Genomic DNA, 109,945 nt, shown 5'->3' with positions numbered 1-109,945 from the left:
CGGCTGTCAGCAACTTCATCTCGCCTGATGGCACGATGCCCTGATGAGTGAGGATCAGTACTCCGCAAGGCCAGCCGTGACCCGGCTGGACACCTACGACAACACCGAGATCTTCGGGGACGCCGCCGATCCGTTCAGGGTCGCGGAGTGCGGTCTGGTCTGGAGACTCAAGGATCACCACTTCGGGATCAGGGTGGACGGCCGGGTCGTCGCGCATGCGGGGCTGGTCGTCCTGCCGGTGTCGGTCGGCGGGATCCGGATGGACGTGGTGGGCCTCGGAGGTGTCGGCGTCGCTCCGGATCAGCGAGGCCGGGGGCTTGCCCGGCACGTGGTGAGCGGCACGATGAAGCACGCACGAACGCTGGGGCCCGAGTTCGCGCTCCTGTTCTGCCGCCCGGACGTGGCCGCCCTCTACGCACGGTTCGACTGGAACGAGTTGGACGGTGAAGTGGAGGTGGAGCAGCCAGATGGCGTGGCAATGATGCCGCTGCGGACGATGTGGTTCCCGCTGCGAGGAGAGGGCCGGTGGCCCGATGGTCCGGTTCGACTGCATTCGCGTCCGATGTGACCGCACGAGGCGTCACGCCGGGTTACCATCCAGCACGGAGTGCAACGACTCGGGAGCGGAGAGATGCCATGGCGTCGGGTGTCGCAGTCAACGATGCTTGCCTGGAGGAATACCAGGCATTGAAGCTCGGCAGGAAACACAAGTACGTCATCTTCAACCTCAACAAGGACAACACGGAGATCGTCGTCGAGAAGGTCTCCAGCTCCACCGATTACGACGACTTCATCGCGGATCTGCCGGAGACGGAGTGCCGATGGGCCGTCTACGACTTCGAGTTCGAGAAGGAGGAGGCGGGCAAGCGGAACAAGCTCACGTTCGTGAACTGGGCGCCGGACACAGCCAGGATCAAGCAGAAGATGCTCTTCGCGTCCTCCAAGGACGCACTCCGGCGCTCGCTCGTGGGCATCGCGGTGGAGTTGCAGGGCACCGAGTATTCCGAGGTCGCCTACGAGTCGCTCCTCGACAAGGCGAACCGCGGACATTGACCTCCCGCGAAGCAGTTGATCAGTCGAACGGGCTGCCTGCCCGATCCTGAGGAGCGGGGCGCGTTGCGACGGCCTTCGCCGTGGTCCGTCGGCGATCCTGGGGAACCATGCGGATGCTGCTCCTGGTCGTCCTGGTGCTCGCCGCCGTGAACGCGGTCAACAACCGGTTGGCTCCCGGCCTCTACGTACCGGTCTGCGTCACCACGGCGGCCCTGCTCCTGCTGATCGCGCGGCTCTCCGGACTGACGGCGGACGATCTGGGGCTCGGCAGGGATTCCGTCCGCCGCGGTGCGCGATGGGGGCTGATCCTGGTCGCGGCCGTCGTCACGGTGTACCTGGCGGCGCTCGCCGTGCCGTTCACCCGCGATGTCTTCCAGGACCAGCGTGCCGCGGGTCTGGCGGTCGGTGAGCTGGCGTACCGCGTCCTGGTCCGCGTGCCGCTCGGCACGTTGCTGCTGGAGGAGATCGCCTTCCGTGGAGTGCTGTGGGCCATGATGGAACGACGGTGGGGCCACATGTGGGCGACGGCCCTCTCCTCTCTCCTCTTCGGCCTCTGGCACGTCCTGCCGTCACGCGGGCTGACCCGCGCCAACTCTGCGGCGGAGGCCGTCTTCGGCACGGGCACCGCCGGCGTGGCCCTGTCGGTGGTGACGGCTGTAGCCGGCACGGCCCTTGCCGGGGTCCTGCTCTGCGAACTCCGGCGCCGATCGGGAAGCCTGATTCCGCCCATGGCGCTGCACTGGGCGACGAACAGCACGGGGTACGTGCTGGCCTGGGCGGTTGGACGCTGACGGGTTCCCGTCCTCCGCCTTCGCCCGCGCCGCCGCCGGGCTCGTCGGCGCGGTCGTGGGCCTGGCGCTCGTTGCTGTCATCTTCATGCGGGGTACGTCGTACGGAGAGGCAGAAAGCGCCACGTCCTGAGAACGCGGCGGTCGCCCACCCCGTGCACGCACCTGGAGGGACGATGGACCGGGAAGCCGTACACGCAGACCTGCGGCGGGCCACCGCGACGTTCCACCAGTTGCTGGACGCGGCGGACGCCGACGACCTGCGCCGTCGCAGCGACGGCACTCGTTGGACCAACGAGCAATTGCTCTTCCACATGCTGTTCGGCTACGTCGTCGTGCTCGCGCTCCTCCCCCTGGTGCGCTTGTTCGGACGTCTTCCCTCAGGGGCGAACCGCGCCTGGGCGTGGCTGCTCAACGCCTCGACGCGCCCGTTCGACGTGATCAATTACTGGGGCGCCGTGGGCGGAGCGCGGGTGTACGACCACCGCCGGATGGGCGCGACGTTCGATCGCACGATCGCCGCGCTGTCCCGTCGCCTGGACGCCGAACCGGAGGCGACGCTGACGCGGACCATGCGATTTCCGGTGCGGTGGGATCCGTTCTTCAAGGACGTGATGACACTCGAGGACGTCTACCGGTACCCCACGTTGCACTTCGACTTCCACCGCGCCCAGCTCACGCTGCGGCCGCGGCCCTGCTGAGCAGTCGGCCCATGGCGGCCAGTACGGCGCGCTCGACGCGGTAGTGGACCCAGGTGCCGCGCCGCTCGGAGACGGCGGGTTTGTGGAGGCCCTGGTGGTAGGGCCGGAGAACCTCCGGCAGATCGTCGACGGTGATCGGCGCAGGGCGAAGACACAGCACGCGCCCTTCTCCGGGAACCACACTCACCCGCCCGAAAGTCGGTGGAACCGCGGTCCTGTGCGCGGTTACCGTGCTCCCGCCCGCAGTCACTCTGTGAAGGACGTGCCGTTGTACACCAAGTGAGATCCCCCGAGCGCTGATCCGTCGCGCGTCGCACGCCTGTGCGCCGTGCTCCTTTTCGCTGCGGTCCTCTCACGGAAAACCGGTGTATCTCTGTGTCCCGTGCTGCCCATGTGCACCCCCCACTGCCCGTACTACGCCACCTCCCCCTGAACCCGTCGCACGACGACCGACGTCGAACCGACCGCCCGGCCTGGCAGTCGCCGTACGGCCCGCCGCCGCGCCGGGCGCGTCGGGGGCGGTGGGTGTCCGTGCCGGTGTTCGCCAGGACTCGGTCCGCGCTGCGGCGCGGGCACCTGTGCGGCCGGTGCGACTGATCGTCGCTGTCCGCTGAACTCCCCCTACCCCAGAGCGAGTCATCGTGTCCGAGAAGCATCCGCACCCACCGGTGACCACGCTCGCCGCGCTGTGGCGGGAACGACGACCGTCGGGCCCGCCACTCGCCCACACGATCCGCGACACGTACAGGGACCGCTGGGTGCGCTTCCACAGCCTGCCGGAGTCGAAGCGCTACCCGGAGTCCGAGGACGAGTACGCCATCGCGCTGGACCGGTACAACACGGTCCTGGACGAGCTCTTCGCCGGTCAGGACGTCTTCGTCGTGACCGGCGACTGGTCGGACACCCCGAACGGTCCCGCCGGCCACCCGACCCCGCGCGAGGAACTCCACCCCGGCAGCGTGCGCTGGTGGACCGAGTCGGACGTGGACGACCCCGACCCCGACTTCCACACCCACCACCGCCTCTACGCCGACCGGCGCCCCTGGCGCCGCGGCTGCATCGACGGCCTGCTGCGCGCCGTGGCCGACGAGGCGGTGGTGGACGTGTTCGTCACCGACACGGAACTGCGCCGCATCCACCTCCCCTACGACGGCGGCGCGGACGTCGTCCTCACCACCGCCGCAGAACGGGACCTGATCCGTGACCGCCACGCCGCATGGCTCTCCACCCACCCGTCCGGCCTCTGAGAGCTGATACCCCCGGGCCGGCCGGGCGCCTACTGCTGCTTCTGGGGCCAGAAGTAGTACGAGTCGAAATCGCCGCCGCTCACGTGCACCAGCGTGACGAAGCCGGCGACGAGCGCCGCGTCGAGCGAGGCGAGGTTCCTGGCGTCGACGCAGATGCCGTTGACCTTGTAGTCGGGTTCGAGGCGCGAGCGGAAGAACTTCTCCGGGTCGTCCGTCAACGCCGTGCGGTCCTCTTCTCGCACCTCGATGTCGAAGACCTCGAGGGTCTGCGACGTGAGCTCGGTCTTCCGGGTCACCTTCGGCATGGTTCCGCTCCTTCTGCTGGATGAGCCCCTTCCCAGCCTGCGGGCACGACGCGCTTCGGCAAGCTGCGTACGAACGTCCCTCCGCCAGGGGAGTGACCAGCCGCCGGCCCGGCGGGTACGGGAGGGCCGTACGGGCTCCGGCGGCCGCCGGACCGTGTCCGGTCACCGCGACCGCGCCGGGCTCGACCGCCTCCCCGTCCCGCCGGGCCGTGCTTGTCAGCCGGTTCCGGCCCCCGCCCACCTCGCCGTCTCGAACGACGCCGTGCCCGTCGCCGTCGGCTGGTCCGGGAGTTTCGACCAGGCCAGATAGTCGCCCTTCGCGTACACCACGCTGAAGCCGTCCTCCGTGCCCAGCCGCCACAGCGTGCCGCGCGCGAAGTCGTAGACGTACTGGCCCGCGTCGCCGGCCGCGCTGCCGTTGCCCCAGGCCAGGAACTTCGACGTCGAGCGGAGGAACATCGTCGGCGGGGCCGCGTGGCCGAGGGCGAAGGTGAGGGTCTTCTTCGTCGTCCCGTCCCGGGTGTACAGCGTCGCCGTCTGCTGCTCCGGCGCCGCCACCACCCAGCTGATGCGCGTCCCCGACACCGTCAGCGCCGTGATCTCGCGGCCGGTCGGCAGCGGCGCCGCGGTGATCAGGACGTCCTCCTTGCCGTCCGCGGTCACCTTGCGGATCTCGTAGCGGTCCTTCGGGACGTCCGGCGACACGTCCGCCGAGCGGACGTAGTAGACGGATCCGCCCGCCGCCCGCGGCAGCTTGGCGCCGTCCGCCACCGTCGCCGGCTCGCCGCCGCCGTCGAGCGCCTGCGCGACGATGCGGACGCCGAAGTCCCGCTTCCCGGTGCTGGTCGGGTACGCGGTCGCCCAGTACGCCTTCCCGTCGCCGATCGACGGGGCGGAGGTACCCGGCGCCTCCGGCATCTCCTTGCCCTTCGAGACGGACGCGGAGTTGCCGAGCAGCGTGGTCGTGCGGGTCTTCGGCGCGTACGCGAAGACGCACCAGTCGAAGGAGTACAGGTTCGTGCTGGCGGACTCGGTCCAGACGACCGTGCCGTCCCGCTCGTCGGCGTAGACGGCCTGGCGCGGCCGGTCCGAGCAGGTCTGACGGGACTTCGGGAACGGGGTGAAGCGCCCACCTCCCGCGTCCGTCTTCAGTCCTACCTCGCTCTGGCCGATCGTCACCGTCCCGTCCCCCGTCTTCGGGGGCGGGTTGGCGGCCGCGACGAGCCCGCCGCCGGACGTGACGTCCAGGACGGTGAGGGTGCGGCCGCCGGATGCGTCCGACGTGGAGACGAAGCCCGGACGGTACTGCCGGCCGGCAGCCGCCGTTCCGGCCTTCTGCGTGTCCAGCGTGGTCGGTGCCGTGGTGGGAGGACGGGTGGCGCCCGCGTCGCCGCGGGAGCCACCCTCACTCGTGCACGCGACCAGGCCGACCAGGAGAGCCACAAGGGGTACTGCCGACCGTGCGCGCATGCTAGTAGGCGATCCCGTTCGACTGGAGGAAGTAGCGGGCGAAATTGCCGGTGTTGTAGCTGAAGGTCTTGTTGACCGACGACCACACGGTGGTGGACGGGTCCGCCCACTTGCTGGTGGCGCCGCTGTTGGTGTAGCCGTACGCGGTGATCCAGTGGCCGATGGTCTTGTTGACCGGGTGGCCGTTGTAGTGGCGGCCGTTGGCGAACTCGACCGTGTCGGCGGCGACCGCCATGCCGTTGCCGCCGAGGGTGTGCCGGAGGGCCTTCACCGTCTGGGTGGCGGTGGGCTTGGGGACCTGCACGTAGTACGGCTCGCCGCGCCAGCGGTTGACGCCGGTGACGAACCGCTTGCTGCTCCAGTCCGTGCGGCCGGCGTTCTGGGTGTTCATGTGGGCGCTGTTGGCCAGGTTGGCCTGGCTGAAGGCGTTGCGGTTGTACTTGCTGCGGATCGCACCGTCCTTCATCTTGATCATCATGGCGCCGGTCGCGGGGCCGCAGTAGAAGTTCTTCGCCTGGCCGTAGTGCGTCAGGCGCAGCGTGCGCGAGGTCGGCGCGGCCATGGCGGCGAAGCCGCCGCTGCGGGCCTGGACGGTGCGGTGGTCGGTGATCTTGTACTTCTTCAGGTACGCGGTCTCCCGCCGCTGGACCGCCGCGAGGTCGCCGTGGCCCTCCACGGCCGCGTACCACGCCTCGGTCAGCGCGATCTTCTCCTTGGCCTGGGCCGTCAGCGGCTCGGCGCCGGGGCCGGTGACGTCGGCGCCGGTGTAGTTGCCGGTGACCCCGCCCCGCGGACCCTCTGCCGCCTGCGCGGCGGGGGCGCCGAGCACGGCGACGGAGGCGAGGGCGAGGCCGAGGACGCCGGCGGTGACGCCGGTACGGCCAGGTCGTGACGTTCGCATGATTCTCTTCCACTCCTCAGGCGCGCAGCCACGGACGTGGCGTGCGCAGGTCGAAGGAGGGTCCGCGGGCGATGGTCGACGCCCGCGCGTACCCCGCCGCCCGGTGCGGGCGGCGGGGTACCCCCCGTGAAGCACGACTCATACAACTCTCGTCACAACAGCCCCACAACGGCCCGCAGGACCCAACCGGCACCCGAGCCGGACCCAACCGCCGCACAGCCAGGGCCCATTCACAGGACTGGGCCCGGCCTACCGTCCGCCGCGCGCCGCCCCGCACGTGGACAGCGAGCACCAGCGGCGGCGGCCCGTCGCGTCCAGGAACAGCCATCCGCAGTCGTCGCTCGGGCAGGTACGGATCGTGAGGCGGCGCGGGTCGGTGAGGAGGTCGGCGGCCGCTCGGGCGACGGCGTACAGCGGAAGCCGCAGGCCCGCCGCGGGAGTCGGGCGCCAGTGGGCCAGGCCGTCCGGGCCCAGGGTCAGTACCGCGGCGCGCGCCGCCTCGCGGGCCACGGCCGCGACCGCGGTGAAGGCGGGGACGTCGGCGGGGTCGGTCAGGCAGGCGTACAGCTGCGTACGGAACTCCCGCGCCTCGGCCAGCGCCGCCTCCGCCTCCTCCGGGCTCCGCCCGGCCCGCTCGACGAGCTGGGCGACGACGCCCTCGTCCGCGAGGTCCAGATGACCGGCCCACACGGCGAGCGTGCGGTACGTGCGCAGCCAGTCCGACCCGGGGATGCGGGGGGCGTGGCGCCAGCCCGCGAAGGTGTTGCAGAACTCCAGCGCCGGATGCCCACCGGTGGACCACGGCAGCCACTCCTCGTCGACCCGCACCGCGTACAGCGGGGCCGGCGGCCGATCGAGGCGCGGGTCGGCGGTCAGGACCCGCTGGTGCAGGGTGCTGAGCGCGGGGCCGGGGTCGATGCCGAGCTCGGCTGCCAGATGGGCCCGGGTCCGCTCGTACAGCTCCAGCGCCTCGGCGCGCCGGCCCGCCCGGTACAGCGCGGTCATCCGGGCCGCCACCAGGCCCTCGCGGTCGTGGAGTTCGTCGGCGAGCGGGGTCAGGTCGGCGAGGACCCGCTCGTGCAGGCCCATGGCGAGCTGGGCCTCGGCGCGCTGCTCCAGGGCGGTCAGCCGCAGTTGGGCGAGCCGTCCGTCGAGCCGGTCACGCAGCTCGTCGTCGATCACGTCGGCGAGCAGCGGGCCCCGCCACAGGGCGAGGGCCCGGTCGTAACGGCGTACCTTCTCCGCGGGGTCGCCGGCGACCGCCGCCTGCCCGATCTCGTCGCGGAACTCCCGTACGTCCACGGTGTGTCCGTCCGCCTCGGCGAGGTCGAGTGCGTAGCCGTCGTGCCGGGTGTCGACGGGCAGCCCGTACGGCCGCAGCGCGGCCCGCAGCCGGCCGACGTACGTGTGGACGGTCGCCCGCGCGGCGGGCGGCGGGGTGTCGTTCCACAGCAGGCCGATCAGCCGCTCCGTGGTCACCGCCGCGCCCGACTCCAGGAGCAGCACGGCGAGCAGGCAGCGCTCCTGGCGGCGCAGCCCGCGCAGCACCCGCTCACCGCCCTGCCACGCCCCGAAGGGGCCCAACAGGCGGAATTCCAGGGGCGCTTGAATGGTCGACATGATCGTCACGGCGCCACCCTAACCAGGGTGGTCAGAATCCGGTCAGACGGCGGCGCGAGGCTCGGGACGTCCACGGGGAGCACCCCGTCACATCGTCCCGACAGGAGTCCGCCCATGCGCGTGTTCGCCGCCTCCCTCACCGCCGCCACCGCCCTGCTCGCACTGACCGCCCCCGCCCAGGCCGCCGAGAGCGGCGGCGAGGGCTGGGTCCCCGCGCCCACCCCGGCGTACTCCTTCCCCGCCGGGACGCGCTGCGACTTCCCCGTGCGCACCGAGCCGGTCGTCGACGAGGTCGTCAAGCGCACGATCCGGTCGTACGAGGACGACACCCCGCGGCTCGTCGCCTACCAGGGCGCCCTGGTCGTGCGCGTCACGAACGCCGACACCGGCGCGTACGTCGACGCCGACGCGAGCGGGCGGGCGCTCATCGAGATCCGGCCCGACCGCTCCCAGTTCTGGCAGGTCTCCGGGCCGATCCTCGCGGGCTTCGGCGAGAACGCCGGGACGCTGCCGCGCGGCCTGTACACGATCGACGGCACGTACACCCTCGAGGTCTCCGCGGCCGGCGTGAAGACGCTCACCATGGCGCACGGCACGACCGACGACCTGTGCGAGCGGATCGGATAGAGCCCGAAGCACACGTTTTACTACAGAACCGTGACATGACCGTTTCGTCGCCGTTCTGCCGAACGTCCCCCTCCGCTCCTACCGTGAGAATCACATGACGCATCGTCAACCCCAGGGGGACTTGCATGACTTCGACACCACCTCACGGCGGCACCCACACCCGTAGCCGGTCCCGTACCCGCACCCGGCGCCTCACCGCCGCCGCGGCGGCGACCTCGCTCGTCGTCGCCGGCGGGATCCTCGGCACCGCCGCACCCGCGCAGGCGTTCGGCGGCTGCTCCGAGATCGCCGGGGCCCGGGCGTGCTGGAACAGCGACCGGGACGTCTTCACGCTCACGGACACCGCCGACGACGGCGCGTACGTCCGCGTGGAGTACCTCGCCGACATCGCCGAGGACGACGTCGTCGGCAGCTTCGAGAACCACCGCGGGCCGCACACCACGAAGCGGCTCCGGCTGGGCTCGCTGAACCTGCCGGAGAGCAAGGCCATGGTGTGGTCGGTCTCCGTGTGGGCCGGCGACCGGCTGATCGAGCAGGGGCCGGTCCAGTACCACACCACATGACCGGGCCTCCCGGAAAAGCAGCGGGCGGCGCCCCCGTCAGGGGACGCCGCCCGCAGGGCGTACGGCAGCGCGTCAGACCGCAGAACCGGCCTTCCACTGCTCCCAGCTCATGTTCCAGCCGTTGAGGCCGTTGTCCGGGGCGATGGTCTTGTCCTTGGAGTTCTTCACGACCACGACGTCACCGACGATCGAGTTGTCGTAGAACCAGGCGGCCATCTGGTTCGGGTCGCCCGCGCCCTTGACGTCGTTCAGGCCCACGCAGCCGTGGCTGGTGTTGGCGGAGCCGAAGATCGAGTCCGGGCCCCAGTAGTTGCCGTGGATGAACGTGCCCGAGGTGGACAGGCGCATGGCGTGCGGCACGTCCTTGATGTCGTACTCGCCCTTGCCGTCGTCGTCCGTGAAGCCGACCGTCGCACCGTTCATCCGGGTCTCCTTGAACTTCTCGGAGATCACCATCCGACCGTTGTAGGTCGGGTTCTCCGGGGAGCCGGCGGAGATCGGGATGGTCCGGACGACCTTGCCGTCCTGCGTGATCTTCATCGTCTTCGTCGCGACGTCGACGGTGGAGACCTGGTTGCGGCCGATCTTGAAGGTGACGGTCTTCTGCTGGACGCCGAAGACGCCCTTCGCGCCCTCGACGCCGTCGAGGTCCAGCTTCAGCGTGACGGTCGAGCCCTCGGTCCAGTAGTCGTCCGGACGGAAGTCGAGCCGCTGGGAGTTGAACCAGTGGCCGACGACCTCCTGGCCGGTGCTGGAGGAGACGGTGATGCCGCCCTGGACGGCCTTGCGGTCGGTGATCGCCTTGTTGAAGTTGATCGAGACCGGCATGCCGACGCCGACGGTGGAGCCGTCCTCCGGCGTGAAGTTGCCGATGAAGCTGTTCGCCTTGGAGACCGTGGTGAACGAGGTGTTCTCGTGCGCCTCCAGGCCGTCCGCGTCCTTCGCCGTGGCGGCGATCTTGTAGACGGTGGCCCGCTCCAGCTGCTCGGTCGGCTGCCAGCTGGTGCCGTCCGCGGAGATCTCACCCTTGATCGTGGCGCCGTCGGCGCTGGTCATGGTGACCTCGGTCAGCTTGCCGCCGGCGACCGTGACCTTCGCGTCCTTGTTGATCGACGCGTTCACCGCGCCGTTCTTCGGCGTGATGGATATCTGCGCCTTGGAGGTCTTCGCGGCCGCCGCCTCGTCGACCTGCTCCTGCGATCCGGGAGTCTTCGCGCCCGTCGCCCCGCCCTCGTCGCCCCCGCTGCACGCAGAGAGCACCAGCACGCCGCCGAGCACTGCGGCAGCCGCCGAGAGGCCCTTCTTGCGCCGCCAGCCGTCCGTGATCACACGCTTCTCCATCGTTGCCGAATTCCCCTACCGACAGTCTCTAAGAACACCCATGAGAACCCGAGCGGTTCCCGGTCCGTCGGGTTTGTGGGGAACACCACTGATCGACGCACCCCCGGAGCGGTTGGTTCCAGGTATACGGAAAAAGCCCCGGGCGCCGTCTCGCGACGGTGCTCCGGGGCCTTCCGGACCCGTGTGTTCAGGCCCGGACGACCGGATCACCGTCCTCGTCGTCTTCCTCCGCCACATCATCCTCGTCGAGGTCCCACTCCAGGGACTCGGGGTCGTGATCGACGGGCTCGGTGCTCCACGAGGCGTGCGCCAGCTCGACGCCGGGCACCGCGCCGAGCAGCTCGACGGGGTCGACGAGGTAGGCCAGAGCCTCCGACTCGTCCTCGCGGACCGCGTCCTCGGCGAAGGCCCGCTCGGAGGCCGGCATGAGCTCGTCGACCGCGATCCGCTCCAGAGCGGCGGCGGTCAGGGCCTCGGGGTCGCCGACCTCGAGCACCAGATCCACCCGAAGCCGTACAAAACGTGAGGTCTCAGAAGTCGTCATACGACGGAGCGTAAGCTCCCGGGAGGCTCGGCTTTCCCCCGACCCGCTGAGTTCATTAGCATCGGCGCACGTCGCCAATTCGCGGTTTCCGCAAGGGGGATCGAATTTCCGTGTCCGTCGCTCGCCGACCGCTGCTGACCGCCACCGCCGCGGGTTCGCTGCTGTGCGCGCTGTGGTTCGTCCCGTCCGCGAACGCCACCGGCGGGGAGCAGGCCCCCGCGCAGCGCCATGCCACCGTCACGGAGAGCGACCAGGAGGAGTTGCGGCTCGCCGACACCGGCAGCGGTGTGGACACCACGCCGTACCTGCTGGGCGGCACGGGCTTCCTCGTCGTCGGCGCGGGCTTCGTGACGCTGGCGATGAGACAGGGCGGCCGCCGCGCGTACTGAGGCGCGCGCAGGGACGTACGTGAGGGCCGCACCCGGCGACCGGGTGCGGCCCTCACGGCGTGCCCGCCGTTCGGTCCGGCGTCGTTACGCCAGCGGGCCGGTGACCGTCTCGACGGCGGTGACGAGCTTGCCGCTGCGGACGAAGACGTCGGCGGCCTCCAGGTCCGGGGCGAGGAAGCGGTCCGGGCCGGGGCCCTGGACGCCGGCCTGGCGCAGCGCCTCGATGGCCGCCTGCGAGGCGGGCGCCGGGGTCAGGCCGTGGCGGAGCTCGATGCCGCGGGTGGCGGCGTACAGCTCGACGGCGAGGATCCGGTTGAGGTTGCCGATCGCGGTGCGCAGCTTGCGGGCGGCGGACCAGCCCATGGAGACGTGGTCCTCCTGCATGGCGGAGGACGGGATGGAGTCGGCGGAGGCCGGGACGGCGAGCCGCTTCATCTCGCTGACCAGGGCGGCCTGGGTGTACTGGGCGATCATCAGGCCCGAGTCGACGCCGGCGTCGTCGGCGAGGAACGGCGGCAGGCCGTGGCTGCGGTTCTTGTCGAGCAGCCGGTCGGTGCGGCGCTCGGCGATGGAGCCGAGGTCGGCGGCGGCGATCGCGAGGAAGTCGAGGACGTACGCGACCGGGGCGCCGTGGAAGTTGCCGTTGGACTCGACGCGGCCGTCGGGGAGCACGACCGGGTTGTCGACGGCGGAGGCGAGCTCGCGGTCGGCGACGAGACGGGCGTGTGTCATGGTGTCGCGGCCGGCGCCGGCGACCTGCGGGGCGCAGCGGATGGAGTACGCGTCCTGGACGCGCGGGGCCTCGTCGGCCTGGAAGTGGCCGGTGAGCTCGGAGCCGTCGAGCACGGCGAGCATGTTGGCGGCGGAGGCGCCCTGGCCCGGGTGGGGGCGGATGGCGTGCAGCTCGGGGCGCAGGACCTTGTCGGTGCCGAGCAGGGCCTCCAGGGAGAGCGCCGCGGTGATGTCGGCGGTCTTGTAGAGGGTGTCGAGGTCGGCGAGGGCCATGCAGAGCATGCCGAGCATGCCGTCGGTGCCGTTGAGGAGGGCGAGGCCCTCCTTCTCGCGGAGCTCGACGGGCGCGATGCCGTGCGCGGCGAGCAGCTCGCCCGCGGGCTTCACGACGCCGTCGGGGCCCTCCGCGTCGCCCTCGCCCATGAGCGCGAGGGCGCAGTGGGAGAGCGGCGCGAGGTCGCCGGAGCAGCCGAGGGAGCCGTACTCGTGGACGACCGGGGTGATGCCGGCGTTGAGCAGGTCGGCCATGGTCTGCGCGACCTCGGGGCGGACGCCGGTACGGCCGGAGGCGACGGTCTTGAGCCGCAGGAACATCAGCGCGCGCACCACCTCGCGCTCGACGCGCGGGCCCATGCCGGCGGCGTGCGAGCGGACGATGTTGCGCTGCAGCTGGGCGCGGAGCTCCTGGCTGATGTGCCGGGTGGCGAGCGCACCGAAGCCCGTCGAGACGCCGTAGACCGGCTCGGGCTTGGCGGCGAGCGCGTCGACGACGGCCCGCGCGTCGGCGAGCGCCTGCAGGGCCTCCGGCGAGAGCTCGACACGGGCGCCGTGACGGGCTACGGCGATGACGTCCTGCGCGGTGGTGCCGGACGTCCCCAGCACGACTGTTTGCATATCCATATTCAGCAGCCTACGGACTGAATCCCAACATGTCACCACCCCTCTTGCGCATCGCCCCTTACAAGGGGTGTCGTCGCAGGTCAGGGCGGTGAATGTCAGGGAGGGTCGGGTGAACGAAGGGGGCCGTCGGCGTCACAGCGGCGGGGCGTCGCGGAAGCGGCGGCGGTCTCGGGGGTGGGGAGGTGGCGCGTCGGCGAGGCGGACGACGGCGCCGTCGCGGCCGGCGACGACGGGCTTGGCCGAGCGGGCGGCCTTGGCCTGGTACTGGGCGGCGTCCGCGAGGCGGAACAGGCGGCGGGCCGAGCGGAGCGGGCCGATCGGGTCACCGGTGGACGCGACGCCGCAGGCCACGCCCTCCCCGAGTTCCAGCTCCTCGGCCCGGACGCACAGTTCGTCCGCGACCCGGACGACCTCGTCCGCCGAAGGGCCGACGGAGAGCAGGCAGAACTCGTCGCCGCCGAGCCGCGCCGCCAGCGCGCCCCGCAACCTCGCCCCACAGCGTGACAGTACGGAGCCGAAACGTTCCAGCAGTCGATCACCGACGGCATGGCCATGGGTGTCGTTGACCCGTTTCAGGCCGTTGAGGTCACACACCACGAGGCTGACCACCGTGCCGTCCGCGCGGTAGCGCTCGATCGCCTCGTCGAGCCGGGCGTCCACCGCGCGGCGGTTGGCCAGGCCGGTCAGCGGGTCGGTGAAGGCCAGCGTACGGACCTCCTCCAGGCGCTCCGCCTGGACGATCCCCGCCGCGACCACGGCCGCGAGGACCGTCGCGAAGCCCGCGTCGTCCCGGTCGAAGACCGGCGCCCCGGCCGGCCGCGCCACGTACAGCTCGCCCCAGGCCCGCCCGTGCAGCACGATCGGCGCCACCACGCAGCAGCCCCGGCCGCGCCGCCGCAGCCCGAGGACCCGGCCGGTCGCCGGCTCGTCGGCGGCGGTCTCCACCCACGCGTCGGGCCCGCCGCCGCCCGCCCAGCGCTCGTGCAGGAACTCCGTGATCTCGGGGAACTCGTGCACCGGATACGACTCGGAGTCCGGGAACTCCTCCTCGCCCCGCGCCCGCTCCCCCGCGTTGACCAGCACCTTCAGCCGGCCATGGTCCCGCTCCCACACCGACACCGCGGCGAACCCGCCGCCGAGCCCGGCCATGGCGCCGAGCGCCGCCGCCCGCCAGGACTCCCGCGGGGTGTGTGCCGCCGCCATCGCCTGCGCCAGGGCCACTACGGCCCGCAGCCGCACATCCTCTCCCATTCCTCCAGCTTAGGGAGGTTTCGCCCGTTTTCCCTCGCGAGCCGTGACATGAGATCACCAAGCGTCACGCACGTCACCCACACGCAGGCACGCGCGCCCGCCGGCCGGTGGCGTCACACCCCCGGCCACTCCGGCTTCCGCTTCTCGTTGAACGCCGCCACGCCCTCCGCGCGGTCCCCGGAGAACGCCACCGACCGCCACGCGGCGTCCTCGACGTCCAGACCGGCCCGCAGGTCCAGGCCGTGCCCCAGCCGCATCGCCCGCTTCGCGGCCCGCAGGCCCACCGGGGAGTTCGCCGCGATCCGGGTCGCCAGGTCCAGCGCCGCGGTCCGGGCGTCGTCCTCCAGCAGGTCCACCAGGCCCAGCTCGCGCGCCTCGGCGGCCTCCACCCGGCGCGCCGTGAAGACCAGCTCCGCCGCACGCGCCGCGCCCACCCGGCGCGGCAGCAGCTGCGTACCGCCGCCGCCCGGGATGACGCCCACCGAGACCTCCGGCAGACCGACCACGGCGGTCGCGTCCGCCACGATCACGTCGCAGGAGAGCGCCAGCTCGAAGCCGCCGCCCAGCGCGAAGCCGTGCACCGCGGCGATCGTCGGCATCGGCAGCTCCAGGACGCCGGTGTACGCGGCGCGGGCGGTCGGGCGCTGGCGCACCAGGTCGGCGTCCGTGAAGGAGTTCCGCTCCTTCAGGTCCGCGCCCACGCAGAACGCCTTCTCGTTCGACGAGCTGAGCACCGTCACCCGCACCGCCGCGTCCGCCGCGAGCGCCTCGCAGGCCGCCCCGATGGACCGGGCCATCTCGCTGGAGACCGCGTTCATCGCCTTGGGCCGGTCGAGGACGAGCTCGGCGACGAAGCCCCGCTCGTGGCGTCGTACGGCGACGAACTCCCCAAAACGCTGCTCGGACATGACGACAGACCTCCCGGTTAACGACTGTTCACCGGGGATCCTAGGTCGGGCGGCGCCCGAGCTGCCAGGGCTCGACGACACCGAGACCGCGAACCGGTCGCTGCCACATCGGCTGCAGACCGAAGCGGTACGCCGGCGGCTTCTCGCCCTCCTTCTCCGCGCGGGCCGCCTCCTCCGCCGCCTGCGTCTCCGACACCGGCGCCTCGCCGGTGCGGGTCAGCTCCTCGGCGAACGCGCCGTCCACGAGCACGGTGTCCTTCGGCGCTATCGAGGTCAGCCGGCTCGCCAGATTGACGGTCGTGCCGAACACGTCGCCCATCCGGGTCGTCACCGTGCCGAACGCGATCCCGACCCGCAGCGCGGGCATCGTCTCGTCGCCGGACAGCGTCTCGATCAGCCGCAGCGCGATCTCCGCGGCGGTGCCGGCGTCGTCGGCGCAGTACAGCACCTCGTCGCCGAGGGTCTTGATCAGGCGCCCGCCGTGCGCGGCGACCAGGTCGGCGCAGGTGGTCTCGAAGGACTCGACGAGCTCGCCGAGCTCCTCCTCCTCCAGGCGGCGGGTCAGCCGGGTGAAGCCCACGAGGTCGGCGAAGCCGACGGCGAGCCGACGGTCGACCATCTCCTCGTCGTCCGCGGCCTGCACCACGCGGCCGGTCGCGGCGGCGAGCTGCCGCCGCCACACGTACACCAGGAACTCCTCCAGCTCGGGCAGGAGCAGCTCGACCAGCGGGTACGTCACCTCGGTACGGGTCATCCCCGGCTCGGGCGGCTCGGTCAGGCCCTCCAGGAAGGAGTCGATCTGCCATTCGGCCAGCCGGGCGGTGGTCTGCCCGGTGGACCGGGCGACCTGCACCGCCATCGGCTCGCTCAGCAGCCCCGCCTCGACGAGACCGGCGAGCCGCCGCAGCGCGAGCACGTCCGCCTCGGTGAGCGCCTTGGCCTGGCCGATGTCGGCGAAGCCCATGGCCCGCCAGAAGCGCGAGGCGAGCTCCATGGAGACGCCGGCCGTGCGGGCCGCCTGGAAGGGCGTGTAGCGCCGGTCCGCGCCCAGGATGAGCTGCTCGAGACGGATCGCCAGGGGGTCGTCGGTCGGCTCGACCGTGTGGTCGACGACATGGTGGGGGGTGTGCGCGGCCCCGTCACCCGAGTTCGCGTCGTCGACGGTCACCGGCCGCCTCCTGCCCGTTCCCTGCCCACTTGCCCTGCCGATCTGTCGCCTGGATCGCGCTCCACGATACGACAGGTGTGTGCTGGCTCACGCCGCATCCCGTCGTGGAAACCCTCGCAGGTGGGTACACACAGGCCCCGGCGCCGCGACGGCGCGTGCGCCCGCGACCGCGACCCGGCGCCCCGCGCCTGCGCCGCACGCTCCCGGCGCGCGCTCCGCGCACCGCGGCGCACGGCCCGATGCACGCCCCGACACGGCTCGTCGCCGTCGTCCGTACGGCCCGGCGCCCTCGCCCGTACGGCGGCCAGGCGCCCGCGCCGGCACGACGGGCCCAGCCTCCCGGCACGCGCTCCCGCACGGCCCGTGCGGCGCACCGACACGGCCCGGCGGGCGCCCGCGCCCGTACGGCCGCCCGGCGCCCCTGCCCGCTCCCTACCCCTGCGCCCGTACGTGGACGATGTCGCCCGCGCCGACCGCCTCCGTGCCGCCGCCCTCCGTCTCCACGACGAGCCGGCCGTCCGCGTCCAGGCGGACCGCGTCGCCCTCCAGCATCCGCTCGCCGGGCAGCTCCGCGCGCACCCGGTGGCCGAGCGTCGCGCAGTCCGCCTCGTACGCGGCGCGCAGCCCGGACGCCTCCGGGTCGCCGTCCGCGGCCCGCCAGTCCCCGTACCACTGCTCCAGCGAGCGCAGCACGGACCGCAGCAGGGTGTCCCGGTCGGTGGAGACGGCGTTCGCCAGGAGCAGCGAGCCGGCCGCCGGCACCGGCAGCTCGTTCTCGCGCAGCGTCACGTTGATGCCGAGCCCGACGACGACCGCGTCCCGGCCGGCCCGTTCGGCGAGGATCCCGCCGGTCTTGCGCTCCTCGCCGCCGACCTTGACCAGCAGGTCGTTGGGCCACTTGAGGGCCAGGTCCGCGCCGGCCGCCTTCGACAGCCCCTTCGCCGCCGCCACGCCGGTCAGCAGCGGCAGCCAGCCCCAGCGCTCCACCGGCACCGTCGGCCGCAGCAGTACCGACACGAAGAGCCCGGAGCGCGCGGGCGCGACCCACGAGCGGTCGAGGCGGCCCCGGCCCGAGGTCTGCTCCTCGGCGACGAGCACCGCGCCCTCGGGCAGCTCGTCGGCCCGCGAGGCGAGATCGGAGTTGGTCGACCCTGTGGAGTCGACCACATCGAGCGAGCTCCACAGCCCGCCGTCGAGCACCAGGGCCCGCCGCAGCGCGGCCTCGTCGAGCGGCGGCCGCTCGAGATCCGACCAACGACCGGCGGCCGCACCGGCGGCCGCGTCACCTGAACCAATGGGAGGCGTCATGCAAGCCACCCTAGGTGTGGCAAACGCCGCACTGCCGAACCGTATCGCCGCCGATACGCTACGGGTCAGTAGGCCATCAGTAGCCCATTCGCAGTCAACGAACCCCCCGTGACCAGGCAGGGAGCCGCATCCCGATGTCCGAGCCGGCAGCGCCCAACGAGATCGACATTCACACGACCGCAGGAAAGATCGCGGATCTGCAGCGCCGTATTCACGAGGCCACGCATGCCGGGTCCGAGCGGGCGGTCGAGAAGCAGCACGCGAAGGGGAAGTTGACCGCGCGTGAGCGGATCGACCTGCTCCTGGACGAGGGATCCTTCGTCGAGCTGGACGAGCTGGCCCGGCACCGGTCCACCAACTTCGGCCTGGAGAAGAACAAGCCGTACGGCGACGGCGTGGTGACCGGTTACGGCACCGTCGACGGCCGTCCGGTCGCGGTGTTCTCGCAGGACTTCACCGTCTTCGGCGGCGCCCTCGGCGAGGTCTTCGGCCAGAAGATCATCAAGGTGATGGACTTCGCCCTGAAGACCGGCTGCCCGGTCGTCGGCATCAACGACTCCGGCGGCGCCCGCATCCAGGAGGGCGTCAGCGCCCTCGGCATGTACGGCGAGATCTTCCGCCGCAACACGCACGCGTCCGGCGTCATCCCGCAGATCTCGCTGATCGTCGGCCCCTGCGCCGGTGGCGCGGTGTACTCCCCCGCGATCACCGACTTCACGGTGATGGTCGACCAGACCAGCCACATGTTCATCACCGGCCCCGACGTCATCAAGACGGTGACGGGCGAGGACGTCGGCTTCGAGGAGCTCGGCGGCGCGCGCACGCACAACACCACCTCCGGTGTCGCGCACCACATGTCCGGCGACGAGAAGGACGCGATCGAGTACGTCAAGTCCCTGCTCTCGTACCTGCCTTCGAACAACCTCTCCGAGCCGCCCGCCTTCCCCGAGGTCGCCGAGACCGAGGCGAACGACGAGGACCGCGAGCTCGACACGCTGATCCCGGACTCGGCGAACCAGCCGTACGACATGCACGCGGTCATCGAGCACGTCGTCGACGACGGCGAATTCCTGGAGACCCAGGCGCTGTTCGCGCCGAACATCCTGACCGGCTTCGGCCGCGTCGAGGGCTTCCCGGTCGGCATCGTCGCCAACCAGCCGATGCAGTTCGCCGGTTGCCTCGACATCAACGCGAGCGAGAAGGCGGCGCGCTTCGTCCGCACCTGCGACGCGTTCAACGTCCCGGTCATCACCTTCGTCGACGTGCCGGGCTTCCTGCCGGGCGTGGACCAGGAGTACGGCGGCATCATCCGCCGCGGCGCGAAGCTGATCTACGCGTACGCCGAGGCCACCGTCCCGCTGATCACCGTCATCACCCGCAAGGCGTTCGGCGGCGCGTACGACGTCATGGGCTCCAAGCATCTCGGCGCGGACCTGAACCTGGCCTGGCCGACCGCGCAGATCGCCGTCATGGGCGCGCAGGGCGCGGTCAACATCCTGCACCGCCGCACGCTGGCGGAGGCCGAGGCGAACGGCGAGGACGTCGAGGCGGTCCGCACCCGTCTGATCCAGGAGTACGAGGACACGCTGCTCAACCCGTACGTGGCCGCCGAGCGCGGTTACATCGACGGGGTGATCCTGCCCTCGGACACCCGCCCGCAGATCGTCAAGGGCCTGCGTCAGCTGCGTACGAAGCGGGAATCCCTGCCCCCGAAGAAGCACGGCAACATCCCGCTCTAGGCACTCGGAGGGAGAGCCGCAATGATCAAGGTCGTACGAGGCAACCCGACCCCCGAGGAGCTGGCCGCCGCACTGGCGGTGGTCCAGGCCCGGGCCGCGGCGTCGGCGTCCGCCGCCGACGAGGGCGGCCCGCTCGTGCCCGAGGGCTGGTCGGACCCGTCCCGCATCGCCCGCAGCGCACGCCGCGCACCGGGCCCGCGGTCGTGGGCGCGGTCCTACTGGCCCGCGTGATGTGACTGCCGAACGCCGGGCCCCTCGCGTCTTCGCGCGAGGGGCCCGGCGTTCGCCGTACGTGGTCACGTCCGGCGCAGGAAGAACCCGGACAGGATCGCCCCGACGAGCACGATCCCGGCGTTGACGAGGACCGCGAGGCCGATCCCGGCGTGCAGGGTCGCGGAGGTGACGACCACCGCGCTCATGATCGGCGTGCCCATGGTGATGCCGATCTGCTGGGTCATGGTGGCGAGGCCGGTCGCCATGCCCTGCTCGGAGTCGGGCAGGCCGGAGGTGGCGGTGACCATGAAGCCGACGATGGCGAGCATGTTGCCGACGCCGCCGACGAAGGTGGCGGCCAGGAGCAGCCAGAGCCCGCTCCGGTCGTCGCCGAGGGCGACCAGGGAGACGGTGGCGACCGCCTGGAGCAGTCCGCCGGCGACCAGGGCGGCACGGGCCGAGAAGCGGCCGATGAACCGGGGCGCGTACACGCCGCCGAGGACGGTTCCGGCGCCGAGGACGCCGAAGGAGAGCCCGGCGGCCAGCGGGGAGAAGCCGAGGACGTCCTGAAGGTGCAGCGTCATCAGGAAGACCAGCGAGGTCTCGGTGACGAAGGCGACGAGCCCGGCGAGGTTGCCCCAGACGACGGTGCGGCGGGTGAGGATCCGTACCGGGACGAGGGGCGAGGCGGCCCGCTTCTCGACGAACCGGAAGGTGACCAGGAGCGCGGCGCCGGCGGCGAGGGAGATCAGCGCGGCCGGGGCGGTCCAGCCGTGCTCACCGGCGACGGTGAGGCCGTAGACGAGGGCGAGCAGGCCGCCGGTCACGGCGACGGCGCCGGGGACGTCGAGCCGGGGGCGCACGGCCGGGCGGCTCTCCTTGAGGACGGCGGGGGCGACGAGCAGGACGGCGAGCGCTACGGGGACGTTGACGAAGAACGCCCACCGCCAGGAGAGCAGGTCGGTGAGGACGCCGCCGAGGATCGCGCCGCCGGTGAACCCGGCGGACATCAGGGCCCCGTTGAGGCCCAGGGCCTTGTCCCGCAGGGGGCCCTCGGGGAAGGCGGAGGTGAGCAGCGAGAGCCCGGCGGGGGTGACGGCGGCGGTGGCGAGGCCCTGGGCGACCCGGGCGGCCATCAGCATCTCCGGGCCCGTGGCGAGGCCGCCGACGAGGGAGGAGAGGCCGAGCAGGGCCATGCCGCCGAGGAAGACGCGGCGGCGGCCGAGGATGTCGGCGACGCGGCCGAACAGGAGCGTGAAGCCGGCGGCGGCGAGGGCGAACGCGGTGGCGATCCACTGGAGGTTCGCCAGGGAGAAGCCGAGTCCCTCACCGATGACGGGCAGCGCGACGTTCAGGATCGAGAAGTCGACGGCCAGCATGAACTGGGCGAGGAGGAGGACGACCAGGACGAGCCGCATGCGCCCGTCCAGGCGGGTGGGGGCAGGTGCGGGCGCGGTGGCGGTGGCGGATGAGGTGGGGACGTCGAGAGCAACCATGAGCGAGCCCCTTAATGGGATGCCAGTTCCGTTAAGATGTCCGCGACGGTAGCAGAGTCGAGCGCGTTAATGGAACAGGAGACCCGTTTGAGTGAGAGCCAGCCGGCCGTGCCCGGCACCGTGCGCCCCGGCGGCCGTACCGCGAAGGTGCGCGCCGCCGTCCTGGAGGCGACCGAGGACGCGCTGGCGGCCACCGGCTTCCACGCGCTCAACATGGACCAGGTCGCGGCCGCGGCCGGGGTCGGCAAGACGACCGTCTACCGCCGCTGGGGATCGCCGGTCGGACTCGTCACCGACCTGCTGCGGAACATGGCGGAGCAGTCACTGCCGTCCGCCGACACCGGCACCCTGGAGGGCGATCTGCGGGCCAACGCCGCGCTGGTCCTGAAGACCCTCGTCGACCCCCGCATGGCGGCCGTGTTCCGCGCGGTGATCGCCGCGGCCGCCTGCGACGAGGAGTGCGCGGACGCGCTGTACGGCTTCTACCGGGCCCGCCTGACGGAGTGGGCCCCGGTGGTCGCCCGCGCGGTCGAGCGCGGCGAGCTGGGCCCGGACACCGACGCCCTGGAGGTCCTGCGCGCGGTCTCCGCGCCGCTGTACTACCGCTTCATGATCAGCCGCGAGCCGCTGGGCCCGGACGTCGCGGACCGCGCGGTGGACGCCGCCCTCGCCGCCGCCCGGGCGGACGCCTTCGCGGCCGGGCAGGCACGGAACTAGTCCTTCCGCACGGTGCGCCTGAGTACGTGTACTCAGGCGCACCGCCCTCCCCGCCCGCAGAATCGAAGGCATGCTCTGGTCCGACCCGAAGAACGAACCCCCGAAGGAAATGCGCGACATGCAGGCGATGCTGCGCCGCGCGGGGGTGCTGCTGGCCCTGGCGATGCTGGTGGCGATGTTCGCGGCGGGGATGCGCTGAGGCGTGGCGGGAGTGCGCCGACGCGTGGCGGGAGTGCGCTGACACGTGGCAGTGCGAGGTGCGGTGACTAGGCTTCTGCCATGACTGCAGATCGCCGCCGGCTCGTGCTCGCCTCCGCCTCCCCCGCCCGCCTCGGGCTGCTCAAGCAGGCCGGGCTCTCCCCCGAAGTCGTCGTCAGCGGCATCGACGAGGACAAGGTCACCGCACCGACGCCCGCCGAGCTCGCCCTCGCCCTGGCCGAGGCGAAGGCCGCGCACGTCGCCGCCCGCCCGGAGGTCACCGGGGCGCTGGTGATCGGCTGCGACTCGGTCCTGGAGCTCGACAAGCAGGCCCTGGGCAAGCCGCGCGACGCCGAGGAGGCCACGGCGCGCTGGAAGGACATGCGCGGCCGCGTCGGCATCCTGCAGACCGGCCACTGCGTGTACGACACGACCGCCAAGCGCTACGAGTCGGCCACCGCCTCCACCCTGGTCCGCTTCGGCGAGCCCACCGACGCCGAGATCGCCGCGTACGTCGCCTCCGGCGAACCCCTGCACGTGGCGGGCGCGTTCACCCTCGACGGCCGTTCGGCCCCCTTCATCGAGGGCATCGACGGCGACCCCGGCAACGTCATCGGCCTCTCCCTTCCCCTGCTCCGCACCCTGCTCGCCAAGCTGGGCGTCGGGATCACCGACCTGTGGACGTGACAGCACCGCACAATGGGGATTCCTGATCGGACTTCCGGGGGGTGGACGCGTGGCGCGCGTCGTCGTGGTGCACGGCATCGGGCAGGAGTTCCTGGGCCCTGAGCAACTGCGGAGCGCGGCCGTGCCCGCGCTGCGGGACGGGGTGCTCCTGGCAGGCCACGAGCCCCCGCCGCCGGAGGACGTCGACTGCGCCTTCTACGGCGACCTGTACACGGAGCCGGGCAGCCGGTCCGGCGACGTGCCCCCGTGGGACGAGTTCGACGTCGAGGAGGGCCTGGAGGCCGAACTCCTGGACGCCTGGTGGGCGGCGGCGGACCCGGAGCGGGGCGAGGAGGCCGGTACGCGCGGCCCGGCGGGGTACGCGGCGTCCCGGGCACTGCTGTCCGAGCGGGTCCGGTCCGCCCTGGACGCCCTCGCCGGGACGCGCTACTTCGGCAAGGTCTCGGACCGGCTGCTGGTCCTCGCGCTCAAGCAGGTCCGCCGCTACCTCACCGAGCCGGACCTGCGCGCCGCCGCGCAGGAGCGGGTCGCCGCCCGGATCGGCCCGGACACCCGGGTCGTCGTCGCCCACTCGCTGGGCTCGGTCGTCGCGTACGAGACCCTGTGCGCCCGCCCCGACCTGCCGGTCACCGACCTGGTGACGATCGGCTCCCCGCTGGGCCTGCGCCGTGTCGTCTTCGACCGCCTCGCGCCGCCGCCGGTGGACGGCCGTGCCGCCTGGGCGGGCTCGGTGGCCCGCTGGACCAACCTCGCCGACCACGGCGACGTCGTGGCCCTGCCGGCCCGGCTGGCCCCGCGCTTCGGCGACGCGGTCGCCGACGACCGCATCGACAACGGCACCCGCATGCACGACCTGTCCCGCTACCTGAGCGCCCCGAAGACGGGAGCGGCGGTCGCGCGGGGGCTGCGATGACGGAGGAGACGAAGGCGGGCCGCCGCTTCCTGATCACGATCGGCGTCTCGGCGTACCGGGACGGGAGCATCGCGGACCTGCCGGGCGTGCCGCACGACGTGCGTCGCGTACGGGAGTTACTCCTGCCCATGGGGTACGAGCACGTCCTCGCCGAGCTGGCCGAGGACCCGACGGCCGCGGAGATCGCCGAGGCCGTCGAGGAGTGGCGGCACGACGCCGACCCCGGCCCCGAGGACGTCGTGGTCGTCTACTTCGCCGGCCACGGCGTGAAACCGCCCGCCGACCGGCACTACCTCCTCGGCTCCACGGCCCGCAGCGGCCGGACCTCGGCCGCGCTCGCGGCGGAGGACCTGGCCCGCCCCCTGATGCACAGCGAACTCGGCCACCTGCTGGTCGTCCTCGACACCTGCTACGCCGGCGCCGGGGCCGGCGAGATCTCCGCCCTCGCCGCCGAGTTGGCCCGCACCCAGCGCGTGGCCGCCGGCCGCTGGGTCCTCGCCTCGGCGCGCGGCAAGGAACAGGCGAAGGAGAACGTCTTCGTCGACGCCCTCACCGAGGTCGTGACGCAGCCTCAGGCGGGCGGGCGCCAGGAGTACCTGGGTGTCCGGGAGATCACCGAGCGGGTCAACCGCTGCTTCACCGCCCGGAAGGTGACCCAGCACGTCAGCCACTCCACCGTCGACAGCGACGGCCACGCCCCGTTCTTCCGCAACCTCGCCCACATCCCCGGCCTGCCCGCCGACGACCTCGACGTCGAGACCCTGACCCGGCTGCGGAGTGGGACACGGGGGCACTTCGAGGCCCGGGCCCGCGGCCTGGAGCACCGTGGCGAACGCGGGGACTACTTCACCGGCCGCGAGGCGGCACTCGCCGCGCTGACCGGCTGGCTGGACGCCGAGCACCACGACCGCAAGGCCCGCGTCGTCACCGGCGACCCCGGATCCGGCAAGTCGGCCCTCCTCGGCCGGCTGCTTCTGCACTCCGAGGACCGCACGATCGTCCCCCTGCACGCCCGCCGCGCCACGCTCGAAGAGCTGGCCGCCGACCTGGCCGCCGCGCTGCGGCTGCCGGCCGGCACGGCGCACGAGGGGATCCTGGAGGCCCTCGGCGCGCGCGTCGACCCGGTCGCCGTCCTCGTCGACGCCCTCGACGAGGCCGGTACGGGCGGCGACTCCGTCGAGGCGGACCGGATCGCCCGTACGCTGCTGCGTCCGATGTCCACGATGCCCGCCGTCCGGCTCGTCATCGGCACTCGTCGGCCCCAACTGCAGCCGCTCGGCAAGGCGGTGGAGGTCATCGACCTGGACGATCCGCAGTACGTCACCGACGGGCAGGTGGCGGCCTACGCCGCCAAGCTGCTTCTCGACGCCCAGGACCCGCAGAGTCTCTCCCCGTACCGGGAGCGCCCCGAGGAGGCAGAGACGGTGGCCCGGGGCATCGCCGCCCGCGCGCGACGGTCCTTCCTCGTCGCGCGGATGACGGCCCGCGCGCTGGTCGAGGACCAGACCCCGCTCGACACCAGCCGCGTCGGCTGGGAGAAGGACCTGCCGAGCGACGCGCGCGAGGCGTTCGCGGCGTACCTCGACCGCTTCGGCGAGGACCGCGCCAAGGTCCGCCGGCTGCTGCGCCCGCTGGCGTACGCGCAGGGCGCGGGGCTGCCCTGGTCGACGGTGTGGGCCCCGCTGGCGGAGGCCCTGTCGGGGCACACCTGCCCCCAGGACGACCTGCGGTGGCTGCACGAACGGGCCGGCTCGTACGTGGTCGAGACGACCGACACGCAGGGCGGCTCGGCTTACCGGCTGTTCCACGAGACGATGGCCGACCACCTGCGCGACCCGGGCCAGGACGCCGCCAACCACCGCGCCGTCGCCGAGGCCCTGCTGGCCCTCGTACCCTCCCGCGACGGCGTCCGCGACTGGGCGGCGGCCCATCCGTACGCCCGCGAGCACCTGGCGACGCACGCGGCCGCGGGCGGCACACTGAGCGGACTCCTCGGCGACGTCGAATACCTGGTCCACGCGGGCCCCGCCCACCTGAACGCCGCCCTGCGCACGGCCCCAGACCCGGAGGCCCGACGGCTGGGCGCGATCTACCGGGCGTCGCTGGGCGCGCATCTCCCGGGCCCGACGGGGCAGCGTCGCGACATCCTCGCGGTCGACGCGGCCCGCTACGGCGACCGCGAACTGAGCGCCGCCTTCGCCGGGGGACGCGGCTGGCGGCTGCTGTGGGCGACGGGCGGGCTGGTGCATCCGGCGCTGCACAGTGCGCTGGAGGGCACCACGTCCGTCGACCGGCTCGCCTGCACGGTCCTCGACGGCCGGCCGCACGCCGTCGTCGGCGGCGAACTCGGCGGAGGCATGGAGCTCTGGGATCTGAGCAAGGGGGTCCGGCGTGCCGAACTGGCCGGGCACGACGAGGAAATGACGGGAGTGGCGTGCCTCACCGTCGAGGGCGTGCCGCACGCCGTCAGCGTCGGCAAGGACCGCGCCCTGCGCGTCTGGGACCTCGCCGCCGGAACAGAACTCTCGCACATCGCGAACGCCGTGCAGGGACCCGCCGTCGTGGCCTGCGCCCTGATCGAGGGGCGCCTGCACGCGGTCACCGGCTGCCACCTGGGTGTCCGGGTCTGGGACCTCTCCACCGGTGTCATGCGGGCGGAACTCGCCGATCGTACGAGGTCGGGAGAAGCGCTGGCCTGCACCACGATCGACGGAATGCCGCACGTCGTGGCCGCCCTGTCGGACGGGCCCGCCTGCGTGTGGAACCTCGTCACCAGCGACACGTACCGGGACCTCGGCCCCGCCACGTCCGACGCCCTCGCGGTGGCGTGCACCGAGATCGACGGACGCCCGCACGCCGTCACTGGGGACACGGAGGGCCTCGTGCACCTCTGGGACCTCACCACCGGAGCGCAGCGCGCGGCGATGCGCGGCCACAAGGACTGGGTACAGGCGGTCGACACCACCGAACTCGACGGCCGACCGCATGCCGTCACCACCGGCGACGACCGGACCGTCTGCGTCTGGGACCTCACGGACGGCTCCCTGCGCGCGCAGTTCACTGGCCTCCTGGACGAGGGTCGCGCGATCGGCTGCGCCGTCGTCGACGGCCGCTCCTGCGCCGTCACGGCCAATCTCCACTCCGTTCAGATCTGGGATCTCGTCCAGGTCTGGGATCTCCCGGACAGCACCCGCCACCCGGTCGTGCCGGGACACGACAGCGAGATCAACGGACTGGCCTGCACGACCCTGGACGGCCGCCCCCACGTCGTCAGCGCCGGCGACAGGGACCGGATCCGCGTCTGGGATCTGGCCACCGGCCGCCCCGGCCCGTCCCTGCCCAACGAGAACCGCTGGGAACAGGCCGTCGCCTGCGCACTCGTCGACGGACGCCCGCACGTCGTCACCGGGGACATGCACGGCTCGGCACACCTCTGGGACCTCACGACCCGCGCCCCGCGCACCCTCGTCACGGACGCCCGCTGGGTGGGCGCGGTCGCCTGCGCCACGATCGAGGGGCAGCCCCATGCTGTCGTCGGCAGCCACGACCGGACCGTCCGCGTCTTTGATCTGCGCGACGGCCGACAGCGCCTCGAACTCAAGGACCACCAGGGCGAAGTCCGCCACCTCGTGTGCATCGAACTCGACGGGGCGCCCCACGCAGTGACGAGCAGCGGCTCCGGTCCCCTGTGCCTCTGGAGTCTCACCGACGACTCGGCACGCCCGGAGGAAATCCGGCGCGCCACGGAGGTCGTCTCGATGGCGCCCACAGAGCTCCAGGGACGCCCCCGTCTCGTCACGGCCGACCGGACCGGCACCGTGCACCTGTGGGACCTCGCCACCCGTACGCGCGCCGCGCTCACCGAGGACGTCGGCCCGGTCAGTGCGGTGGCGTGCGCCACCCTCCACGGCCGCCCCCACGCCGTACTCGTCGTCGACGACCGGACGCTTCAGACCTGGGACCTGGAGGAGCGGCGGCTCGTGGACACCTTCGCCCTGCCCCTGGACGTCACAGCCCTCGCCGCCCACGGCTCCGACCTCGCCGTCGCCATGGAGAGCGAGGTCGTCGTCCTCACGCGGGCGTCGGTTCGCCGTCCGTCGTAGGGGCGGGCGGGGCGTCGGGGGTGTCCTCGCGCGCCGAAGGGCCGTACGCGACCAGGGTCAGGACGATCAGGCCGAGGACCACCATCATGAAGGCGAACGCGCCCCAGCCGACCAGGCCGACCGTGACCGCGCCGAGCAGGCCGTGGATGACCGCGCAGCCGATCAGGAGGGCGCGGCCCGCCCTGCCAGGGCGGCGGTCGCGGACGGCGGCCAGGAGGGCCACCGTGGCGCAGAGCGCCAGCAGGACGCCCGAGACGATGCCCAGGGCCCAGGTGCCCGTCACCATCGCGTCCGGGTCGAGGCCGTCCAGCGACATCGACTGTGCCTCGACGAAACGGGCCATCACGGCGTTGAGGACGACGATGCCGACCGCCTCCACCACCAGTACGAGCGCGGCCACGATCGCTATCGGTCTCCGGGCCACCCCGGCCACCCCCTGCATTCCACGAGAATCCGACTGTTACCAGCAGTACGAGCAACAGCACGGAGGCTACTGAGCGGTAAACCTCGGGACAAGGGTTCGTGCCGCCTCGGGGAACCGCAAAGAATCATTGGGCCATTCGTAGGGACTCCACAAAGAAACCTGATCGGCGACTGGTCGCCCGAACAGAGACCTGCGCCACACCCCGGAGCTACTGTGCCATGCAGGATCCGTGCGTACCGTGGTGCGACAAGGGATTTCACGACCCGAGCGAACCTCGAGTGACGCTCCGTGTGGGAAAGCTCACCATAGGGGACGGCTCGAAGCGCCGTGTCGGCTGTCCCTAAACTCAACATGTTTCGGGAAGTCATCGGCACGGTGCCCCGTCGAGCGCTCCGGCTCGGGTGGATCCGGCCGGGGGTCCGGGGGTGGTCCCCGGGAAATACAGCAAGGAGGGAGCCATCGTGCGCAAGGTGCTCATCGCCAACCGAGGCGAAATCGCTGTCCGCGTCGCCCGCGCCTGCCGGGACGCCGGGATCGCCAGCGTAGCCGTCTACGCCGATCCGGACCGGGACGCTCTGCACGTCCGCGCGGCCGACGAGGCGTTCGCCCTGGGCGGTGACACCCCGGCCACCAGTTACCTGGACATGGCCAAGGTGCTGCAGGCCGCGGCGGACTCCGGAGCGGACGCCGTCCACCCGGGTTACGGCTTCCTCTCGGAGAACGCCGAGTTCGCCCAGGCCGTCCTCGACGCCGGCCTGATCTGGATCGGCCCGCCGCCCCAGGCCATCCGCGACCTCGGTGACAAGGTCGCCGCCCGGCACATCGCGCAGCGCGCGGGCGCCCCGCTCGTCGCCGGCACGCCCGACCCGGTCTCCGGCGCCGACGAGGTCGTCGCCTTCGCCGAGGAGCACGGCCTGCCGATCGCGATCAAGGCCGCCTTCGGCGGCGGCGGCCGTGGCCTGAAGGTCGCCCGCACCCTCGAAGAGGTGCCGGAGCTCTACGACTCCGCCGTCCGCGAGGCCGTCGCCGCCTTCGGCCGCGGCGAGTGCTTCGTCGAGCGCTACCTGGACAAGCCGCGGCACGTCGAGACCCAGTGCCTGGCCGACTCCCACGGCAACGTCGTCGTCGTGTCGACCCGTGACTGCTCGCTGCAGCGCCGCCACCAGAAGCTCGTCGAGGAGGCCCCGGCGCCGTTCCTGTCGGAGGCTCAGAACGCCGAGCTGTACGCGGCGTCCAAGGCCATCCTGAAGGAGGCCGGCTACGTCGGCGCCGGCACCGTCGAGTTCCTGGTGGGCCTGGACGGAACGATCTCCTTCCTCGAGGTCAACACCCGTCTGCAGGTCGAGCACCCGGTGACCGAGGAGGTCACCGGCATCGACCTGGTCCGCGAGATGTTCCGCATCGCCGACGGCGAGGAGCTCGGCTACGGCGACCCGGAGATCCGCGGCCACTCCTTCGAGTTCCGCATCAACGGCGAGGACCCGGGCCGCAACTTCCTCCCGGCCCCCGGCACCGTCACCCTCTTCACCCCGCCGACCGGCCCCGGCGTCCGGCTGGACGCGGGCGTCGAGTCCGGCTCGGTCATCGGCCCGGCCTGGGACTCCCTGCTGGCCAAGCTGATCATCACCGGCGCGAGCCGTGAGCAGGCGCTGCAGCGCGCCGCCCGTGCGCTGGCCGAGTTCAAGGTCGAGGGCATGGCCACGGCCATCCCGTTCCACCAGGCCGTCGTGGTCGACCCGGCGTTCACCGCCGACCCGTTCCGCGTCCACACCCGGTGGATCGAGACCGAGTTCGTCAACGAGATCAAGCCGTTCGCCCCGGCCGGTGCCGACACGGACGAGGACGAGGCCGGCCGCGAGACCATCGTGGTCGAGGTCGGCGGCAAGCGCCTGGAGGTCTCCCTCCCGTCCTCGCTGGGCATGACCCTCGCCCGTACCGGCCTGGCCGCCGGCGCGAAGCCGAAGCGGCGCGCGGCGAAGAAGTCCGGCCCGACGGCTTCCGGCGACACCCTCGCCTCCCCGATGCAGGGCACCATCGTGAAGGTGGCCGTCGAGGAGGGCCAGGAGGTCAAGGAGGGCGACCTGATCGTCGTCCTGGAGGCCATGAAGATGGAGCAGCCGCTGAACGCGCACCGCTCCGGCACGATCAAGGGCCTGAGCGCCGAGGTCGGCGCCTCGGTCAGCTCGGGTGCGGCGATCTGCGAGATCAAGGACTGACCCGCACGACCGTACGTACGCTGGAAGGGCCCGCAGGCACATCGCCTGTGGGCCCTTCGCCCGTCCGGCGGGCTCGACCCCCGAGGAGTACCCGCATGCGCGCCGACGCGCGTCGCAATCACGACCGGCTGCTCGACGCCGCCCGCGCGGCCTTCGCCGAGCGCGGCGCGGACGCCTCCCTGGAGGACGTGGCGCGCCGGGCGGGTGTCGGCATCGGCACGCTCTACCGGCACTTCCCGAACCGGCCGGCGCTGCTCAACGCGGTGTTCCAGGACGCGCTGGCCGCGCTGCTGCGCCGCTCCGGCGAGCTGGCGGAGGCGGACGAGCCGTGCCGGGCGCTGGTGGACTGGCTGCGGGCCGTCGTCGCGCACGCGGGCACCTACCGAGGGCTGGCGCGGGCGCTCATGTCGGCCTCGCACGACGAGAGTTCGGCGCTGTCGCAGTGCAGCGCGCCGCTGCACGCGGCGGGCGAGCGGCTGCTCGTACGGGCGCAGGAGGCGGGCTCGGTCCGGCGCGACGTGTCGATCGGCGATCTGATGCAGCTGACGAACGCGATCGCGCTCGCGGCCGAACAGGACCCGCAGGACGTGGAGTTGGCCGACCGGCTGCTGGCGCTGACGCTGCGCGGCGTGCGGGCCTGAGGGCGACCCGCCCCGCCGGTGACGCTCCGTGAGCGTTACGGTGCGTTGGCGTGACGTTCCCTCAACGGCGACGGAGGTCGGCGACCCGGGCGCGGTCCTGCGGGACCTGGTCTTGGGCCAACGCGGCGGCCGCGCTGCGGAGTTGCCCGCCGTGGTGCCGGGCCGCGGCGGCGCCGGCGCGCTGGCCGGGCAGAGGCACGTCGCGGCGGGGCGGCCGGCCCGGCGGTACGGCGTCACTGCCGGAGGAGCCGGCGACCGTGATCTGCACGCCCTGGTCGGCGAGGGCCTGGAGCTCCGTGGCGGCGCGGTCGTCGTGCAGCGGGGGCTCGTCGGTGACGAGGCGGGTGATGACGTCCGTGGGCACCGTCTGGAACATGGTGTCGGTGCCGAGCTTGGTGTGGTCGGCGAGGACCACGACCTCGGCGGCGGCCTGCACCAGCGCCCGGTCCACGCTCGCGGAGAGCATGTTGGAGGTGGACAGGCCGCGCTCGGCGGTCAGACCACTGCCGGACAGGAAGGCCCGGGAGACCCGCAGCCCCTGGAGGGACTGCTCGGCCCCGCTGCCCACCAGCGCGTAGTTGGAGCCACGGAGCGTGCCGCCGGTCATGACGACCTCGACCCGGTTGGCGTGGGCGAGGGCCTGGGCGACGAGCAGCGAGTTGGTGACGACGGTGAGCCCCGGCACCCGGGCGAGCCGGCGGGCCAGCTCTTGCGTGGTGGTGCCGGCGCCGACGACGATGGCCTCGCCCTCTTCGACGAGACCGGCGGCGAGGTCGGCGATGGCCGTCTTCTCGGCGGTGGCGAGGTGGGACTTCTGCGGGAAGCCGGACTCGCGGGTGAATCCGCCGGGGAGTACCGCACCGCCGTGGCGGCGGTCGAGGAGTCCTTCTGCCTCCAGCGCCCGCACGTCACGCCGTACGGTCACTTCGGAGGTCTGGACGACGCGGGCGAGCTCACGGAGCGACACGGCCCCGTTGGCTCGCACCATTTCGAGGATCAATTGGCGACGTTCTGCAGCGAACACGAAACTGACAGTAACCTGCGCGGCCGATACTTTTCAGCACTATGCGCCGAAATACAGAAGATGCGCACAAGCGGGACCCCCAAGTGATATAGGAGGCCCCGCACTTGTACGCACTTGCCGGGGTTTGCGCTCCGGCACGAAGCGGATCCGCAGCCGATCCGGCGCTGACCCGGGTCACCGCCGAATCGGTTCCGCAGGTCAGCCCTCGCCCGCGAGCTTTCGGGTGTGGAGCTGACGGGCCACTTCCGCGATCGAGCCCGACAGGGAGGGGTACACGGTGAAAGCGTTTGCGATCTGTTCCACCGTCAGATTGTTGTCGACCGCGATCGAGATCGGATGGATCAGCTCGCTGGCGCGCGGGGCGACGACACAGCCGCCGACCACGATGCCGGTGCCGGGACGGCAGAAGATCTTGACGAAACCGTCGCGGATGCCCTGCATCTTGGCGCGCGGGTTCCTCAGCAGCGGGAGCTTGACGACCCGCGCCTCGATCTGGCCCGCGTCGACGTCCGCCTGGGTGTAGCCGACGGTGGCGATCTCCGGGTCGGTGAAGACGTTCGAGGAGACCGCCTTGAGGTTCAGCGGGGCCACCGCGTCGCCGAGGAAGTGGTACATCGCGATCCGGCCCTGCATGGCCGCGACCGACGCGAGGGCGAAGACGCCGGTGACGTCGCCCGCCGCGTACACGCCGGGGGCGGTGGTGCGGGAGACACGGTCGGTCCAGATGTGACCGGAGTCCTTGAGCTTGACCCCGGCCTCCTCCAGGCCCATTCCGGCCGAGTTCGGGATCGCGCCGACGGCCATCAGGCAGTGCGTGCCGGAGATGACCCGTCCGTCGGAGAGCGTGACCTCGACCCGGTCGCCGACCCATCCCTCCTTGCCCGCCTTCGGCGAGGAGGGTCCCTGTTCTGGCGTGATGCCGGGAATCCTCTTCACGGCCGTCGCGCGGGAGCGGGCCATGACGTTCATGCCGCGGCGGCGGAAGACGTCCTCGAGGACCGCGGCGGCGTCCGGGTCCTCGCCCGGGAGCACGCGGTCACGGGAGGAGACGAGGGTGACGCGGGAGCCGAGCGCCTGGTACGCGCCGGCGAACTCGGCGCCGGTGACGCCGGAACCGACCACGATGAGCTCCTCGGGGAGCTCCTTCAGGTCGTAGACCTGCGTCCAGTTGAGGATGCGCTCGCCGTCCGGCTTGGCGTCGGCCAGCTCGCGCGGGTGCCCGCCGGTGGCGATCAGCACGGCGTCGGCGGTCAGGGCCTCCTCGCTGCCGTCGGCGGCGGTGACGATCACCTGGCGCGAGCCGTCCACGGCCTGCCGGCCGGAGAGCCGGCCGCGGCCGCGCAGCACCCGGGCGCCGGCCCGGGTGACGGAGGCGGTGATGTCGTGCGACTGGGCGAGCGCCAGGCGCTTCACACGCCGGTTGACCTTGCCGAGGTCCACGCCGACGACGCGGGCCGCCTGCTCCACGTGCGGGGTGTCGTCCGCGACGATGATGCCGAGCTCCTCGTACGAGGAGTCGAAGGTGGTCATCACCTCGGCGGTCGCGATCAGGGTCTTCGAGGGGACGCAGTCGGTCAGGACGGACGCTCCGCCGAGGCCGTCGCAGTCGACGACGGTCACCTCCGCGCCGAGCTGGGCGGCCACCAGGGCCGCCTCGTATCCGCCGGGTCCGCCGCCGATGATCACGATCCGGGTCACTGGGATCTACGCCTCGCGCTCTCGTTCTGCCGGGGAGTGCCCCCGCTGGGCTGCAGTGCGTACGCCATTGTCCCGCACGGCTCAGGTGCGTACCCCATTGTCCCGCACCGGCGGGGCGGGCTCTCGGCGGGGGCGGGGTGAGGCTCTCGGCGGGGAGGGACGGGCGGCCGCCCCGAGGTCCGGCCCGGACCCCTGCCCCTCCCGTACCCTCGACCCCATGTCGCTCTACGCCGCGTACGCCGGCAACCTCGACGCGCGGCTCATGTCCCGCCGCGCCCCGCATTCCCCGCTGCGCAGCACGGGCTGGCTGAACGGCTGGCGGCTGACCTTCGGCGGCGAGCACATGGGCTGGGAGGGCGCGCTGGCCACGATCGTGGAGGCGCCGCGGCAGCAGGTGTTCGTCGCGCTGTACGACCTCGCCCCGATGGACGAGGAGGCGATGGACCGCTGGGAGGGCGTCGGCCTCGACATCTACCGGCGGATGCGGGTGCGGATCCACACACTGGACGGCGAGGAGTCGTCCTGGGTGTACGTGCTGAACTCGTACGAGGGCGGGCTGCCGTCGGCCCGTTACCTGGGCGAGGTCGCGGACGCGGCGGAGTCGGCGGGGGCGCCGCACGACTACGTGATGGAGCTGCGCAAGCGGCCCTGCTGAGGGGACCCGGCCCGCGAGGGCCGAAGCGGAACATTCCGTTCGTGGGAAACGACAAGACAACGATCGCGTCTGTGTCCGCATCGTCATCTACGCGCGTAGGCAAACTCCGGCTACGCTTCTTCGGGTACGAATCCGTCCGGGGCGCCCCTCGGACTTCCCTCCCCGAGGCGAGAGACTCAGTGAACGCTACTGCCACCCCGTACGAGGCCGCCGAGGCCGCAGCCGCGCGACTTCGTGAGCTGACCGGAGTCGAGAACCACGACGTCGCACTGGTGATGGGCTCCGGCTGGGCCCCGGCGGTCGACGCGCTCGGCGCGCCCGAGGCCGAGTTCCCGGTCACCGAGCTGCCGGGCTTCCCGCCGCCGGCCGTGGAGGGTCACGGCGGCAAGATCCGCTCGTACAAGATCGGCGAGAAGCGCACCCTGGTGTTCCTCGGCCGCACGCACTTCTACGAGGGCCGGGGTGTCGCGGCGGTGGCGCACGGCGTGCGCACGGCGGTGGCGGCGGGCTGCAAGACGATCGTCCTCACGAACGGCTGCGGCGGTCTGCGCGAGGGCATGCGCCCGGGGCAGCCGGTCCTGATCAGCGACCACATCAACCTGACGGCGGCGTCGCCGATCGTCGGCGCGAACTTCGTGGACCTCACGGACCTGTACTCGCCGCGGCTGCGGGAGCTGTGCAAGGAGGTGGACGAGACGCTGGAGGAGGGTGTCTACGTCCAGTTCCCCGGCCCGCACTACGAGACCCCGGCCGAGATCAACATGGTCCGCGTGATGGGCGGCGACCTGGTCGGCATGTCCACGGTCCTGGAGGCCATCGCGGCGCGCGAGGCCGGCGCGGAGGTCCTCGGCATCTCCCTGGTCACCAACCTCGCGGCGGGCCTCTCCGGCGAGCCCCTCAACCACGAGGAGGTCCTCCAGGCCGGCCGCGACTCGGCCGCCCGGATGGGCGAACTGCTGACGCGGGTCCTGGACCGCATCTGACGGAACGGGGGGCGCGGGGCGGCCGGGACGGTGGGCGCCGGTGCGGGTGCGGGTGGGGCCGCTGCGCGGGGCTGATCCCCCACCCCGCCCCTTCCCGAAACCGGGGCTCCGCCCCGGACCCCGGGGACGCCGCCGGCCTCCGGCCGGGCCGGGCGGGTCGACCGACCCGGAGGCCCGGCGAAGGCACGAGCCGGACGGGCCGGCCGCACGCCGGACCCCGGCAGGGACCCGGGGCAGGGCGCCGGTCGGGCGCACCCGGTCGGCCGATGGCCGCTCCCCCCGGCCCCGGAACCGGCACCGGCGGCACCGGCAGAACCCCGGGTCCGGGCGGAGCCCCGTTCTCCGGCACTCGGCCGGCCGCCTCGCCGCGAATCCGCGCCCCCGGGGGCTGGGGCGGAGCCCCGGTTTCGGGAAGGGGCGGGGTGGGGAACAGCTCCGCGCAGCGGCCGCCCCCGCACCCGACCCGCCGCATCACGCACCGCACAACCCCGCCCCGCACCGCGACCCCCGCCGCGCCACTCACCCACCCGCACCCCGAAAGGCATCACCGTGACGACGCAGGACGACCTCATCGCGCAGGCGCAGGCCTGGCTCGCCGAGGATCCCGACAGCGAGACCCGTGCGGAGCTCGCCGCGCTCATCGAGGGCGGCGAGCGGGACGAGCTCGCGGCCCGCTTCGCCGGCACGCTGCAGTTCGGCACCGCCGGACTCCGCGGTGAGATCGGCGCCGGGCCCATGCGGATGAACCGTTCCGTCGTCATCCGCGCCGCCGCGGGCCTCGCCGCGTACCTCAAGGCGAAGGGGCAGGACGGCGGCCTCGTGGTCATCGGCTACGACGCCCGCTACAAGTCCGCCGACTTCGCCCGCGACACCGCCGCCGTGATGACCGGCGCCGGCCTGCGCGCCGCGCTGCTCCCCCGCCCGCTGCCGACGCCCGTCCTCGCGTTCGCCATAAGGCACCTCGGCGCGGTCGCCGGCGTCGAGGTGACGGCCAGCCACAACCCGCCCCGCGACAACGGCTACAAGGTCTACCTCGGCGACGGCTCCCAGATCGTCCCGCCCGCCGACGCCGAGATCGCCGCCGAGATCGCCGCGATCCGCGCGCTCGCGGACGTCCCCCGCCCGACCGACCGCTGGGAGACCCTGGGCGACGAGGTCCTGGACGCGTACCTGGCGCGTACCGACGCCGTCCTGTCCCCCGGCTCCCCCCGCACCGCGAACGTCGTCTACACGGCCATGCACGGCGTCGGCAAGGACGTCGTGCTCGCCGCCTTCGCGCGGGCCGGCTTCCCCGCCCCGGTCCTCGTCGCCGAGCAGGCCGAGCCCGACCCGGCGTTCCCCACCGTCGCGTTCCCCAACCCGGAGGAGCCGGGAGCGATGGACCTGGCGTTCGCGAAGGCCCGCGAGGTCCGGCCGGACGTCGTGATCGCTAACGACCCGGACGCCGACCGCTGCGCGGTCGCCGTCCCGGACGACGGCGACTGGCGGATGCTGCGCGGCGACGAGGTCGGCGCCCTGCTCGCGGCGCACCTCGTCCACAAGGGCGCCACGGGCGTCTTCGCCGAGTCGATCGTCTCGTCCTCCCTCCTCGGCCGGATCGCGAAGGCCGCCCGCCTCGGGTACGAGGAGACCCTCACCGGCTTCAAGTGGATCGCCCGCGTCGACGGCCTCCGCTACGGCTACGAGGAGGCCCTCGGCTACTGCGTCGACCCGGAGGGCGTCCGTGACAAGGACGGCATCACCGCCGCGCTCCTGGTCACCGAGCTGGTCTCCGAGCTCAAGGCCCAGGGCCGTACGCTCCAGGACCTCCTCGACGACCTCGCCGTCGAGCACGGCCTGCACGCCACCGACCAGCTGTCGGTGCGGGTCGAGGACCTGACCGTCATCGCGAACGCCATGACGGCGCTGCGCGACAACCCGCCGCAGCAGCTCGCCGGGCTGACCGTCGTCTCCGCCGAGGACCTCACCAAGGGCTCGGAGGCGCTGCCGCCCACCGACGGCCTGCGGTACTACCTGGAGGGCGCGTACGACGCCCGCGTCATCGTCCGGCCCAGCGGCACGGAGCCCAAGCTGAAGTGCTACCTGGAGGTCGTGATCCCGGTGGCCGGCGCCGACGAGCTCGCCGCCGCGCGCGCGAAGGGCGCCGACGTGCTCGGCGCGATCAAGAAGGACCTGGCCGCGGCCGCCGGCATCTGACCCGGTGCACACGACGGCCGCGGGCCCGTACGGAGACGTCTCCGTACGGGCCCGCGGCCGTCGGTTCGAAGCGCCGGTCGGCCCGTGGCCGTCGTGACCGAGGCGCCGGTCAGCCCGTGGCCAGCAGGACGATCGTCAGCACCAGGCCCGCCAGCGACGGCGCGAGCAGCTCGTACGCCCAGCGGACGGCGATCTCGCCCTGCGCGCCGGGCAGTCCCGCGCAGCGCTCGGCCTGCTCGCGCAGGTCGGCGACGGTCTGGTCGGCGGGGGCGAATCGGGCCTTGTCGTCGACCGCGGCCGTCGCGGACGTCTGGCCGTGCGGGTCCTCCGCGGCGCTGCGGGCCGCCTGGCGCGCCACCTTCTTGCGCTGGCGCAGCGAGACGGGGATCGCCCAGAGCTGGTACTTCTTCCCGTCCTGCGTGAACACCTCGCTGGAGTAGCCCGCGCGCACGTCCGCGACCTGCGACCAGGGCAGCACGATCGTGCGGAACGGGTTGCGGATCCGCAGCCGGTCGTCGTTGGCGAAGACCGCCGGGCGGAAGGTGAACGCGACCACCAGCGGCACGAGGAGCAGCAGGGCCGCCAGGGCCAGCCAGGGGGTGCGGCCCTCGCCGCTCACCAGCGCGTCGCCGCCGATGAAGGCGCCGAGCGCGATCAGGAGCGCGCCGCCGGCCATGCCCATGGTCGAGCGGAACACCCGGTCGGCGTGGGCGGGCTCGGCGGGCTGCTGCGGGGGCGGGGTCGTCATGCTGCCGATTCTGCCTCACCCGCCCCTGTGGCCTCACGCGCGGCCGGTGGCGGTGAGGTCCGCGTACACGATGATGTTGTCCGGGCGGTGGCCGTCGACGAGCTCGCCGCCGCAGGTGATCAGGCGCAGTTCGGGGCGGGCGGTGTTCCCGTAGACCTTCTGCGTCGGGAACGCCTTCTTGCCGACCTGCTCGAGCGCGCGGACGGTGAACACGGCGCGGGTGCCGTCGGCGCGGGTGACGGTGACGGTGTCGCCGACCTTCACCCTGGCGACGTCCTTCAGGACGGCCGGGCCCTTCTCGGTGTCGAAGTGGCCGATGAGGACGGCCGGTCCGGTCTCGCCGGGCGTGACGCCCTTGGTGTACCAGCCGATCCGGTCCGCCTGGGCGACGGACGGCACCTCGACCGTGCCGTCCGCGGCGAGCCCCAGCTTCAGGACCGGCCCGGCCCCGGTGTCGACGCCGGCCGCCGGCACCTGGACCCGTACGGGCTCGGAGCCGGACAGCGGGGCGACGGCCTCGGCGGCGGGGGCCGGGGCGGCCGAGGTCTCCGTGACCCTCGCCGGCGGGGTGGCCTCCTTCGGCTCGGCGGACGCGCCACAGCCGGTCAGCGCGACGGTGGCGGCGAGGGCGGCGAGGAGGACGGCGGGGCGGTTCATCGAGGGCTCCGGGCTCCGGGAAGCGGTGCGGCGGGCCGCCGCGGGGTGCGACAGCCCGCCGCAGGGGTGGGGTGATGCGGTGCCTGCGCTCGGGTCAAGGGATCGCGGGCGGGGTGGTGCGGGTGGTGCGCCGTACGGGCCGGGGTGTGGACCCGTACGGGGTGGGTGTGCCCGCATGCTCATACGCGCCGGGCACGCCGTACGACTCAGGCGCCCGCGCCGGCCCGGCGGCGCACGACCACGAAGCCGAGCACCGCGGCCGCGGCGGTGGCCCCGGCGGCGGAGGCGAGCAGCACGGTGTCGTCGCCGCCCTGCTGCCCGAGCTCCGCGCCGGCCGCGACGCCGCCCTTGGGGACGACGGTGGTCTGGGTGGTCCCGGCCGTCTGAGTGGTCCCGGCCGTCTGCGTGGTCTTGCCCGGCTTCTGGGCGTCGCCGCCGAGCCAGACGGCACGCAGCTGTCCGTTCCAGTGGAGCGTCACGCGGATCTCGCCGCCGAAGACCTTCTCGTCGCGGGTCTTGCCGGTCTTGCCCACGAAGAGCCGGCCGACCTCCTTGTCCCCCTTGAGGATCCTCGCGGTGAGGTCGCCGTTCTCCAGGTGGACGAGGCCCTGGTAACCGTGGCCGAGGTCCTGCTCGGCGAGCTCGCCCAGCGGGTCCATCTGATCCACGTCGCCGAGCCAGGTGGAGCGCAGGCTGCCGTCCCAGCTGAGCGAGATCCGGATCTCGCCGCCGAAGTCGGCCTCGTCACGCGTCTTGTTCTGGTCGACCTTGAGGGTGCCGACCTGCTCGTCGCCCTTGAGGATCTTCGCGGTGAAGATGCCGCCGTCCTTGAAGTAGACGAGGCCCTTGTAGCCGTGTCCGAGGTCCTGACGGTTGAACAGCTTGCCGAGTTCGCCGCCGTCCTCGGAACCGTCGTCGACGACGACCGCCGAGATCTGGCCGTTGCTCTTGAGGGTGATCTCGACGCCCTGGACGACCCGCGTGTCCTGGGCCTTGGCGCCCGGGGTGGTACCGGCCCGCAGGGAGACCATCAGGTCCTCGTCGCCCTTGAAGATCCGGGCTCCGTAGAGACCCGGCTCCAGCTGGCCGATCTTCGCGACGAGGCCGTTGACCAGCGGGATCTCACGCTCGGCGGGCGCCTCGGCCGCCGGGCCGGCGGCCGGCGCGGCCGGCTTCGGCGCGTCGGCGGCGTAGGCCGCGCCCGCCGTGAGGGCCGGGGTGAGGGCCACACCGGCGACGGCGGCGGTGGCGAGGGCGGTGCGAAGGGCGATGCGCATAACGACTCCTGTGAAGACAGGTGGATGGAGGAAAGAGCCGCATGCCGCTGACGTCTCGTCCGGGTGGGGCCGTTGAGTTCCCGCTGGCTGCTGAGAAAGAAGTTAGTGATCTTGTATGCGGGAGCTGTCCGTTCCCTGTCACGGGCCTGTGACAGCCGTCACGGCGACACGTGTCCACCAGCCCGTTCACCCCCGCGAAGGCCACGTTCGCCACCGTGAAGAAGGTGCCCCCTGTACACGCCGCTACGCGCGTAGATATGCTCGACTGGTGACCATGCCCACCACTGCCTCCGCAGCAGCCGCTTTCGCCGACGTGACCTCGTCCGACAGCGCGCTGCGCCGCTTCCTCCACGGGCTCCCCGGCGTGGACCCCGTGGGCCTCGAAGCGCGCGCCGCGTCTCTCGGCACCCGTTCGATCAAGACCACGGCCAAGGCGTACGCCATCGATCTGGCCATCTCGATGATCGACCTGACGACGCTCGAAGGCGCGGACACCCCGGGCAAGGTCCGGGCGCTCGCCGCCAAGGCCGTCAATCCCGATCCGACCGACCGCACGACCCCGACGACCGCCGCGGTCTGCGTGTACCCCGACATGGTGGCCACCGCCAAGGCCGCCCTCGCGGGCTCCGACGTCAAGGTCGCCTCCGTCGCCACCGCCTTCCCGGCCGGCCGGGCCGCCCTGCCCGTCAAGCTCGCGGACACCCGCGACGCGGTCGCCGCGGGCGCCGACGAGATCGACATGGTGATCGACCGCGGCGCCTTCCTGGCCGGCGACTTCATGAAGGTCTACGAGGAGATCCGGGCCGTGAAGGAGGCCTCCGGGGCCGCCCGGCTCAAGGTGATCTTCGAGACCGGCGAACTCTCGACGTACGACAACATCCGCCGCGCCTCCTGGCTCGGCATGATGGCGGGCGCCGACTTCATCAAGACCTCGACCGGCAAGGTCGCGGTCAACGCCACCCCGGCGAACACGCTCCTGATGCTGGAGGCGGTGCGCGACTTCCGCGCCCAGACCGGCATCCAGGTGGGCGTGAAGCCGGCCGGCGGCATCCGTACCTCCAAGGACGCCATCAAGTTCCTGGTCCTGGTCAACGAGACCGCGGGGGCGGACTGGCTGGACAACCACTGGTTCCGCTTCGGCGCCTCCAGCCTGCTCAACGACCTGCTCATGCAGCGTCAGAAGCTGGCGACCGGCCGTTACTCCGGCCCCGACTACGTGACGGTGGACTGATCGACATGACCTCCCCCTTCGAATACGCACCCGCGCCCGAGTCGCGCTCGGTCGTCGACATCGCGCCGAGCTACGGCCTGTTCATCGACGGCGAGTTCACCGAGGCGGCCGACGGCAAGGTCTTCAAGACCGTCTCCCCCGCGACCGAGGAGGTGCTCGCCGAGGTCGCCCAGGCCGGCACCGAGGACGTCGACCGCGCGGTCAAGGCGGCCCGCAAGGCCTTCGAGAAGTGGTCCGCGCTGCCCGGCTCCGAGCGCGCCAAGTACCTCTTCCGGATCGCCCGGATCATCCAGGAGCGCAGCCGCGAGCTGGCCGTCCTGGAGACCCTGGACAACGGCAAGCCGATCAAGGAGACCCGCGACGCGGACCTCCCGCTGGTCGCCGCGCACTTCTTCTACTACGCGGGCTGGGCCGACAAGCTCGACCACGCCGGCTTCGGCGCGAACCCCAAGCCGCTGGGCGTGGCCGGCCAGGTCATCCCGTGGAACTTCCCGCTGCTCATGCTGGCGTGGAAGATCGCCCCGGCCCTCGCGACCGGCAACACGGTCGTCCTGAAGCCTGCCGAGACCACCCCGCTGACCGCCCTGTTCTTCGCGGACATCTGCCGCCAGGCCGGGCTGCCCAAGGGCGTCGTCAACATCCTTCCCGGCTACGGGGAGACCGGCGCCGCGCTGGTGGCGCACCCGGACGTGAACAAGGTCGCCTTCACCGGCTCCACCGCCGTCGGCAAGGCCATCGCGCGCCAGGTCGCCGGCACGGACAAGAAGGTCACCCTGGAGCTCGGCGGCAAGGGCGCCAACATCGTCTTCGACGACGCGCCCATCGACCAGGCCGTCGAGGGCATCGTCAACGGCATCTTCTTCAACCAGGGCCAGGTCTGCTGCGCGGGCTCCCGCCTCCTGGTCCAGGAGTCGATCCACGACGAGCTGCTCGACTCGCTCAAGCGCCGCCTGAACACGCTGCGCCTGGGCGACCCGCTGGACAAGAACACCGACATCGGCGCGATCAACTCCTCCGAGCAGCTGGCCCGGATCACCTCGCTCGTCGACCAGGGCGAGGCCGAGGGCGCCGAGCGCTGGACCGCCTCCTGCGAGATCCCGTCCGCCGGTTACTGGTTCGCCCCGACGGTGTTCAGCAACGTCTCGCAGGCGCACACCATCGCCCGCGACGAGATCTTCGGCCCGGTGCTGTCCGTGCTGACGTTCCGTACGCCTGACGAGGCCGTCGCCAAGGCCAACAACAGCCAGTACGGCCTGTCGGCCGGCATCTGGACGGAGAAGGGCTCGCGGATCCTCTCCGTGGCCAACAAGCTCCGCGCGGGCGTCGTCTGGGCCAACACGTTCAACAAGTTCGACCCGACCTCGCCGTTCGGTGGCTACAAGGAGTCGGGCTTCGGCCGCGAGGGCGGCCGTCACGGTCTGGAGGCCTACCTCGATGTCTGAGAAGTCCGAGCAGCGACTGAGTGTTCTCAAGACCTACAAGCTGTACATCGGGGGCAAGTTCCCCCGCTCCGAGAGCGGCCGGGTGTACGAGGTGACGACGAAGACATCAGACGCCGGCGCGGCGGGCAAGGGCAAGTGGCTGGCCAACGTCCCGCAGTCGTCCCGCAAGGACGCCCGTGACGCGGTCGTCGCCGCGCGCAAGGCGTTCGGCGGCTGGTCGGGCGCCACCGCGTACAACCGGGGCCAGATCCTCTACCGCATCGCCGAGATGCTGGAGGGCCGCCGGGAGCAGTTCGTGCGCGAGGTCGCGGACGCGGAGGGCCTGTCGAAGTCCAAGGCGGCGGCGGTCGTCGACGCGGCGATCGACCGCTGGGTCTGGTACGCGGGCTGGACCGACAAGATCGCCCAGGTGGTCGGCGGCGCGAACCCGGTCGCGGGCCCTTACTTCAACCTGTCCACCCCGGAGCCGACGGGTGTCGTGACGGTCCTGGCCCCCCAGGAGTCGTCCTTCCTGGGCCTGGTCTCGGTGATCGCCCCGGTGATCGCGACGGGCAACACGGCCGTCGTCGTCACGAGCGAGAAGTCCCCGCTCCCCGCCCTCTCCCTCGGCGAGGTGCTGGCCACCTCCGACCTGCCGGGCGGCGTGGTCAACATCCTGTCCGGCAAGGCGGCCGAGATGGGCCCGCACCTGGCGGCCCACCAGGACGTCAACGCGATCGACCTGACGGGCGCGGACGCGGACCTGGCGCGGGAGCTGGAGATCGCGGCCGCGGACAACCTCAAGCGCGTCCTGCGCCCCCGCTCCGTGGACTTCACGGCCGACCCGGGCACGGACCGCATGACGGCCTTCCTGGAGACCAAGACGGTCTGGCACCCGACCGGTTCGCTGGGCGCAAGCGGCTCGGCGTACTAGCCCGCACCGCACCGTACGGCCCCCGGGAGCACCGCCCCCGGGGGCCGTTCCTCATGCGCCGGCGCGCTCCACGAGACCGGCGACACCGTCGAGGACGCAGTCCAGACCCGTCTCGAACTGCCAGGCCGCGTCGTCCTTCCGGGCGGCGCCCCGCACGTACCGGCGGTACGCGGGGTAGCGGCCGGTCTCCATCAGATAGACCATCTGCGGCGCGAGCCCCCGGCGGGTGTCGTCGCCGGTCTCCCAGCCCTGTTCCCGCATGTACTGGGCGAGCGACACCTCCGACTGCGTCGCGCCGTGCACGTACGCGCCGACCGTCCGGAACGCGGCCATCATCGTGTCGACGTCGAGCCCGAGCCCGTCCAGCGAGGCGAGCTGGCGCTCCGCCCCCGCCATCCGGTTCGGGGTGAGCGCGAAGAGCGGGGCGGGCAGCTGTGCCAGCCAGGGGTGGCGCAGCATCGTCTCGCGGGTGCGCAGCGCGTAGGCCCGCAGGGTCGCCCGCCAGCCCTCCGTCGGCTCCGGCGGCTCCAGTTCCGCCGAGACCTGGTCGACCATGAGCGCCCACAGCTCGTCCTTGCCGTCCACATGCCGGTAGGCGGCCATGGGAGCGACGCCGAGTTCGGCGGCGATGCGGCGCATGGTGACGGCGGCGAAGCCCTCACCGTCGGCGAGTTCGACGGCGACGGCCGCGATGCGCTGCGGCGTCAGGGACGTGCGCGGCGCGGGAGCCCGGTCGAGGCGCTCCCACAGCGAGACCTTCTCCGTCGCGTCCTTCTTCGGCACGAGAACCTCCCTCTCCTTGCGTACAGCGTATCCGGAGTAGACGGCGTACACATGAGTGTGTACGTTGTACACCATCTGGTGTACGCCGTACACATCCGCCGCATCCCAGGGGGACCCATGAACCCGCCGCTCCGTCTCGCCGTCATCCAGGGCTCCACCCGCGACGGCCGCCTCGGCCCCGTCGTGGCCGACTGGCTGCGCGGCCACGCCGACGCCCGCCCCGACATGACCGTCGACCTGATCGACCTGGCCGAGACCCCGCTGCCGACCGTCTTCCCCCAGCTCGGACAGCCTCCGGCGGACGAGGCGGACCGCGCCCTGCTGCGGGCGGTCTCGCCCCGGCTCGCCGCGGCCGACGCCTTCGTCGTCGTCACGCCGGAGTACAACCACAGCTATCCGGCGTCCCTGAAGAACGCGATCGACTGGCACAACCGCGAATGGCACGCCAAGCCCGTCGGCTTCGTCGCGTACGGCGGGTTCTCGGCCGGACTGCGCGCGGTCGAGCACCTGCGCGCGGTCTTCGCCGAACTGCACGCCGTCACCATCCGCGACGCGATCGGACTCCAGGGCGTCTGGGGGCAGTTCGACGCCGACGGCAACGCCGTGGACCCAGCCGCCGACGCCGCCGCGAAGGCGATGCTCGACCAGCTCGCCTGGTGGGCCGAAGCACTGCGCACCGCCCGCGCCACGAAGCCGTACGCGGCGTGAAGGGCGGAGTCATGGCCCGGTCCGCCCCGCCGGACGCCCGGACGCGCCCGCCCTGGCCGGGCCTCGTCGGGCTCATGCTCGGCATCGTCCTCGGCACCCTCGACGGCACGATCGTCGGCACCGCGCTACCCACCGTGGCGGGCGAACTCGGCGGCCTCGACCGGCTGTCCTGGGTGGTCACCGCCTACCTGCTCACCGCCGCCGTCACCACGCCCCTGTGGGGCAAGCTGGGCGACCTGCGCGGACGCAAGGGCGCCTACCTGTCCGCCGTCGTCGTCTTCCTCGCCGGCTCAGTCCTCTCCGGCCTCGCCACCACCATGGACCAGCTCATCGCCTTCCGCGCCCTGCAGGGCGTCGGCGCGGGCGGCCTGATGGTCGGCGCGTTCGCCCTCCTCGGCACCCTCGTACCGCCGCAGGACAGCCCCAGGATCCAGGCGGTCGTCGGCGCGATGCTGCCGGTCGCCTTCGCCGGCGGCCCGCTGCTCGGCGGCTTCCTCACCGACCACCTCAGCTGGCGCTGGGCCTTCTACGTCAACGTGCCCGTCGGCCTCGCCGCCCTGCTGCTCGCCGGGCTCGCCCTGCGCGTACGCACCGAGCGCGTCCGGGCCCGGATCGACTGGGCGGGCGCGCTGTTCCTCACCACCGGGATCCTCGCCCTCACGCTGGCGGCGAGCTGGGCCGGCACGACGTACGCCTGGACGTCACCGCAGATCCTCGGCCTGGCCGCGGTCGGCGCGGCCGCCCTCGCCGCGCTGGTGCGGGCCGAGCGGCGCGCCGAGGAACCCGTCGTACCGCCCCGGCTCTTCGCCGACCGCAACTTCACCCTGGCGCAGGTCCTCAGCTTCCTCGCCGGCGCGGCCATGCTCGCCACGATGAACTACCTGCCCCAGTACCTGCAGTTCGTGAGCGGCCGGACCTCCACCGCGAGCGGCCTGCTGCTGCTCCCGATGATGCTCGCCATGGTCGCCGTCCAGGTGACCACCGGCCGGATCATCGGCCGCACCGGCCGCCACCGGATCCACCCGATCCTCGGCGGGGCGCTGATGACGGCGGGCGGGCTCGCCCTGCTGCTGCTCGACGTGGACACGCCCACCGCCCTCGCCTCCGCGCTCACCGTGCCCGTCGGCGCCGGACTCGGCTTCCTGATGCAGTCGACGATGCTGATCACGATGTCGAGCGCGCCGCCGCGCGACATGGGCGCGGCGAGCGGGACGGTGACCCTGGTCCGTACGATCGGCGGCTCGTTGGGCGTCGCTGTCCTCGGCGCCCTGTTCACCGCCCGGCTCGGCGGCGTGGACGCCGGTCTGACGCCGGAACAGGCCCTCGCCCTGCCCGAGCCGGTACGGGAGACCTTGCGGGCGGCCGTGGCGCACGGCCTGCACGGGGTGGCCGCCGGCGTCGCGGTCGTGGCCGCGCTCGCCTTCGCGACCGCCTTGCTCGTCCGGGAGGTGCCGCTGAACCGGCGGCCCGGCGCACCGGCGGAGCCGGAGCCCGTCAGCCCGACAGCAGCCCCGTCGCCTGGCCCACGACCGGAAGGGTCCCCAGCGAGCCGCCCTTCGTGATCGGGTCGGTGGCCATCGTCGTGCTGACCGGCTGGAAGTCGGCGACCTGCGTGCCCGCGCCGTTGTCCAGCGGGTCCACGCCGGTGTTGGCCAGCGGGTCGAGCTGAAGGTCCTTCACCGGGGCGACGGCGTGCGGCAGGGCGTCGAGGACGCCCTGCGCCGCCTCGGTGGTGTCGGAGCCGGCGAGCGTGCCCACCGGCAGCGGCACCGGCGCCGTGGCGGCCTGGGCGGCGCCGCCGAGGCCCAGCACCGCGCCGGCGGCGGTGACCGTCAGGCCGGCCGTGCGGAAGAGGGAGCGGCGGGGCGAGGAGGCGGCGTGGCGTGCCATGGGATTCCCCTGTCGATCGGGTAACGGGAAGGGCACCGAGCGTAGTTCCGGTGTGATGCTGGATACCAACGGCCGCCTGGAGTGGTCCCCTGAACGGGGTAATGCTTCACACTGGTGTCCCGTGAGTTCCCAACCGATTCCGACTCGTGTCGTCCTGCTCGCGGGCCCTTCCGGCTCAGGCAAGTCGTCCCTCGCCGCCGTCGCCGGCCTCCCGGTGCTCCGCCTCGACGACTTCTACAAGGAGGGCGACGACCCCACCCTCCCGCTCGTGGACGGCACCACGGACATCGACTGGGACTCCCCGCTCTCCTGGGACGCCGACGCCGCGGTCGCCGCGATCACCGAACTGTGCGGCACGGGCCGCACCGAGGTCCCGGTGTACGACATCGCCACCAGCTCCCGGGTGGACCGGGAGCGCCTGGACATCGAGCGGACCCCGCTGTTCGTCGCGGAGGGCATCTTCGCGGCCGAGATCGTCACCCGCTGCCAGGAGCTCGGCCTGCTCGCCGACGCGCTGTGCCTGCGCGGCCGCCCCTCGACGACGTTCCGCCGCCGGCTGCTGCGGGACCTCAGGGAGGGCCGCAAGTCGGTCCCGTTCCTGCTGCGCCGCGGCTGGCGCCTGATGCGCGCCGAGCGTTCGATCGTCGCCCGGCAGACCGCACTGGGCGCGCACCCCTGCGCGAAGGAGGAGGCCCTGGGCCGCCTCGCCGCCGCGGCAGCGGGCCGCTGCCGCACACCGGCGACGCGCTGAGCCCGTACGGACGAAGGCCCCGCACACACAGAAAGGCGCGGGGCGGACAAGACCCCCGGCTTGTCCGCCCCGCGCTTTCGTACCCCCGTACGTTCCCCCGTGGTCTCCCCCGTTTCCCCGTTTCCCCGTTTCCCCCGTGTTCCCGACCCCCGTCGGGCCCCCCGTCGCTGCTCCCCCGTGCGGGTACCCCACGTCCCCCGTGGGTTCCCGCCCCCGCTGCCTTCAGGCCACCAGCTCGCCGAAGGACTCCTCCTCGTCACGGCCGAAGGACAGCACCTCGTCCTCGCGCAGTCGCCGCAGCGAGCGCCAGATGCTCGACTTCACCGTGCCGACACTGATGTCCAGGATCTCCGCGATCTCCGGATCGGTCCGGCCCTCGTAGTACCGCAGCACCAGCATCGTGCGCTGCAGTTCGGGCAGCCGGGCCAGCGCCTGCCAGAGCACCGTGCGCAGCTCCGTGCCGCGCATCGCGTCGGTCTCGCCCACCGTCTCCGGCAGCTCCTCCGTCGGGTACTCGTTGAGCTTGCGCCGGCGCCAGGCGCTGATGTGCAGGTTGGTCATCGTGCGACGCAGGTAGCCGCCCACGGCCGCCTTGTCGCTGATCCGGTCCCAGGCGCGGTACGTGGAGAACAGCGCGCTCTGGAGCAGGTCCTCGGCCTCGAAACGGTCACCGGTCAGGTGGTAGGCGGTGGCGTACAGGGAGGCCCGACGTTCCTGGACGTAGGCCGTGAACTCGGCCTCCGACAGGCTCGTACGCTCCCCCTGCACCTCCCCGTACGCCGCTCCCCCGTCAGCCACGGCCGCCATGTACGGCGCCTTGCGCTGACGTCCGACGGTCGTCCGAACGCACCCCCGTCCGTTCGTCGCACCGCCGGACTCCTTGGTGCTCCGCACGTTGTGGAGACGCGTGACAACTGCGCTTGAGGTGGTGCTGTGCAGTGCGTTCATCTCGCGCCCCCCATCGGTCGGAGTCTGCTTCGGTCCGTGTGCCAATGAGCTTGCCCGTGCCACTTCATGGCGGTGTCCGTCGACTGTCACAGACGTGTCACAGGGGAGAGGTCGTACGAAGGTGTCGCACTGGAGAACGGTGACGGTCGAACTCCGGCGGCCCATGCGCCAGAATGACGCCGTGCCTTTCCTGTTGCTGATCGAGGACGACGACGCCATCCGCACGGCCCTCGAACTCTCGCTGTCCCGCCAGGGCCACCGCGTGGCCACCGCGGCGTCCGGCGAGGACGGTCTGAAGCTGCTGCGCGAGCAGCGGCCGGACCTGGTCGTGCTGGACGTGATGCTGCCCGGCATCGACGGCTTCGAGGTGTGCCGCCGGATCCGGCGCACCGACCAGCTGCCGATCATCCTGCTCACCGCGCGCAGCGACGACATCGACGTGGTGGTGGGCCTGGAGTCGGGCGCCGACGACTACGTGGTCAAGCCGGTGCAGGGCCGGGTGCTCGACGCCCGGATCCGGGCCGTGCTGCGCCGCGGCGAGCGCGAGTCCACGGACTCCGCGACCTTCGGTTCGCTGGTGATCGACCGCTCGGCGATGACCGTGACGAAGAACGGGGAGGACCTGCAGCTCACGCCGACCGAGCTGCGGCTGCTCCTCGAACTGAGCCGGCGGCCCGGACAGGCCCTGTCGCGGCAGCAGTTGCTTCGGCTGGTCTGGGAGCACGACTACCTGGGCGACTCGCGCCTGGTCGACGCGTGTGTGCAGCGGCTGCGCGCCAAGGTGGAGGACGTGCCGTCCTCGCCGACGCTGATCCGTACCGTGCGCGGTGTGGGCTACCGGCTGGACGTCCCTGCGTGAGCAAAGGGATATTCACCGGCCTGCGGCTGACCAGTCTGCGGCTGCGGCTGGTCGTGGTCTTCGCGCTGGTCGCGCTGACCGCCGCCGTGTCCGCCTCGGGGATCGCGTACTGGCTCAACCGCGAGGCGGTGCTGACGCGCGTCCAGGACGGCGCGCTGAACGACTTCCGGCGGCAGATGCAGAACCGGGTGGCCGGGCTGCCGCTGCAGCCGAGCGCGGACGAGCTGCGGATCACCGCCGAGCAGATGGCGGGCAGCGGCTCCGGGTACAGCGTGCTGCTGCTCGGCGAGCGGGACGCGGGCAAGCCGATCATCGGCACCTCCGACCCGGACCGTTTCACGCTGGCCGACGTGCCCGCCTCGCTGCGGGAGGCCGTCGACACCGAGCGGCCGATCACCGAGAGCAACGCCTATCCGTACCACCTGTTCTGGCAGCGGACGCAGCGCGGCGGGAAGCCGTACCTGGTCGGCGGGACGCGGGTCGTGGGCGGCGGGGCGACCGGCTACATGTTCAAGTCGCTCGAGGCCGAGCGGGCGGATCTGAACTCGCTCGCCTGGTCGCTGGGGATCGCGACGGCGCTGGCCCTGATCGGCTCGGCGCTGCTCGCACAGGCCGCGGCGACGACCGTGCTCCGGCCGGTGCACCGGCTCGGCGAGGCGGCGCGGCGGCTCGGCGAGGGCAAGCTGGACACCCGGCTGCGGGTCTCCGGCACGGACGAACTCGCCGAACTGTCACGGACGTTCAACGTCACCGCCGAGTCGCTGCAGAAGAAGGTCGCGGACATGAGCGCACGGGAGGAGGCGAGCCGGCGGTTCGTCGCCGACATGTCGCACGAGCTGCGGACGCCGCTGACCGCTCTGACCGCGGTGACCGAGGTCCTGGAGGACGAGCAGGACGACCTCGACCCGATGATCGCGCCCGCGGTGGCGCTGGTGGTCAGCGAGACGCGGCGGCTGAACGACCTGGTGGAGAACCTGATGGAGGTGACCCGCTTCGACGCGGGCACCGCCCGGCTGGTCCTGGACGACGTGGACGTCGCGGACATGGTGACCGCGTGCATCGACGCGCGGGCCTGGCTGGACGCGGTCGAACTCGACGCCGAGCGCGGGATCATGGCGCGGCTCGACCCGCGCCGGCTCGACGTGATCCTCGCGAACCTGATCGGCAACGCGCTCAAGCACGGCGGCTCGCCGGTGCGGGTGGCGGTGCGGACCGAGGACGACGAACTGATCGTCGAGGTGCGGGACCACGGTCCGGGCATCCCGGCGGAGGTACTGCCGCACGTCTTCGACCGGTTCTACAAGGCGAGCGCGCAGCGGCCGCGGTCGGACGGCTCCGGCCTCGGGCTCTCCATCGCCATGGAGAACGCGCACATCCACGGCGGCGACATCACCGCCGCGAACTCCCCGGACGGCGACGGCGCGGTCTTCGTCCTGCGTCTGCCGCGGGACGCCTCGGAGATCGCCGACGAGGAAGGCAAGGACCAGTGAGGACGTGGGTGCGCGGGGCGGCGGCGGTCGCCGGTACGGCTCTGCTCGCGGGCTGCGGGATCCGGACCATGTCGGTCCCCGTGGACGCCGGGGCGGCGCCCTCGCGGGCGGCGTGCAGCGTGGACGCGCCGCAGCCGCAGACGCGGCCCGGGACGCCGCTGCGGGTGTACCTGGTGTGCGGCTCGCAGCTGGAGGTCGTGGACCGCAGGACGAACCTGCCGGAGCAGCGGGTCTCCGGCAACCGGGTCGCGACGGCCTCGGCGCTGCTGGTGGAGCTGCAGCTCGACCCGTCGGAGGCGGAGCGCACGGCCGGGTTCAGCACCGCCGTGAAGGGCCCGCTGGTGGTGACCGGCAGCCGGGCGGGCGACCCGAAGGACGCGCTGCGGCTGAGCCGGCAGCCGGAGGACCTCGCGCCGATCGCGCTCTCACAGATCGTCTGCACCTTCGCCGAGAGCCCGGCCGGCGGCGCGGGCCGCACGGTCCTGCTCGGCGGCCCCGGCTCGTACCCCCCGCACCGCTACCGCTGCACCGAACAGCTCAAGGCCCGTCCGGACGCGGCCGCCCCGACCACCACCACGACGACGGCCTCGGGGGCGGAACCAGAGCGGGAGCCGGGGGCGTAGGCGCGGGGACGGCGGCCCGTTCCGGTTCACGGGCGGAGTGCCGAGCGGGCGGAACCGATTGCCGCGGTGGGCGCGTCTTGGGTCACGTGCAGCGTCAAGGTACGGGCGGCAGTGCCGCCATCCGCTTCCGCGGGGCGGGGTTCGTCCTCCTCCTCGCGCATCTGCTGCTCGTGGCGTGGCTGACGCTCCGCCCGCTGGACGTGCCGTGGATGACCGCCCCCAATCTGGAGCCGCTGGCCGGCATCCGGGCGGACCTGGCGCTGGGTCCGGCGGAGGCCGTACGGCGGATCGGGGAGCAGCTGCTGCTGCTCGCCCCGCTGGGCGTCCTGCTGCCGCTGGCCGACGGGCGGCTCGCGGTGTCGCCGTGGGCGTCGTTCGCCCGGACGGTCACCGCCGGGGCGATGTTCTCGCTGGTCATCGAACTGCTGCAGACGAGCGTGCCGGGCCAGGTCGTCGACGTGGACTCGCTGCTCCTGAACACCGCCGGCGTGGCCCTCGCGCATCTGCTGGTCGTCCCCGCCGGCCGGGCGCTGCTGCGCCGCCGGGCGGGCCGGGTGTCCACCCCGGGCAGCAGGCGCGTACGGGTGCGGACCCTGCTGCGGGAGGAGACGCCCCAGGGGGCGACCCCGACGATTCCCAGGGTCGGGATCGCCCCGTAGACCGACGCTTTGTCCCCCTCCCGAGAGCGACCATGGAGTCATCGGGAGCCCGACGGAGCGGCTCCCCGCAGAAGAAGGAGCCCACCATGGCCGCACTTGTCCGCCCTCGCGAAGGACGCATGATCGGCGGAGTGTGCGCGGGTCTGGCGCGGCGCTTCGGCATGTCGGCGACCACGATGCGGGTCATCTTCCTGGTCTCGTGCCTGCTGCCCGGTCCGCAGTTCCTCATCTACCTCGCCCTGTGGGTGTTCCTGCCCGAGGAGAAGAACACCTCGACCGCCTGGTGAGGTCAGCCGGCGGGCAGGGTCGCCCGCAGCTTCGAGAGTTGTCGCTCGACGACCGGTCGCGGTACGCGGGGATGCGTCCCGCGGCCGCCCAGGTCCAGGGCCATGAAGCGCAGGACCGTCCCGCCCTCGCGGATCACCACCAGGTGCAGCGGCGCGCGCAGCCCACGGGCCGTACCGGTGGCGGTCCAGGAGACGGTCTCGTCGCCGCCGGTCCCGTACGGGACGGCGGCGACGTCGGAGAAGCGGCCGCTCCGCCCCTGCACCCGGGCGGTGAAGCCCGCGGCGCAGTCGGCTACGGCGGTGCGCAGCGCGGCGAGCAGCCGGCGGGCGTCGCCGGGGTCGTACGCGCTGAGCGAGGCGGAGAGCGCGAGGGCGGGTGCCCGGCGTGAGCCGAGGCCGCGGTTGACGGTGGTCAGGGCGGCGGGGCCGGGCCGGTCGCCCATGATGTCGGCGAGCGGCTGGCAGCGGGCGGTGTCCGCGGTCGGCTGGCCGGCCACCGCACCGGCGCGCCTGGCGGCGGAGACCCGGTAGTCCGGCAGGTCGCCGTCGGCGAGCGCGGCGCGTTCCAGCGGGCTCGCTCCGGCGGAGGACGCCTTCGCGGTGTCGCGCGGCGGGCCGCCCGTACAGCCGGCGGCCGTGGCCGCGAGGAGCAGGGCGGCGGCGAGGAGGGCCGGGGCGGCCCCCCGGGTGGCTCTCGCGTGCATGGCCGGATCGTGGCACACAGGCCGTGGGGCACACGCCCGTCACGGGTGTGTGCCCCACGGATGGACGCGGTGGGCGTCAGCCGATCGGCAGACCGCCCAGCGGCAGGCCACCGAGCGGCAGACCGCCGAGCGGGCCGGTCGGCAGCGCCGAGTTGGTGGCCAGGCCGTTGACCGGGAGGCCGCCGAGCAGGCCGCCGACCGGGGACTCGGCGAGCGCGTTCGGGGCGGTCTGGGTGACCTGCTGGGTCGCGGAGTCGCTCGCGGCCGGCAGGTTCTCCGCGGCCTGGCCGACCGCGCCCTCGCCCGCGGTCAGGGAGTCGGCGGCGCCGGCCGGCAGCTCGGTGAGGCCGTCCGCCACCGGCAGGGCCTGCACGGCGTCCAGGGCGCCCGCGGCATCGTGGGTCATGGGCGCGGCGGAGGCCGATCCGGCGGCGGCAGCGGCGAAAGCGGCACCGAGAACGGCGACACCGAGCGTCTTGGCAGACTGCTTCATCGAGAAATCATCCTTGGGGGATCGAGGAAAACCCGGACTCGAGGAAATCCGGGAATGATGAGCGGCTCGCCAACCTAGCCAGCGGGACATGACCGCCGCAAACATCTCGGAGCGACCGGAATTCGTGTCCTCCGGCCGCCCCGATCCCCTGTGAACTCGGCTCGTTCAGCCCGCTGTCGATGCGGAACCGCTGGTCGTGGCGGTCTGCCGGAACAGCCATTCGGATTTCAGCTCGGCATATCCGGGCTTGATGACGTCATTGATCATGGCCAGTCGTTCATCGAAAGGAATGAACGCTGATTTCATCGCATTGACGGTGAACCACTGCATGTCGTCGAGCGTGTAACCGAATGTCTCGACCAGGTGCTCGAACTCGCGGCTCATGCTCGTGCCGCTCATCAGCCGGTTGTCGGTGTTGACGGTGGCCCGGAAGTGCAGGGTGCGCAGCAGGCCGATGGGGTGCTCGGCGTACGAGGCGGCGGCGCCGGTCTGCAGGTTGGAGGTGGGGCACAGCTCCAGCGGGACGCGCTTGTCGCGCACGTACGCGGCGAGCCGGCCGAGCCGCACCTCGCCGTCGTCGCCGACCTCGATGTCGTCGATGATCCGCACGCCGTGGCCGAGCCGGTCGGCGCCGCACCACTGCAGGGCCTGCCAGATGGACGGCAGTCCGAAGGCCTCGCCGGCGTGGATGGTGAAGTGGTTGTTCTCCCGCTTCAGATACTCGAAGGCGTCGAGGTGGCGGGTGGGCGGGTAACCGGCCTCGGCGCCGGCGATGTCGAAGCCGACGACGCCAGAGTCCCGGTAACGGTTGGCGAGTTCGGCGATCTCCAGGGCGCGGGCCGCGTGCCGCATAGCGGTGAGCAGCGCGCCGACGCGGATCCGGTGACCGGCCTCGCGGGCCCGGCGCTCGCCCTCGCGGAAGCCCTCGTTGACCGCTTCGACGACCTCCTCCAGGGTGAGCCCGCCCTCCAGGTGCTGCTCGGGGGCGTAGCGGACCTCGGCGTACACGACGCCGTCCTCGGCGAGGTCCTGGGCGCACTCGGCGGCGACGCGGAACAGCGCCTCGCGGGTCTGCATGACGGCGCAGGTGTGCGCGAAGGTCTCCAGATAGCGCTCCAGGGAACCGGAGTCGGCGGCCTCGCGGAACCAGATGCCGAGCTTGTCGGGCTCGGTCTCGGGCAGACCGTCGTACCCGGTGGCCCGGGCGATCTCGATGATGGTGCCGGGACGCAGTCCGCCGTCGAGGTGGTCGTGGAGCAGCACCTTCGGGGCACGGCGGATCTGGTCCGCGGTGGGAACGTGGGGAGTCTGGCTCGTCATTTCCGCACTCTAGCCCCTACGCGCGTAGATCGCCTCCTCCCAAATCGCCTGTCGATACGCAACAGTGACCGCGCGTACGGATGGCGTACACCTCCGCTTCTGAGACTGTTCCGTCATGGCCCAGTTCGCACTCGTAGGCACGACCGGCGGTCGGCGACCCCGGCTCGGGCGGCCCGTCGGCACCTCGCGTACGGAGACCGCGGTCGGCGGTGTGGTGCTGCTGCTGCCGGACGGCGCGCCCGCGTCGGGACGCGGTCCGTCCGTGCGGGCGCACGCGGCGGTGCTGCCGCTGGGCCGGCGGCTGGTGCGGGCGGGGCGCCCCGACGGGCTCGTTGCGCACGTCGTGCACTACCGGGGGCGAGGCTGGAACGGGGCGGACGCCCGGCTCGCCGAGGACGCCGGGTGGGCGGTCGCGGAGGCGGTACGGCGCTACGGCGACGTCCCGGTGTGCCTCGCGGGGCACGGCATGGGCGCGCGGGCGGCGCTGCGGGCGGCGGGGCATCCGGCGGTCGACGCGGTGCTCGCGATGGCGCCCTGGCTGCCGGAGGACGACATGGCGGCGGAGCCGGAGCCGGTGCGGCAGTTGGTCGGGCGGCGGGTGCTCGTGGTGCACGGCACCAACGACGCGCGCTCGGACCCGGAGCTCTCGTACCGGCTGGCGGAGCGGGCGAAGAAGGCGAACAAGGACACCTGCCGGTTCGAAGTTCACTCGGACGGGCACGCGTTGCGCCAGCACCACGACGAAGTGCTGTCGCTGGCGGCGGACTTCGTGCTGGGCTCCCTGTTCGGCCGGCCGTACGCGCGGCCGGTCGCGGACGCGCTGGCGGCGCCGCCGCCGCTGGGGCTGCGGATGCCGCTGGCGGCGGGGTTCGGGCGCTCGCTGCGGCCGTAGCCGTGGGCCGGCCCGTGGGCGACTACTGTCCGCGGTCCCACTCCGGGAGCAGGCTGCCGCGCTTGCTCAGCAGGAACTTCTTGAAGGCGGCCACCGGGGGTGTGTCCGGGTGGCCGTCCAGCCAGGCCACACCGATCTCGCGGACCGCGCGCGGCGCCGTCACGTTCAGCTCGACGACACCGGGCCGGGCCACCGCGGGCGGCGGCAGCAGCGCCACCCCGAGGCCGGCGGCGACCAGACCGCGCAGCGTCTCGGCCTCCTCGCCCTCGAAGGCGATCCGGGGTTTGAAGCCCGCCTCGGCGCAGAAGGCGTCGGTGATGCGGCGCAGCCCGTAGCCGGGCTCCAGGGTGACGAAGGTTTCGTCGGCGGCCTCCGCGAGCCGTACCCGCTTGCGGCCGGCGAGCCGGTGGTCGTCCGGCACCACCAGACGCAGCCGCTGCTCGTCGAGGCGGCGGGCCACCAGGTCGGGGGCGTCCGGCACCGGGGAGGTGAGGCACAGGTCGAGGTCGCCGGCGCGCAGCCGCTCGATCATGGCCTCGCCGTAGTTCTGCACGAGCGTGAAGCGGACCCTCGGGTGATCGACGCGGAAGGCCCGGATGAGGCCGGGCACGGTCTCGGAGCCCATGGTGTGCAGGAAGCCGAAGGCGACCCGGCCGGCCGTCGGGTCGGCGTCGGCGCGCACCGAGTCGGCGGCCTTCTCCACCTCGGCGAGGGCGCGTTCGGCGGAGCCGAGGAAGGTGCGGCCCGCCGGGGTGAGCGCGACGGTGCGGCCGCGGCGGGCGAACAGGGCGACGCCCAGGTCCTCTTCGAGGCGGACCATGGCCCGGGAGAGCGTGGACTGGGGGACGCCGAGCTCGGCCGCGGCCCTGGTCACATGCTCGTGCCGGGCGACGGCGGCGAAGTACGCGAGCCGCGGCGCAAGCAGCAGACCCATGTCTTCTTCGTTACTGTTCGGTGACAGGCGAGGCTGTGACCTGTACTCATGCACCATGGGAACGATTAAAGCCGTTCCATGCATTGGACGCATCAACCGAGACCGGCCTACGTTCGGTGCATGCCTCCTGCCAGTACCAAGGCGGCCGCCACCGACGCGGTCGCCGACACCCGCCTTTCCCCCGGAGCCGCCGGCTACCGCCGGATGAGCCTCGCGCTCTTCGCCGCGGGAGTGGCCACCTTCGCCCTCCTCTACTCCACCCAGGCGCTGCTGCCCGCCGTCTCCGCGGAGTTCGGGGCCACCGCCTCGGCCGCCTCCTGGACGGTGTCCGCGGCCACCGGCGCGCTCGCGCTGTGCGTCCTGCCGCTGAGCGCCCTGTCGGAGCGCTTCGGCCGCCGCCCGATGATGACCGTCTCGCTGGTCGTGGCGGTGGTGGTGGGCCTGCTGGTCCCGTTCGCGCCGAGCCTGGAGTGGCTGGTCGCGCTGCGCGCCGTGCAGGGTGCGGCGCTGGCCGGGGTGCCGGCGTCGGCGATGGCGTACCTCGCGGAGGAGGTCCGGCCGAGGGCACTGGTCGCGGCGATCGGCCTGTTCGTGGCCGGGAACTCGATCGGCGGCATGAGCGGCCGGATCGTCACCGGCTGGATCGCCCAGCTGTGGGGCTGGCGCGCGGGCCTGGCCGCGGTCGGCGTGCTCGCGGTGCTGTGCGTGGTGGCCTTCCGGCTGCTGCTGCCGAAGGCCCGGCACTTCACGCCGGGCACGCTGAACCCGAAGGCGCTGGCGCGGACGGTGCGGACGCATCTGGCCGATCCGCTGCTGATGCGGCTGTACGCGATCGGCGCGCTGTTCATGACGGTCTTCGGCTCCGTGTACACGGTGGTCGGCTACCGCCTCGTCGAGGCGCCGTTCTCGCTGCCGCAGGGCGTCGTCGGCTCGATCTTCCTGGTGTACCTGGTCGGCACGGTCTCCTCCGCGGCGGCCGGGAAGCTGGTCGCCCGGACCGGCCGGCGCGGCGCGCTGTACCTGGCGGTGGGCACCACCGCGGCGGGTCTGCTGCTCTCGCTGTCGGACGGCCTGGCCGCCGTGCTCGCGGGCCTGGTCCTGATCACCGCGGGCTTCTTCGCCGGGCACGCGGTCGCCTCGTCGTCCGTGAGCCGGACCGCGAGGACCGGCCGGGCGCAGGCCTCGGCGCTGTACCAGTCCGCCTACTACCTGGGCAGCAGCGTGGGCGGCACGCTCGGGGCGCTCGCGTACCACCACGGCGGCTGGTCCGGCACGGTGCTGCTCGGTCTGGTGGCGGTGCTCGGCGTCGTGTCGATCACGCTGTACGGCACGCACGCGGCGCGGGTCGAGGAACGGCAGGCGCGCCGGGTCGCGAGGGGCGCGCACGGGGCGCACCGGGCGAACCGGGCCGCGGCTGTCAGTGTGCTGCGGTAGCTTCGCTGCATCGGTGTCGAACGGCGCCGTGGGGGCAGTTGGGGTGAACGCGATGAGCGATCTGGCGACGACCGGCGATCTCGACTCCAGGCTGGAGGAGTACCGCAAGGAGCTGACGGGGTACTGCTACCGGATGCTCGGCTCCGCCTTCGAGGCGGAGGACGCGGTGCAGGACACGATGGTCCGCGCGTGGCGCGGCATCGACTCCTTCGAGGGCCGCTCCAGCCTCCGCTCCTGGCTGTACCGGATCGCCACCAACGTCTGTCTGGACTCGCTGAACGCGGGGAACCGGCGGGCCCGGCCGATGGACCTGACCGCGGCGACGCCGGTGGCGCAGGCGCGGCTCAGCGAGCGGCCGGAGATCACCTGGCTGGAGCCGGTGCCGGACGGCCGGGTGCTGCCGTCGGTCGCCGACCCTGCGGAGACGGCGGTGGCGCGGGAGTCGATCCGGCTGGCGTTCGTGGCGGCGCTGCAGCACCTGCCGCCGAAGCAGCGGGCGGTGCTGATCCTGCGCGAGGTGCTGGCCTGGAAGGCCGCCGAGGTCGCTGAGCTGCTCGGTACCTCGGTCGCGTCGGTGAACAGCGCGCTGCAGCGGGCCCGGGCGACGCTGGCGGAGCAGACCCCGGCGACGTCGGACACGGCGAACCCGCTGGACGAGGAGCAGCAGCAGCTCCTGGAGCGCTATGTGACGGCCTTCGAGGGCTACGACATGAAGGCGCTGACCGCGCTGCTGCACGAGGACGCGACGATGTCCATGCCGCCGTACGACCTGTGGCTGCGCGGCCACGACGACATCGTCGGCTGGATGCTCGGGGTCGGCGAGGTCTGCCAGGGCTCGAAGCTGGTGCCGACGGTGGCGAACGGTTCGCCGGCGTTCGCGCAGTACCACCCGGACCCGGAGGGCGGGTTCAGCCCGTGGGCGCTGATCGTCCTCGAACTGTCGGACGGCAGGATCGGCGAGATGTCGTTCTTCCTGGACACCAAGCGCTGGTTCCCGCTGTTCGGCCTGCCGGACCGCCTGGAGGCCTGACTCAGAGCAGGGCCCCGTCCAGCCCGACCAGGGCCAGGAGCAGCCGCAGCTCCTGGCCGGCCCCCCGGAACCGCAGCGTGTGCCCGAGCCGCCCGGCGGTGAGCCGGAGCCGGGCGAGCGCGTCCACAACGGCGAGATCGGCCTGCCCGAGCGCGCCGACGTCGCACACGACCTCGGCCGGGTCGAGCCCGGCGAGCCGCCGCTCCAGCCCGGCACAGAGCCCGGGCGCGTCGGTGGGACCGATCCGGCCGGAGACGTAGAGGACGAGCGGTTGAGTGGTGTCCACACCTACGAGACCCGCGCGGGGATCCGAACTCATCGGTGTCCGAGGCGCCGCCTAGGCTCGCCCCATGACTCACGACCCTGTCGAGCTGGTGATCTTCGACTGTGACGGCGTCCTGGTGGACAGCGAGCCGCTGTACTGCCGGGTGGACCGGGAGGTGTTCGCCGAGCTGGGCGCGGAGTTCACCGAGGCCGAACTGGTGGAGCAGTTCGTCGGCTCCCCGGCGGAGGTGTGGACCGCGCTGGTCGAGGAGCGGCGCGGCCGTCCGCTGGAGCCGGGCTGGCAGGAGCCGTTCCGGCCGCGGTACGAGGAGACGCTGGACGCCGAGCTGACGGCCGTCGAGGGGGTCACCGGGGTGCTGGACGGGCTGGACGTCCCGTACTGCCTCGCCTCCAACGGCAGCCACGCCGAGATCCGGCGCAACCTGACCCGTACCGGCCTGATCGGCCGCTTCGACGACGCGCGGATCTTCAGCGCCCGCGACGTGGCCCGCGGCAAGCCGGCCCCGGACCTGTTCCTGCACGCGGCGGCCGTCATGGGTGTCGCGCCGGAGCGGTGCGCGGTCGTCGAGGACAGCCCGTACGGGGTGCGGGCCGCCCGCGCGGCGGGGATGCGGGCGTTCGGCTACTGCGGCGGCCTGACCTCCGCCGAGCGCCTCGCGGGCCCGGACACCCGGCTCTTCGACGCGATGCACGAGCTGCCGGGTCTGCTGGCGGGGGTGCGGGCATGAGCGGGCGGGTCGTGGACTGGTCGCGGGTGTTCCACGCGTACGGCACGGCGACGGACACCGGGGAGGTGCTGCGGGGTCCGCTGGCGGACGCGGGCGACCACCTGTGGTCGGCGATCCTGCACCAGGGCTCGGTGTGGCCGGCCACGCCGGAGGTGCTGCGGATCGTCGGCGGACGGTTGCGCGAGGCGCCTCTGGTGGGCCTCGCCTTCGTCCGGGACGTGGCGTCCTCGGTGAACGTGGGCGTGGAGGCGGAGGAACTGCGGGCGCGGGTTGCGGCGACGCCGACGGAGGAGTGGATCGCCGCGTACGTCGCCGCCGACGAGGACGAGCAGGTCGACATGTGGGACGACGACGAGGGCGACGTGGTGCTCGCGGGCGCGGCCCTGGACTGCTGGGACCTGCTGCCGGAGCTGGTCGGTCCGGTGTCGGAGTTCCTGGAGGACCCGGACCCGCAGGTGCGGGCGCAGGCGTGGGCGGCGGCCGGGAGGCTGCTCCTCCACCCCGAGGCCGCCGTCCGGAGGCCGGAGCTGCTGCCCCGGCTCGCGCGGCTCGCCGCGGCGGCGGAGTCGGTGGAGGAGCGGGCCTCGCTGGTCATGGACCTGGGTGAGTTCGGCGGCGATCCCACCCCCTTCCTCAGCGATCCGAGCCCGCTCGTACGCTGCGCCGCGGCGATGACCCCGCCGCTGGCGGACGACCCGGCGGCACACGAGGAACTGCTGCGGATGGCGGCGACGCCGACGGAGTTCGACGCCCTGAACGGCCTCCCCCGCTTCGCGGGTGAGCCGCCGCGCTGGACACTGATCGCGGTCCTGTCCCGCCGCCCGGTCGCCCCGTCCCGCCTGTACGAGCCCGCGCTCGCCGCCCTCCCCCACGCCTTCCGCATCGCCCCCTGCCCGGACCTGGGCCCGTACCTGGAGGCCCTCTTCGCGGACGGCTGGCCGGAGGAGCCGGCCCCCGAACAGCGGGACCTGGCCCGCGCCATCGCGTCCGACGACACCCTGTGGTCCCCGATCAACGGCAACCGGAAGATCACCCTGCGCGGCCTCGGCCTGCCGGGCGAGCGGGAGGCGTGGCAGGCGCTCGGCTGACGGGGAACCCCGGGGGACGCACTGACCTCTTAGGCTGTCCGATGATCATGGTGGTGCGCATGCGCCCCATGGAGCGCGTGCGACCTACTCGGGGGAGACATCACATGAGCCGTACGACAGCGATATCCGGCGACCGGACGGGACGCGGGGGCGCGGTGCGGGCGTTCTTCCGGTCGTGGGTGGGGGACTTCGAGCGGGCGCCCTCGGCCGAGAAGGTGGAGGACGGTCTCATCTCCGGGGTGCAGATCACGCGTACGCTCCTCGGCCTGGCCGCCGCCGTCTGGCTGATCGCGTCCTATCCGCTGAGCGACGGCGGGCAGGAGTTCGTGCTCACCAAGCTCCTCGAACTGGGCCTCGCCTGCGGCATCCTGGCGGTCGGCAGCATCGTCGGCGTCACCGCGTTCCTCGTCGCGAGCACGCCGGACCGCCGACGGGACTTCGCCGAACGGCTGCGCCGGCCGATCTCGGCCGCCCTCATGCTGCTCTGGGGCCCGCTGTGCGCCTGGCTGTCCTTCATGACCGTCACGGGCGATCTGGTCGACGGCACGGACCTGAAGGAGTTCTTCACCGCGATCACCGGCCCCGGCTGGATCTCCTCCGTCCTGGCCTTCCTCGTCCTGATCGTCGGCTGGCTCGTGGCGGCCGTGCTGCTGCTCGGCTCGATCCCGTACACGCTCCTGATCACCTGGCTCAGCGTCCTCACGTGCTTCCGGACCATGGACGTGCACCCGCTGCTCCCGCCGCTGCTCTCCCCGCTGCTGGTCTGGTCGCTGTTCGCGTTCCAGCTCTACAGCGGTCCGGATGTCGCGGCGCCGCCGGTCGTGCTGTATTCGTTCATGCTCGGCGGCCCGCTGTCGGTGACCGCGCTGTCGGTCTGGGAGGTACGCAGGCTGCGCACCCTCCACGGGATCACGTTGCGCTCCGCGCTGGGCCGCTGAACGACCGGGCCCCGACCGGCCGCCGGGACCGGTGGAAGCCACCGGTCCCGTACGGACCGCGTCAGGCGATGCGGTCCAGGACGATCGGGTTCGGGGTGAACGCCGTGCCCTCGGCCGCGATGTCCCAGGCACCGTCCAGGGACTTCAGGGCGTAGTCGAACTTCTCCGGGGTGTCGGTGTGCAGGGTCAGCAGCGGCTGGCCCGCGGTGACCGTGTCGCCGGGCTTGGCGTGGAGTTCGACGCCGGCGCCGGCCTGCACCGGGTCCTCCTTGCGGGCGCGGCCGGCGCCGAGGCGCCAGGCGGCGATGCCGACGCCGTACGCGTCGAGACGGGTCAGGACGCCGGACGACGGGGCCGTCACCACGTGCTGCTCGCGGGCGACCGGGAGCGTCGCGTCCGGGTCGCCGCCCTGCGCGGCGATCATGCGGCGCCAGACGTCCATCGCCGAGCCGTCCGCTAGGGCCTTCGCGGGGTCGGCGTCCTTCAGGCCGGCGGCGTCGAGCATCTCGCGGGCCAGGGCCAGGGTCAGCTCGACGACGTCCGCCGGGCCGCCGCCGGCCAGGACCTCGACCGACTCGCGGACCTCCAGCGCGTTGCCGGCCGTCAGGCCGAGCGGGGTGGACATGTCGGTGAGCAGGGCGACCGTCTTCACGCCGGAGTCGGTGCCCAGGCCGACCATGGTGCGGGCCAGCTCGCGGGCGTCGTCCAGGGACTTCATGAACGCGCCGGTGCCGACCTTCACGTCCAGGACCAGCGAGCCGGTGCCCTCGGCGATCTTCTTCGACATGATCGAGGAGGCGATCAGCGGGATCGCCTCGACCGTGCCCGTGACGTCGCGCAGGGCGTAGAGCTTCTTGTCCGCGGGGGCCAGGCCGTCGCCCGCCGCGCAGATGACCGCGCCGGTGGTGTCCAGGACCGACAGCATCTCCTCGTTCGACAGGAGCGCGCGCCAGCCGGGGATGGACTCCAGCTTGTCGAGCGTGCCGCCGGTGTGGCCGAGGCCGCGGCCGGAGAGCTGCGGGACGGCCGCGCCGCAGGCTGCCACCAGCGGGGCCAGCGGGAGGGTGATCTTGTCGCCGACGCCGCCGGTGGAGTGCTTGTCGGAGGTGGGGCGGGAGAGGGACGAGAAGTCCATCCGCTCGCCGGAGGCGATCATCGCCGCGGTCCAGCGGGCGATCTCGTCGCGGTTCATCCCGTTCAGCAGGATCGCCATGGCCAGGGCCGACATCTGCTCGTCGGCGACCTCACCGCGGGTGTAGGCGTCGATGACCCAGTCGATCTGCTCGGGGCTGAGCTCGCCCTTGTCCCGCTTGGTGCGGATGACGGAGATGGCGTCCATGGGCAGTGCCTCTTTCTACGCGCATAGAGGGGAAAGAAGGAGGAGCGGCCCTCCCATCGTGCCGGAAGGGCCGCTCCGAAGTGCTACTTGGCGAGGTGGTCCGGGCCGAAAGCCTGCGGAAGCATCTCGTCCAGGGTGAGCCGGCCGGCCGGGGTCTCCAGGACGAGCGCCGGGCCGCCGAACTCGTACAACAGCTGCCGGCAGCGGCCGCACGGCACCAGCGCCTCGCCGCGGCCGTCCACGCACACGAAGTGCGTCAGCCGGCCGCCGCCGGTCGCCTGGAGCTGCGAGACGAGCCCGCACTCGGCGCACAGGCCGAGCCCGTACGAGGCGTTCTCCACGTTGCAGCCGGAGACCACCCGCCCGTCGTCGACGAGCGCGGCCGCGCCGACCGGGTAGCCCGAGTAGGGCGCGTACGCGTGCGACATCGCCTCACGCGCGGCGGCCCACAGGCCCTCCCAGTCGACCACCGGGGCGGGCGAGGTCACTTGCCCTCGCCCTTGCGGTACCGCATGCCGTCCGCCTTGGGCATCCGCAGCCGCTGCGCCGAGAGCGACAGCACCAGCAGGGTGACCACGTACGGCGTGGCGCTGACGAACTCGACCGGGACGGTGTCCGTGCCGAGGTACCAGACCAGGACGCCCGCGCCGATGACGGCACTGATCGCGGCGGTGATCCAGCGCTTCTGGTACGCCTTCCAGGCCGCGAGGCCGACGAGCACCACGAACAGCAGCAGGAGCAGCGCGTGCACGGACTCGCCGCCGCTGCGCAGCTGGAGCGCGTCGGCGAAGCCGAAGAGCCCCGCGCCCATGGCGAGACCGCCCGGACGCCAGTTGCCGAAGATCATCGCGGCGAGGCCGATGTAGCCGCGGCCACCGGTCTGGCCCTCGTTGTAGATGTGCGAGGTGACCAGCGACAGGAACGCGCCGCCGAGTCCGGCGAGGCCGCCGGAGACGACCACGGCGATGTACTTGTACTTGTAGACGTTGACGCCCAGCGACTCGGCCGCGATCGGGTTCTCGCCGCAGGAGCGCAGCCGCAGACCGAACGAGGTCCTCCACAGCACGAAGAACGTGGCGACGAGCAGCAGCACGGCGAGGATCGTGACCAGCGAGAGGTTGGTGACCAGGCCGCCGAGGATGCCCGCGATGTCCGACACCAGGAACCAGTGGTGCTTCTCGATGTCGGCCAGCCAGTCGGACAGGCCCGGGATCGTGACCGAGGTGATCTCCTCGGCCGGCGGGGACTGCTTGGGGCTGCCGCCCTTGGCCGCGGCCTCGCCGGAGTTGAACCAGAGCTTGGCGAAGTAGGTGGTGAAACCGACCGCCAGGATGTTGATCGCGATACCGGAGATGATGTGGTCGACGCCGAAGGTGACGGTGGCGACCGCGTGCAGCAGACCGCCGAGCATGCCGCCGACGATGCCGGCGAGGATGCCGAGCCAGGGGCTGGTTTGCCAGCCGGCCCAGGCACCGAAGAAGGTGCCGAGGATCATCATGCCCTCGAGGCCGATGTTGACCACGCCGGCCCGCTCGGACCACAGACCGCCGAGACCGGCGAGGCCGATGGGCACGGCGAGCGAGAGCGAGGCGCTGATCTGGCCGGCCGAGGTGAGGTCCTGCGCGCCGGTGATGGCGCGGACGGCGGAGAGGGCGATGAGCCCGCCCGCGACGATCAGCAGGATCCAGGGAAGGGAGAGGCGGGAGCGGCCGCCCTTGCCACCGGACACCTTGGGGGCGGCAGGCGGCGGGGTGGAAGTCGCCGTGGCGGTCACGCCGACACCTCCGTCGAGTCGTTGGAACGGGCCTGGGCCGCGAGCTTCTCGCCGACCTGACGCTGCTGGCGCTTGATGCCGTAACGGCGGACGACCTCGTAGGCGATGACGACGCAGAGGACGATGACGCCCTGCATGACGCCGACGATCTCGCGGTCGTAGTCCTCGAACTCCAGCTGCTGGCCGCCGCGCTCCAGGAAGGCCCAGAGGATCGCGGCGAGCGCGATGCCGATCGGGTGGTTGCGGCCGAGCAGGGCGATGGCGATACCGGTGAAGCCGATACCGACCGGGAAGTCGCCGCCGAACTCGTACGAGTCGTTGAGCAGCGTCGGCATGCCGATCAGGCCGGCCATGGCGCCGGAGATCAGCATGGACGTGATGACCATCTTCTTGACGTCGACACCGCTGGCCGCGGCGGCCGTGTCGGACTGGCCGACGGTGCGCAGGTCGAAGCCGAAGCGGGTGCGCGACAGCGTGAACCAGTACGCGACGCCCGCGAGGACCGCGACGACGACGAAGCCGTAGATCGGGGTCGGCGTGGTCGGGAAGTCGAAGAAGCGCGAGGACTCCGGCAGCGGCGTCGTGGCGACCTTGGTGCCGGCCGCGTCCAGGTGGCCGAGGCGGCCGGGCTGCAGCAGGTAGCCGATGATCGCGGTCGCGATGAAGTTCAGCATGATCGTCGAGACGACCTCGCTGACACCGCGGGTGGTCTTGAGGACACCGGCGATGCCCGCCCACATGGCGCCGACGATCATCGCGGTGACGATGATCAGCGGGATCTGGACGATGCCCGGCAGGGTCAGCGCGCCACCGACGGCGGCGGCGAAGAACGCCGCGAGCCGGTACTGGCCGTCGACACCGATGTTGAACAGGTTCATGCGGAAGCCGATGGCCACCGCGATGCCCGCCAGGTAGTACGTCGTCGCCTTGTTGATGATGTAGACCTGGCTGTCCGACTTGATGCCGTAGTCGAACATGATGCCGAAGGCGCTGAACGGCTCCTTGCCCGTGGCCGCGAGCACCAGGGCGGTGATCAGGAAGGCGGCGACGATCGCGAGCACCGGTGCCGCGATGCCCAGGAGCAACCGCTCCTTGTCGATCTTCTTCATCGGGCCTCGTCCTCCGGGCCGTCGGTGCCCTCAGGGCCTTGTTCGTGCTCAAGGTGACCGGCGGCGGCGCCGGTCATGGCCGAGCCGAGCTCCTCCGGGGTGATGGTCGCCGGGTCGGCGTCCGCGACGAGCCGGCCGCGGTACATGACCCGCAGCGTGTCGGAGAGGCCGATCAGCTCGTCCAGGTCGGCGGAGATCAGCAGGACCGCCAGGCCCTCGCGGCGGGCCGCGCGGATCTGGTCCCAGATCTGCGCCTGCGCGCCGACGTCCACGCCCCGGGTGGGGTGCGCGGCGATCAGGAGCTTGGGGTCGTGGCTCATCTCGCGGCCGACGATCAGCTTCTGCTGGTTGCCGCCGGACAGGGAGGCCGCGGTGACCTCGATGCCGGGGGTGCGGACGTCGTACTCGCGCACGATCCGCTCGGTGTCCTTGCGGGCGGCCTTCAGGTCGAGGATCGCGCCCTTGGAGTTCGGCCTCTCGGTGACATGGCCGAGGATGCGGTTCTCCCAGAGGGGGGCCTCAAGGAGCAGGCCGTGCCGGTGGCGGTCCTCGGGGATGCAGCCGATGCCGTCCTCGCGCCGCTTGCGGGTCGGCGCGGAGGAGATGTCGGCGCCGTCCAGGGTGACCACACCGCGGTCGGCGCCGCGCATGCCCATGATCGTGTCGACGAGCTCGGACTGGCCGTTGCCCTCGACGCCGGCGATGCCGAGGACCTCGCCCTTGTGGATGGTCAGGGTGATCCCGTCGAGGACCGCGCGGACCACGCCGTCGGGGTCGACGGCGCTCAGCGACAGGTCCTCGACCGTCAGCATCGGCACGTCGGTGACGGTCGACTCGCGGGTCTCCGGGGAGGGCAGTTCGGCGCCGACCATCAGCTCGGCGAGCTGCTTGGTCGTGGTCTGCTTCGGGTCGGCGGTGCCGACCGTGGTGCCGCGCCGGATGACGGTGATCTCGTCGGCGACCGACAGGACCTCGCCCAGCTTGTGCGAGATGAAGATGACCGTGAGGCCCTCGGCCTTGAGCTCGCGCAGGTTGTCGAAGAGCGCGTCGACCTCCTGCGGGACGAGCACGGCGGTCGGCTCGTCGAGGATCAGGGTGCGGGCGCCGCGGTAGAGGACCTTGAGGATCTCCACGCGCTGACGGTCGGCCACACCGAGGTCCTCGACGAGGGCGTTCGGGCGGATGCCGAGGCCGTACGCGTCGGAGATCTCCTTGATCTTTGCGCGGGCCTTGTCGCCGATGCCGTACAGCTTCTCGGAGCCGAGGACGACGTTCTCGAGGACGGTGAGGTTGTCCGCGAGCATGAAGTGCTGGTGCACCATGCCGACGCCGCGGGCGATGGCGTCACCGGGGTTGCTGAACGACACCAGCTCGCCGTCGATCGTGATGGTGCCCTCGTCCGGCTTCTGCATGCCGTAGAGGATCTTCATCAGGGTCGACTTGCCCGCGCCGTTCTCGCCCACGAGGGCGTGCACGGTGCCGCGGCGCACGGTGATGTCGATGTCGTGGTTGGCCACGACGCCGGGGAAACGCTTGGTGATGCCGCGGAGTTCTACGGCGTTCGGACTGCTGGGGGTTGAGGCTTTGATGACGCACTCTCCATAGGCAGGGAGCGTGAGGAGCTTGAGGCGGGAACGCAGGCGCTGTCGGTGGCGAAAATTACCCTGTGGGCCGCGCGCTACGCGCGTAGCGTACGGAAAATAGTTCAACTGCCCACGGGCATACGTGTGAAGGGGGCCCGGAGTGTCGGTCGAAACCGCCCTCCGGGCCCCTCTCCGACGTGCGTCAGAGGGTCGTGTTGACCTTGATCTGGCCGTCGACGATCTTCTTCTTGGCCTCGTCGATCTGGGCCTGGATGTCCTTGAGGTGGTCACCCGTGGTGGTCAGCGAGACACCGTTCTCGGCCAGCGAGTAGGTGTGCGTGCCGGTCATCGGCTTGCCGTCCTTGACGGACTTGATCAGCTCGAAGACACCGGTGTCGACGTTCTTGACCATCGAGGTCAGGATCGAGTCGGCGTACTTGGACAGGGCCGGGTCCTTGGCCTGGTCCGAGTCGACGCCGATCGCCCAGGCGCCGTCCTTGGCCGCGACGGCCTCGATGGCGCCGGCGCCGGAGCCGCCCGCGGCGGCGTAGATGACGTCGATGCCCTTGTCGAGCATGCCCTTGGCGGCGGCCTTGCCCTTGTCCGGGGAGCCGAAGCCGGAGAAGTCCGTACCGGTGGACAGGTACTGGATGGTGACCGAGGCGGCCGGCTTGGTGTCCTTGACGCCCTGCTGGAAGCCGGCGGCGAACTTCTTGATCAGCGGGGTGTCGACACCGCCGATGAAGCCGATCTTGCCGTCCTTCGACTTCAGCGCGGCCGCGACACCGGCGAGGTACGAGCCCTGCTCCTCGGTGAAGACGATCGAGTCGACGTTCTTGGCCTCGGAGACCGAGTCGACCAGGCCGAAGGTGGTGTCCGGGAACTTGGCGGCGACCTTGTCGATCGCGTCCTTGTACGCGAAGCCGACACCGATGACCGGGTTGAAGCCGCCCTCGGCGAGGGAGGTGAGGCGCTGCTCGCGGTCGGCCGGGGTCTCACCGGTCTTCGCGGTCAGCTCCTTGGTCTCGACACCCAGCTCGGCCTTGGCCTTGTCGAGGCCGCGCGCGGCGGAGTCGTTGAAGGAGTTGTCACCACGGCCGCCGACGTCGTACGCCATGCCGACCTTGATGGTGTCCCCGGAGCCCGAGCTCTCGGTGGACGACTCGCCACACGCGGTGGCGGTGAGGGCGAGAGCCGCTGTGACAGCACACGCGGCGGTGATCTTGGATACCCGGCGCACGAGGTGGTCCCTTCAAGACTGACCGAAAGCGCCCCTTGCGGCGCTGGCTTGTGGGCGATCGTAACGCGCGTAGATGTCAGTTAAAGACCCGTTCATCAGTCGTTACCGGATCGACGCCCGCGAACTCCCACCCCCCATCCTGCGCCCGCCGCGCCCCCGGCGCACGCCGTCACGGTGCGATCGGGACCGGTCACCGTGGGGTGTGCGCGGCACGGCGCGCCGGGGTGGGCGGAGGAACGGTCAGGGGTGGGGCGGCGGCCGGATCAGGACTTCGGCGCGGCGTCCAGCAGGGCGGCGGCGGTGAAGAGCTCGACGCCGGCCTCGATGGCGCGCTCGTCGGCGTCGAAGTCGCCGCAGTGGAGGTCGCCGCGGGTGGTGTCGCCTGGGGTGCGGACGCCGAGGCGGGCCATCGCGCCGGGGACGTGCTCCAGGTACCAGGAGAAGTCCTCGCCGCCCAGGCTCTGCTCGGTGTCCTCGATCGAGAGCACGCCGCGGCGTGCCGTCATGGCGTCGCGCAGCAGCTCGGTCATCGCCGGGTCGTTCACCACCGGCGGGACGCCCCGGACGTAGTCGATGGTCGACTTGGCCCGGTGCAGGGTCGCGATCTCGTCGACCGCCGCGTGCACCAGGTCGGGCGCGTCGCGCCAGCCCTGCAGGTCCAGGCAGCGCACGGTGCCGGAGAGCTCGGCGTGCTGCGGGATGACGTTGCAGGCGTGCCCGGCCTCGATCCGGCCCCAGGTGACCGCGAGCCCGGAACGGGCGTCGACCCGGCGGGCGAGCAGCGCCGGGACCTCGGTGGCGACCTTCGCCGCGGCGGTGACCAGGTCCGTCGTCAGATGCGGACGGGCGGTGTGACCGCCCGGGCCGTCCAGGGTGATCTCCAGCCGGTCGCAGGCGGAGGTGATCGCCCCGGGCCGCAGCCCGATCCGGCCGGCGTCCACCCGCGGGTCGCAGTGCACCGCGAGGATCCGGCCCACGCCCTCCAGGACGCCGGACTCGATCGCGTCGGGCGCGCCTCCGGGCAGCACCTCCTCCGCGGGCTGGAAGATCAGCCGCACCGGGGCGGGCAGCAGGCCCTCGCGGTCCAGCTCGGCCAGGACCAGACCGGCGCCGAGCACGGCCGAGGTGTGGACGTCGTGTCCACAGGCGTGCGCCATGTTGGCCACGGTCGAGCGGTACGGGACGGTCTTGACGTCCGGGATCGGCAGCGCGTCGATGTCCGCGCGCAGCGCCAGCATCCGCCGGATCCCGACGCCGCCCTCGCCCCAGGAGCCCACGTCGCACATGAGTCCCGTGCCCGTGGCCAGCACCTTCGGCCGCAGGCCGGCGGCCTCCAGGCGCTCCTTGAGCCGGGCGGTCGTACGGAACTCCCGGTTGCCGAGCTCGGGGTGCATGTGCAAGTCCCTGCGGAACGCGATCAGTTCGGTGCGCAGGGCGGCGGGCAGGCGACCGGGCAGGGCGACGGAGTCGGGCTCACGGGACTTCAACTGGTTCACCTTTTGAAGGGTAGGCCCCAAGAGAGATCAACTGCCCGTCGATCAACAAAAGTTCAACCCGTTAGGGGAAGAAAGGCGGTGTCGGAACGCTTGAGACCGGCGCCTTCTGGGTAAGCTCGGCTGATTCCCTGTGACGGAGCTCACCCGAACTCGAGGCGCTCGATCATGGTCGGCGCCGTGCCCGTCACCCCCGACAGGAAGCCCTGCGCCCGCGGCGAGGCGTTCTCGCGCAGCCACTCCGGCGCCACCTCGCAGACCGCGATCCGCACCCCCGTCCCCTTGAGCACCGTCGGCAGCGTGTGCACCACGGTGGACGGGAAGCTGACGACCGTACGCCCGATGGGGCCGCGGCGGGCGATCAGCTCCAGCGGCAGGTCCGGGCGGACGATCTCCATCCCGGTCTCCACGGCGATCCGGTGCAGCTTCTCCGCGCTCTCCCGCCGGTGCGCGAAGTACCGGGTCGCGCCGTGCGCCCCGGCCAGCGCGCCGACCGCGTCCGCGTACCGGTCGGGGTCGACCACTCCGGTCTCCACCAGGGACGTGCCCACCAGGTCCGCGCCCCGGGTCTGCCGCGGCGGGCCGAACCGGGCCCGGGTCCAGGCGAACCGGTTCACGGTGACCGTGGTGTCCGGCGGCGGGTCCACCGGCAGCGCGCTGAAGATCTCCACCGTCCGCCGGCGCGCCGGGGCGAGCCGGTGCCGGGCGAGCGCGGTGACCGGCGCGAGCACCAGCTCACGCGGCCCCCGGCTGCCCCGCCGGTGCCAGCGCACCAGCCGCTCGCCGCGGGTCAGCTGGGCCGCGTACTCCATGGTCGCGGTGCCGTCGTCGACCACCGTGAGCCGGTCGGCGCGGACCAGGGTGAGCAGCAGTTGCACGTACCGGGAGAAGGGGTCGCCGATCACCACCCGCTCCGCCCGGTTCAGCTCCGGGGCGAGTCCGGCGAGGGTGCGCAGCACGGCGCCGGCGCCGCCGCGGGCCTCCTGCCAGCGGACGGTGACGCCCTCGTCGCGGGCCAGCTGCGCCATCCGGCGGAGCTGGCCGCGCGACATGGGGTCGACCGGCGGGAGGACGACGATCGCCAGGTCGCCGCCGAGGCCCTGCGGGGCCTCGGCGGTGCGCTGCGCGGGGACGGGCGTACGGGCGTACGCCCATTCCAGGACGTTCAGGAGCTGGACCGGGCTCTCGACGAACGCCAGGCTCCCGGTCATGCGGCGACGAGCCCCTGGACCCGGCGGAGCTTCTTCATCGGGCCGAGCTCGGACTCGTAGACCTTCTTCACGCCGTCGCCGAGCGCGGTCTCGATGGTGCGGATGTCGCGGACCAGGCGCTGCAGGCCCTGCGGCTCGACGGAGGCGGCCTGGTCGGAGCCCCACATGGCGCGGTCGAGGGTGATGTGGCGCTCGACGAACGCGGCGCCGAGGGCGACCGCGGCGAGGGTGGTCTGCAGGCCGGTCTCGTGGCCGGAGTAGCCGATCGGGACGTTCGGGTACTCCTGCTGCAGTGTGTTGATCACGCGCAGGTTGAGCTCCTCGGCCTTCGCCGGGTACGTGGAGGTGGCGTGGCAGAGCAGGATGTTCGCGCTGCCGAGCACCTCGACGGCGTGCCGGATCTGGGCCGGGGTCGACATGCCGGTGGAGAGGATGACCGTACGGCCGGTGGCGCGCAGGGCGCGCAGCAGCTCGTCGTCGGTGAGCGACGCGGAGGCGACCTTGTGGGCCGGGACGTCGAACTTCTCCAGGAAGGCGACGGCCTCGGTGTCCCACGGGGAGGCGAACCAGTCGATGCCGCGCTTCCTGCAGTGCTCGTCGATGGCGCGGTACTCGTCCTCGCCGAACTCCACGCGGTGGCGGTAGTCGATGTAGGTCATGCGACCCCAGGGGGTGTCGCGCTCGATGTCCCACTGGTCGCGCGGGGTGCAGATCTCCGGGGTGCGCTTCTGGAACTTGACCGCGTCGCAGCCGGCGTCGGCCGCCACGTCGATGAGCGCGAAGGCGTTCTCGAGGTCGCCGTTGTGGTTGATGCCGATCTCGCCGCAGACGTAGACGGACTGGCCCGGGCCGGCGGTCTTGCTGCCGAGGGTGCGGAGACGGGTGTCGCTCATGGGGTGCGGTTCCTTACGCGTTCGGGGTGGGAGTGAGGGTGGGGACGGTGAGTTCGGGACCGAGGAGCCAGCCGGCGATCTCGCGGATCGCGCCGGAGCCGCCGGGCGTCGCGGTGACGGCCCGGGCGGCGGCCTTGACCGCGTCGTGGGCGTTCGCGACGGCGACGGGCCAGCCGACGAGGTGGAAGCAGGGCAGGTCGTTGACGTCGTTGCCGGCGTAGAGGACCCGCTGCGGGTCGACGCCGTTCTCGTCGCACCACTGCTTCAGGGCCCGGTCCTTGCGGTCGATGCCGTGCAGGACCGGGATCCGCAGCTTGCGGGCGCGGGCGGCGACCACCGGGTTCTGCTCGCTGGACAGGATCAGCAGCGGGACGCCGGAGCGGCGCAGCGCGGCGATGCCGAGGCCGTCGCCGCGGTGCACGGAGACGAACTCGTGGCCCTCGGAGTCGACGAGGACCCGGTCGTCGGTCTGCGTGCCGTCGAAGTCGAGGACGACGGCGTCGACATCGGCCAGGACGGGCGTGGTGACCGGGTCGAGCAGCGGCGCGAGCGCGCGGGCGCGGGCCAGGTCGTGCGGGTCGTCGATCTCCAGGACCCGGGCCGGGTCGGTGACGACGACGGCGGTGCGGCCGAAGAAGCGGTGGCCGTGCCGGCGGAAGCCCTCGGCGTCCATGGCGTAGGCGGCGCCGGTCTCCAGGTACTCCGGCTCGCGATCCTGGCGGCGCGGGCGGAAGGCCTTGTCGTGGTTGACGCCCAGGGCGTCGCCGGTGTCGCCCTGCTCGCCGGAGCGGGCGCGCCACAGGAAGCCGTGCGAGGGGGCCGTGGTCAGGGCGGTGTCGGCGGGGCCCTGGAGGACCTCGGCGGTGACCCCGTCGACGTCCTCGGAGGTGAGGAAGGGGCTGGTGCACTGGACGAGCAGGACCACGTCGGCGCGCCGGCCGTGGGTGGCCTCGAAGGCGTCCATGGCGTGCAGCACCGCGGACTCGCTGGAGGCGGTGTCGCCCGCGATGGAGGCCGGACGGTGCACGGCCTCCGCCCCGGCGGCGCGGGCGGCGGCGGCGATGTCCGCGTCGTCGGTGGAGACCACCACGTCGGTCACCAGGCGCGCGCCCCGGCAGACCAGCACGGCCCGGGCGACCAGGGGGACCCCGCCGACCTCGGCGAGGTTCTTCGCGGGGACCCCCTTGGAGCCGCCGCGGGCGGGGATCACGGCGAGGACGGTGGCGGGCGTGGTCATCAGAGTTCTCCCAGCCGGCGGATGACGGGGGCCACGCGCTGGACGCCGTGGCGGTACGCGCCGCGGGCGGCCTCGCGGACGAGGCGGCGGAGCCCGCTGTCGGGGGTCTCCGGCGCGTTCACGTCGAGGCGGTGCCGGGCGAGGATGCCGGGCAGGTACCCGGGCGCGGTCTCGGCCGTGTAGTAGGGGGCGATCGGGGGCAGGGCCGGGCCGGCCAGGAGTTCCGCCACGCGGGCGCGGGCGGCGTCGAAGGCCGTCTCGTACGCGCCTCCCCCTACGCCTGGCGGCGTGGGGGGACCCCCAGCGGCGACGCCCTGGCGGGCCAGCCAGTCCTCGTCGGCGACCGGCCGCTCGTCGTTGTCGAGCGCGTCGAACGAGGTCAGCAGCCCGGAGCCGATGAAGTGGTGGTTGCCGAGCACCTCGCGGACCCCGAGGTCGGAGAGGATCGCGGTCGGGATCCGGCGGTGCAGGGCCTCCAGAGCGGCCGTCGAGGAGACGGTGACCAGGAGGTCGGTGCGGTCCAGGACCTCGCCCATGTGCCCGTACACCAGGCGGAAGTTGGGCGGTACGGCCAGGTCGCGCACCAGCTTCTGGTACGGCAGCTCCTCCAAATGCGTCGTGTGCTCGCCGGGCTTGGAGCGCAGCTTGAGCAGCACCTCGCGCTCCGGGTTCAGCCGGGCGTGGCGGACCAGCCGGCGCAGCAGGTACACGCGGTCGGCGCGGGTGACCGGCACCGACGGCTGGGCGGCGAACACCACCGTGTCGCGGCCGGGCTCCGGGGCGTACGGGGCGCCGCCGAGGAACGGCAGCGCGGCCTCGACGACCGAGGAGGCGTCGGCGCCCACCCCCTCGTACACGGCGCGGAAACGCTCCGCGTCGTGCCGGGAGTTGGCGAGCACGACGTCCGCGCCGTGCCGCAGCAGCAGTCCGTCGGCGAGCTTCTCGTAGACCACGCCGACATAGCCGGTGACGATCACCGGCCGCCGCTCCAGGTCGAGGTCGGTGATCCCCTCGAGGACCGCGCGGACGGTACCGCCGACCAGCGCGAGCACGACGACGTCGAAGCCCTCGTCCCGCAGCGCCCGCAGGAACTGCCCGCCCGTCACCTCGTGCGGGCGGGTCTCGGACACCCCGGCCTCGGCGAGCTGGCGCGCGGTGGGGGTGGCCCGGCCGCGCAGGAGGAAGCCGGTCGGTTCCGCCCCGCCGGGGGCGATGCGGCGCGCGGTCAGCGCTCCCCATTTCCACCGGGTGTCGGAGTCTGCGAGAACGGCGACGCGCACCGCTGCATTGCTTGGTGATGGCACGTCGGTGACGTTAGAAAGGCATCCGGCTCGATGGCCCAACTCGGTCACAACAAACGGTGAACACCGGCCTGACGCATTCTGAAAAAGCCCCGGGGAATCGTGTCGGCAGTTCGCCGCCCAAGCCGATTCAGCAGACCGTCGCCGCGCGTTCACCGCACATCCGCCTTTCGGCAAGGGCGAATGCCGGGGGCCCGCCTAGCGTCGGCCGCGTGGTCAAGCTCTCTGTCGTCGTGCCGTTCTACAACGTGCAGACATACGCCCCCGACACCCTCAGAAGCCTGCATGCGAACGCGCGGGACGACGTCGAGTTCGTGCTCGTCGACGACTGCTCGACGGACGGCACGCGCCACCTCCTGGAGCGCGCCGCGCAGGAGCTGCCGGGGGCGGTGCTGATCCGGCACGAGCAGAACGGCGGACTGGCCACCGCGCGCAACACCGGCCTCGACGCGGCCCGCGGGGAGTACCTGACGTTCCTCGACGGCGACGACTGGGCCGCTCCCGGTCACTTCGCCGAACTCCTCACCGCCATCGAGGAGTTGGACTGCGACTTCGTGCGCACCGACCATGTGGTGGCCACCGGCCGCAAGCGCGTGGTGAAGCGCGCCCCGATCGGCCGACGCGACGAGGTGCTGCGGCCGCGGGACGCGATCCTGCCGGCCCACCGGACGACCTCGGTGGACTACCCGTACGCCTGGGCCGGGATCTACCGCCGGCGGCTGCTCGACCGCGGGCTGCTGCACTTCACGGACGGGCTGCGCACGGCCGAGGACCGGCCGTGGATCTGGCGGCTGCACCGCGAGGCGGAGTCCTTCGCCGCGGTGAGCACGCTCGGGGTGTTCTACCGGCGGGGGGTCGCGACCTCGCTCACGCAGATCGCGGACGTGCGGCAACTGGATTTCATCCGGGCATTCGACCAGGTGATCGAGGAAACGGCGAACGATTCCGACGCGGACGCGTTGCTGCCGAAAGCGGTGCGCACGTACTGCGCGATCATCGCCCATCACAACGCCGCGATCGGCCGATTCCAACCGGCCGTCGCAAGGAAATTGCGGTCGCTCAGCGCGGCCGCGCTGAAGCGAATGCCGCAGGACATTCTGAAGGAGGCGCTGAACTCCATGGACGCCGAACGCGCGGGTCTGCTGCGCAGGATCCGTCGCCGCCCGGGGTCCGCGGAGGTGGCCGCGGCATGAGCTCCCGTACCACCCGCACGGCCCGTCCCAGCCGCACGCCCCGCACCACCCGCCGTACGACCCAGATCTTCTACGCCTCCACGCTGTACGGGGTGGCCACCCTCGCCGCCGCCCTGGACAGCGGCTGCTTCGGCCCCGCCGACCGGCGGCTGCTGCTGCTCGCCAACAACGCGGCGGTCCCCGAGACCGCGGTCGCCCCGGACGGCATGCAGGGCTTCGCGCGGCTGCGCGACCGCTTCGACCGGGTGCTCTCCTGGAACGAGGCGATCGCCCCGCTGCACCCCTCCGGCTGGACGCCCCGCCCGGACGACGTACCGCTCCTGGAGCGGCACCTGCGCCGACTGTGGGACCTCGGCGACGACCGGCTCGAACTCGCCGTGGAATCGGTGCAGGTGACCCCGGGCCTGTCGATCGCCCAGCTTTTCCCGGACGCCGCGCTCGACGTGTACGCGGACGGGCTGATGAGCTACGGGCCCACCCGCAACAAGATCGACCCGCTGGTCGGCGAACGGGTGCGCCGGCTGTTCCACCTGGACCTCGTGCCGGGGCTCACACCGCTGCTCCTCGCCGAGTTCGGCGCGGCGGCACGGGTGGTGCCGACGGAAGCCTTCACCAAGGTCGTCGCCGAGCTGTCCGAGGCGCCTGCCGCGGACGGCGCGACCGGCCCGGCCCTGCTGCTCGGCCAGTACCTGTCCGCCCTGTCCATCCTCCCCCCCGCCGAGGAGGAGGCGCTGCACCTGCGGATGGTGCGCGGCGCGGTCGCCGCGGGCCACCACCGGCTGGCCTTCAAGCCGCACCCCACCGCCCCGCAGTCCTGGACGAAGGCCCTGCGCGAGGAGGCGGAGCGGCTCGGCGCGGAACTGACCGTGATCGAGCGGCCGGTGCTCGCGGAAGTGCTGTACCGGGAGCTGCGGCCGGCCCTCGTCGTGGGCTGCTTCTCGACGGCGCTGCTCACGGCGAGCACGTTCTACGGGCTTCCGGTGGCACGGGTCGGCACGGACACACTGCTCGACCGGCTGCGCCCGTACGAGAACAGCAACCGCGTCCCGGTCACGATCGTGGACGCCCTGCTGCCGGACCTCGCCGACCCGGCCGCCGTGGCGGCCTGGGCCCCGCCGTCCCCGGCGGCGGTCGCCGGGGAACTGGCCGGTCTGGTCGGCGCGGTGGGCTTCGCGATGCAGCCGCAGATCCGCGCGGACCTGCGGCCTGCCGCGGAGGCGTACCTGGCGGGCGGCCCGTCCCCGGCGGACTGGCGTTACTTCACCCGCCGCCGGCTGACGGTCCTGGGCCTGCCCGGCGGCCTGCCGGTCCCCCGGCACGCCGCCGTCCGCCGCCTGGCCCGCCGCGCCCGCCGCCTGAAGCGGGCGGCGCTGCGGCGGGTCAGCGGGCGGTAGTCCGCGGCGAGCACTGCGTACACACCTGCAGGTGTGTACGGTTCCGCCATGGAGACGTATCCGCTCGTGGAAGCGCGCAACCAGCTGGGGCAGCTCGTCAGCCGGGTGCGGCACGGCCGTGAACCCATCCTGATCAGCGAGTACGGCAAGCCGGCGGCGGCCCTCGTCCCGATAGAGGAGCTGGAGGAACTCTTGCGTCTCCGGGACGAGACCGACCTCGCAGAGGCCAAGGCTCACGAGGCCGAGCCGACCGGTCCCTCGATGACGCATGACGAGTTCATGGCACAGCTGGAGGCCGAGGACCGGCGGGCGGCCTCGTGAGCAACGTGGTTGTGTGGGAGCAGCCGGCCATGGCGGAGTTCCGTCGTCTCAGGCAGGCCGACCCTGTCGGCGCGAAAGCCTGTGCGGCGGGGTGTCCGCCCTGGCTGACGTCCCGCGCCCGGAGACGGCCCGTCCTCTCGGCGACTGGCTACTACCGGTTGTCCGTCGGCGCCTGGCGGGTCCTGTACCGGGTCGAGGATCAGACGATCACCGTCCATGTGGCGAAGGTCGGGCGCGTGCCCTGAGACGTCAGGCCCGGGTGATCGCCTCCTGGATCTCGGTCACCCACCGCGCGCGGTCCTCGGGGCACTCCAGGTAGAGCTCGCGGGCGTAGTGCCGCGTGCGGTAGCCGTTGGCGTCGATCCAGCGGGCCAGGTTCTGCACGGTCGGCAGGACGGCGTCCATCGAGCCGCGGTGCACGATGGTCGCGGCCTCCTCGATGCCGGGGAGGACGTGCACCTTCACACCCTCCGCCTCCGTGCCCTCGGGCACGGTCATGCCGGCGTGCACGAGGACCGAGCCGTCGCCGCGGCCGGCGTCCTCGTAGTACGCGAGGCCGGGGCCGAAGCCGGTGACGCCGGCCGCCTCCAGACGGCCGCACAGCTCCTCGTACAGGGGGCCGACGACCGGGCCGATGTCGTGCGGGCCGAAGCTCGCGGCGACGGCGCTCAGTTCGGCGATCCGGACGGCGGGGATCTTCTTGACGACGACGTCCTGCGTGGACATGCGTCCCTCGCTCTCGATGGCTCGGAGCCGCGCACCGACCTGGGCCAGGCGCGCCCGCGCCTCCTCCAGGGCCGCTTCCAGCTCGGCCCTGCGCAGGCGCAGCATGCCGCGCAGCTCCTCCGCGGCCACCTGCTCGTCGAGGATCACGGCCACCTGTTCCAGGGTGAAGCCGAGGTCCTTGAGCGCGATGACGCGGTTGAGCCGGGCGAGCTGGCCGGCCTCGTAGTACCGGTAGCCGCTGTGCGGGTCGACACGGGCGGGCCGCAGCAGTCCGACGGCGTCGTAGTGACGCAGCATCCGGACCGACACCTGGCCGTGCCGTGCGAAGTCTCCGATGGTGAACATGACGACTCCTACGCAACGGCCTCACACGGTGTGAGGGTCAAGCGGTGCTGCTCAGCGACAGCTTCACGGCGAAGCCGAGGAAGAGCGCACCGGCCGCCGAGGTCGCCCCGGCCGATAGCCGCTTGCGGCGGCGGAAGGCGGCGGCGAGGCGGGAGCCGCCGAATATCAGGGTCGTCAGGTAGAGGAAGCTGCCGAGCTGGAGCAGGGTGCCGAGGACGAGGAAGGACAGCGCGGGGTACGCGTAGCCGGGGTCCACGAACTGCACGAAGAACGAGATCAGGAAGAGGATCGCCTTGGGGTTGAAGAGGCTGATGATCAGCGCCCGGCGGTACGGGTGCTCCACCGGCCCGGCCGGCTCGTCCGCCGCGCTCTCGGCGGTGAGTTCGCCGCGCGAGCGCCACATGCCCCAGGCCGCCCGGAGCATGCCGATCGCCATCCAGGTCAGATAGCCCGCGCCCGCGTACTTCACGATCATGAAGAGCAGCGGGGTGGTCTGGAGCAGCGAGGCCGCGCCGAGCGCGGCCAGCGTCATCAGGACCGCGTCCCCGGTGAACACCCCGGCCGCGGCCTGGTAGCCGGTGCGGGTGCCCTTGCGGGCCGCGACGGACAGCACGTACAGCGAGTTCGGCCCCGGCAGAAGGATGATGAGGACGAGACCCGCGAGATAGGTCGGAAGATCGGTGACACCCAGCATGGAGCGGAGTGTCGCACGTGGGTGCGACACTCCGCTCCGGGGTTTCGTATGGCGGAAGATCAGAACGCGTCGGTCGGGACGTACGTGCCCCAGACCTCGCGCAGCGCGTTGCACACCTCGCCGACGGTGGCCCGCGCCTTGAGCGCGTCCTTCATAGGGTAGAGCACGTTGTCGGTGCCCTCGGCGGCCTTCTTCAGCTCGGCGAGCGCCGCGTCCACCGCCGGCTGGTCGCGCTCGGCGCGCAGCTTCGCCAGGCGATCGGCCTGCTGGGCCTCGATCGCCGGGTCGACGCGCAGCGGCTCGTACGGCTCCTCGACGTCGATCGTGTAGCGGTTGACGCCGACGACGACCCGCTCGCCGCTGTCGGTCTCCTGGGCGATCCGGTACGCGGAGCGCTCGATCTCGTTCTTCTGGAAGCCGCGCTCGATCGCGTTGACCGCGCCGCCGAGGTCCTCGACCTTCTGCATCAGCTCCAGGGCGGCGGCCTCGACGTCGTCGGTCATCTTCTCGACCACGTACGAGCCGGCGAACGGGTCGACGGTGGCGGTGACGTCGGTCTCGTACGCGAGGACCTGCTGGGTGCGCAGCGCCAGCCGGGCGGACTTGTCCGTCGGCAGCGCGATGGCCTCGTCGAAGGAGTTGGTGTGCAGCGACTGGGTGCCGCCGAGGACGGCCGCGAGGCCCTGGACCGCGACGCGCACGAGGTTGACCTCGGGCTGCTGGGCGGTCAGCTGGACACCGGCGGTCTGGGTGTGGAAGCGGAGCATCAGCGACTTGGGGTTCTTCGCGCCGAACTCCTCCTTCATCACCCGGGCCCAGATCCGGCGCGCGGCGCGGAACTTGGCGACCTCCTCCAGGATGGTGGTGCGGGCCACGAAGAAGAACGAGAGGCGGGGCGCGAAGTCGTCCACGTCCATGCCCGCGGCGACGGCGGTCCGCACGTACTCGATGCCGTCGGCGAGGGTGAACGCGATCTCCTGCGCGGGCGAGGCGCCGGCCTCGGCCATGTGGTAGCCGGAGATCGAGATGGTGTTCCACTTCGGGATCTCGGCCTTGCAGTACTTGAAGATGTCGGCGATCAGCCGCAGCGAGGGCTTCGGCGGGAAGATGTACGTGCCGCGGGCGATGTACTCCTTCAGCACGTCGTTCTGGATCGTGCCGGTCAGCTTGTCCGCCGGGACGCCCTGCTCCTCGCCGACGAGCTGGTACAGCAGCAGGAGCAACGAGCCGGGGGCGTTGATGGTCATCGACGTCGAGACCTTGTCCAGCGGGATCCCGTCGAACAGCACGCGCATGTCGTCGATGGAGTCGATGGCGACACCGACCTTGCCGACCTCGCCGTGCGCGATCGGGGCGTCCGAGTCGTGGCCCATCTGGGTGGGCAGGTCGAAGGCGACGGACAGGCCCATGGTGCCGTTGGCGATGAGCTGCTTGTAGCGGGCGTTGGACTCGACCGCGGTGCCGAAGCCGGCGTACTGCCGCATCGTCCAGGGCCGGCCGGTGTACATCGACGGGTAGACGCCGCGGGTGAAGGGGTACGAGCCGGGCTCGCCCAGCTTCGCGTCGGGGTCCCATCCGGCCAGGGCGTCCGGCCCGTAGACCGGCTCGATCGGAAGACCCGACTCCGACTCGCGCGACATCGCTGTGCCTCTCGGTAGACCTACTGTGCGGTACGACCCCCGCGACGGACTGTATCGGCGGCTGTGCGGCCGGTGGAGGCCAGCACGCTGGGACCTTCCTCACAGGATCCACCCGAGTGCGCAACCAAGCACGCGCGGGAAGCATCACTAGGTACACACACATGCCTTGGGGGGAAATCCATGCGCCACCGTTCCGTCATACGCAGAGCCGTCCTCGCCGCCGCCGCGGTCGCCCTGGTCGCCGGCTGCAATCCGCAGGGACCGGGCGGCGCCGCCGACCCGTCGCCCGTCGTGCCGTCGACGGGCGCGCCCTCGTCGAGCGCCCCGCCGGCCGACGACAAGCCGTCCGAGGCACCGAGCAGCGAGGCCCCCTCGCCCTCCGCGACGCCGACGACGGAGGCGCCGCAGCCCCAGTCCAAGGTCCTGATGAAGGACGGCGACGAGAGCGCCCAGGTCCGGGAACTCCAGGCCCGGCTGCGCCAGATCGGCTACTTCGACCGTGCGCCCACCGGCTTCTACGGCTCGATCACCGGCAGCGGGGTGAAGGACTTCCAGAAGAAGCGGGAGCTTCCGCAGACCGGTTCGGTGGACGAGATCACCTGGCAGCGGCTGCTGGGCATGACCCGGAAGCCGACCCAGGACGAGCTGCGCCCGTCGACCACCAACAAGCTGGACAAGCCGGACGCGCGCTGTATGACGGGCCGGGTGCTGTGCATCAGCAAGGAGACCCGGACGCTGGCGTGGATGATCGACGGCAAGGTGCTGTCGTCGATGGACGTCCGCTTCGGCTCGGAGAACACGCCCACCCGTGAGGGCACGTTCAAGGTCAACTCCAAGAGCCGGGACCACGTCTCGACGATCTACCACACGCCGATGCCGTACGCGATGTTCTTCAGCGGCGGCCAGGCGGTGCACTACTCGGCGGACTTCGCGGCGCGCGGCTACAACGGCGCCTCGCACGGCTGCGTGAACGTCCGGAACAAGGGGAAGATCGCGGCCCTCTTCGACCAGGTGAAGGTCGGGGACAAGGTCGTCGTCCACTGGTAGGGGAGAGGAGTTGAGGGCGCGGGCGGGACCGGGGGAACGTGTCCCGCCCGCGCCAGGTGCGCCGAGCCGTAGGTACGGGGGGAACCCCGGCTCGTTCTGCGCCGCCGATGACCAGTCGGCTCATTCAGTACTGCGTCGCCGGGCCCGAAAACGTCACACCCTCTCGGAAACGAAACGATAACGGGAGCAAGGCCGCGCATCGCCGCAGGTCAGAAGGGTGTGGAAGGAGTCCGCGCTCAGGCGGAGCGGGTGACGGGCGCCTGATGGGCCTCGTCGGCACCGTCGGTGCCGGCCGTGCCGGCCTCGTCGGCGGAGCCGCCCGGGTAGGGCGCGAGCGGCCGGAACGAGACGGTCGTGACGGGGGTGGAGACGTCCGTGACCGCGGCGCGGTCGTCGGAGCCGTCGCCACCGGTACGCATACCGGTGCCCGTGCCGTCGTTCGAGCCCCCGTCGGAGCCGTCGTCGCTCTTGCCGGAGTCGCCGTCGCCGGAGGAACTGCCCGAACCGCCGGAATCGCCGGAATCGCCCGAACCGCTCGAGTCCCGGTCGCCGGCGGACCCGTCCGTGTCGCCGAGCAGGCGGTCGCAGAACGTCTTCACCGTCTCACTGCCCCTGGGTGCCGAGGACAGCCGGCGCCGCTCGGCGGTGTCGAGCTTGCCGGCCCGCAGGTCGAGGCAGGCCTCGACGTACCGGGCGCGCAGCTTGTCGCGGTCGCGGCTTCCGTCGGTGCCCGCGTCCGGGCTGCCGCTCGTCCCGGCGTCCGGGCCGCCGGTCGCCGGCGGGGTGCTCGACGGGCCGCCGGAGGGCGGCGCGGTCGACTCCGCGCCGTGGGAGTGGCCGTCGTCCGGGGTGTGGCTGGAGTCGCTGTCGTCGTCCGGCCCGTCGGTGTCCTCGGGGCCGGGCGAGGCCGCGGCCGAGACGGAGCTGGCGGGCGCCGGGCCGTCGAACGGCGTCGGCAGCATGCCGGTGCCGGCGGCCACGGCCACGCCGCCGACGGCGAGGCCGGCGACCGAGGCCGCCAGGCCGAACCGGAAGGAGCGGGACCAGCGCTTGCGGCGGGCCCGGTGGCCGGTCGACACGAGGCGTACGTCGCTCAGCTCCGCGGTCGCGGCACCGGGGGCGGCCGCTGCGTCACGGGCCCGGGAGACCGACCGGAACGCGGCCAGCGCCGCCTCCTCGCCCGGAAGCGGAGCCGCCGCGGGGAGCGGGGCGCGGCGGACGGATTCGAGGGCCTCGGTCAGCCGTGCGGCCGCGGCGCGTTCGTGATCGTCGACGGGGTCGACCGAGTCGCCGCGCAGCAGTCGCTCCGCGGCTTCCAGGTCGAGCCACTCGTACCGCTCGTCGGCCATCACATGTCCTTCTGCGTCCGCGCGCGTGAATGCGTCACACCGCCCGGCGCGGTCGGGTCCGACCTGCGCCCGGGCTGCGGGGGTACGCCCTCCAAGGAAGAGGAGGTTCCGCTCGCGTCGGTTCCGTGTCGACCGGATCCGTCGCCGAGGAGTTCGGCCAGGCGTTTCAGGCCGCGATGGGCGGCGGTGCGGACCGCGCCGGGGCGCTTGCCGAGGGTGTCGGCGGCGGTCTTCGCGTCCAGTCCGACGACCACGCGCAGCACCACGGCCTCGGCCTGGTCCTGCGGGAGCGTGGCGATCAGATCCATGGTGCGGCTGGTGGACAGGGACTCCATCGCCTCGGCCACGGTGTCGGAGTCGGCGGGCTTGTCGGTCAGCTCGGTCTCGTCGCCGCCGACGGCGGGGCGGCGGCCGCGCATCCGAATGTGGTCCAGCGAGCGGTTGCGGGCGATCCGGGCCGCCCAGCCGCGGAAGCGGTCGGCATCGCCGCTGAACCGGTCGAGGTCACGGGCGATCTGGAGCCAGGACTCGGAGGCCACGTCCTCGGCGTCGGTCTCGCCGACCAGGGAGCGTATGTAGCCGAGCAGCCGGGGCTGCACGGCGCGATAGACCGCCCGGAAGGCGTCCTCGTCCCCGTGCTGCGCCGCAAGCACCGCGGCGGTCAGCTCCGCGTCGTCCCCCAGCAAACCCCACACCTGTTCGTCATCGCGGCTGGTCACCACCGTCGCGCGACGGTGCGCGCAGCGCCACGCTACGTCCTCACCGGGTGTCACGTCCATGCGCATCCGCGTGTTTGTACAAGCTGCAACTGAACCACCGCGCAGTGCGGTGTGACAGAAAACGCAGTCACGGCGCTGAGTGGAGTACGGGGCCGTGCTGCGGCTCCGACGATGACGACCGGGGCCTCTCCTGTGGGGGGTGGCGGCCCCGGTCGTCGTCGCATTCCGGGGCTCCTCGCCGTCGCGCGCCCCGTCACTGTTCCTTCTTCTCCCGCTTCCGGCGCGGCTCCCGCTCCTGCTCGCCGAGCACCGGGGCGCAGTGCTCCGCCACCCGCTCGGGGCCGCCGGCCTCCGCCTCCAGCCGCCGGAAGGCCGTGCCGTCGGGCGCCTTGCCCTTGCGGGTCATGGCGGCGAGGTACGTCCTGCAGTGCGCCGCCTCGTCCGCGGCGGTGTCCGGTCGCTCCCGCCCGGGCCCGCTCGACGGGCCGGGTCCGGGGGCGGACCTCCCGTCGGGGGTGTCCTCCGGGCGCGGTGCCGGCTGGTCCTCGGCGGGCCGGGGGGCGCGGGAGGCGGGGGCGGAGGGGCCGGGTCCGGGGTCCGGCAGGTCGGGGATCACGCCGGTCCCGGCGGCCACGGCGACCCCGCCGAGCAGCACGGTGACGGCGACCCCGAGGCCCACGGCCCGTACCGGCGCGGCGCCCCTGCTCCGTACCGTCGCCGGCCGCCAGTCGTCCCGGCGCCGGGTCCGGCGCGAGCGGTGCTCCCCGGCGTCCCGGGCCCGCCGGAACGCGTCGACGGCGGCGGCCTCGTGGGGGTCCCGGGCGTCTCCGGGGGCGCCCTCGGCGCCGACCCGCAGCGCGGCCCGCAGGGGCTCGGCAAGGGGGGCCGTCACCGGGCCGTCGGGCAGGCCGTCGGCGGTGCCCCTGGCCGGATCGGCGTCCGGTTCGGCGTCCTGTTCGGCGTCCGCCGGGTTCTCCCGGGGGTCGCGCTGGCGTGTCATGGTCTTCTCTTGTCCTTCTGCCCCTGCGGCGGCTCGGCGGCCAGCAGCCCGGCCAGTTTCCTCAGTCCCCGGTACCCCGCCGTGCGGACCGCTCCCGGACGCTTGCCGAGGACGCGTGCCGCCGCGGGGCCGTCGAGTCCGACGACCACCCGCAGCAGCACCGCCTCGGCCTGCTCCCTCGGCAGGTTACGGATCAGGGCGAGCGCCTGCCCGGTCGACAGCGATTCAAGCGCGGCGTCTTCCGTGTCGTGCGATCCGGGCAGTTCCAGTACGTCCTGCTCGAGTAAGGCGGTCCGGGGCCGGCGCCGCTGCCGGCGCAGGTGGTCCAGTGCCCGGTGCCGGGCGATCGTGGCCGTCCACCCCCGGAAGCCCGCCCCGTCGCCGCGGAACCGTCCCAGGTCCCGGGCTATCTCCAGCCAGGCCTCGGAGGCCACGTCCTCGGCGTCCTCCCCGACCAGTCCCCGTACATACCCGAGCAGTCCCGGTTGCACCAGCCGGTAGGCCCGGGCGAAGGCGTCCTCGTCCCCGCCCTGGGCCCGCTCGACCTCGGCGCCCAGCTCCTCGTCGTACGCCCCCACGCTTCCCTCTTCGTGCCGACTCGGCACCGGTCATCGTGCCCATGTCCCCCGGGGGAAGCGCACAGCCGCCCCCCGTTGATCAGCGTCTCTGTCCACAGAAACGTCACAGGCACTCGACAGGCGTGCGCGCCCTCCCGTGCAGCATCAGATAGAACCGCTCCACGGAGTCCTCCGGGCCGTTCTCGAACCGGTTGACGACCTTGCCGAGCGGGTTCCACGCCCGCCCGTCGGGCATCCGGACCCCCACCGGCTGCCCGAAGTACTCGCGCTGTGCCTCGTCGAAGTCCGTCCAGCGGCCGCCGGCCCGGCGCACGATCACCTCGCCGGTGTACGCGCCGAGCCCCTGCAGGATCGCGTCCACCCGGACCCGTTCGGGCCGGTCGCGGCGGAGCCCGTCCACGACCAGGTCGACCAGGCGCAGGCTGGCCACGGAGTAGTCGAGCGGGAGACGGCTGCGCCGGGTCAGTCCGTCCACGAAGCGTGTGACGTACGGCCGCATCCCGTCCGCTGTCGGCAAGCTCAATGAGTCTTCATCCACGCCAGACCAAGCGCCGCCGTGTCCAAGATCGTCACGCGTCGGCAACGTGTCCGTCGTCACATCGCGACGCGGGTAGATGTCAACCGAAGGTTGACACTCGCGAACTGTCAACCTAGGGTTGCCTCATGACGACGAACCCACGCGGTACGAACGTTCCCGTGCGCCTCGACGACCTGATCGAGGCCATCAAGAAGGTCCACACCGACGCCCTCGACCAGCTCTCCGACGCGGTCCTGGCGGCCGACCACCTCGGGGACCTCGCCGACCACCTCATCGGCCACTTCGTCGACCAGGCCCGCCGCTCCGGTGCCTCCTGGACGGACATCGGCCACAGCATGGGCGTCACCCGGCAGGCCGCGCAGAAGCGGTTCGTGCCGAAGGACCCGGACGCCGCGAAGATGGACCCGAACGCCGGGTTCAGCCGCTTCACCCCGCGCGCCCGCAACGTGGTCGTGGCAGCGCAGGAGGAGGCCCGGGCGGTCGGCAACGCGCAGACCCTGCCCGGCCACCTCGTCCTCGGTCTGCTGGCCGAACCCGAGTCGCTCGCCATGAAGTGGCTGACCGGGCACGGCGTCACCGAGGAGGCGGTGCGCAACGCGGTGACCCCGACGCTGCCGCCGCAGGCCGAGGACGTCCCGGCGCTGATCCCGTACGACGCGGACGCGAAGAAGGTCCTGGAGCTGACGTTCCGCGAGGCCCTGCGCCTGGGGCACAACTACGTCGGCACCGAGCACATCCTGCTGGCCCTCCTGGAGCACGAGGACGGCAAGGGCGTGCTGTCCGGCCTCGGCGTGTCGAAGGCGACCGCCGAGACCGAGATCGCGGAGGCCCTCGCCTCGATCACGATCTCCGAGCCGGAGGCCCCGACGGCCTGACGGACCGACAGAGCGACGACCCTGTGGCGCGGACTGTGATCCGCGCCACAGAACTCTTGGCCGGCGTGACGTTTACGTACGCACCTTCGCTGGGTGAGTGAGTGTGCCTGCTGTGACCAGCGGGCCCGAAGTGAACTTCTGAGTACGTAACTCACCCGAGGAGTGGGGCACTTGAGCCCACGCAGATCGCATGCGTACCGACCTCTGAGTATGAAACGCCGCGCCTGGCTGACCCTGGGTGCCGTCGTCCTCGGCGGGGCCGGCGTCGTCACCGTCGCGGTGGCGAATCCGTCCGACGACCCGCCCGCACCACCCGCACCGCGCAAGGGCGGGGTCTTCGACTACGCCCTGAAGACCACCGGGACCGGCAAGCGCGAGCTGCCGAGCACCGACACGAAGCAGTTCTCCATGGTGGGCGTCAGCTGGGACTCCGCGAAGGCGAAGTTCGACGGCACCGTCGAGGTCCGCACGAAGTCCGTCGAGACCGGCAAGTGGAGCGGCTGGCAGCGCCTGGAGCGCGCCGCCGACCTGGCCGAGGGCGACGACCTCACCGCGAGCCGCGGCGCCACCGAGCCCCTGTGGGTCGGGCCGTCCGACGGAGCCCAGGCCCGTGTCGTCGACCCGGACGGCAGCCGGATCCCGCTGCCCGGCGGACTGGAACTGAACCTGATCGACCCGGGCCTGACGCCGCAGGAGGCGAAGGCCGAGGGCCGCGCCACCGAGGTCGAGGCCGAGCCCGGCACGGACACCAGCGACCTGGCGTTCGCCGTGCCCGCCGCGTTCGCGGCCGAGGAGAGCGCGAGCCCGACGCCGAGCGATCCCGCCTCGCCGAGCGACCCCGCCTCGCCGAGCGCCACGGCCACGGAGACCGCGCCCGCCGACCCGGCGTCGCCGTCCGCCACCCCCGGCACGGACCCGACGCCGACGGCCACCCCGACGCCGACCGCCACCGTCCCCGTGGCCCCGCCGTCGAACACCAACAGGCCGCCGATCGTCACGCGCGCCCAGTGGGGCGCGGACGAGTCGAAGGTCGAGGACCCGCCGGAGTACATCGACAAGATCCAGGCGGCGTACATCCACCACACGGTGGACAGCAACAACTACAGCTGCTCGCAGTCCCCCGCCCTGGTCCGCAGCATCCTGCTGTTCCACACCCAGACCAACGGCTGGAACGACCTCGGCTACAACTTCCTGGTCGACAAGTGCGGCCGGATCTTCGAGGGCCGCGGCGGCGGCACGGACCTGCCGGTCAAGGGCGCGCACACCTCCGGCTTCAACTCGTACTCCACCGGCATCGCGCTGCTCGGCAACTTCGAGACGGGCAAGCCCACCCGGGCCGCCCTGGAGTCCGCCGCGCGCATCGCCGCGTACAAGCTCGGCCAGTACGGGGTGAGCCCCACCGCGAAGGTCACGCTGACCAGGCTGAAGACCAACCCCGACGGCACCACCTCGCCGGACGGCGACGTCGTCTTCAACACAGTCTCCGGCCACCGCGACGGCTTCGCCACCGAGTGCCCCGGCGCGAACCTGTACTCCAAGCTCGGCGCGATCCGCGACTTCGCGGCCAAGCCGGGCCGCAACTCCGCGATCCCGACGTCCGACTTCAACCGGGACGGCATCGCCGACCTGGTCGTCGGTCTGCCGCGGCAGACCGGGTTCGCCGGCCGCGTCAGCGTGCTGCCCGGCACCACCGCCGGCCCCAGCCACACCGCGAAGAAGAACCTGGACCAGAACAGCGCGGGCGTGCCCGACGCCAACGAGGCCAGTGACCTCTTCGGCTACTCCTCCGCCTGGGGCGACGTCAACGGCGACGGCCACGCGGACCTCGTCGTCGGCACGCCCGGCGAGGACGGCGCCACCGGCCAGACCGACACCGGCGCGGTCTCCGTCCTGTACGGCCCCGGCCTCACCACCGGCCGCGACCACTGGACCGCCGGCCGGGCGGCCGGCGAGAAGCTCGGCTCCGCGGTGACGACCGGCGACTTCAACGCCGACGGCAAGGCGGACGTCCTCTCCGTGGCGCCCGGCACCCCGGGCCGCTGGTGGGCCTACGACGGCGCCACCGGGGCCGCGAAGTCCGGCAACCTGGGCGCGTCCGCGTACACCGCGGCCGTCGTCTTCGGCGCGGCGGTCAGCGGCGACTTCGACAAGGACGGCTACGCGGACGTCCTGATCAACTACCGCGACCCGTCCGCCGCCGGCCGGCTGGTCTGGCTGAAGGGCTCGGCGACCGGCCTGCAGCGCGCGGGCACCCTGGACGCGCGCGGCGGCCGCTCGCTGGCCGCGGGCGACGTCAACGGCGACGGCTACGACGACGTGGTCGTCGGCCAGCCGTCGACCACGGAGTCCGGTCACACGCTCAAGGGCGGCGCCGTCACCACGGTCTTCGGCTCGTCCGCCGGGCTGAGCTCGGCCAACCGCAAGACGATCGGCCAGGACACGGCGTACGTGTACGGCACCGGCGAGGTGGGCGACGACTTCGGGACCGCGGTCTCGGCCGGCGACCTCGACCTCGACGGGTACGACGACATCCTCGTCGGGATGCCGGGCCAGGACATCAGCCAGAACGGCGCCGTCCTCGCGAACGCCGGCATGGCGGTCCTCGTCCGCGGTTCGGCCACCGGCCCGACCGGCACCGGCTCGACCGGCTTCGCGCAGGGCTACAGCGGTGTGCCCGGCGGCGCCGAGGCCAACGACCGCTTCGGCTCCTCCGTCGCGCTGAAGGACCTGTCCGGCTTCACCCGGGCCGATCTGGCCATCGGCGCGGACGGCGAGGACGCGAACAACGGCACGGTGCTGCAGATCGACAGCAGCAGCTCCGGCGCGGTCCGCACGTCCGGCCTCTACTACGGCCTCACCGAGCTGGGTGCGGCGGCCGGGGTGCGGGTCGGCATGGTCCCGCTGGTCCCGTAGTCCCGTAGTCCCGCAGCACGCGGAAGGGCCCGCCGGACGTCGTCCGGCGGGCCCTTCCGGTACGTCAGTTGGCGCGAGCGCGCCGGGAGACCACGGCCTTCAGGACCCGGCGGCCCTCCGTCGACAGGTCCCGGGCGCGGCGCAGGCCGGTCGGGCCGCCCGCGGCCGAGTCGAGCACGGCCTGCTGGCGGCGGAGTTCCCCGGCGAGCAGCGGGCCCGCGCCGTCGGGTTCGCCGGCCCGGCAGCGCTCCACGAGCGCGGCGCGCTCGCTCTCCTCGCCGGCGTCGTAGCGCGCGTGGAGCACGAGGGCGGTGGCCGAACAGGCGTCGGCCCAGGCGCGCAGCGGTCCGGCGGACCAGTCGCCGGGCGCGTCGCCCAGCATGCCGCGCACGTCAGCCGCGTGCGGGCCGGCGGCCGCGGCGAGTTCGACGCCGGCCTTGGCGACGGCCTCGCCCCAGGCGGGCCCGCCGCCTCCGCGGGCGACCGCGGCCCACGCCGGACGCAACACGTCCGCCGCCTCGGGGTCGAGCAGCGGCAGACAGCGGTCCAGGCAGGCGAGCCCGGCGGCGGCCAGGCTGCGCTCGTCGGCCACGGCGATCATTTCCTGCAGGCTTCGGCTCGTTGCCGACGTCATGGGACGCCTCCCGTCACGGACGCAGTACTTCCCTTACTGCGCCGACTGGCGTGTTTTCGTCACTGTGCGGCCGAAAATATGCCACCGGTCCATGCCTCATGGCTAGAGGTCGTCCACAACGAGTAACCGCCGGACGGGGTCGGGACGGTACATCGGCCGCGGCCTCAGCCGCGCAGTTCGTCCGCCAGCGCCCGGAAACGTTGCCAGCTCGCCGTCGGCGTCCGCGCGTCCCACAGCTTCTGGGACGTCGCCGCCAGCGGCAGCCGGATCCCGGCCGCGACCTGCGCCTGCGTCTGCGCCCCGGACAGGTCGCACCAGACCGCGAACGTGCCGCCGAGGATCTGCGCGTCGTACCGCGCCGGCACCGCCGTCGAACCGCGCAGCACCCGCGGCGTCCACTCCTCGTAGATACGACGGCCGGTCGGGTACGTGAACTGGTTCGGCTCGCCGAGGACGTAGTAGAGGTACTCGTCGTTGAGGTTGACGACCTTCCGGCCCTCGGCGAGGTACTCCGCCGGCGGGCGGGCGCCGATCTCCTTGCCGGTCCAGTACTCCACCTCGATGCGCCGGTCGGCGTCGACCGTGCCGCCGCGGAAGAAGCCGTCGTTCCACGCCTTCGCCGTCTTGCCCGCGCCGCGCACCACCGCCGCGCGGTCGTTCAGCCAGCCCTCCGCGAGGTCACGGACGGTCGCCGACGGGCCGTACCTCCGCGCCGCCGCGCTCGCCAGCTGCGGGTACGAGGCGGCCGGGTCCCGCACCGTCAGGGCCTGGTACTCGTCCGCGCCGACGTGGAACCAGGCGCCGGGGAACAGCCCCGCGTACTCGCGCAGCAGCTCGTCCACGAGCCGTGCCGACTCCGGCTTCGAGATGTCGATCGCGCCCTGCCGGGGCGTGCCCTGCACGTTGAGCAGCCGGAGGTCGGGGTGGGCGCGCAGCACCGCGCCGAGGTGTCCCGGCGAGTCGATCTCGGGCACGACGGTGATGTGCAGGCTCCGGGCCAGGGCGATGATGCGGCGCACCTCGGCCTTGGTCAGGTGCTGCTGCGAGACCACCTCGGGGTGCGTGTCGGACTCGATGCGGAAGCCCTGGTCGTCGGAGAAGTGCAGTCCGATCTGGTTGAGCTTCAGATCCGCGAGCTCCCGGATCCGGTCCTCGATCCAGCCGGCCGTGAAGTGCTTGCGGGCGATGTCGACCATCAGTCCGCGCTGCGGCTTCGCCGGCCGGTCGAGGATCACGCCCTCGGGCACCACGCCGGCGGACCGCACCGCCTGCTTGACCGTGCGGGTGCCGTAGAAGACGCCGGCCTCGTCGGGGCCGGTGATCCGGACCCGGCCGCCGGTGGTGGTCAGGATGTACGACTCGGGCGCGCCCGAACCGCCGAGCGCCAGCTCGACGTCGCCCGGGCCGGCGGCGGCCTCGCCCCGGTAGGCGACCTTCAGCTCCCCGGCGAGCAGCCGCGCCTCGTCGGCGAGCTCCGCGCTGCCCGGGGCGATCACGATCCCGGCGTCCGGGCCGGGGCTCCAGCCGGGGCCGCGGGCGGGCCGGTGCTCCAGGACGGCGGGGATCGTGCGCGGCGCCGTGGAGAGCGGGTACGTCCGGGTCGGCGAGGGCTTCGGGGCCGGCGCGGTGGTCGTGGCCGGGGCGGAGGAGGTCGCGGAGGAGGTCGCGGCGGGCGGCGCGCTCGTCCCGGCGCCCGCCCCGGACGATCCGTTCGAACAGGCCGCCACCGTGGCCACTGCCACCGCGGCGGCCACCAGACCGGGACCGGTCCGCCGGCCACGTATGAGGTACCGCATCACTCGGCATCCTCCCCCAAACGGACGCCACCGGCCATTCGTGTCGAACGGGGCGAACGGACCAACGCCCCACCCCGCACCACGGGCAACCACCGGCCCCGGCAACCCGCCACCCCGCCCCCCACCGCCCCGCCGGCCGCAGCAACGTGCGAGCCGCCCCGGCGACCGCCCGCGCCGACCCTCCGCGGCGTTTCATCGGTACCCGGCGACAGAGCCGCGTCACCCATTCGGCGCAATTCACCCGTCCCGGGGGCGGCTTTCGTCACGCCCCGGTCCCGAAACGCTCCCCTCCGGGTGAAATTCGCGCACCCGTCGGTCACTTCTCCCGGTCCGTCGATAGCGTGACGCCGCATCCACCTCACCCTTCCCGTCCCGCGTTCGGAGCTCACGCTGACCAGCGACACCCACGCCCGCTCCGGGAACCCGGTCACCCCCGCCATACCTGCCCGGCACGGCAGCACCCGGCACCCCGGCGGGCTCGCCGGCTTCAACACCGCCCCGCGCCCCGCCGCCGAGGCCACGCTCCTCGGCTGCTGCGGCAGCCTCCGGTGGGCCGAGCGGGTCGCCGCCCACCGGCCCTACCCCACCGTCGACGCGCTGCTCGCCGCCGCCGACGAGGCCAGCTACGACCTCTCCCGCGCCGACCTCGACGAGGCCCTGGCCCGCGAGTCCTCCGCGGCGCCCGCCGCCGGCACCCCGGCCGCCGCGCAGACCGCGCTGCGCGCCGCCCACGCCGCGTACGAGAGCACCTTCGGCCACGCCTTCGTGATCAGCCTGGACGGCGTGCACCGGGCCGAGCGACTTGACGCAGTCCTCGCCGGCATCAGGTCACGACTCGGCAACGAACGCGAGGAGGAGCGCGTGGTGGCCGCCGACGAACTCCGCAGGCTGGCCCGCTCCCGCCTCACCCGAACGGTCGCCGCGCCGTGAGAGCGTCCGGAATGCGGTCGTACCAGGGCCCGGTGATAGCCCGTCCGTGCCACTTTGATCACACCTATGGACCCCGCGCGAGCGAACCGACAAGTCGTCGCTACGATGACCGGGGCCGGTGGACCGTACCCGGCCGGGCCTGACCGACAGAGAAGCCGGCCGGCCCCGATCCCCGCTCCCGGAGGGTTTTTCCGTGCCGGCTGGAACGCTGTACCGCGGCCGGGAAGGAATGTGGTCCTGGGTGGCTCATCGAGTCACCGGCGTCCTCATCTTCTTCTTCCTGTTCGTACACGTGCTGGACACCGCTCTCGTCCGCGTCTCCCCCGAGGCGTACGACGAGGTCGTCGCGACCTACAAGACGCCGATCGTCGCTCTGCTGGAGTACGGCCTCGTCGCCGCCATCCTCTTCCACGCGCTCAACGGCCTGCGTGTCATCGCCGTGGACTTCTGGTCCAAGGGCCCGCGCTACCAGAAGCAGATGCTCTGGACCGTCGTGGGCATCTGGGTCGTGCTGATGGCGGGCTCGCTGTACCCCGTCCTCGGCCACGCCGCACGTGAACTGTTCGGGAGCTGACCTCAGACATGTCTGCTGACACCACTTCCGCGATCGGTCCCGTCGAGGGCGCTGCCCAGTACGACGTGGACAACCCGGCCCCGTACATCGAGGCCCCCCGCAAGCGCACCGGCAAGACCCCGCGCGTGACCCGCGGCAACTTCGAGATGGCCGCATGGCTCTTCATGCGTCTGTCCGGCGTGGTCCTCGTGGTCCTGGTCCTCGGCCACCTGCTGATCCAGCTCTTCCTGGACGGCGGCGTCTCCAAGATCGGCTTCGCCTTCGTGGCCGGCCGCTGGGCGTCCCCGTTCTGGCAGACCTGGGACCTGCTGATGCTCTGGCTCGCCATGCTGCACGGCTGCAACGGCCTCCGCACCGTCATCAACGACTACGCGGAGCGTCCGAACACGCGCCTGTGGCTCAAGGGCCTGCTGTACACCGCCACGGTGTTCACCATCCTTCTGGGCACGCTGGTGATCTTCACCTTCGACCCGAACATCCGCTAGGCACGGGGCTGAGGTAATCCACGTCATGAAGATCCACAAGTACGACACCGTCATCGTCGGCGCCGGCGGCGCCGGCATGCGTGCCGCCATCGAGGCGACGAAGCGCAGCCGCACCGCCGTGCTGACGAAGCTCTACCCCACCCGCTCCCACACGGGCGCCGCGCAGGGCGGCATGGCCGCCGCGCTGGCCAACGTGGAGGAGGACAACTGGGAGTGGCACACCTTCGACACGGTCAAGGGCGGTGACTACCTGGTCGACCAGGACGCCGCCGAGATCCTGGCGAAGGAGGCCATCGACGCCGTCCTCGACCTGGAGAAGATGGGTCTGCCGTTCAACCGGACCCCGAACGGCACCATCGACCAGCGCCGCTTCGGCGGTCACTCGCGCAACCACGGCGAGGCCCCGGTCCGCCGGTCCTGCTACGCCGCGGACCGCACCGGCCACATGATCCTCCAGACGCTGTACCAGAACTGCGTCAAGGAGGGCGTGGAGTTCTTCAACGAGTTCTACGTCCTGGACCAGCTGATCACCGAGGTCGACGGCGTCAAGAAGTCCGCCGGCGTGGTCGCGTACGAGCTGGCCACCGGCGAGATCCACATCTTCCAGGCCAAGGCCGTGATCTACGCGTCCGGCGGCACCGGCAAGTTCTTCAAGGTGACCTCCAACGCCCACACCCTGACCGGCGACGGCCAGGCCGCCTGCTACCGCCGCGGTCTGCCGCTGGAGGACATGGAGTTCTTCCAGTTCCACCCGACGGGCATCTGGCGCATGGGCATCCTGCTGACGGAGGGCGCCCGCGGTGAGGGCGGCATCCTCCGCAACAAGGACGGCGAGCGCTTCATGGAGAAGTACGCGCCGGTCATGAAGGACCTCGCGTCCCGTGACGTCGTCTCGCGCTCCATCTACACGGAGATCCGCGAGGGCCGCGGCTGCGGTCCCGAGGGCGACCACGTCTACCTGGACCTGACGCACCTCCCGCCGGAGCAGCTGGACGCCAAGCTCCCGGACATCACCGAGTTCGCGCGCACGTACCTCGGCATCGAGCCCTACACGGACCCGATCCCGATCCAGCCGACCGCGCACTACGCCATGGGCGGCATCCCGACCAACGTCGAGGGTGAGGTCCTGGCGGACAACACCACCGTCGTCCCGGGCCTGTACGCCGCCGGCGAGGTCGCCTGCGTGTCCGTGCACGGTGCCAACCGTCTCGGCACCAACTCGCTGCTCGACATCAACGTGTTCGGCAAGCGCTCCGGCATCGCCGCCGCCGAGTACGCGGCCAAGGCCGACTTCGTCGAGCTCCCGGAGAACCCCGAGAGCCTGGTCGTCGAGCAGATCGAGAAGCTGCGCGAGTCCACCGGCAGCGAGCGCGTCGCCGACCTGCGCCGCGAGCTGCAGGAGACGATGGACGCCAACGTGATGGTGTTCCGCACGGAGCAGACCATCAAGACGGCCGTCGAGAAGATCGCCGAGCTGCGCGAGCGCTACAAGAACGTGTCCATCCAGGACAAGGGCAAGCGCTTCAACACCGATCTCCTGGAGGCCATCGAGCTGGGCAACCTGCTCGAGCTGGCCGAGGTCATGGCCGTTTCGGCCCTGGCGCGCAAGGAGTCCCGCGGCGGTCACTACCGCGAGGACTACCCGAACCGCGACGACGTCAACTTCATGCGCCACACCATGGCGTACCGCGAGGTCGGCGAGGACGGCTCCGAGACCGTCCGTCTCGACTACAAGCCGGTCGTCCAGACCCGCTACCAGCCGATGGAGCGTAAGTACTGATGGCTACCCCCGTTCTGGACAAGGTGGAGAAGGATTCCGCCGCGTCCCCGTACATCACGGTCACCTTCCGGATCCGCCGCTTCAACCCCGAGGTCTCGGACGCGGCGGTCTGGGAGGACTTCCAGATCGAGATCGACCCGAAGGAGCGCGTGCTCGACGGTCTCCACAAGATCAAGTGGGACCTCGACGGCACGCTGACCTTCCGTCGCTCCTGTGCGCACGGCATCTGCGGCTCGGACGCGATGCGGATCAACGGCAAGAACAGGCTCGCCTGCAAGACGCTGATCAAGGACATCAACCCCGAGAAGCCGATCACCATCGAGGCCATCAAGGGCCTCACGGTGATGAAGGACCTCGTGGTCGACATGGAGCCCTTCTTCCAGGCGTACCGGGACGTCATGCCGTTCCTGGTCACCAAGGGCAACGAGCCGACCCGTGAGCGGCTGCAGTCCGCGGAGGACCGCGAGCGCTTCGACGACACCACCAAGTGCATCCTGTGCGCCGCGTGCACGTCGTCCTGCCCGGTCTTCTGGAACGACGGCCAGTACTTCGGTCCGGCCGCCATCGTCAACGCGCACCGCTTCATCTTCGACTCGCGTGACGAGGCGGGCGAGCAGCGCCTGGAGATCCTGAACGACAAGGACGGCGTGTGGCGCTGCCGCACGACGTTCAACTGCACCGACGCCTGCCCGCGTGGCATCGAGGTCACGAAGGCGATCGCCGAGGTGAAGAAGGCGCTGATCACGCGTCGTTTCTGATCCTGCGTCACGATTCGTCATGAGTCGTCACGGCGAAAGGCCCGCATCGGTACGCTTCTGCGTGCAGGTGCGGGCTTTTTCGTGCGCGGAGAGCGGGGATCGATGAGCGAGCCGAATCCTTACCAGTCGGACCCCGGCTACCAGTGGGGTCCCCAGCAGCAGCCGGGCGCCCCGGCGTACGGCTATCCCGGGCCGGCCTACGGCTATCCGCAGTACGCGCCGGCGGTGGCGCCGACGCTGCAGATCGGCGACATCTCCGTCGTCGGCGACCAGATCGTCACCCCGTCCGGCACGATGCCGCTCAAGGGCGCGGTGTGGAACGCGATGGACCTCTCGCGGGTGGAGGAGCGGATCCCGCCGGTGGCGATCGTGCTCGCCGTGATCTTCTTCGTCTTCTGCCTGCTCGGCCTGCTGTTCCTGCTGATGAAGGAACGGCACACCACCGGCTACGTCCAGGTGACGGTGACGAGCGGGGGCCGGCACCACGCCGTGCTCATCCCGGCCGCCACGCCCGACACCTTCTTCGGGGTCATGGGTCAGATCAACTACGCCCGCACGCTCAGCATCTGAGGTCCTGTCGTCACAGCTGGCTCAGGATCGTCGGGTCGGTGATCGACGTGTCGTCGGCGAGCAGCATCGCCTTGCTGAGGACGACGGCGAGCATGCCGTCGCCCTCGTACGGCAGCGGGCCCGCGCCGTCCACCGCCCTGGCGCCGCTCCTCGGGACGATGCAGAGGTAGCGGTCGTCCGGGGCGATGAGCACATTGCCCGAGCCGAGGTGGATCCGGTAGGTGTGACGGTCGCCGCGGACGTGCAGGAACCGGCCCTCGACCGTGCAGCGTTCGGCGATCGCGAGCCGGGGCACGAGGCGGGCGACCAGCTCGCGGCGGGTCTCGGCGCTCTGCGAGAGCGCGCCGAAGCCGTACCGCGTCCAGTACGCGCGGTGCCGGCCGCCGGGACCGCCGTCCTGCCAGGTCGGGTCGTTGCCGACGCTGGTCACGCCGACGAACAGGTCGACGTCGCGCAGGACTTCGGAGAGCACGAGCGCGGGGACGTCGGCCAGGGGTATCGGCTCGGAGGCGGTGGTGTACCGGCCGCCGCCCGCGTGGGCCCGGTTGTGCTCGGAGCCGATCGGGTGGAAACGCACCTGGTCGGTGGTGACCTGCGCGTACGCGTACGACGACGTGAGGTCGCCGTCCTGGTCGCCGCCGGCGCCCTCGACCCAGTACTCGGCGCGCAGCCCCCACTCGGGCAGCTCGCGGTACAGCGGCGGGTAGGAGTCGTCCACGGACAGCCGCAGCCTGGCCGTCCAGCCGCGCTGGGCGGCCAGGGCGTTGAGCTGGTGCTGGCGCAGGATGTGGCCGGCGAACCGGTTGGAGTACGTGGTGGTGGCGCGCTCGGCGTCGGTCAGCGGGTACACCTCGCGGTGGGCCTGCTTGAACGGCTGGGTCACGCCGAGCCGTTCGAGCCGTTCGCGGCAGGCGCGGACCTCCTCGGCGGGGCGGCCGACGGGGTGCCACAGGGTGATCGTGGCCGTGCGCCCCACGCAGACCGGGTCGCCTTCGAGGGTGCGCAGGTCGGTGCCGTCGAAGAGGACCGGGGTCTCGCCCCCGACGGCCCAGATCAGCCGGCGCGCGACCGTGCCGACCAGCGGGTGGTCGAGGACGCGCTCGCGCCAGGTCCGAAAGTCCCAGCTGCGGCGGGCGAGGAACAGCCGGTCCAGGCGCTCGCTCTGCGCGGCGAGCATCTTCTCGATGTCCTTGACGGACGCCTTGAGTTCCTTGAGCGCGTCGGCGTGGTCGCGGCGGACCTCGGCGGGCACGGTCGCGACCTGCCTGCCCTTGGCGTTGGTCCAGGTGAGCCTCGCCTTGGCGCCGGCCACCTCCACGAGCCCGCGGGCGTCGCCGATGCGGACCTCGCGACGGCCGCCCTCGGAGAGACCGTAGGCGGGGACGGCCAGCTCCTCGATCTCGGCGCGGCCGACGCCGCGTTCGGCCGCCTTGGCGTCGAGGGCGGCGGTGAGCTGCTTGAGCGTCCCCTTGTAGGTGACCCTGGTCGTGAGCCGGGCGAGCTCGGCCAGGGCGGCCTCGTGGTCGGTCCGCGCGAGGGCGAGCACCGCGGCGTTGGCGACCTTGGGGCTGTGCGGGCCGACGCCGGGGACCTTGCGCAGGGAGACCTCGACGAGCCGGCCCAGGGCCCGTACGGCGGCCGGGTCGGGCGGCAGCAGGGACACCAACCAGGCGAGGCCCTTGAGGGCGTCGGCGTTGTGCGGGTCGTAGAGCCTGTTGTAGTCGGGCCGGCCCTCGCGTACGTACAGCTCGATGGTGCGCGGCGCGCCGACGAGCCCGAGCCAGCGCACGGCCGCGTCCCGTACGGCCTCGGGCTCTTCGGCCAGGGCGAGCGCCTGCTCGTCCCAGGCGGCGGTGGGCCGGGCGCCGGTGGCGGTGAGCAGGTGCGCGAGCAGCCCGGGCGGGGTGTCCTGCGCCATGGCCTGCTCGGCCCATGCCTCACCGGGACTCAGTACGGGCTCGCCGAGGCGTGTGAGGAGCCTGGCGAGGGTCTTGTCGGCCAGGTAGGCGGTCCGATGACAGCGCCGCAGCAGGGCGACGAAGCCGCCGGGCAGCGCGCGGCCGGCGTCGAGCTCGCCTCGGGCCAGGGTGACCAGCTCGTGCGTGTTGTAGGTCTCGTACGCGGTCCGCAGCGCGTCGATGCGGCGCAGCCGCTCGACGGAGAGCGGGTCGCCGGGCAGGTCCGCGCCGGCGGCGCCGGCGAGGGTGAGCACGACCGCGCGGACGTTCTCGGCGTCGCCGCCCTTCTGGTAGCGGTCGACCAGGGCCTCGGTGAGCCGGGTCCGTTCGTCCTCGGGCAGGGCGCGGACGAGGACGAGGACCTCCGCCTCCTCCCGCGGCCACCGGTTGCCGTTGAGGGTGCCGATCCGCACCAGGGCCCGGGCCAGTCCGCCCATGTCGCCCCGGGCGACGATGTCCTGGACCACTTCCACCGAGCGCATGGCGTCCCCCATCGTGCGTCAGCCCCCCACCAGCGGGACCAGCTTGAGGAACGTGACCTCGGTGTCCGGGCCCAGTTCCACGGTCTCGTCGAGGTCCTCGATCTGGCGGTCGCCGACCAGGACCAGGAAGCCGTTGCGGCCGAAGGCGTCGACCGCGCGGGCGTACTCGCGCTCCGCGCGCTCGGGCGCGGCCTCCTGCGCGACGCGGCGGCGGATGAGCTCGCGGAGCGGCAGGCGCTCCTCGGCGACGGCGAGGCCGCCGGCCTCGGTCCGCGCCCCTGACGTCGTCTCGTCGACGAAGGTGACCATTGCCATGCGGAGCAGCGTAGGAGGCGGGACTGACATCGCCCGGGCGGGGGCGGACGGTTCAGGAGGGCCAGTGCTGGTGGCCGGTGCTGTCCTCGGCCTCCAGCATGATCCGCCGGAGCATGTCGTTGAGCCGTGTCAGCTCGTTCGCGTCGAGGACGCCGAGCAGCCGTTCCTCCTCGTGGCCGAGGACGTCCATCGCGCCGAGCCAGGTCTCGCGGCCGGAGTCGGTGAGCTCGACGACGACCCGGCGGCGGTCGGTGGTGGACTGGGTGCGGCGGACGAAGCCGCGCTTCTCCAGGGCGTCGAGCCGGCCGGTGACGGAGGCGGGCGCGAGGTCGAGGTCCTGGGCGAGGTCGGAGGGCGCGGCGCGGCCGCCGCGGCCGGCCAGCTTGTGCAGGGTGTCGAACTCGTGGCGTTCCAGGTCGAAGTCGACGAGCGACTGCTCGCGCACCCGGCGCAGGTGCACGGAGAGCTTCTTCATACGGGTGACCGCGCCCTCGACGACCGGGTCGAGCCCGGGCAGCACGGGCTGCCAGCGGGCCACGTGGTCGTCGGTCCAGTCGCGCCGCGGAGGTTCCGCGGGTGGGGCGGGGGGTTCCGTCGGCTCCATGGACCGATCGTACGTCGGTACCCGCGATCCTTCGCCTCCAAATATTTCGCTGACGAATAATTCGTTAGCGAATATTTCGGAGGCGAAATACTCTCGTTCCATGCCCGCCGCCTCCTCCGCCGTGCACGCTCCCCACCCCCTGCGCACCCGCGACTTCCGGCTGCTCTTCGCCGGCCGCACGCTCTCCCTGCTCGGCGACGCCGTCATCCCCGCCGCGCTCGCGCTGGCCGTCCTGAAGGCCACCGGCTCCACCTCGGCGCTCGCCCTCGTCCTGGCCTGCGCGATGGTCCCCAAGCTGCTCCTGCTGCCGCTCGGCGGCGTGGCCGGCGACCGGTTCGACGCCCGCACCATCGCCCTGACCACCGACGCCGTCCGCTGCGTGACCCAACTCGTCGTCGGTGCCCAGCTGCTGAGCGGCAGCCCGACCCTCTGGGTCATCGCCGCCGCCGAGGTCGTCGGCGGCGCGGCCGGGGCGTTCGCCATGCCGACCGGCGCGCCGCTGGTCAAGGGCACGGTGCCCACCGCGGCCCTGCACCGCGCCAACGCCGCCCTGGGCATCGCCCAGAGCGCCACCCGCCTCGGCGGCCCCCTGCTCGGCGGCACGCTGGTGCTCACCGTCGGGGCCGGCTGGGCGTTCCTCCTCGACGCGGCCACCTTCGCCGTCAGCGCCGTACTGCTCGCCGCCGTCCGCGTCGCCCGCGTCCCGGTCCCCCGCAGCTCGCTCCGCGCCGACCTGCGCGAGGGCTGGCAGGAGGTCAGGTCCCGCGACTGGTACTGGACCAGCCTCATCGGCCACAGCGCCTGGAACGGAGCGGCGGCCGTCCTGATGACCCTCGGCCCGGCGATCGCGATCGGCCGGCTCGGCGGCGAGGCCACCTGGGTCGTGTTCCTCTGGACCGGTTCGGCCGGACTGCTGCTCGGCTCGCTCGTCGCCGGCCGGGCCCGCCCCCGGCGGCCCGTCCTGATCGCCAACCTGGGCCTCGCGACGTACGCGCTGCCGCTGGTGCTGCTGGCCCTGCCCGCTCCGGCGCCGGTGACGATCGCCGCGTACGGGATCGCGCAGGCCGGACTCGGCTTCCTCTCCCCGGTGTGGGAGACCGCCGTCCAACAGGCCGTGCCCGCCCATGCGCTGGCGCGCGTCACCTCGTACGACTGGCTGCTCTCGCTCGCCGCGATGCCGCTCGGCTACCTCCTCGGGCCGCTGGCCGCTACGGCCTGGGGACCCGAGGTCCCGCTGCTGGCGGCGGCGGTGATCGTCGGCGGCTGCTGCCTCGGGACGGCGCTGGTGCCGGGTGTACGACGGTTCGGGACGGAGGAGCGGGCGGACGGCCGGGCGGTGGAGCGGGCCGTGGACCGGGGCCGCTGACGCGTTGTCAGTCGGGTCCCCTACCGTCGTACGCATGGTGGGGAGCACTGGCCTGGCGGACAGGCTGAACGAGGCGGTCGCGGCCGACCGGGCCGTGGACCGGGGGCGGCTCGGCGAGCTGCTGGAGACGCTGGACGCGGCGGAGCGGCGGGAGGCCGCGCTGCACCTGCACGCGTCACTGTGCCGGCAGCCGCAGCAGGTCCTGACGCGGGCGCTGGCCGCGCTCGCGCGGCAGTGGCTGGACTGGACGCCGGCGGAGTCCGATCTGCTGCTCGGACGGCTGGTGGGCAAGGACTGCGAGGTCGGGCCGTACGACCTCGAGGTGGAGTTCGTGGCGCTGACGGAGCTCGTGGTGACCGCGGCCGAGCAGGCCGGGGACTTCGACCTGCCGCGGATGCGGGCGTTGTACGGGCTGACCCGGGGCAGCGGGCCGATGTCCCTCGACGACCACGAGCCGCTGAGCCGGCGGATGGCCGCGCTGCTGTCCCGGGATCCCCTGGTCGGGCCGGACGGACTGCTCCGGCACGTACTGAACGATCTGGACGACTACGGTCCGGCGATGCGGGCCGCCCACGCGGAGCTGCTGGCCGGGAAGGGCGCGGGCGCCTTCCTCGCGCACTGCCTGGAGGCGACGCAGGTACGGGCCACCAAGACCTGGCGCAGACGGGCGGCGGAGCTGCTCGCGGAGACGGCGTCCGGTGCGGTCCTGGTGCGGCGGCTCCTCGAAGGGATGGCCGCCCAGCCGGAGCACCGGATCTCCGACCTGGACCCGTGGGGCATGACCTGGTTCGGGCTCGCCGGCGAGACCAACACCTGCCTGGTGCGCGGGCTGATGTGGACGGCGCTCGACCTGGACGCCGACTGGGCCGTGCCGCTGGTCGGCGAGATCGCGCGCAACGCGGGGACGGGCACGGGCGGTTCGGGCGGGATGTGCCGCAGCCAGACGCTGGCCACCACCGGGATCGCGGTCCTCGGCGAGTGCCCCGCACCGCGCGCCGAGCAGGCGGTGCAGGCGCTCGGCCGGGTCAAGGCCAAGGTCCGCAACCGGACCGTGCTCAAGTCCCTCGCCAAAGCCGTGGAGACCGTCTCCGCGCGGGCCGGGCTCACCCCGTCGATGCTGCGCGAGCGGGGCGTCCCGGCGCACGGCCTGGACGCGCGCGGGATGCGGGAGGAGACCCTCGGGGCGTACACGGCGGTGCTGTCCGCCGAGGCGCCCGGCGTGGCCGCGCTCGCCTTCCTCGGGCCGGCGGGCAGGCCGCTCAGGTCCGCGCCCAAGGCGGTGAAGGAGGAGCAGGCCGACGAGCTGAAGGAGCTCCGCAGGGCCCTGAAGGAGCTGCGGACGCTGCTCGCCGGCGAGCGGGCCCGCCTGGAGGAGCATCTGACGGGCGGGACGACGTGGGCGGCGGAGGACTGGCAGCGGCTCTACGTGGACCACCCGGTCACCGGGACGGTCACGCGTGCGCTGCTGTGGGAGGTCGCCTCGGGCGACGCCGACTGGACCGCCGGGCTGCCGGAGCGGACCGGCGGAGGCTGGGCGCTGGCCGGCGCGGACGGCACCGCGCGCCCGGTCGGGCCCGGCTGCCGGCTGCGGCTGTGGCACCCGCTGCGCGCGGAGGCCGACGAGGTCGCCGAGTGGCGGGACGAACTGACCGCGCGGGAGCTGCGGCAGCCGTTCAAGCAGGTGTTCCGCGAGGTGTACCCGCTGACGCCGGCCGAGCTCGCGACGGAGACGTACTCGAACCGCTTCGCCGGCCACGTCCTCCGCTACCGCCAGGCCCGTTCGCTGATGACCGAGCGCGGCTGGCTGGGCGGACATCTGGGGTTCTTCGGCGAGGCGGCCGCCTCCGAGATGGTGAAGGAGCTGCCCCGGCCCGGGGAACTCCCGCTCGCCGAGGGCGTGTTCTGGCGGGCCCGCTTCTTCGTCGAGCTGGTCGACGACGGCGGCTCGACCGGGGACGGTGTCGCCGACCTGTGCGCCACCGACCAGGTGCGCCTGGAGCGCCGTGCCGCCTCGGCCGGTCCGCGGGGCGCCTGGGAGCGGGCCCCGCTCGCCGAGGTCCCGGCGCTGGTGCTGTCCGAGGCGCTGCGGGACGTGGACCTGTTCACCGGCGTGGCGTCGATCGGCACGGACCCGGAGTGGCGGGACCGGGGCGCGGACCGGGCCTACGGCACGTACTGGAGCGCGTACGCCTTCGGCGAGCTGACCGCGGCGGCCCGGATCCGCCGGGAGACCCTGGCCCGGCTGCTGCCGCGCACCCGGATAGCGGACCGGGCCGAGCTGACGGACCGGTTCCTGCGGGTGCGCGGCGACCGGCGCACGTACCGGATCCACCTGGGCTCCGGGAACGTTCTGATGGAGCCGAACGACGCCTATCTGTGCATCGTCGCCGACCGGGGCCCGAAGGGCCGCGACGGGAAGCTGTTCCTGCCCTTCGAGGAGGACGGCGGGCTGCTGTCGGTGATCCTGTCGAAGGCCTTCCTGCTGGCGGACGACGCGAAGATCACCGACCGGAGCATCACCGCGCAGCTGCTGCGCGACCTGTGACGTCGTCGAGGGCCGAGAGGAACGACACGAGCAGCCCGGCGGTCTCGGCCGGGCGCTCCAGGGCCGGGAGGTGGCCCGCCCAGTCCAGTTCGAGGTGACGGGCGCCGGGCAGGGTGTCCGCGAGGCGGGCGGCGATCTGCCGGAAGTCGGCGACGTCGTGGGCACCGGAGACGGCGAGGACGGGGACGGCGATCCGGGCGAGGGCGGCGGTGTCGACGCCCGCGTCGACCGGGCCGTCCTCGTCGGGGACGGGGAGCTGGAGGTCGAAGGCGCGGCGCTGCATCAGCCGGACGAGCGCGCGGGCGTCGTCCCCCGCGTCGGGGCCGAGCCACTGCGCGACGTTGAGCTCGACGGCGGCGTCGATGTCGCCGGCGTCCAGGAGTTCGTCCTCCTTGCGGCCGAAGGCGCGCAGTTCCGCGCTCGCCTCGTGGTCGGGCGCGGCGGCGCAGAGCAGCGCCAGGGCGGAGACCCTCGCGGGGTGCAGCGCGGCGAGTTCCAGGGCGACCTCGCCGCCGAAGGAGGACCCGACGACGGCGGCCCGCTCGATCCCGAGCGCGTCGAGGAGCGCGCGGACGTCCTCGGCGTGGGTGTGCGCCTCGCCGATCGGGGTCTCGCCGAAACCGCGCAGATCGCAGCGGACCACGCGGTGCCCGGCGTCGGCCAGGGCCTGGAACTGCCCGTCCCACATGCGCCGGTCGCAGACGCCGGAGTGCAACAGGACAACGCTGGAAGGGCCGTCACCGGCCACGTCATGAGTAAGCATCAGGCCGACCTTACGTGTCCACGCCCACTCCCACCCGGACTTGAACACGTTCAACAGGAGGTCTACAGTCGTCCTCACCACCATTTGAACGCGTTCAAGGGAGCGTGGGGCACATGGACCTCACTGTCGTCGCGTACATCGCCTACCTGCTCATCAGCGTGGCCCTCACCATCTGGGTGGCCCGCACGCTGAGCCGGAACGGCCGGATCTTCCTCGCAGACGTCCTGCACGGGAACGAGAAGCTCGCCGACGCCGTCAACCACCTGCTGGTGGTCGGCTTCTACCTGGTCAACTTCGGCTTCGTCGCGCTCTATCTGAGCCAGGACGAGGCCGTGACCGACGCCCGTCACCTGTTCGAGGCGCTGTCGGTCAAGCTCGGAGTCGTCCTCCTCGTCCTGGGCGGGATGCACCTGGCCAATGTCTTCGTCCTCAACAAGATCCGCCGCCGCGGCGTGATGGAGCGCGAGCAGGTCCCGCCGGTGCCCCCGCAGGGCTGGACCGGCCAGGCCCCGAAGGGCCCCTGGACCCCGCCGGCCGCACCCGGGGCCCACGCGTGACGGCCGCGGCCATGCCCGTACCGGCGGGGCGGCCCGTCACCCCGGTCCAGCGGCTCACGGTCCTGTACGACGCGCACTGCCCGCTCTGCGTGCACCTGCGCCACTGGCTGATCCACCAGCCGCAGCTCGTCCCCCTGGACCTGGTGCCCGCCGGGTCCCAGGAGGCGCGGGGGCGCTACCCGGACCTCGACCACGCCTCGACGCTGCGGGAGATCACCGTGATCGGGGACCGCGGCCAGATCTACCGCGGGACCTCTGCGTGGATCGTCTGCCTGTGGGCCCTGGCCGAGCACCGGCCCAAGGCCAACTGGCTCGCCACGCCCGCGGGCACACCGTTCGCCCGGATCACTGTCCTCGCCGCCGCGAAGTGGCGCGAGGCACTCAAGGGCGACGAGCCACCGCCGTGCGGCGCCGGCGACGGGGACCCGGGCGGGGGCGGCGGGCGGTGCGAGGTACCGGGCGGGCACGGCTAGGCTCGGACACCGTGACGGAAGAGAACGCCCCGGCCAAGGCCCCCAAGAGCGAGCAGACCCGCGCCCTCATCCTGGAGACCGCGCTCCGGCTGTTCAAGGAGCGGGGCTACGACAAGACGACGATGCGGGCCATCGCCCAGGAGGCGGGCGTCTCCGTCGGCAACGCGTACTACTACTTCTCTTCCAAGGAACACCTGGTCCAGGGGTTCTACGACCGGATCGCCGAGGAGCACCAGGCGGCGGTCCGGGCCATCCTGGACGGTCCCGAGAAGGACCTCGCGGCCCGGATCCGCGGGGTCCTGCTCGGCTGGCTCGACATCGCCGAGCCGTACCACGAGTTCGCGGCCCAGTTCTTCAAGAACGCGGCCGACCCGGAGAGCCCGCTCAGCCCCTTCTCCCCCGAGTCCGAGGGCCCCCGCGAGGCCGCGATCGACGTGCACCGCCGGGTGATCTCCGGAGCCGCGGTGAAGATCGACCCCGAACTGGCCGAACCCCTGCCGCAGTTGCTGTGGCTGCAGCAGATGGGCCTGGTCCTGTTCTGGGTCTACGACCGCTCCGAGAACGCCGCGAACAGCCGCCGCCTGGTCGAACGCCTCGCGCCCGTCACCGCCCGCGCGATCTCGCTCTCCCGCTTCCGCATCCTGCGCCCCCTGGTCAAGGAGACCCACGACCTCCTCGCCGACTTCATGCCGACCGCCGCCGGCATGGCCGCCTCGGGCAAGCCCACCCGCGCGGCCCGCAAGTCCGGCTGACCGGTCAGAGGGTCGGAGGGCCGGAGGGTCAGATCCAGCCCAGTTCCCAGAGGCGCCAGACGCCCGTACCGTCCGAGAGGTACTGGGAGCCGGTGACGGACTGGGTGGACAGGACGTAGTCCTTCTTCTGCCACAGGGGGATCAGCGGGACGTCCTTCGCGACCTCCGACTGGATGGCCTTGAAGTCCGCCGACGCCCGCCCGCGGTCGCCGTACTGCTGGGTGGAGGCGATCAGCTGGTCGACGCGCTTGCTGGAGTAGCCGTTGTGCAGGGTGTTGCCGGTGCCGACCAGCGGCGCGGTGAAGCTGTCGGAGTCCGGGAAGTCCGGCAGCCAGCCGACCCCGTACGCGTCGTACTTGCCCGCCGCGTACGCCTTCTGGAACTCCTGCCAGTCCGCCTGGACCACGGTCACCTCGAAGAGCCCGTCCTGCTCCAGCTGGCGCTTCAGCTCCGCGGCCTCGGCCGCGTACGTGGCGTCCTTGCGGAAGCCGAGGGTGAACTTCACCGGCGTCTCGACGTCCGCGTCCTTCAGCAGCCGCTTCGCCTTCTGCACGTCCGGCTTCGGGTACGCGTCGAAGAACGCCGTGTTGTGGCCCGTGAAGCCCTGCGGGACCAGGGAGTACAGCGGCTCGACCGTGCCGTGGTAGACGCCCGTCACGAGCTTCGGCCGGTCCAGGACCGTCGCGACCGCCCGCCGGACCGCCTTGTCGGACATCGCCGAGCCGGGCCGCACGTTGAGGTTGAGGTTGCGGACCTCCGGGCTGGCCGCCTCGGTGAGCCGGATGTCGCCCTTGGAGTCGTCCAGCGTCGACACCGTCTTCGGCGGCAGCTGCCGGTGCGTGATGTCGACGTCCTTGTTCTTCCACGCCTCGGCGAGCTGCTCCGACTCCTTGAAGTACTTGATCACGACCGGGCCACCGGTCGTGGTGATCGCGCCCTTGTACTTCGGGTTCGGCTCGAGCAGGGCCCGCACGCCCGGCTGGTACTCCTTCAGCACGTACGGCCCCGAGCCGTCCACCCGCAGGCCCGCACGCAGGGAACGCGTCGGGTACTGCGTGCGGTCCACGATCGAACCCGCGCCGGTCGCCAGCTTCTGCGGGAACGTCGCGTCCCGGCTGCTGAGATTGAAGGTGACCGTCTGCCCCTCCGCGACCACCGACGTCAGCGTCGGGAACAGCGCCTGCGGGCCGACGTCCGTCTTGATCGCCAGCATCCGCTCGAAGGAGTACTTGACGTCCTCGCCGGTGATCTTCCGGCCGT

General features: G+C 72.4%; 107 protein-coding genes and 1 pseudogene (1 of these 108 running past the window's edge). 55 read left to right on the top strand and 53 right to left on the bottom strand.

Annotated elements, in window-relative coordinates:
• The first annotated feature begins 43 nt into the window (after positions 1-43).
• The 4 genes from ABZO31_RS20975 (at position 44) to ABZO31_RS20960 (ending at position 2,542) form a co-directional block, all read left to right on the top strand.
• On the top strand, positions 44-568 hold the full coding sequence (locus tag ABZO31_RS20975) for a GNAT family N-acetyltransferase (RefSeq protein WP_406862766.1): 525 nt from the start codon (positions 44-46) through the stop codon (positions 566-568).
• 68 nt (positions 569-636) lie between these two features.
• A complete protein-coding gene (locus tag ABZO31_RS20970; protein WP_406862765.1) occupies positions 637-1,053 on the top strand; it encodes an actin-binding ADF family protein in 417 nt (138 codons plus the stop codon).
• A gap of 107 nt (positions 1,054-1,160) precedes the next feature.
• The gene (locus ABZO31_RS20965) at positions 1,161-1,844 is read left to right on the top strand and encodes a CPBP family intramembrane glutamic endopeptidase (protein WP_406862764.1); all 684 of its coding nucleotides are present in this window, start codon (positions 1,161-1,163) and stop codon (positions 1,842-1,844) included.
• Positions 1,845-2,017: 173 nt separating this feature from the next.
• Positions 2,018-2,542, top strand: a complete 525-nt coding sequence (locus ABZO31_RS20960; RefSeq protein ID WP_406862763.1) for a DinB family protein — start codon at positions 2,018-2,020, stop codon at positions 2,540-2,542.
• Here the strand turns inward: ABZO31_RS20960 and ABZO31_RS20955 are convergent.
• A pseudogene (locus ABZO31_RS20955) lies at positions 2,517-2,612 on the bottom strand (transcriptional regulator); the annotation flags it as partial. The gene ABZO31_RS20960 and the pseudogene ABZO31_RS20955 sit on opposite strands and share 26 nt — an antisense overlap.
• Positions 2,613-3,183: 571 nt before the next feature.
• On the opposite strand from ABZO31_RS20955, the gene ABZO31_RS20950 reads away from it, so the two are divergent.
• The gene (locus ABZO31_RS20950) at positions 3,184-3,789 is read left to right on the top strand and encodes a DUF3885 domain-containing protein (RefSeq protein WP_406862762.1); all 606 of its coding nucleotides are present in this window, start codon (positions 3,184-3,186) and stop codon (positions 3,787-3,789) included.
• 29 nt (positions 3,790-3,818) lie between these two features.
• Here the strand turns inward: ABZO31_RS20950 and ABZO31_RS20945 are convergent, their stop codons facing one another.
• The 4 genes from ABZO31_RS20945 to ABZO31_RS20930 all read right to left on the bottom strand — a co-directional run bounded on the left by ABZO31_RS20945 (position 3,819) and on the right by ABZO31_RS20930 (position 8,085).
• Entirely contained in the window at positions 3,819-4,094 is a 276-nt protein-coding gene (locus tag ABZO31_RS20945) for a hypothetical protein (RefSeq protein WP_406862761.1), read from the bottom strand.
• A gap of 216 nt (positions 4,095-4,310) precedes the next feature.
• Positions 4,311-5,537 (bottom strand): hypothetical protein, encoded by a 1,227-nt coding sequence (locus ABZO31_RS20940; RefSeq protein ID WP_406862760.1) that lies wholly within the window; start codon positions 5,535-5,537, stop codon positions 4,311-4,313.
• Between the two features lie 28 nt (positions 5,538-5,565).
• Positions 5,566-6,465, bottom strand: coding sequence for a hypothetical protein (locus ABZO31_RS20935; RefSeq protein ID WP_406862759.1), 900 nt, complete (start codon positions 6,463-6,465; stop codon positions 5,566-5,568).
• A gap of 249 nt (positions 6,466-6,714) precedes the next feature.
• Positions 6,715-8,085 (bottom strand): BTAD domain-containing putative transcriptional regulator, encoded by a 1,371-nt coding sequence (locus ABZO31_RS20930; RefSeq protein ID WP_406862758.1) that lies wholly within the window; start codon positions 8,083-8,085, stop codon positions 6,715-6,717.
• Between the two features lie 114 nt (positions 8,086-8,199).
• Between ABZO31_RS20930 and ABZO31_RS20925 the strand changes: the two genes are divergently transcribed.
• Positions 8,200-8,712, top strand: coding sequence for a hypothetical protein (locus tag ABZO31_RS20925; protein WP_406862757.1), 513 nt, complete (start codon positions 8,200-8,202; stop codon positions 8,710-8,712).
• Between the two features lie 125 nt (positions 8,713-8,837).
• Positions 8,838-9,275, top strand: coding sequence for a hypothetical protein (locus tag ABZO31_RS20920; RefSeq protein WP_406862756.1), 438 nt, complete (start codon positions 8,838-8,840; stop codon positions 9,273-9,275).
• A gap of 72 nt (positions 9,276-9,347) precedes the next feature.
• On the opposite strand, the gene ABZO31_RS20915 is transcribed toward ABZO31_RS20920, so the two are convergent.
• Positions 9,348-10,616, bottom strand: a complete 1,269-nt coding sequence (locus tag ABZO31_RS20915; RefSeq protein WP_406862755.1) for a L,D-transpeptidase — start codon at positions 10,614-10,616, stop codon at positions 9,348-9,350.
• A gap of 187 nt (positions 10,617-10,803) precedes the next feature.
• The gene (locus tag ABZO31_RS20910; RefSeq protein ID WP_406862754.1) at positions 10,804-11,121 is read right to left on the bottom strand and encodes a hypothetical protein; all 318 of its coding nucleotides are present in this window, start codon (positions 11,119-11,121) and stop codon (positions 10,804-10,806) included.
• Between the two features lie 149 nt (positions 11,122-11,270).
• Between ABZO31_RS20910 and ABZO31_RS20905 the strand changes: the two genes are divergently transcribed.
• The gene (locus ABZO31_RS20905) at positions 11,271-11,549 is read left to right on the top strand and encodes a hypothetical protein (protein WP_406862753.1); all 279 of its coding nucleotides are present in this window, start codon (positions 11,271-11,273) and stop codon (positions 11,547-11,549) included.
• Positions 11,550-11,633: 84 nt separating this feature from the next.
• Here the strand turns inward: ABZO31_RS20905 and hutH are convergent, their stop codons facing one another.
• The 5 genes from hutH to ABZO31_RS20880 form a co-directional block, all read right to left on the bottom strand.
• Positions 11,634-13,175, bottom strand: a complete 1,542-nt coding sequence (gene hutH, locus ABZO31_RS20900; protein ID WP_406865423.1) for a histidine ammonia-lyase — start codon at positions 13,173-13,175, stop codon at positions 11,634-11,636.
• Positions 13,176-13,313: 138 nt separating this feature from the next.
• A complete protein-coding gene (locus ABZO31_RS20895) occupies positions 13,314-14,432 on the bottom strand; it encodes a diguanylate cyclase domain-containing protein (RefSeq protein ID WP_406862752.1) in 1,119 nt (372 codons plus the stop codon).
• Positions 14,433-14,545: 113 nt separating this feature from the next.
• Positions 14,546-15,340 (bottom strand): enoyl-CoA hydratase/isomerase family protein, encoded by a 795-nt coding sequence (locus ABZO31_RS20890; protein WP_406862751.1) that lies wholly within the window; start codon positions 15,338-15,340, stop codon positions 14,546-14,548.
• 40 nt (positions 15,341-15,380) lie between these two features.
• The gene (locus tag ABZO31_RS20885) at positions 15,381-16,508 is read right to left on the bottom strand and encodes an adenylate/guanylate cyclase domain-containing protein (RefSeq protein ID WP_406862750.1); all 1,128 of its coding nucleotides are present in this window, start codon (positions 16,506-16,508) and stop codon (positions 15,381-15,383) included.
• Positions 16,509-16,940: 432 nt separating this feature from the next.
• Positions 16,941-17,816, bottom strand: a complete 876-nt coding sequence (locus ABZO31_RS20880; RefSeq protein WP_406862749.1) for a biotin--[acetyl-CoA-carboxylase] ligase — start codon at positions 17,814-17,816, stop codon at positions 16,941-16,943.
• Between the two features lie 134 nt (positions 17,817-17,950).
• Between ABZO31_RS20880 and ABZO31_RS20875 the strand changes: the two genes are divergently transcribed.
• Both ABZO31_RS20875 and ABZO31_RS20870 read left to right on the top strand, forming a co-directional pair.
• Positions 17,951-19,555 carry an acyl-CoA carboxylase subunit beta gene (locus tag ABZO31_RS20875; protein ID WP_406862748.1) on the top strand — a complete coding sequence of 535 codons (1,605 nt, stop codon included), beginning with the start codon at positions 17,951-17,953 and terminating at the stop codon, positions 19,553-19,555.
• A gap of 21 nt (positions 19,556-19,576) precedes the next feature.
• Positions 19,577-19,786, top strand: a complete 210-nt coding sequence (locus tag ABZO31_RS20870; RefSeq protein WP_406862747.1) for an acyl-CoA carboxylase epsilon subunit — start codon at positions 19,577-19,579, stop codon at positions 19,784-19,786.
• A gap of 65 nt (positions 19,787-19,851) precedes the next feature.
• Here ABZO31_RS20870 and ABZO31_RS20865 read toward each other — a convergent pair whose 3' ends face one another.
• Entirely contained in the window at positions 19,852-21,264 is a 1,413-nt protein-coding gene (locus ABZO31_RS20865; protein ID WP_406862746.1) for an MFS transporter, read from the bottom strand.
• Between the two features lie 69 nt (positions 21,265-21,333).
• Here ABZO31_RS20865 and ABZO31_RS20860 point away from each other — a divergent pair, with 69 nt between their 5' ends.
• The 5 genes from ABZO31_RS20860 (at position 21,334) to ABZO31_RS20840 (ending at position 27,882) form a co-directional block, all read left to right on the top strand.
• Positions 21,334-21,981: a TetR/AcrR family transcriptional regulator gene (locus ABZO31_RS20860; protein ID WP_406862745.1), complete on the top strand. Its 648-nt coding sequence runs from the start codon at positions 21,334-21,336 to the stop codon at positions 21,979-21,981.
• A gap of 70 nt (positions 21,982-22,051) precedes the next feature.
• Positions 22,052-22,180 carry a morphogenic membrane protein MmpB gene (gene mmpB / locus ABZO31_RS20855; protein WP_406862744.1) on the top strand — a complete coding sequence of 43 codons (129 nt, stop codon included), beginning with the start codon at positions 22,052-22,054 and terminating at the stop codon, positions 22,178-22,180.
• An 80-nt stretch (positions 22,181-22,260) separates the two neighbouring features.
• Positions 22,261-22,866 (top strand): nucleoside triphosphate pyrophosphatase, encoded by a 606-nt coding sequence (locus tag ABZO31_RS20850; protein ID WP_406862743.1) that lies wholly within the window; start codon positions 22,261-22,263, stop codon positions 22,864-22,866.
• A 49-nt stretch (positions 22,867-22,915) separates the two neighbouring features.
• The gene (locus tag ABZO31_RS20845; RefSeq protein ID WP_406862742.1) at positions 22,916-23,779 is read left to right on the top strand and encodes an antibiotic ABC transporter ATP-binding protein; all 864 of its coding nucleotides are present in this window, start codon (positions 22,916-22,918) and stop codon (positions 23,777-23,779) included.
• Positions 23,776-27,882 carry a caspase family protein gene (locus ABZO31_RS20840; RefSeq protein ID WP_406862741.1) on the top strand — a complete coding sequence of 1,369 codons (4,107 nt, stop codon included), beginning with the start codon at positions 23,776-23,778 and terminating at the stop codon, positions 27,880-27,882. The genes ABZO31_RS20845 and ABZO31_RS20840 overlap by 4 nt, the downstream gene beginning before the upstream one ends.
• Here ABZO31_RS20840 and ABZO31_RS20835 read toward each other — a convergent pair.
• The gene (locus tag ABZO31_RS20835) at positions 27,851-28,324 is read right to left on the bottom strand and encodes a hypothetical protein (RefSeq protein ID WP_406862740.1); all 474 of its coding nucleotides are present in this window, start codon (positions 28,322-28,324) and stop codon (positions 27,851-27,853) included. The two genes, ABZO31_RS20840 and ABZO31_RS20835, sit on opposite strands and share 32 nt — an antisense overlap.
• A gap of 443 nt (positions 28,325-28,767) precedes the next feature.
• Here ABZO31_RS20835 and ABZO31_RS20830 point away from each other — a divergent pair, with 443 nt between their 5' ends.
• Together ABZO31_RS20830 and ABZO31_RS20825 are read left to right on the top strand one after the other, a co-directional pair.
• Positions 28,768-30,522 (top strand): acetyl/propionyl/methylcrotonyl-CoA carboxylase subunit alpha, encoded by a 1,755-nt coding sequence (locus tag ABZO31_RS20830; RefSeq protein ID WP_406862739.1) that lies wholly within the window; start codon positions 28,768-28,770, stop codon positions 30,520-30,522.
• Positions 30,523-30,617: 95 nt separating this feature from the next.
• Positions 30,618-31,163, top strand: a complete 546-nt coding sequence (locus ABZO31_RS20825; protein WP_406862738.1) for a TetR/AcrR family transcriptional regulator — start codon at positions 30,618-30,620, stop codon at positions 31,161-31,163.
• 61 nt (positions 31,164-31,224) lie between these two features.
• Here ABZO31_RS20825 and ABZO31_RS20820 read toward each other — a convergent pair whose 3' ends face one another.
• Positions 31,225-32,151 carry a DeoR/GlpR family DNA-binding transcription regulator gene (locus ABZO31_RS20820; protein ID WP_406862737.1) on the bottom strand — a complete coding sequence of 309 codons (927 nt, stop codon included), beginning with the start codon at positions 32,149-32,151 and terminating at the stop codon, positions 31,225-31,227.
• 234 nt (positions 32,152-32,385) lie between these two features.
• Positions 32,386-33,885 carry an NAD(P)H-quinone dehydrogenase gene (locus ABZO31_RS20815; protein ID WP_406862736.1) on the bottom strand — a complete coding sequence of 500 codons (1,500 nt, stop codon included), beginning with the start codon at positions 33,883-33,885 and terminating at the stop codon, positions 32,386-32,388.
• Between the two features lie 217 nt (positions 33,886-34,102).
• Between ABZO31_RS20815 and ABZO31_RS20810 the strand changes: the two genes are divergently transcribed.
• The 3 genes from ABZO31_RS20810 (at position 34,103) to ABZO31_RS20800 (ending at position 37,719) form a co-directional block, all read left to right on the top strand.
• Complete coding sequence (locus tag ABZO31_RS20810) at positions 34,103-34,540, top strand: gamma-glutamylcyclotransferase (protein ID WP_406862735.1); 438 nt, start codon at positions 34,103-34,105, stop codon at positions 34,538-34,540.
• A 179-nt stretch (positions 34,541-34,719) separates the two neighbouring features.
• Positions 34,720-35,523, top strand: coding sequence for a purine-nucleoside phosphorylase (locus tag ABZO31_RS20805; RefSeq protein ID WP_406862734.1), 804 nt, complete (start codon positions 34,720-34,722; stop codon positions 35,521-35,523).
• A 549-nt stretch (positions 35,524-36,072) separates the two neighbouring features.
• Positions 36,073-37,719 (top strand): phospho-sugar mutase, encoded by a 1,647-nt coding sequence (locus ABZO31_RS20800; protein ID WP_406862733.1) that lies wholly within the window; start codon positions 36,073-36,075, stop codon positions 37,717-37,719.
• A 109-nt stretch (positions 37,720-37,828) separates the two neighbouring features.
• Here the strand turns inward: ABZO31_RS20800 and ABZO31_RS20795 are convergent, their stop codons facing one another.
• The 3 genes from ABZO31_RS20795 to ABZO31_RS20785 form a co-directional block, all read right to left on the bottom strand.
• Complete coding sequence (locus ABZO31_RS20795) at positions 37,829-38,467, bottom strand: PH domain-containing protein (protein WP_406862732.1); 639 nt, start codon at positions 38,465-38,467, stop codon at positions 37,829-37,831.
• 33 nt (positions 38,468-38,500) lie between these two features.
• Positions 38,501-39,124: a class F sortase gene (locus ABZO31_RS20790; protein ID WP_406862731.1), complete on the bottom strand. Its 624-nt coding sequence runs from the start codon at positions 39,122-39,124 to the stop codon at positions 38,501-38,503.
• 206 nt (positions 39,125-39,330) lie between these two features.
• Positions 39,331-40,401 (bottom strand): hypothetical protein, encoded by a 1,071-nt coding sequence (locus ABZO31_RS20785; RefSeq protein ID WP_406862730.1) that lies wholly within the window; start codon positions 40,399-40,401, stop codon positions 39,331-39,333.
• A gap of 274 nt (positions 40,402-40,675) precedes the next feature.
• Between ABZO31_RS20785 and deoC the strand changes: the two genes are divergently transcribed.
• The 3 genes from deoC to ABZO31_RS20770 are packed head-to-tail and all read left to right on the top strand — an operon-like array spanning position 40,676 to position 43,987.
• Positions 40,676-41,632, top strand: a complete 957-nt coding sequence (gene deoC / locus ABZO31_RS20780) for a deoxyribose-phosphate aldolase (RefSeq protein ID WP_406865422.1) — start codon at positions 40,676-40,678, stop codon at positions 41,630-41,632.
• Between the two features lie 5 nt (positions 41,633-41,637).
• Positions 41,638-43,074, top strand: a complete 1,437-nt coding sequence (locus ABZO31_RS20775) for an aldehyde dehydrogenase family protein (RefSeq protein WP_406862729.1) — start codon at positions 41,638-41,640, stop codon at positions 43,072-43,074.
• A complete protein-coding gene (locus ABZO31_RS20770) occupies positions 43,067-43,987 on the top strand; it encodes an aldehyde dehydrogenase family protein (protein WP_406862728.1) in 921 nt (306 codons plus the stop codon). The genes ABZO31_RS20775 and ABZO31_RS20770 overlap by 8 nt, the downstream gene beginning before the upstream one ends.
• Before the next feature lie 51 nt (positions 43,988-44,038).
• On the opposite strand, the gene ABZO31_RS20765 is transcribed toward ABZO31_RS20770, so the two are convergent.
• The gene (locus tag ABZO31_RS20765) at positions 44,039-44,770 is read right to left on the bottom strand and encodes a TetR/AcrR family transcriptional regulator (RefSeq protein ID WP_406862727.1); all 732 of its coding nucleotides are present in this window, start codon (positions 44,768-44,770) and stop codon (positions 44,039-44,041) included.
• A gap of 117 nt (positions 44,771-44,887) precedes the next feature.
• Between ABZO31_RS20765 and ABZO31_RS20760 the strand changes: the two genes are divergently transcribed.
• Together ABZO31_RS20760 and ABZO31_RS20755 are read left to right on the top strand one after the other, a co-directional pair.
• A complete protein-coding gene (locus ABZO31_RS20760) occupies positions 44,888-45,478 on the top strand; it encodes an NADPH-dependent FMN reductase (RefSeq protein WP_406862726.1) in 591 nt (196 codons plus the stop codon).
• An 11-nt stretch (positions 45,479-45,489) separates the two neighbouring features.
• Positions 45,490-47,040 carry an MDR family MFS transporter gene (locus ABZO31_RS20755; RefSeq protein ID WP_406862725.1) on the top strand — a complete coding sequence of 517 codons (1,551 nt, stop codon included), beginning with the start codon at positions 45,490-45,492 and terminating at the stop codon, positions 47,038-47,040.
• Here the strand turns inward: ABZO31_RS20755 and ABZO31_RS20750 are convergent.
• Positions 46,973-47,368: a hypothetical protein gene (locus tag ABZO31_RS20750; protein WP_406862724.1), complete on the bottom strand. Its 396-nt coding sequence runs from the start codon at positions 47,366-47,368 to the stop codon at positions 46,973-46,975. The two genes, ABZO31_RS20755 and ABZO31_RS20750, sit on opposite strands and share 68 nt — an antisense overlap.
• Positions 47,369-47,423: 55 nt before the next feature.
• Here ABZO31_RS20750 and ABZO31_RS20745 point away from each other — a divergent pair, with 55 nt between their 5' ends.
• Positions 47,424-48,119, top strand: coding sequence for a uridine kinase family protein (locus ABZO31_RS20745; RefSeq protein ID WP_406862723.1), 696 nt, complete (start codon positions 47,424-47,426; stop codon positions 48,117-48,119).
• A 222-nt stretch (positions 48,120-48,341) separates the two neighbouring features.
• On the opposite strand, the gene ABZO31_RS20740 is transcribed toward ABZO31_RS20745, so the two are convergent.
• Positions 48,342-49,067 (bottom strand): SigE family RNA polymerase sigma factor, encoded by a 726-nt coding sequence (locus ABZO31_RS20740; RefSeq protein WP_406862722.1) that lies wholly within the window; start codon positions 49,065-49,067, stop codon positions 48,342-48,344.
• A gap of 181 nt (positions 49,068-49,248) precedes the next feature.
• Here ABZO31_RS20740 and afsQ1 point away from each other — a divergent pair, with 181 nt between their 5' ends.
• The 5 genes from afsQ1 (at position 49,249) to ABZO31_RS20715 (ending at position 52,985) form a co-directional block, all read left to right on the top strand.
• Positions 49,249-49,926, top strand: a complete 678-nt coding sequence (afsQ1, locus tag ABZO31_RS20735) for a two-component system response regulator AfsQ1 (RefSeq protein WP_406862721.1) — start codon at positions 49,249-49,251, stop codon at positions 49,924-49,926.
• Positions 49,923-51,416, top strand: a complete 1,494-nt coding sequence (locus ABZO31_RS20730; protein ID WP_406862720.1) for an ATP-binding protein — start codon at positions 49,923-49,925, stop codon at positions 51,414-51,416. The genes afsQ1 and ABZO31_RS20730 overlap by 4 nt, the downstream gene beginning before the upstream one ends.
• Complete coding sequence (locus tag ABZO31_RS20725) at positions 51,413-52,039, top strand: hypothetical protein (protein ID WP_406862719.1); 627 nt, start codon at positions 51,413-51,415, stop codon at positions 52,037-52,039. Before ABZO31_RS20730 ends, ABZO31_RS20725 begins: the two co-directional genes overlap by 4 nt.
• 86 nt (positions 52,040-52,125) lie before the next feature.
• Complete coding sequence (locus tag ABZO31_RS20720; protein ID WP_406862718.1) at positions 52,126-52,698, top strand: VanZ family protein; 573 nt, start codon at positions 52,126-52,128, stop codon at positions 52,696-52,698.
• Between the two features lie 86 nt (positions 52,699-52,784).
• Complete coding sequence (locus ABZO31_RS20715) at positions 52,785-52,985, top strand: PspC domain-containing protein (RefSeq protein ID WP_406862717.1); 201 nt, start codon at positions 52,785-52,787, stop codon at positions 52,983-52,985.
• Positions 52,986-52,987: 2 nt separating this feature from the next.
• On the opposite strand, the gene ABZO31_RS20710 is transcribed toward ABZO31_RS20715, so the two are convergent.
• The 3 genes from ABZO31_RS20710 to ABZO31_RS20700 form a co-directional block, all read right to left on the bottom strand.
• Entirely contained in the window at positions 52,988-53,689 is a 702-nt protein-coding gene (locus tag ABZO31_RS20710; RefSeq protein WP_406862716.1) for a hypothetical protein, read from the bottom strand.
• Between the two features lie 76 nt (positions 53,690-53,765).
• The gene (locus tag ABZO31_RS20705; RefSeq protein ID WP_406862715.1) at positions 53,766-54,182 is read right to left on the bottom strand and encodes a hypothetical protein; all 417 of its coding nucleotides are present in this window, start codon (positions 54,180-54,182) and stop codon (positions 53,766-53,768) included.
• A 165-nt stretch (positions 54,183-54,347) separates the two neighbouring features.
• Positions 54,348-55,502, bottom strand: coding sequence for an adenosine deaminase (locus ABZO31_RS20700; RefSeq protein WP_406862714.1), 1,155 nt, complete (start codon positions 55,500-55,502; stop codon positions 54,348-54,350).
• A 115-nt stretch (positions 55,503-55,617) separates the two neighbouring features.
• Between ABZO31_RS20700 and ABZO31_RS20695 the strand changes: the two genes are divergently transcribed.
• Positions 55,618-56,394 (top strand): alpha/beta hydrolase, encoded by a 777-nt coding sequence (locus tag ABZO31_RS20695; protein ID WP_406862713.1) that lies wholly within the window; start codon positions 55,618-55,620, stop codon positions 56,392-56,394.
• Between the two features lie 22 nt (positions 56,395-56,416).
• On the opposite strand, the gene ABZO31_RS20690 is transcribed toward ABZO31_RS20695, so the two are convergent.
• A complete protein-coding gene (locus ABZO31_RS20690; protein WP_406862712.1) occupies positions 56,417-57,385 on the bottom strand; it encodes a LysR family transcriptional regulator in 969 nt (322 codons plus the stop codon).
• 63 nt (positions 57,386-57,448) lie between these two features.
• On the opposite strand from ABZO31_RS20690, the gene ABZO31_RS20685 reads away from it, so the two are divergent.
• Both ABZO31_RS20685 and ABZO31_RS20680 read left to right on the top strand, forming a co-directional pair.
• Complete coding sequence (locus ABZO31_RS20685; RefSeq protein WP_406862711.1) at positions 57,449-58,762, top strand: MFS transporter; 1,314 nt, start codon at positions 57,449-57,451, stop codon at positions 58,760-58,762.
• A 52-nt stretch (positions 58,763-58,814) separates the two neighbouring features.
• Entirely contained in the window at positions 58,815-59,792 is a 978-nt protein-coding gene (locus ABZO31_RS20680) for a sigma-70 family RNA polymerase sigma factor (RefSeq protein WP_406862710.1), read from the top strand.
• A 1-nt stretch (position 59,793) separates the two neighbouring features.
• On the opposite strand, the gene ABZO31_RS20675 is transcribed toward ABZO31_RS20680, so the two are convergent.
• Positions 59,794-60,078, bottom strand: a complete 285-nt coding sequence (locus ABZO31_RS20675; protein ID WP_406862709.1) for an STAS domain-containing protein — start codon at positions 60,076-60,078, stop codon at positions 59,794-59,796.
• A 64-nt stretch (positions 60,079-60,142) separates the two neighbouring features.
• Between ABZO31_RS20675 and ABZO31_RS20670 the strand changes: the two genes are divergently transcribed.
• The 3 genes from ABZO31_RS20670 (at position 60,143) to ABZO31_RS20660 (ending at position 62,831) form a co-directional block, all read left to right on the top strand.
• Positions 60,143-60,805, top strand: a complete 663-nt coding sequence (locus ABZO31_RS20670; RefSeq protein WP_406862708.1) for an HAD family hydrolase — start codon at positions 60,143-60,145, stop codon at positions 60,803-60,805.
• Positions 60,802-61,893: a hypothetical protein gene (locus tag ABZO31_RS20665; RefSeq protein ID WP_406862707.1), complete on the top strand. Its 1,092-nt coding sequence runs from the start codon at positions 60,802-60,804 to the stop codon at positions 61,891-61,893. Before ABZO31_RS20670 ends, ABZO31_RS20665 begins: the two co-directional genes overlap by 4 nt.
• 104 nt (positions 61,894-61,997) lie before the next feature.
• Complete coding sequence (locus ABZO31_RS20660) at positions 61,998-62,831, top strand: hypothetical protein (RefSeq protein ID WP_406862706.1); 834 nt, start codon at positions 61,998-62,000, stop codon at positions 62,829-62,831.
• 61 nt (positions 62,832-62,892) lie between these two features.
• Here ABZO31_RS20660 and ABZO31_RS20655 read toward each other — a convergent pair whose 3' ends face one another.
• From ABZO31_RS20655 to ABZO31_RS20605, 11 genes are all read right to left on the bottom strand, one after another.
• Positions 62,893-64,170 (bottom strand): thymidine phosphorylase, encoded by a 1,278-nt coding sequence (locus ABZO31_RS20655; protein ID WP_406862705.1) that lies wholly within the window; start codon positions 64,168-64,170, stop codon positions 62,893-62,895.
• A gap of 83 nt (positions 64,171-64,253) precedes the next feature.
• A complete protein-coding gene (locus ABZO31_RS20650; protein WP_406862704.1) occupies positions 64,254-64,658 on the bottom strand; it encodes a cytidine deaminase in 405 nt (134 codons plus the stop codon).
• Positions 64,655-65,944 carry an ABC transporter permease gene (locus tag ABZO31_RS20645; RefSeq protein ID WP_406862703.1) on the bottom strand — a complete coding sequence of 430 codons (1,290 nt, stop codon included), beginning with the start codon at positions 65,942-65,944 and terminating at the stop codon, positions 64,655-64,657. Before ABZO31_RS20645 ends, ABZO31_RS20650 begins: the two co-directional genes overlap by 4 nt.
• On the bottom strand, positions 65,941-67,053 hold the full coding sequence (locus ABZO31_RS20640; protein ID WP_406862702.1) for an ABC transporter permease: 1,113 nt from the start codon (positions 67,051-67,053) through the stop codon (positions 65,941-65,943). The genes ABZO31_RS20645 and ABZO31_RS20640 overlap by 4 nt, the downstream gene beginning before the upstream one ends.
• The gene (locus ABZO31_RS20635; RefSeq protein ID WP_406865421.1) at positions 67,050-68,642 is read right to left on the bottom strand and encodes an ABC transporter ATP-binding protein; all 1,593 of its coding nucleotides are present in this window, start codon (positions 68,640-68,642) and stop codon (positions 67,050-67,052) included. The genes ABZO31_RS20640 and ABZO31_RS20635 overlap by 4 nt, the downstream gene beginning before the upstream one ends.
• A 196-nt stretch (positions 68,643-68,838) precedes the next feature.
• Complete coding sequence (locus ABZO31_RS20630) at positions 68,839-69,876, bottom strand: BMP family lipoprotein (RefSeq protein WP_406862701.1); 1,038 nt, start codon at positions 69,874-69,876, stop codon at positions 68,839-68,841.
• Between the two features lie 263 nt (positions 69,877-70,139).
• A complete protein-coding gene (locus ABZO31_RS20625) occupies positions 70,140-71,372 on the bottom strand; it encodes an amidohydrolase (RefSeq protein ID WP_406862700.1) in 1,233 nt (410 codons plus the stop codon).
• 140 nt (positions 71,373-71,512) lie between these two features.
• On the bottom strand, positions 71,513-72,580 hold the full coding sequence (locus tag ABZO31_RS20620; protein ID WP_406862699.1) for a hypothetical protein: 1,068 nt from the start codon (positions 72,578-72,580) through the stop codon (positions 71,513-71,515).
• Positions 72,577-73,473 carry an N-acetylneuraminate synthase family protein gene (locus ABZO31_RS20615; protein WP_406862698.1) on the bottom strand — a complete coding sequence of 299 codons (897 nt, stop codon included), beginning with the start codon at positions 73,471-73,473 and terminating at the stop codon, positions 72,577-72,579. The genes ABZO31_RS20620 and ABZO31_RS20615 overlap by 4 nt, the downstream gene beginning before the upstream one ends.
• Before the next feature lie 13 nt (positions 73,474-73,486).
• Positions 73,487-74,710, bottom strand: a complete 1,224-nt coding sequence (locus ABZO31_RS20610) for a cytidylyltransferase domain-containing protein (protein WP_406862697.1) — start codon at positions 74,708-74,710, stop codon at positions 73,487-73,489.
• Positions 74,710-76,014, bottom strand: a complete 1,305-nt coding sequence (locus ABZO31_RS20605) for a DUF6716 putative glycosyltransferase (RefSeq protein ID WP_406862696.1) — start codon at positions 76,012-76,014, stop codon at positions 74,710-74,712. The genes ABZO31_RS20610 and ABZO31_RS20605 overlap by 1 nt, the downstream gene beginning before the upstream one ends.
• Before the next feature lie 209 nt (positions 76,015-76,223).
• Here ABZO31_RS20605 and ABZO31_RS20600 point away from each other — a divergent pair, with 209 nt between their 5' ends.
• The 4 genes from ABZO31_RS20600 to ABZO31_RS20585 are packed head-to-tail and all read left to right on the top strand — an operon-like array spanning position 76,224 to position 79,164.
• A complete protein-coding gene (locus ABZO31_RS20600; RefSeq protein WP_406862695.1) occupies positions 76,224-77,204 on the top strand; it encodes a glycosyltransferase family 2 protein in 981 nt (326 codons plus the stop codon).
• Positions 77,201-78,598: an alpha-2,8-polysialyltransferase family protein gene (locus ABZO31_RS20595; RefSeq protein ID WP_406862694.1), complete on the top strand. Its 1,398-nt coding sequence runs from the start codon at positions 77,201-77,203 to the stop codon at positions 78,596-78,598. The genes ABZO31_RS20600 and ABZO31_RS20595 overlap by 4 nt, the downstream gene beginning before the upstream one ends.
• 48 nt (positions 78,599-78,646) lie before the next feature.
• The gene (locus ABZO31_RS20590) at positions 78,647-78,919 is read left to right on the top strand and encodes a type II toxin-antitoxin system Phd/YefM family antitoxin (protein WP_406862693.1); all 273 of its coding nucleotides are present in this window, start codon (positions 78,647-78,649) and stop codon (positions 78,917-78,919) included.
• Positions 78,920-78,948: 29 nt separating this feature from the next.
• Positions 78,949-79,164 (top strand): type II toxin-antitoxin system RelE family toxin, encoded by a 216-nt coding sequence (locus ABZO31_RS20585; RefSeq protein WP_406865420.1) that lies wholly within the window; start codon positions 78,949-78,951, stop codon positions 79,162-79,164.
• 4 nt (positions 79,165-79,168) lie between these two features.
• Here the strand turns inward: ABZO31_RS20585 and ABZO31_RS20580 are convergent, their stop codons facing one another.
• The 3 genes from ABZO31_RS20580 to ABZO31_RS20570 are packed head-to-tail and all read right to left on the bottom strand — an operon-like array spanning position 79,169 to position 82,324.
• Complete coding sequence (locus ABZO31_RS20580; RefSeq protein ID WP_406862692.1) at positions 79,169-79,990, bottom strand: MerR family transcriptional regulator; 822 nt, start codon at positions 79,988-79,990, stop codon at positions 79,169-79,171.
• A gap of 37 nt (positions 79,991-80,027) precedes the next feature.
• Entirely contained in the window at positions 80,028-80,684 is a 657-nt protein-coding gene (leuE, locus tag ABZO31_RS20575) for a leucine efflux protein LeuE (protein ID WP_406862691.1), read from the bottom strand.
• Between the two features lie 59 nt (positions 80,685-80,743).
• Complete coding sequence (locus ABZO31_RS20570; protein WP_406862690.1) at positions 80,744-82,324, bottom strand: acyl-CoA mutase large subunit family protein; 1,581 nt, start codon at positions 82,322-82,324, stop codon at positions 80,744-80,746.
• A 180-nt stretch (positions 82,325-82,504) separates the two neighbouring features.
• On the opposite strand from ABZO31_RS20570, the gene ABZO31_RS20565 reads away from it, so the two are divergent.
• Positions 82,505-83,371: a L,D-transpeptidase family protein gene (locus tag ABZO31_RS20565; RefSeq protein WP_406862689.1), complete on the top strand. Its 867-nt coding sequence runs from the start codon at positions 82,505-82,507 to the stop codon at positions 83,369-83,371.
• A gap of 236 nt (positions 83,372-83,607) precedes the next feature.
• On the opposite strand, the gene ABZO31_RS20560 is transcribed toward ABZO31_RS20565, so the two are convergent.
• From ABZO31_RS20560 to ABZO31_RS20540, 5 genes are all read right to left on the bottom strand, one after another.
• Complete coding sequence (locus tag ABZO31_RS20560) at positions 83,608-84,720, bottom strand: hypothetical protein (RefSeq protein ID WP_406862688.1); 1,113 nt, start codon at positions 84,718-84,720, stop codon at positions 83,608-83,610.
• Positions 84,720-85,406 carry an RNA polymerase sigma factor gene (locus ABZO31_RS20555; protein ID WP_406865419.1) on the bottom strand — a complete coding sequence of 229 codons (687 nt, stop codon included), beginning with the start codon at positions 85,404-85,406 and terminating at the stop codon, positions 84,720-84,722. The genes ABZO31_RS20560 and ABZO31_RS20555 overlap by 1 nt, the downstream gene beginning before the upstream one ends.
• Before the next feature lie 286 nt (positions 85,407-85,692).
• Positions 85,693-86,439 carry a hypothetical protein gene (locus ABZO31_RS20550; protein WP_406862687.1) on the bottom strand — a complete coding sequence of 249 codons (747 nt, stop codon included), beginning with the start codon at positions 86,437-86,439 and terminating at the stop codon, positions 85,693-85,695.
• A complete protein-coding gene (locus ABZO31_RS20545) occupies positions 86,436-87,017 on the bottom strand; it encodes an RNA polymerase sigma factor (protein WP_406862686.1) in 582 nt (193 codons plus the stop codon). The genes ABZO31_RS20550 and ABZO31_RS20545 overlap by 4 nt, the downstream gene beginning before the upstream one ends.
• Positions 87,018-87,120: 103 nt before the next feature.
• Complete coding sequence (locus ABZO31_RS20540) at positions 87,121-87,516, bottom strand: hypothetical protein (RefSeq protein ID WP_406865418.1); 396 nt, start codon at positions 87,514-87,516, stop codon at positions 87,121-87,123.
• Positions 87,517-87,680: 164 nt separating this feature from the next.
• Between ABZO31_RS20540 and ABZO31_RS20535 the strand changes: the two genes are divergently transcribed.
• Complete coding sequence (locus ABZO31_RS20535; RefSeq protein WP_406862685.1) at positions 87,681-88,430, top strand: Clp protease N-terminal domain-containing protein; 750 nt, start codon at positions 87,681-87,683, stop codon at positions 88,428-88,430.
• A gap of 210 nt (positions 88,431-88,640) precedes the next feature.
• On the top strand, positions 88,641-91,343 hold the full coding sequence (locus ABZO31_RS20530) for an FG-GAP-like repeat-containing protein (RefSeq protein ID WP_406862684.1): 2,703 nt from the start codon (positions 88,641-88,643) through the stop codon (positions 91,341-91,343).
• A gap of 64 nt (positions 91,344-91,407) precedes the next feature.
• Here ABZO31_RS20530 and ABZO31_RS20525 read toward each other — a convergent pair whose 3' ends face one another.
• Both ABZO31_RS20525 and ABZO31_RS20520 read right to left on the bottom strand, forming a co-directional pair.
• Entirely contained in the window at positions 91,408-91,977 is a 570-nt protein-coding gene (locus tag ABZO31_RS20525; protein WP_406862683.1) for a hypothetical protein, read from the bottom strand.
• A 164-nt stretch (positions 91,978-92,141) separates the two neighbouring features.
• Complete coding sequence (locus tag ABZO31_RS20520) at positions 92,142-93,773, bottom strand: beta-N-acetylhexosaminidase (protein ID WP_406862682.1); 1,632 nt, start codon at positions 93,771-93,773, stop codon at positions 92,142-92,144.
• A 351-nt stretch (positions 93,774-94,124) separates the two neighbouring features.
• Here ABZO31_RS20520 and ABZO31_RS20515 point away from each other — a divergent pair, with 351 nt between their 5' ends.
• The 6 genes from ABZO31_RS20515 (at position 94,125) to ABZO31_RS20490 (ending at position 98,870) form a co-directional block, all read left to right on the top strand.
• The gene (locus ABZO31_RS20515; RefSeq protein ID WP_406865417.1) at positions 94,125-94,703 is read left to right on the top strand and encodes a 2-oxo-4-hydroxy-4-carboxy-5-ureidoimidazoline decarboxylase; all 579 of its coding nucleotides are present in this window, start codon (positions 94,125-94,127) and stop codon (positions 94,701-94,703) included.
• 193 nt (positions 94,704-94,896) lie between these two features.
• Positions 94,897-95,277 (top strand): succinate dehydrogenase, cytochrome b556 subunit, encoded by a 381-nt coding sequence (sdhC, locus tag ABZO31_RS20510; RefSeq protein WP_015035721.1) that lies wholly within the window; start codon positions 94,897-94,899, stop codon positions 95,275-95,277.
• An 8-nt stretch (positions 95,278-95,285) separates the two neighbouring features.
• On the top strand, positions 95,286-95,762 hold the full coding sequence (locus tag ABZO31_RS20505) for a succinate dehydrogenase hydrophobic membrane anchor subunit (RefSeq protein WP_406862681.1): 477 nt from the start codon (positions 95,286-95,288) through the stop codon (positions 95,760-95,762).
• A 25-nt stretch (positions 95,763-95,787) separates the two neighbouring features.
• Positions 95,788-97,542 (top strand): succinate dehydrogenase flavoprotein subunit, encoded by a 1,755-nt coding sequence (gene sdhA, locus ABZO31_RS20500; RefSeq protein ID WP_406862680.1) that lies wholly within the window; start codon positions 95,788-95,790, stop codon positions 97,540-97,542.
• Positions 97,542-98,300 (top strand): succinate dehydrogenase iron-sulfur subunit, encoded by a 759-nt coding sequence (locus ABZO31_RS20495; protein WP_406862679.1) that lies wholly within the window; start codon positions 97,542-97,544, stop codon positions 98,298-98,300. Before sdhA ends, ABZO31_RS20495 begins: the two co-directional genes overlap by 1 nt.
• Positions 98,301-98,402: 102 nt before the next feature.
• The gene (locus ABZO31_RS20490) at positions 98,403-98,870 is read left to right on the top strand and encodes a hypothetical protein (protein WP_406862678.1); all 468 of its coding nucleotides are present in this window, start codon (positions 98,403-98,405) and stop codon (positions 98,868-98,870) included.
• 10 nt (positions 98,871-98,880) lie between these two features.
• Here ABZO31_RS20490 and ABZO31_RS20485 read toward each other — a convergent pair whose 3' ends face one another.
• The 3 genes from ABZO31_RS20485 to ABZO31_RS20475 are packed head-to-tail and all read right to left on the bottom strand — an operon-like array spanning position 98,881 to position 102,229.
• Positions 98,881-101,310: a DUF4132 domain-containing protein gene (locus tag ABZO31_RS20485; protein WP_406862677.1), complete on the bottom strand. Its 2,430-nt coding sequence runs from the start codon at positions 101,308-101,310 to the stop codon at positions 98,881-98,883.
• Between the two features lie 18 nt (positions 101,311-101,328).
• A complete protein-coding gene (locus ABZO31_RS20480; RefSeq protein ID WP_406862676.1) occupies positions 101,329-101,625 on the bottom strand; it encodes a hypothetical protein in 297 nt (98 codons plus the stop codon).
• 52 nt (positions 101,626-101,677) lie between these two features.
• Entirely contained in the window at positions 101,678-102,229 is a 552-nt protein-coding gene (locus ABZO31_RS20475) for a MarR family winged helix-turn-helix transcriptional regulator (protein ID WP_406862675.1), read from the bottom strand.
• 100 nt (positions 102,230-102,329) lie between these two features.
• Between ABZO31_RS20475 and ABZO31_RS20470 the strand changes: the two genes are divergently transcribed.
• Both ABZO31_RS20470 and ABZO31_RS20465 read left to right on the top strand, forming a co-directional pair.
• Entirely contained in the window at positions 102,330-103,595 is a 1,266-nt protein-coding gene (locus tag ABZO31_RS20470; RefSeq protein WP_406862674.1) for an MFS transporter, read from the top strand.
• 34 nt (positions 103,596-103,629) lie between these two features.
• Positions 103,630-106,140: a DUF4132 domain-containing protein gene (locus ABZO31_RS20465; RefSeq protein ID WP_406862673.1), complete on the top strand. Its 2,511-nt coding sequence runs from the start codon at positions 103,630-103,632 to the stop codon at positions 106,138-106,140.
• Here ABZO31_RS20465 and ABZO31_RS20460 read toward each other — a convergent pair.
• Positions 106,112-106,906: an alpha/beta fold hydrolase gene (locus ABZO31_RS20460; protein WP_406865416.1), complete on the bottom strand. Its 795-nt coding sequence runs from the start codon at positions 106,904-106,906 to the stop codon at positions 106,112-106,114. The two genes, ABZO31_RS20465 and ABZO31_RS20460, sit on opposite strands and share 29 nt — an antisense overlap.
• Positions 106,907-107,016: 110 nt before the next feature.
• Here ABZO31_RS20460 and ABZO31_RS20455 point away from each other — a divergent pair, with 110 nt between their 5' ends.
• Genes ABZO31_RS20455 through ABZO31_RS20445 form a run of 3 tightly spaced genes read left to right on the top strand, consistent with a single transcriptional unit; the run spans position 107,017 to position 108,685 of the window.
• Positions 107,017-107,460, top strand: coding sequence for a hypothetical protein (locus ABZO31_RS20455; protein ID WP_406862672.1), 444 nt, complete (start codon positions 107,017-107,019; stop codon positions 107,458-107,460).
• 11 nt (positions 107,461-107,471) lie between these two features.
• Positions 107,472-107,933: a thiol-disulfide oxidoreductase DCC family protein gene (locus ABZO31_RS20450; protein ID WP_406862671.1), complete on the top strand. Its 462-nt coding sequence runs from the start codon at positions 107,472-107,474 to the stop codon at positions 107,931-107,933.
• Between the two features lie 11 nt (positions 107,934-107,944).
• A complete protein-coding gene (locus ABZO31_RS20445) occupies positions 107,945-108,685 on the top strand; it encodes a TetR/AcrR family transcriptional regulator (protein WP_406862670.1) in 741 nt (246 codons plus the stop codon).
• Positions 108,686-108,713: 28 nt separating this feature from the next.
• Here ABZO31_RS20445 and ABZO31_RS20440 read toward each other — a convergent pair whose 3' ends face one another.
• Positions 108,714-109,945: the 3' portion of an ABC transporter substrate-binding protein gene (locus tag ABZO31_RS20440; protein ID WP_406862669.1), read on the bottom strand. The gene runs 322 nt beyond the window's last position; 1,232 of the gene's 1,554 nt are visible here — the last part of the coding sequence; the start codon falls outside the window, past its right edge; it ends in the stop codon at positions 108,714-108,716.

Origin of the sequence: Streptomyces solicamelliae (assembly GCF_045348655.1) — a bacterium.
Classification (GTDB): Bacteria; Actinomycetota; Actinomycetes; order Streptomycetales; family Streptomycetaceae; genus Streptomyces; species Streptomyces solicamelliae.
Note: the sequence above shows the minus strand (reverse complement) of the source record. Positions and strands in the feature narration are given on the sequence as shown.

Excerpts from the sequence above, each read along its gene's own strand:
- ABZO31_RS20620 (WP_406862699.1), bottom strand. The coding sequence starts at position 72,580 with ATGACCGGGAGCCTGGCGTTCGTCGAGAGCCCGGTCCAGCTCCTGAAC.
- ABZO31_RS20470 (WP_406862674.1), top strand. The coding sequence starts at position 102,330 with ATGCCCGCCGCCTCCTCCGCCGTGCACGCTCCCCACCCCCTGCGCACC.
- ABZO31_RS20820 (WP_406862737.1), bottom strand. The coding sequence starts at position 32,151 with ATGGTGCGAGCCAACGGGGCCGTGTCGCTCCGTGAGCTCGCCCGCGTC.
- ABZO31_RS20965 (WP_406862764.1), top strand. The coding sequence starts at position 1,161 with ATGCGGATGCTGCTCCTGGTCGTCCTGGTGCTCGCCGCCGTGAACGCG.
- ABZO31_RS20760 (WP_406862726.1), top strand. The coding sequence starts at position 44,888 with ATGAACCCGCCGCTCCGTCTCGCCGTCATCCAGGGCTCCACCCGCGAC.
- ABZO31_RS20960 (WP_406862763.1), top strand. The coding sequence starts at position 2,018 with ATGGACCGGGAAGCCGTACACGCAGACCTGCGGCGGGCCACCGCGACG.
- ABZO31_RS20920 (WP_406862756.1), top strand. The coding sequence starts at position 8,838 with ATGACTTCGACACCACCTCACGGCGGCACCCACACCCGTAGCCGGTCC.
- ABZO31_RS20655 (WP_406862705.1), bottom strand. The coding sequence starts at position 64,170 with ATGGACGCCATCTCCGTCATCCGCACCAAGCGGGACAAGGGCGAGCTC.
- ABZO31_RS20840 (WP_406862741.1), top strand. The coding sequence starts at position 23,776 with ATGACGGAGGAGACGAAGGCGGGCCGCCGCTTCCTGATCACGATCGGC.
- ABZO31_RS20595 (WP_406862694.1), top strand. The coding sequence starts at position 77,201 with ATGAGCTCCCGTACCACCCGCACGGCCCGTCCCAGCCGCACGCCCCGC.
- ABZO31_RS20775 (WP_406862729.1), top strand. The coding sequence starts at position 41,638 with ATGACCTCCCCCTTCGAATACGCACCCGCGCCCGAGTCGCGCTCGGTC.
- ABZO31_RS20505 (WP_406862681.1), top strand. The coding sequence starts at position 95,286 with ATGTCTGCTGACACCACTTCCGCGATCGGTCCCGTCGAGGGCGCTGCC.
- ABZO31_RS20535 (WP_406862685.1), top strand. The coding sequence starts at position 87,681 with ATGACGACGAACCCACGCGGTACGAACGTTCCCGTGCGCCTCGACGAC.
- ABZO31_RS20455 (WP_406862672.1), top strand. The coding sequence starts at position 107,017 with ATGGACCTCACTGTCGTCGCGTACATCGCCTACCTGCTCATCAGCGTG.
- deoC (WP_406865422.1), top strand. The coding sequence starts at position 40,676 with ATGCCCACCACTGCCTCCGCAGCAGCCGCTTTCGCCGACGTGACCTCG.
- ABZO31_RS20705 (WP_406862715.1), bottom strand. The coding sequence starts at position 54,182 with ATGAAGCAGTCTGCCAAGACGCTCGGTGTCGCCGTTCTCGGTGCCGCT.
- ABZO31_RS20550 (WP_406862687.1), bottom strand. The coding sequence starts at position 86,439 with ATGACACGCCAGCGCGACCCCCGGGAGAACCCGGCGGACGCCGAACAG.
- ABZO31_RS20695 (WP_406862713.1), top strand. The coding sequence starts at position 55,618 with ATGGCCCAGTTCGCACTCGTAGGCACGACCGGCGGTCGGCGACCCCGG.
- ABZO31_RS20745 (WP_406862723.1), top strand. The coding sequence starts at position 47,424 with ATGCTGGATACCAACGGCCGCCTGGAGTGGTCCCCTGAACGGGGTAAT.
- ABZO31_RS20915 (WP_406862755.1), bottom strand. The coding sequence starts at position 10,616 with ATGGAGAAGCGTGTGATCACGGACGGCTGGCGGCGCAAGAAGGGCCTC.
- ABZO31_RS20740 (WP_406862722.1), bottom strand. The coding sequence starts at position 49,067 with ATGAACGCACTGCACAGCACCACCTCAAGCGCAGTTGTCACGCGTCTC.
- ABZO31_RS20610 (WP_406862697.1), bottom strand. The coding sequence starts at position 74,710 with ATGACCACGCCCGCCACCGTCCTCGCCGTGATCCCCGCCCGCGGCGGC.
- ABZO31_RS20665 (WP_406862707.1), top strand. The coding sequence starts at position 60,802 with ATGAGCGGGCGGGTCGTGGACTGGTCGCGGGTGTTCCACGCGTACGGC.
- ABZO31_RS20860 (WP_406862745.1), top strand. The coding sequence starts at position 21,334 with ATGGAACAGGAGACCCGTTTGAGTGAGAGCCAGCCGGCCGTGCCCGGC.
- ABZO31_RS20560 (WP_406862688.1), bottom strand. The coding sequence starts at position 84,720 with ATGGCCGACGAGCGGTACGAGTGGCTCGACCTGGAAGCCGCGGAGCGA.
- ABZO31_RS20870 (WP_406862747.1), top strand. The coding sequence starts at position 19,577 with ATGATCAAGGTCGTACGAGGCAACCCGACCCCCGAGGAGCTGGCCGCC.
- ABZO31_RS20680 (WP_406862710.1), top strand. The coding sequence starts at position 58,815 with ATGAGCGATCTGGCGACGACCGGCGATCTCGACTCCAGGCTGGAGGAG.
- ABZO31_RS20615 (WP_406862698.1), bottom strand. The coding sequence starts at position 73,473 with ATGAGCGACACCCGTCTCCGCACCCTCGGCAGCAAGACCGCCGGCCCG.
- ABZO31_RS20475 (WP_406862675.1), bottom strand. The coding sequence starts at position 102,229 with ATGGAGCCGACGGAACCCCCCGCCCCACCCGCGGAACCTCCGCGGCGC.
- ABZO31_RS20480 (WP_406862676.1), bottom strand. The coding sequence starts at position 101,625 with ATGGCAATGGTCACCTTCGTCGACGAGACGACGTCAGGGGCGCGGACC.
- ABZO31_RS20895 (WP_406862752.1), bottom strand. The coding sequence starts at position 14,432 with ATGGGAGAGGATGTGCGGCTGCGGGCCGTAGTGGCCCTGGCGCAGGCG.
- sdhA (WP_406862680.1), top strand. The coding sequence starts at position 95,788 with ATGAAGATCCACAAGTACGACACCGTCATCGTCGGCGCCGGCGGCGCC.
- ABZO31_RS20880 (WP_406862749.1), bottom strand. The coding sequence starts at position 17,816 with ATGACGCCTCCCATTGGTTCAGGTGACGCGGCCGCCGGTGCGGCCGCC.
- ABZO31_RS20540 (WP_406865418.1), bottom strand. The coding sequence starts at position 87,516 with ATGCGGCCGTACGTCACACGCTTCGTGGACGGACTGACCCGGCGCAGC.
- ABZO31_RS20710 (WP_406862716.1), bottom strand. The coding sequence starts at position 53,689 with ATGCACGCGAGAGCCACCCGGGGGGCCGCCCCGGCCCTCCTCGCCGCC.
- ABZO31_RS20785 (WP_406862730.1), bottom strand. The coding sequence starts at position 40,401 with ATGCGCATCGCCCTTCGCACCGCCCTCGCCACCGCCGCCGTCGCCGGT.
- ABZO31_RS20640 (WP_406862702.1), bottom strand. The coding sequence starts at position 67,053 with ATGAAGAAGATCGACAAGGAGCGGTTGCTCCTGGGCATCGCGGCACCG.
- ABZO31_RS20970 (WP_406862765.1), top strand. The coding sequence starts at position 637 with ATGGCGTCGGGTGTCGCAGTCAACGATGCTTGCCTGGAGGAATACCAG.
- ABZO31_RS20580 (WP_406862692.1), bottom strand. The coding sequence starts at position 79,990 with ATGTTCACCATCGGAGACTTCGCACGGCACGGCCAGGTGTCGGTCCGG.
- ABZO31_RS20935 (WP_406862759.1), bottom strand. The coding sequence starts at position 6,465 with ATGCGAACGTCACGACCTGGCCGTACCGGCGTCACCGCCGGCGTCCTC.
- ABZO31_RS20660 (WP_406862706.1), top strand. The coding sequence starts at position 61,998 with ATGAGCCGTACGACAGCGATATCCGGCGACCGGACGGGACGCGGGGGC.
- ABZO31_RS20520 (WP_406862682.1), bottom strand. The coding sequence starts at position 93,773 with ATGCGGTACCTCATACGTGGCCGGCGGACCGGTCCCGGTCTGGTGGCC.
- ABZO31_RS20715 (WP_406862717.1), top strand. The coding sequence starts at position 52,785 with ATGGCCGCACTTGTCCGCCCTCGCGAAGGACGCATGATCGGCGGAGTG.
- ABZO31_RS20465 (WP_406862673.1), top strand. The coding sequence starts at position 103,630 with ATGGTGGGGAGCACTGGCCTGGCGGACAGGCTGAACGAGGCGGTCGCG.
- ABZO31_RS20890 (WP_406862751.1), bottom strand. The coding sequence starts at position 15,340 with ATGTCCGAGCAGCGTTTTGGGGAGTTCGTCGCCGTACGACGCCACGAG.
- ABZO31_RS20975 (WP_406862766.1), top strand. The coding sequence starts at position 44 with ATGAGTGAGGATCAGTACTCCGCAAGGCCAGCCGTGACCCGGCTGGAC.
- ABZO31_RS20825 (WP_406862738.1), top strand. The coding sequence starts at position 30,618 with ATGCGCGCCGACGCGCGTCGCAATCACGACCGGCTGCTCGACGCCGCC.
- hutH (WP_406865423.1), bottom strand. The coding sequence starts at position 13,175 with ATGCAAACAGTCGTGCTGGGGACGTCCGGCACCACCGCGCAGGACGTC.
- ABZO31_RS20750 (WP_406862724.1), bottom strand. The coding sequence starts at position 47,368 with ATGGCACGCCACGCCGCCTCCTCGCCCCGCCGCTCCCTCTTCCGCACG.
- ABZO31_RS20495 (WP_406862679.1), top strand. The coding sequence starts at position 97,542 with ATGGCTACCCCCGTTCTGGACAAGGTGGAGAAGGATTCCGCCGCGTCC.
- ABZO31_RS20945 (WP_406862761.1), bottom strand. The coding sequence starts at position 4,094 with ATGCCGAAGGTGACCCGGAAGACCGAGCTCACGTCGCAGACCCTCGAG.
- ABZO31_RS20585 (WP_406865420.1), top strand. The coding sequence starts at position 78,949 with ATGGCGGAGTTCCGTCGTCTCAGGCAGGCCGACCCTGTCGGCGCGAAA.
- mmpB (WP_406862744.1), top strand. The coding sequence starts at position 22,052 with ATGCTCTGGTCCGACCCGAAGAACGAACCCCCGAAGGAAATGCGCGAC.
- ABZO31_RS20685 (WP_406862711.1), top strand. The coding sequence starts at position 57,449 with ATGCCTCCTGCCAGTACCAAGGCGGCCGCCACCGACGCGGTCGCCGAC.
- ABZO31_RS20525 (WP_406862683.1), bottom strand. The coding sequence starts at position 91,977 with ATGACGTCGGCAACGAGCCGAAGCCTGCAGGAAATGATCGCCGTGGCC.
- ABZO31_RS20875 (WP_406862748.1), top strand. The coding sequence starts at position 17,951 with ATGTCCGAGCCGGCAGCGCCCAACGAGATCGACATTCACACGACCGCA.
- ABZO31_RS20925 (WP_406862757.1), top strand. The coding sequence starts at position 8,200 with ATGCGCGTGTTCGCCGCCTCCCTCACCGCCGCCACCGCCCTGCTCGCA.
- ABZO31_RS20850 (WP_406862743.1), top strand. The coding sequence starts at position 22,261 with ATGACTGCAGATCGCCGCCGGCTCGTGCTCGCCTCCGCCTCCCCCGCC.
- ABZO31_RS20570 (WP_406862690.1), bottom strand. The coding sequence starts at position 82,324 with ATGTCGCGCGAGTCGGAGTCGGGTCTTCCGATCGAGCCGGTCTACGGG.
- ABZO31_RS20590 (WP_406862693.1), top strand. The coding sequence starts at position 78,647 with ATGGAGACGTATCCGCTCGTGGAAGCGCGCAACCAGCTGGGGCAGCTC.
- ABZO31_RS20690 (WP_406862712.1), bottom strand. The coding sequence starts at position 57,385 with ATGGTGCATGAGTACAGGTCACAGCCTCGCCTGTCACCGAACAGTAAC.
- ABZO31_RS20810 (WP_406862735.1), top strand. The coding sequence starts at position 34,103 with ATGTCGCTCTACGCCGCGTACGCCGGCAACCTCGACGCGCGGCTCATG.
- ABZO31_RS20930 (WP_406862758.1), bottom strand. The coding sequence starts at position 8,085 with ATGTCGACCATTCAAGCGCCCCTGGAATTCCGCCTGTTGGGCCCCTTC.
- ABZO31_RS20790 (WP_406862731.1), bottom strand. The coding sequence starts at position 39,124 with ATGAACCGCCCCGCCGTCCTCCTCGCCGCCCTCGCCGCCACCGTCGCG.
- leuE (WP_406862691.1), bottom strand. The coding sequence starts at position 80,684 with ATGCTGGGTGTCACCGATCTTCCGACCTATCTCGCGGGTCTCGTCCTC.
- ABZO31_RS20565 (WP_406862689.1), top strand. The coding sequence starts at position 82,505 with ATGCGCCACCGTTCCGTCATACGCAGAGCCGTCCTCGCCGCCGCCGCG.
- ABZO31_RS20770 (WP_406862728.1), top strand. The coding sequence starts at position 43,067 with ATGTCTGAGAAGTCCGAGCAGCGACTGAGTGTTCTCAAGACCTACAAG.
- ABZO31_RS20490 (WP_406862678.1), top strand. The coding sequence starts at position 98,403 with ATGAGCGAGCCGAATCCTTACCAGTCGGACCCCGGCTACCAGTGGGGT.
- ABZO31_RS20670 (WP_406862708.1), top strand. The coding sequence starts at position 60,143 with ATGACTCACGACCCTGTCGAGCTGGTGATCTTCGACTGTGACGGCGTC.
- ABZO31_RS20795 (WP_406862732.1), bottom strand. The coding sequence starts at position 38,467 with ATGACGACCCCGCCCCCGCAGCAGCCCGCCGAGCCCGCCCACGCCGAC.
- ABZO31_RS20700 (WP_406862714.1), bottom strand. The coding sequence starts at position 55,502 with ATGACGAGCCAGACTCCCCACGTTCCCACCGCGGACCAGATCCGCCGT.
- ABZO31_RS20835 (WP_406862740.1), bottom strand. The coding sequence starts at position 28,324 with ATGCAGGGGGTGGCCGGGGTGGCCCGGAGACCGATAGCGATCGTGGCC.
- ABZO31_RS20450 (WP_406862671.1), top strand. The coding sequence starts at position 107,472 with ATGCCCGTACCGGCGGGGCGGCCCGTCACCCCGGTCCAGCGGCTCACG.
- ABZO31_RS20755 (WP_406862725.1), top strand. The coding sequence starts at position 45,490 with ATGGCCCGGTCCGCCCCGCCGGACGCCCGGACGCGCCCGCCCTGGCCG.
- ABZO31_RS20485 (WP_406862677.1), bottom strand. The coding sequence starts at position 101,310 with ATGCGCTCGGTGGAAGTGGTCCAGGACATCGTCGCCCGGGGCGACATG.
- ABZO31_RS20530 (WP_406862684.1), top strand. The coding sequence starts at position 88,641 with ATGAAACGCCGCGCCTGGCTGACCCTGGGTGCCGTCGTCCTCGGCGGG.
- ABZO31_RS20865 (WP_406862746.1), bottom strand. The coding sequence starts at position 21,264 with ATGGTTGCTCTCGACGTCCCCACCTCATCCGCCACCGCCACCGCGCCC.